General features: G+C 63.0%; 94 protein-coding genes and 5 pseudogenes. 52 read left to right on the forward strand and 47 right to left on the reverse strand.

Going from position 1 to position 100,714, the window contains the following annotated elements:
- Positions 1-178 precede the first annotated feature (178 nt).
- Both ACNQPL_RS18750 and ACNQPL_RS18755 read left to right on the forward strand, forming a co-directional pair.
- Complete coding sequence (locus tag ACNQPL_RS18750; RefSeq protein ID WP_346611982.1) at positions 179-1,120, forward strand: AEC family transporter; 942 nt, start codon at positions 179-181, stop codon at positions 1,118-1,120.
- A gap of 56 nt (positions 1,121-1,176) precedes the next feature.
- Positions 1,177-2,532 carry an amino acid permease gene (locus ACNQPL_RS18755; RefSeq protein ID WP_416467537.1) on the forward strand — a complete coding sequence of 452 codons (1,356 nt, stop codon included), beginning with the start codon at positions 1,177-1,179 and terminating at the stop codon, positions 2,530-2,532.
- Positions 2,533-2,670: 138 nt separating this feature from the next.
- Here ACNQPL_RS18755 and ACNQPL_RS18760 read toward each other — a convergent pair whose 3' ends face one another.
- The 4 genes and pseudogenes from ACNQPL_RS18760 to ACNQPL_RS18775 all read right to left on the reverse strand — a co-directional run.
- Positions 2,671-3,714, reverse strand: coding sequence for a calcium/sodium antiporter (locus tag ACNQPL_RS18760; RefSeq protein ID WP_346612070.1), 1,044 nt, complete (start codon positions 3,712-3,714; stop codon positions 2,671-2,673).
- Positions 3,715-3,775: 61 nt separating this feature from the next.
- Positions 3,776-4,150 carry a septal ring lytic transglycosylase RlpA family protein gene (locus ACNQPL_RS18765; protein ID WP_416467538.1) on the reverse strand — a complete coding sequence of 125 codons (375 nt, stop codon included), beginning with the start codon at positions 4,148-4,150 and terminating at the stop codon, positions 3,776-3,778.
- Positions 4,151-4,278: 128 nt separating this feature from the next.
- On the reverse strand, positions 4,279-5,724 hold the full coding sequence (gatB, locus tag ACNQPL_RS18770; protein WP_416467540.1) for an Asp-tRNA(Asn)/Glu-tRNA(Gln) amidotransferase subunit GatB: 1,446 nt from the start codon (positions 5,722-5,724) through the stop codon (positions 4,279-4,281).
- A gap of 11 nt (positions 5,725-5,735) precedes the next feature.
- Positions 5,736-6,467 (reverse strand): annotated as a pseudogene (locus ACNQPL_RS18775) (amidase); the annotation flags it as partial.
- Between the two features lie 121 nt (positions 6,468-6,588).
- Between ACNQPL_RS18775 and ACNQPL_RS18780 the strand changes: the two are divergent.
- Complete coding sequence (locus ACNQPL_RS18780; RefSeq protein WP_038635110.1) at positions 6,589-7,179, forward strand: acyl-homoserine-lactone synthase; 591 nt, start codon at positions 6,589-6,591, stop codon at positions 7,177-7,179.
- A gap of 31 nt (positions 7,180-7,210) precedes the next feature.
- On the opposite strand, the gene ACNQPL_RS18785 is transcribed toward ACNQPL_RS18780, so the two are convergent.
- The 3 genes and pseudogenes from ACNQPL_RS18785 to gatC all read right to left on the reverse strand — a co-directional run bounded on the left by ACNQPL_RS18785 (position 7,211) and on the right by gatC (position 9,281).
- The gene (locus tag ACNQPL_RS18785; protein ID WP_038635113.1) at positions 7,211-7,936 is read right to left on the reverse strand and encodes an autoinducer binding domain-containing protein; all 726 of its coding nucleotides are present in this window, start codon (positions 7,934-7,936) and stop codon (positions 7,211-7,213) included.
- Positions 7,937-8,264: 328 nt separating this feature from the next.
- Positions 8,265-8,978, reverse strand: a pseudogene (locus ACNQPL_RS18790) (amidase); the annotation flags it as partial.
- Between the two features lie 15 nt (positions 8,979-8,993).
- Entirely contained in the window at positions 8,994-9,281 is a 288-nt protein-coding gene (gene gatC, locus ACNQPL_RS18795; RefSeq protein WP_346611977.1) for an Asp-tRNA(Asn)/Glu-tRNA(Gln) amidotransferase subunit GatC, read from the reverse strand.
- Positions 9,282-9,485: 204 nt separating this feature from the next.
- Here gatC and mreB point away from each other — a divergent pair, with 204 nt between their 5' ends.
- The 8 genes from mreB (at position 9,486) to tldD (ending at position 20,575) form a co-directional block, all read left to right on the forward strand.
- Positions 9,486-10,523, forward strand: coding sequence for a rod shape-determining protein MreB (mreB, locus tag ACNQPL_RS18800; protein WP_003255163.1), 1,038 nt, complete (start codon positions 9,486-9,488; stop codon positions 10,521-10,523).
- A 162-nt stretch (positions 10,524-10,685) separates the two neighbouring features.
- Positions 10,686-11,726: a rod shape-determining protein MreC gene (mreC, locus tag ACNQPL_RS18805; RefSeq protein ID WP_416467584.1), complete on the forward strand. Its 1,041-nt coding sequence runs from the start codon at positions 10,686-10,688 to the stop codon at positions 11,724-11,726.
- Positions 11,726-12,214, forward strand: a complete 489-nt coding sequence (mreD, locus tag ACNQPL_RS18810; protein ID WP_346611976.1) for a rod shape-determining protein MreD — start codon at positions 11,726-11,728, stop codon at positions 12,212-12,214. Before mreC ends, mreD begins: the two co-directional genes overlap by 1 nt.
- 33 nt (positions 12,215-12,247) lie before the next feature.
- On the forward strand, positions 12,248-12,859 hold the full coding sequence (locus ACNQPL_RS18815; RefSeq protein ID WP_416467541.1) for a Maf family protein: 612 nt from the start codon (positions 12,248-12,250) through the stop codon (positions 12,857-12,859).
- Positions 12,860-12,913: 54 nt separating this feature from the next.
- Positions 12,914-14,371: a ribonuclease G gene (gene rng / locus ACNQPL_RS18820; protein WP_346611974.1), complete on the forward strand. Its 1,458-nt coding sequence runs from the start codon at positions 12,914-12,916 to the stop codon at positions 14,369-14,371.
- Positions 14,372-14,459: 88 nt separating this feature from the next.
- Positions 14,460-18,269: a YhdP family protein gene (locus tag ACNQPL_RS18825; RefSeq protein ID WP_416467542.1), complete on the forward strand. Its 3,810-nt coding sequence runs from the start codon at positions 14,460-14,462 to the stop codon at positions 18,267-18,269.
- 12 nt (positions 18,270-18,281) lie between these two features.
- Complete coding sequence (locus ACNQPL_RS18830; RefSeq protein ID WP_416467543.1) at positions 18,282-19,133, forward strand: carbon-nitrogen hydrolase family protein; 852 nt, start codon at positions 18,282-18,284, stop codon at positions 19,131-19,133.
- A 2-nt stretch (positions 19,134-19,135) separates the two neighbouring features.
- Positions 19,136-20,575, forward strand: a complete 1,440-nt coding sequence (tldD, locus tag ACNQPL_RS18835; RefSeq protein ID WP_416467544.1) for a metalloprotease TldD — start codon at positions 19,136-19,138, stop codon at positions 20,573-20,575.
- A 125-nt stretch (positions 20,576-20,700) separates the two neighbouring features.
- Here tldD and yjgA read toward each other — a convergent pair whose 3' ends face one another.
- A complete protein-coding gene (yjgA, locus tag ACNQPL_RS18840) occupies positions 20,701-21,222 on the reverse strand; it encodes a ribosome biogenesis factor YjgA (protein WP_346611970.1) in 522 nt (173 codons plus the stop codon).
- Positions 21,223-21,473: 251 nt separating this feature from the next.
- On the opposite strand from yjgA, the gene pmbA reads away from it, so the two are divergent.
- The 6 genes from pmbA to ACNQPL_RS18870 all read left to right on the forward strand — a co-directional run bounded on the left by pmbA (position 21,474) and on the right by ACNQPL_RS18870 (position 26,726).
- The gene (pmbA, locus tag ACNQPL_RS18845) at positions 21,474-22,820 is read left to right on the forward strand and encodes a metalloprotease PmbA (protein WP_346611969.1); all 1,347 of its coding nucleotides are present in this window, start codon (positions 21,474-21,476) and stop codon (positions 22,818-22,820) included.
- 128 nt (positions 22,821-22,948) lie between these two features.
- A complete protein-coding gene (locus ACNQPL_RS18850) occupies positions 22,949-23,350 on the forward strand; it encodes a FagA protein (RefSeq protein WP_346611968.1) in 402 nt (133 codons plus the stop codon).
- Positions 23,343-24,719 carry a class II fumarate hydratase gene (locus tag ACNQPL_RS18855; RefSeq protein ID WP_416467545.1) on the forward strand — a complete coding sequence of 459 codons (1,377 nt, stop codon included), beginning with the start codon at positions 23,343-23,345 and terminating at the stop codon, positions 24,717-24,719. Before ACNQPL_RS18850 ends, ACNQPL_RS18855 begins: the two co-directional genes overlap by 8 nt.
- Positions 24,720-24,746: 27 nt before the next feature.
- Entirely contained in the window at positions 24,747-25,208 is a 462-nt protein-coding gene (locus ACNQPL_RS18860) for a hypothetical protein (protein WP_346611966.1), read from the forward strand.
- 1 nt (position 25,209) lies between these two features.
- On the forward strand, positions 25,210-25,821 hold the full coding sequence (locus tag ACNQPL_RS18865; protein ID WP_346611965.1) for a superoxide dismutase: 612 nt from the start codon (positions 25,210-25,212) through the stop codon (positions 25,819-25,821).
- A gap of 11 nt (positions 25,822-25,832) precedes the next feature.
- Complete coding sequence (locus ACNQPL_RS18870) at positions 25,833-26,726, forward strand: ZIP family metal transporter (RefSeq protein ID WP_346611964.1); 894 nt, start codon at positions 25,833-25,835, stop codon at positions 26,724-26,726.
- Positions 26,727-26,768: 42 nt separating this feature from the next.
- Here ACNQPL_RS18870 and ACNQPL_RS18875 read toward each other — a convergent pair whose 3' ends face one another.
- From ACNQPL_RS18875 to ACNQPL_RS18930, 12 genes are all read right to left on the reverse strand, one after another.
- Positions 26,769-27,089 carry a helix-turn-helix transcriptional regulator gene (locus ACNQPL_RS18875; RefSeq protein WP_346611963.1) on the reverse strand — a complete coding sequence of 107 codons (321 nt, stop codon included), beginning with the start codon at positions 27,087-27,089 and terminating at the stop codon, positions 26,769-26,771.
- A complete protein-coding gene (locus tag ACNQPL_RS18880; RefSeq protein ID WP_416467546.1) occupies positions 27,082-27,453 on the reverse strand; it encodes a type II toxin-antitoxin system RelE/ParE family toxin in 372 nt (123 codons plus the stop codon). Before ACNQPL_RS18880 ends, ACNQPL_RS18875 begins: the two co-directional genes overlap by 8 nt.
- Before the next feature lie 89 nt (positions 27,454-27,542).
- Positions 27,543-27,815, reverse strand: a complete 273-nt coding sequence (locus ACNQPL_RS18885; RefSeq protein WP_046784446.1) for an HPr family phosphocarrier protein — start codon at positions 27,813-27,815, stop codon at positions 27,543-27,545.
- Positions 27,816-27,835: 20 nt separating this feature from the next.
- Positions 27,836-28,690, reverse strand: coding sequence for an RNase adapter RapZ (gene rapZ, locus ACNQPL_RS18890; protein WP_346611961.1), 855 nt, complete (start codon positions 28,688-28,690; stop codon positions 27,836-27,838).
- Positions 28,691-28,692: 2 nt separating this feature from the next.
- Positions 28,693-29,157 (reverse strand): PTS IIA-like nitrogen regulatory protein PtsN, encoded by a 465-nt coding sequence (gene ptsN, locus ACNQPL_RS18895; protein WP_346611960.1) that lies wholly within the window; start codon positions 29,155-29,157, stop codon positions 28,693-28,695.
- A gap of 12 nt (positions 29,158-29,169) precedes the next feature.
- Complete coding sequence (hpf, locus tag ACNQPL_RS18900; protein ID WP_016485037.1) at positions 29,170-29,478, reverse strand: ribosome hibernation-promoting factor, HPF/YfiA family; 309 nt, start codon at positions 29,476-29,478, stop codon at positions 29,170-29,172.
- Between the two features lie 79 nt (positions 29,479-29,557).
- Complete coding sequence (locus ACNQPL_RS18905; protein ID WP_416467548.1) at positions 29,558-31,051, reverse strand: RNA polymerase factor sigma-54; 1,494 nt, start codon at positions 31,049-31,051, stop codon at positions 29,558-29,560.
- Between the two features lie 174 nt (positions 31,052-31,225).
- A complete protein-coding gene (gene lptB, locus ACNQPL_RS18910) occupies positions 31,226-31,951 on the reverse strand; it encodes an LPS export ABC transporter ATP-binding protein (RefSeq protein WP_346611958.1) in 726 nt (241 codons plus the stop codon).
- Positions 31,952-32,476, reverse strand: a complete 525-nt coding sequence (gene lptA / locus ACNQPL_RS18915) for a lipopolysaccharide transport periplasmic protein LptA (protein WP_346611957.1) — start codon at positions 32,474-32,476, stop codon at positions 31,952-31,954. It lies immediately after the preceding gene.
- The gene (gene lptC, locus ACNQPL_RS18920) at positions 32,463-33,035 is read right to left on the reverse strand and encodes an LPS export ABC transporter periplasmic protein LptC (protein WP_346611956.1); all 573 of its coding nucleotides are present in this window, start codon (positions 33,033-33,035) and stop codon (positions 32,463-32,465) included. The genes lptA and lptC overlap by 14 nt, the downstream gene beginning before the upstream one ends.
- 8 nt (positions 33,036-33,043) lie before the next feature.
- Complete coding sequence (locus ACNQPL_RS18925) at positions 33,044-33,568, reverse strand: HAD family hydrolase (RefSeq protein ID WP_346611955.1); 525 nt, start codon at positions 33,566-33,568, stop codon at positions 33,044-33,046.
- Between the two features lie 15 nt (positions 33,569-33,583).
- Positions 33,584-34,558, reverse strand: coding sequence for a KpsF/GutQ family sugar-phosphate isomerase (locus tag ACNQPL_RS18930; protein ID WP_346611954.1), 975 nt, complete (start codon positions 34,556-34,558; stop codon positions 33,584-33,586).
- A 247-nt stretch (positions 34,559-34,805) separates the two neighbouring features.
- Here ACNQPL_RS18930 and ACNQPL_RS18935 point away from each other — a divergent pair, with 247 nt between their 5' ends.
- The 10 genes from ACNQPL_RS18935 (at position 34,806) to hisC (ending at position 42,758) form a co-directional block, all read left to right on the forward strand.
- Positions 34,806-35,615, forward strand: a complete 810-nt coding sequence (locus ACNQPL_RS18935; protein ID WP_416467549.1) for an ATP-binding cassette domain-containing protein — start codon at positions 34,806-34,808, stop codon at positions 35,613-35,615.
- Positions 35,615-36,412 (forward strand): lipid asymmetry maintenance ABC transporter permease subunit MlaE, encoded by a 798-nt coding sequence (gene mlaE, locus ACNQPL_RS18940; protein WP_346611953.1) that lies wholly within the window; start codon positions 35,615-35,617, stop codon positions 36,410-36,412. The genes ACNQPL_RS18935 and mlaE overlap by 1 nt, the downstream gene beginning before the upstream one ends.
- The gene (gene mlaD / locus ACNQPL_RS18945) at positions 36,412-36,897 is read left to right on the forward strand and encodes an outer membrane lipid asymmetry maintenance protein MlaD (RefSeq protein ID WP_346611952.1); all 486 of its coding nucleotides are present in this window, start codon (positions 36,412-36,414) and stop codon (positions 36,895-36,897) included. The genes mlaE and mlaD overlap by 1 nt, the downstream gene beginning before the upstream one ends.
- Before the next feature lie 9 nt (positions 36,898-36,906).
- A complete protein-coding gene (locus tag ACNQPL_RS18950; protein WP_346611951.1) occupies positions 36,907-37,554 on the forward strand; it encodes an MlaC/ttg2D family ABC transporter substrate-binding protein in 648 nt (215 codons plus the stop codon).
- Entirely contained in the window at positions 37,551-37,853 is a 303-nt protein-coding gene (locus tag ACNQPL_RS18955) for an STAS domain-containing protein (RefSeq protein ID WP_346611950.1), read from the forward strand. Before ACNQPL_RS18950 ends, ACNQPL_RS18955 begins: the two co-directional genes overlap by 4 nt.
- A gap of 118 nt (positions 37,854-37,971) precedes the next feature.
- A complete protein-coding gene (locus ACNQPL_RS18960; protein ID WP_019471361.1) occupies positions 37,972-38,211 on the forward strand; it encodes a BolA family protein in 240 nt (79 codons plus the stop codon).
- A 23-nt stretch (positions 38,212-38,234) separates the two neighbouring features.
- Entirely contained in the window at positions 38,235-39,500 is a 1,266-nt protein-coding gene (murA, locus tag ACNQPL_RS18965; protein WP_346611949.1) for a UDP-N-acetylglucosamine 1-carboxyvinyltransferase, read from the forward strand.
- A 117-nt stretch (positions 39,501-39,617) separates the two neighbouring features.
- Positions 39,618-40,253 carry an ATP phosphoribosyltransferase gene (gene hisG, locus ACNQPL_RS18970; RefSeq protein WP_346611948.1) on the forward strand — a complete coding sequence of 212 codons (636 nt, stop codon included), beginning with the start codon at positions 39,618-39,620 and terminating at the stop codon, positions 40,251-40,253.
- A 130-nt stretch (positions 40,254-40,383) separates the two neighbouring features.
- Positions 40,384-41,709: a histidinol dehydrogenase gene (hisD, locus tag ACNQPL_RS18975; RefSeq protein WP_387524942.1), complete on the forward strand. Its 1,326-nt coding sequence runs from the start codon at positions 40,384-40,386 to the stop codon at positions 41,707-41,709.
- Between the two features lie 2 nt (positions 41,710-41,711).
- Complete coding sequence (gene hisC / locus ACNQPL_RS18980; protein WP_416467551.1) at positions 41,712-42,758, forward strand: histidinol-phosphate transaminase; 1,047 nt, start codon at positions 41,712-41,714, stop codon at positions 42,756-42,758.
- A 57-nt stretch (positions 42,759-42,815) separates the two neighbouring features.
- Here the strand turns inward: hisC and ACNQPL_RS18985 are convergent.
- Positions 42,816-43,655, reverse strand: a pseudogene (locus ACNQPL_RS18985) (alkaline phosphatase family protein); the annotation flags it as partial.
- 141 nt (positions 43,656-43,796) lie between these two features.
- Between ACNQPL_RS18985 and ACNQPL_RS18990 the strand changes: the two are divergent.
- The 4 genes from ACNQPL_RS18990 to ACNQPL_RS19005 all read left to right on the forward strand — a co-directional run bounded on the left by ACNQPL_RS18990 (position 43,797) and on the right by ACNQPL_RS19005 (position 46,615).
- The gene (locus ACNQPL_RS18990; RefSeq protein ID WP_416467553.1) at positions 43,797-44,447 is read left to right on the forward strand and encodes a FadR/GntR family transcriptional regulator; all 651 of its coding nucleotides are present in this window, start codon (positions 43,797-43,799) and stop codon (positions 44,445-44,447) included.
- 13 nt (positions 44,448-44,460) lie between these two features.
- Positions 44,461-45,738, forward strand: coding sequence for a CynX/NimT family MFS transporter (locus ACNQPL_RS18995; protein ID WP_416467554.1), 1,278 nt, complete (start codon positions 44,461-44,463; stop codon positions 45,736-45,738).
- 82 nt (positions 45,739-45,820) lie between these two features.
- Entirely contained in the window at positions 45,821-46,291 is a 471-nt protein-coding gene (locus ACNQPL_RS19000) for a nuclear transport factor 2 family protein (protein ID WP_416467555.1), read from the forward strand.
- 39 nt (positions 46,292-46,330) lie between these two features.
- Positions 46,331-46,615: a GIY-YIG nuclease family protein gene (locus tag ACNQPL_RS19005; RefSeq protein ID WP_416467556.1), complete on the forward strand. Its 285-nt coding sequence runs from the start codon at positions 46,331-46,333 to the stop codon at positions 46,613-46,615.
- Here the strand turns inward: ACNQPL_RS19005 and yejK are convergent, their stop codons facing one another.
- The gene (gene yejK, locus ACNQPL_RS19010; RefSeq protein ID WP_346611941.1) at positions 46,616-47,623 is read right to left on the reverse strand and encodes a nucleoid-associated protein YejK; all 1,008 of its coding nucleotides are present in this window, start codon (positions 47,621-47,623) and stop codon (positions 46,616-46,618) included.
- 392 nt (positions 47,624-48,015) lie between these two features.
- Here yejK and ACNQPL_RS19015 point away from each other — a divergent pair, with 392 nt between their 5' ends.
- The gene (locus ACNQPL_RS19015) at positions 48,016-48,297 is read left to right on the forward strand and encodes an HU family DNA-binding protein (RefSeq protein ID WP_346611940.1); all 282 of its coding nucleotides are present in this window, start codon (positions 48,016-48,018) and stop codon (positions 48,295-48,297) included.
- Between the two features lie 51 nt (positions 48,298-48,348).
- Here the strand turns inward: ACNQPL_RS19015 and rlmF are convergent, their stop codons facing one another.
- The 5 genes from rlmF to ACNQPL_RS19040 all read right to left on the reverse strand — a co-directional run bounded on the left by rlmF (position 48,349) and on the right by ACNQPL_RS19040 (position 54,861).
- Entirely contained in the window at positions 48,349-49,299 is a 951-nt protein-coding gene (gene rlmF, locus ACNQPL_RS19020) for a 23S rRNA (adenine(1618)-N(6))-methyltransferase RlmF (RefSeq protein ID WP_416467558.1), read from the reverse strand.
- Positions 49,300-49,470: 171 nt separating this feature from the next.
- Positions 49,471-52,317: a valine--tRNA ligase gene (locus ACNQPL_RS19025; RefSeq protein ID WP_346611938.1), complete on the reverse strand. Its 2,847-nt coding sequence runs from the start codon at positions 52,315-52,317 to the stop codon at positions 49,471-49,473.
- Positions 52,318-52,502: 185 nt separating this feature from the next.
- On the reverse strand, positions 52,503-52,880 hold the full coding sequence (locus ACNQPL_RS19030; RefSeq protein ID WP_346611937.1) for a DNA polymerase III subunit chi: 378 nt from the start codon (positions 52,878-52,880) through the stop codon (positions 52,503-52,505).
- 5 nt (positions 52,881-52,885) lie between these two features.
- Entirely contained in the window at positions 52,886-53,317 is a 432-nt protein-coding gene (locus ACNQPL_RS19035; RefSeq protein WP_416467560.1) for a DNA polymerase III subunit chi, read from the reverse strand.
- 50 nt (positions 53,318-53,367) lie between these two features.
- Positions 53,368-54,861, reverse strand: a complete 1,494-nt coding sequence (locus tag ACNQPL_RS19040; RefSeq protein ID WP_346611935.1) for a leucyl aminopeptidase — start codon at positions 54,859-54,861, stop codon at positions 53,368-53,370.
- A gap of 289 nt (positions 54,862-55,150) precedes the next feature.
- On the opposite strand from ACNQPL_RS19040, the gene lptF reads away from it, so the two are divergent.
- Positions 55,151-56,266 (forward strand): LPS export ABC transporter permease LptF, encoded by a 1,116-nt coding sequence (lptF, locus tag ACNQPL_RS19045; protein ID WP_346611934.1) that lies wholly within the window; start codon positions 55,151-55,153, stop codon positions 56,264-56,266.
- Complete coding sequence (gene lptG, locus ACNQPL_RS19050) at positions 56,259-57,320, forward strand: LPS export ABC transporter permease LptG (RefSeq protein ID WP_346611933.1); 1,062 nt, start codon at positions 56,259-56,261, stop codon at positions 57,318-57,320. Before lptF ends, lptG begins: the two co-directional genes overlap by 8 nt.
- 52 nt (positions 57,321-57,372) lie before the next feature.
- Here lptG and ACNQPL_RS19055 read toward each other — a convergent pair whose 3' ends face one another.
- The 13 genes from ACNQPL_RS19055 to arcD (ACNQPL_RS19115) all read right to left on the reverse strand — a co-directional run bounded on the left by ACNQPL_RS19055 (position 57,373) and on the right by arcD (ACNQPL_RS19115) (position 73,074).
- Positions 57,373-57,861 carry an RDD family protein gene (locus ACNQPL_RS19055; RefSeq protein ID WP_346611932.1) on the reverse strand — a complete coding sequence of 163 codons (489 nt, stop codon included), beginning with the start codon at positions 57,859-57,861 and terminating at the stop codon, positions 57,373-57,375.
- A gap of 89 nt (positions 57,862-57,950) precedes the next feature.
- Positions 57,951-58,163 (reverse strand): cold-shock protein, encoded by a 213-nt coding sequence (locus tag ACNQPL_RS19060; RefSeq protein WP_012316046.1) that lies wholly within the window; start codon positions 58,161-58,163, stop codon positions 57,951-57,953.
- 357 nt (positions 58,164-58,520) lie between these two features.
- Positions 58,521-59,642, reverse strand: coding sequence for a glycine cleavage system aminomethyltransferase GcvT (gcvT, locus tag ACNQPL_RS19065; RefSeq protein ID WP_416467561.1), 1,122 nt, complete (start codon positions 59,640-59,642; stop codon positions 58,521-58,523).
- A gap of 27 nt (positions 59,643-59,669) precedes the next feature.
- Complete coding sequence (locus tag ACNQPL_RS19070; RefSeq protein ID WP_416467563.1) at positions 59,670-61,046, reverse strand: L-serine ammonia-lyase; 1,377 nt, start codon at positions 61,044-61,046, stop codon at positions 59,670-59,672.
- A gap of 142 nt (positions 61,047-61,188) precedes the next feature.
- A complete protein-coding gene (gene gcvP / locus ACNQPL_RS19075) occupies positions 61,189-64,044 on the reverse strand; it encodes an aminomethyl-transferring glycine dehydrogenase (protein ID WP_416467565.1) in 2,856 nt (951 codons plus the stop codon).
- Between the two features lie 10 nt (positions 64,045-64,054).
- Positions 64,055-64,438 carry a glycine cleavage system protein GcvH gene (gene gcvH / locus ACNQPL_RS19080; protein ID WP_416467566.1) on the reverse strand — a complete coding sequence of 128 codons (384 nt, stop codon included), beginning with the start codon at positions 64,436-64,438 and terminating at the stop codon, positions 64,055-64,057.
- 312 nt (positions 64,439-64,750) lie between these two features.
- Positions 64,751-65,956, reverse strand: a complete 1,206-nt coding sequence (gene gltS / locus ACNQPL_RS19085) for a sodium/glutamate symporter (protein ID WP_416467567.1) — start codon at positions 65,954-65,956, stop codon at positions 64,751-64,753.
- 152 nt (positions 65,957-66,108) lie between these two features.
- Positions 66,109-67,617, reverse strand: coding sequence for a sigma-54-dependent transcriptional regulator (locus ACNQPL_RS19090; protein ID WP_346611926.1), 1,509 nt, complete (start codon positions 67,615-67,617; stop codon positions 66,109-66,111).
- Positions 67,618-67,782: 165 nt separating this feature from the next.
- Entirely contained in the window at positions 67,783-68,151 is a 369-nt protein-coding gene (locus ACNQPL_RS19095) for a DUF5064 family protein (protein ID WP_306379056.1), read from the reverse strand.
- Positions 68,152-68,207: 56 nt separating this feature from the next.
- Entirely contained in the window at positions 68,208-69,137 is a 930-nt protein-coding gene (gene arcC, locus ACNQPL_RS19100) for a carbamate kinase (RefSeq protein ID WP_346611925.1), read from the reverse strand.
- Positions 69,138-69,279: 142 nt separating this feature from the next.
- Positions 69,280-70,290 (reverse strand): ornithine carbamoyltransferase, encoded by a 1,011-nt coding sequence (locus ACNQPL_RS19105; RefSeq protein ID WP_012270693.1) that lies wholly within the window; start codon positions 70,288-70,290, stop codon positions 69,280-69,282.
- A gap of 69 nt (positions 70,291-70,359) precedes the next feature.
- Positions 70,360-71,613, reverse strand: a complete 1,254-nt coding sequence (arcA, locus tag ACNQPL_RS19110) for an arginine deiminase (RefSeq protein WP_346611924.1) — start codon at positions 71,611-71,613, stop codon at positions 70,360-70,362.
- A 33-nt stretch (positions 71,614-71,646) separates the two neighbouring features.
- Positions 71,647-73,074, reverse strand: coding sequence for an arginine-ornithine antiporter (arcD, locus tag ACNQPL_RS19115; protein ID WP_346611923.1), 1,428 nt, complete (start codon positions 73,072-73,074; stop codon positions 71,647-71,649).
- Between the two features lie 426 nt (positions 73,075-73,500).
- On the opposite strand from arcD (ACNQPL_RS19115), the gene arcD (ACNQPL_RS19120) reads away from it, so the two are divergent.
- A complete protein-coding gene (gene arcD / locus ACNQPL_RS19120) occupies positions 73,501-74,928 on the forward strand; it encodes an arginine-ornithine antiporter (RefSeq protein ID WP_416467570.1) in 1,428 nt (475 codons plus the stop codon).
- Here the strand turns inward: arcD (ACNQPL_RS19120) and ACNQPL_RS19125 are convergent.
- The 6 genes from ACNQPL_RS19125 to gap form a co-directional block, all read right to left on the reverse strand.
- Positions 74,908-75,321, reverse strand: coding sequence for a YbaN family protein (locus tag ACNQPL_RS19125; RefSeq protein WP_346611921.1), 414 nt, complete (start codon positions 75,319-75,321; stop codon positions 74,908-74,910). The two genes, arcD (ACNQPL_RS19120) and ACNQPL_RS19125, sit on opposite strands and share 21 nt — an antisense overlap.
- Positions 75,322-75,374: 53 nt before the next feature.
- Positions 75,375-75,968, reverse strand: coding sequence for a biliverdin-producing heme oxygenase (locus tag ACNQPL_RS19130; RefSeq protein WP_416467571.1), 594 nt, complete (start codon positions 75,966-75,968; stop codon positions 75,375-75,377).
- A gap of 206 nt (positions 75,969-76,174) precedes the next feature.
- The gene (locus ACNQPL_RS19135; RefSeq protein ID WP_416467572.1) at positions 76,175-78,760 is read right to left on the reverse strand and encodes a TonB-dependent receptor; all 2,586 of its coding nucleotides are present in this window, start codon (positions 78,758-78,760) and stop codon (positions 76,175-76,177) included.
- A gap of 126 nt (positions 78,761-78,886) precedes the next feature.
- Entirely contained in the window at positions 78,887-79,849 is a 963-nt protein-coding gene (locus tag ACNQPL_RS19140; RefSeq protein WP_416467574.1) for a FecR family protein, read from the reverse strand.
- Between the two features lie 90 nt (positions 79,850-79,939).
- On the reverse strand, positions 79,940-80,452 hold the full coding sequence (locus tag ACNQPL_RS19145) for an RNA polymerase sigma factor (RefSeq protein WP_346611917.1): 513 nt from the start codon (positions 80,450-80,452) through the stop codon (positions 79,940-79,942).
- A 172-nt stretch (positions 80,453-80,624) separates the two neighbouring features.
- Positions 80,625-81,626, reverse strand: a complete 1,002-nt coding sequence (gene gap, locus ACNQPL_RS19150) for a type I glyceraldehyde-3-phosphate dehydrogenase (RefSeq protein WP_346611916.1) — start codon at positions 81,624-81,626, stop codon at positions 80,625-80,627.
- 264 nt (positions 81,627-81,890) lie between these two features.
- On the opposite strand from gap, the gene edd reads away from it, so the two are divergent.
- From edd to ACNQPL_RS19205, 11 genes are all read left to right on the forward strand, one after another.
- On the forward strand, positions 81,891-83,717 hold the full coding sequence (gene edd / locus ACNQPL_RS19155; RefSeq protein WP_416467575.1) for a phosphogluconate dehydratase: 1,827 nt from the start codon (positions 81,891-81,893) through the stop codon (positions 83,715-83,717).
- Positions 83,714-84,673, forward strand: a complete 960-nt coding sequence (locus ACNQPL_RS19160) for a glucokinase (protein WP_346611914.1) — start codon at positions 83,714-83,716, stop codon at positions 84,671-84,673. Before edd ends, ACNQPL_RS19160 begins: the two co-directional genes overlap by 4 nt.
- Before the next feature lie 164 nt (positions 84,674-84,837).
- Complete coding sequence (gene gltR / locus ACNQPL_RS19165) at positions 84,838-85,563, forward strand: two-component system response regulator GltR (RefSeq protein ID WP_346611913.1); 726 nt, start codon at positions 84,838-84,840, stop codon at positions 85,561-85,563.
- Positions 85,544-86,998, forward strand: a complete 1,455-nt coding sequence (locus ACNQPL_RS19170) for an ATP-binding protein (protein WP_346611912.1) — start codon at positions 85,544-85,546, stop codon at positions 86,996-86,998. The genes gltR and ACNQPL_RS19170 overlap by 20 nt, the downstream gene beginning before the upstream one ends.
- A gap of 267 nt (positions 86,999-87,265) precedes the next feature.
- Positions 87,266-88,492 carry an AGE family epimerase/isomerase gene (locus ACNQPL_RS19175; protein WP_416467576.1) on the forward strand — a complete coding sequence of 409 codons (1,227 nt, stop codon included), beginning with the start codon at positions 87,266-87,268 and terminating at the stop codon, positions 88,490-88,492.
- A gap of 104 nt (positions 88,493-88,596) precedes the next feature.
- The gene (locus tag ACNQPL_RS19180) at positions 88,597-89,883 is read left to right on the forward strand and encodes an ABC transporter substrate-binding protein (RefSeq protein WP_346611910.1); all 1,287 of its coding nucleotides are present in this window, start codon (positions 88,597-88,599) and stop codon (positions 89,881-89,883) included.
- 147 nt (positions 89,884-90,030) lie between these two features.
- Positions 90,031-90,939 (forward strand): carbohydrate ABC transporter permease, encoded by a 909-nt coding sequence (locus ACNQPL_RS19185; RefSeq protein ID WP_416467578.1) that lies wholly within the window; start codon positions 90,031-90,033, stop codon positions 90,937-90,939.
- Entirely contained in the window at positions 90,932-91,777 is an 846-nt protein-coding gene (locus tag ACNQPL_RS19190) for a carbohydrate ABC transporter permease (protein WP_346611908.1), read from the forward strand. The genes ACNQPL_RS19185 and ACNQPL_RS19190 overlap by 8 nt, the downstream gene beginning before the upstream one ends.
- 3 nt (positions 91,778-91,780) lie before the next feature.
- Complete coding sequence (locus tag ACNQPL_RS19195; protein WP_416467579.1) at positions 91,781-92,935, forward strand: ABC transporter ATP-binding protein; 1,155 nt, start codon at positions 91,781-91,783, stop codon at positions 92,933-92,935.
- Between the two features lie 41 nt (positions 92,936-92,976).
- Positions 92,977-94,320, forward strand: a complete 1,344-nt coding sequence (locus ACNQPL_RS19200; RefSeq protein WP_416467581.1) for a carbohydrate porin — start codon at positions 92,977-92,979, stop codon at positions 94,318-94,320.
- Between the two features lie 117 nt (positions 94,321-94,437).
- Complete coding sequence (locus ACNQPL_RS19205; RefSeq protein WP_346611905.1) at positions 94,438-95,292, forward strand: D-hexose-6-phosphate mutarotase; 855 nt, start codon at positions 94,438-94,440, stop codon at positions 95,290-95,292.
- On the opposite strand, the gene hexR is transcribed toward ACNQPL_RS19205, so the two are convergent.
- Positions 95,285-96,148 (reverse strand): DNA-binding transcriptional regulator HexR, encoded by an 864-nt coding sequence (gene hexR / locus ACNQPL_RS19210; protein WP_172960401.1) that lies wholly within the window; start codon positions 96,146-96,148, stop codon positions 95,285-95,287. The genes ACNQPL_RS19205 and hexR overlap by 8 nt on opposite strands.
- A 211-nt stretch (positions 96,149-96,359) precedes the next feature.
- Here hexR and zwf point away from each other — a divergent pair.
- The 6 genes and pseudogenes from zwf to lasR all read left to right on the forward strand — a co-directional run.
- Positions 96,360-97,376 (forward strand): annotated as a pseudogene (gene zwf, locus ACNQPL_RS19215) (glucose-6-phosphate dehydrogenase); the annotation flags it as partial.
- Positions 97,374-97,982, forward strand: a complete 609-nt coding sequence (locus tag ACNQPL_RS19220) for an acyl-homoserine-lactone synthase (protein ID WP_131949441.1) — start codon at positions 97,374-97,376, stop codon at positions 97,980-97,982. The pseudogene zwf and the gene ACNQPL_RS19220, both read left to right, overlap by 3 nt.
- Positions 97,983-98,438, forward strand: a pseudogene (locus tag ACNQPL_RS19225) (glucose-6-phosphate dehydrogenase); the annotation flags it as partial. It abuts the gene before it with no gap.
- Positions 98,425-99,138, forward strand: a complete 714-nt coding sequence (gene pgl / locus ACNQPL_RS19230; RefSeq protein WP_416467583.1) for a 6-phosphogluconolactonase — start codon at positions 98,425-98,427, stop codon at positions 99,136-99,138. The pseudogene ACNQPL_RS19225 and the gene pgl, both read left to right, overlap by 14 nt.
- 17 nt (positions 99,139-99,155) lie before the next feature.
- The gene (locus ACNQPL_RS19235; protein ID WP_346611902.1) at positions 99,156-99,836 is read left to right on the forward strand and encodes a bifunctional 4-hydroxy-2-oxoglutarate aldolase/2-dehydro-3-deoxy-phosphogluconate aldolase; all 681 of its coding nucleotides are present in this window, start codon (positions 99,156-99,158) and stop codon (positions 99,834-99,836) included.
- A 158-nt stretch (positions 99,837-99,994) separates the two neighbouring features.
- Positions 99,995-100,714 (forward strand): transcriptional regulator LasR, encoded by a 720-nt coding sequence (lasR, locus tag ACNQPL_RS19240; protein WP_347032980.1) that lies wholly within the window; start codon positions 99,995-99,997, stop codon positions 100,712-100,714.

The following is a 100,714-nucleotide window of genomic DNA, read 5'->3' on the forward strand; positions in this document are numbered from 1 at the left end:
GGCTCCCACAGGTGCTCCACAGTCATCAGGTTTAGTGGGGTACCTGTGGGAGCCGGCTTGCCGGCGATAGGGCCAGTAGTGACAGAAATTTCTTTATATTGAAGCTGATCCCCGCAAATCCTGGCCTGTTGACGTATCATTAGCCCCCTAACGGCAACCCTTTCAGGATCGCTTGCGCATGCTCGCCCTTCTCATCCAGACGCTGAACATCACGGCCCCGGTCTTCGCCATGCTGTTCATGGGCGTGCTGCTCAAACGCATCCACCTGATCGACGACAATTTCAACCGGGTCGCCTCGCAGCTGGTGTTCAACGTCTGCATGCCCGCGCTGCTGTTCCTTGGCATCTACCACGCCGACCTGGCGTCGGCCGTCAAACCCGGTGTCATCCTCTACTTCGTCGTCGCCACGCTGGTGGGCTTTGCCGTGGCCTGGGGCATGGCCATCTGGCGCTGCCCGCAGGCTGACCGTGGCATCTACACCCAAGGCGCATTTCGCGGCAACAACGGGGTCATTGGCCTGGCGCTGGCCGCCAGCCTTTACGGCGACTACGGCATCTCCCTGGGCGCGGTGCTCGCCGGGCTTGTGATCCTCATGTACAACTCGCTGTCCGCTGTGGTGCTGGCCGTGTACAGCCCGGACCTCAAGTCCGACCCGTGGAGCATCTGCAAGAGCATCTTCAGCAACCCGCTGATCATCAGCGTGCTGGTCGCCACGCCGATGGCCTACGGCCAGGTACCGCTGCCCAACTGGCTGCTTACCTCCGGCGACTACCTGGCGCAGATGACCCTGCCGCTGGCGCTGATCTGCATCGGCGGCACCTTGTCGCTGGCGGCGCTGCGCGACAGTGGCAAGCTGGCCATCGATGTCAGCCTGGTGAAGATGGTCTGGTTGCCGCTGATCGGCACCCTCGGGGCCTGGCTCTGTGGTTTTCGCGGGGCCGAACTGGGCATCCTGTTCCTGTACATTGGCAGCCCGACGGCGGCGGCCAGTTATGTCATGGCGCGAGCGGCCAACGGCAACCATGAGTTGGCGGCCTCGATCATCGTAATCACCACGCTAATGGCGGCGATCACCACCAACATTGGTATTTTCATCTTGCAGTGGGGCGGGTGGATCTAGATCCTTCGCTGCCAACAACACAAAAAACACTGCCTCACTGAGCTAAAGGACACTTCATGCAAGACCAGAGCACGCCCGAGCGCTTGCAGCGCGGGCTGAAGAATCGCCATATCCAGCTGATCGCGCTGGGCGGTGCCATTGGTACCGGGTTGTTCCTGGGTATCGCCCAGACCATCCAGCTGGCAGGCCCGTCCGTTTTGCTGGGCTATGCCATTGCTGGCCTGATGGCTTTCTTCATCATGCGCCAGCTCGGTGAAATGGTGGTCGAAGAGCCGGTCGCCGGCAGTTTCAGCCACTTTGCCCACCAGTACTGGAGCGAGTTCGCAGGCTTCGTCTCGGGCTGGAACTACTGGGTGGTGTATGTGCTGGTGGGCATGGCCGAGCTGACGGCGGTGGGCATCTATGTGCAGTACTGGTGGCCGGAGTTTCCCACCTGGGCCACGGCGGCGATCTTCTTCGTGGTGATCAACCTCATCAACCTGACCCAGGTGAAGGTCTACGGTGAGATGGAGTTCTGGTTCGCCTTGGTCAAGGTGGTGGCCATCGTCAGCATGATCGGCTTTGGTGCCTGGCTGCTGACCAGTGGCCACGGCGGTCCGGATGCCAGCGTGGCCAACCTGTGGCAATACGGTGGGTTCTTCCCCAACGGTGTCACTGGCCTGGTGATGGCGCTGGCGGTGATCATGTTCTCCTTTGGTGGCCTGGAGCTGGTGGGCATCACTGCCGCCGAAGCGGACAATCCGCGCCTGAGCATTCCCAAGGCAACCAACCAGGTGGTGTACCGCATCCTGATCTTCTACATCGGTGCGCTGGCAGTGCTGCTGTCGCTGTACCCGTGGCAGAAGGTGGTGCAGGGCGGCAGCCCGTTCGTGATGATTTTCCACGAACTGGACAGCGACCTGGTGGCGACCATCCTCAACATCGTGGTGCTGACTGCCGCGCTGTCGGTCTACAACAGCTGCGTGTACGCCAACAGCCGCATGCTGTTCGGCCTGGCCAGCCAGGGTGATGCGCCACGCCAGCTGCTCAAGGTCAGCCGCAGCGGCGTGCCACTGACGGCGCTGGGCGTGTCGGCCTTCGCCACGGGCATGTGCGTGCTGATCAACTACCTGATGCCGGGTGAGGCGTTTGGCCTGCTGATGGCGCTGGCGGTATCGGCGTTGGTGATCAACTGGGCGAGCATCAGCATCACCCACCTGAAGTTCCGCAAGGCCAAGCTGGCGGCGGGTATCAAGCCGTTCTACCAGAGCTGGGGGCACCCGTTCACCAACTACCTGTGCCTGGCGTTCATCGTGCTGATTCTGGTGGTGATGTACCTGACCCCGCCGATTCGGATTTCGGTGATGTTGATTCCGGGGTGGATTGCGCTGTTGTACGTGGCGTTTCGCTTGAAGAAGGCACGGCAGGCTTGAGATAGGGGGGATTCGAGGCGCATGTCTTGAATCATGTAGCGCTCTTGAGATCGAGCGCCGCCCGCGCGGCGCTCGATTTCATAGGCGCCGAATAACCCAAGGCATGCATTTCGCTGCCGCGACACGACCTTCCCGCTGTTAGTGCTGCCGCCGCCAGGCACGGACGGTGGTATACAGCAGCACCAAACCAAGCACTGGAAGAACGTAGAACAGCATCAGCCGCTCCAGGCGGCCGGCCAGCGGCATGCCCATGGTAAAAGCCGCCACGTGCAGGCCGTAGGCCAGGTACAGGCAAAGAAACACCAGCCCCTCAGCGCGTGTGATGCGGTAGCCGGAGTAGAACACGGGCAAACTCAGCGCCGCGACGCCAAGCATCACCGGCAGGTCGAAACCCAGTGCGTTGGGCGAGATGGTCAGCGGTATGGGCGTGATCAATGCCGTCAGGCCAAGCACCGCCAGCAGGTTGAACAAATTACTGCCAATCACCGTGCCCACGGCGATCTCGCGTTCGCCGCGCAGGGCGGCGATCAATGCTGCGGCCAATTCGGGCAGGGAGGTGCACACGGCAACCACGGTCAGGCCGATGATGCGCTCAGACAAGCCGAGGTCAGTCGCCACCTCGACCGCCGCTTCCAGCAGCAGATGCCCTGCCAGGCTCAACAAGCCGAGGCCGAAGGCGATCTGCAACAACGTGCCGGACCAGAAGCGACCGGCGCTGCTGGTGAGTGGGCGCGGGGCAGGGTAGGTACGGGCATAGTGCCGCGATTGGTGCCAGAGCATGGCCAGGTAGCCCGCCAGGCCAAGCAGAAGCAACAACCCTTCGACGCGGCCGAGATGGCCGTTGGCTGCCAGCGCATACACCAGCCCGCTGGCGAGGATCATCAGTGGAATGTCCAGGCGCACCAGCTGGCGCGATACCCGCAACGGGATGATCAGTGCTGCCAGGCCGAGAATCACCAGCACGTTGAAGATATTGCTGCCGATCACGCTGCCCACGGCCACGTCGGGCGCGCCCTGGTAGGCGGCCTGTAGGCTCACGGTCAGTTGCGGCGCGGTACTGCCGAACGCCACCAGGCTCAGGCCGATGATCAATGGCCGAACGTGCAGGCGCTGGGCCAGGCGCAGGGCGGCGCGCACCATCAGTTCGGCGCCGCCCACCAGCAACAGCAGGGCTACGCCCAGTTGCAGGAGGCTGAAAGTGGGAAGGGTGGCCAGGTCGAAAATGGTGTGGGCTCCAGTTGGGTCAGTCGCTCAGACCTTGTACCCGGACGCGCGCCGTTCCGCTACGGAGCATGCCGATTTTTTCTGCTGCAGCACGTGACAGGTCGATCAGCCGACCGCGTGTGTGCGGGCCGCGGTCGTTGATGCGGACCACTACGCTGCGCTGGTTGGCGAGGTTGGTGACCATTACCCGGCTGCCGAAGGGCAGGCTGCGGTGGGCAGCGGTGAGGCCGTGCTGGTTGAACGGTTCGCCGCTGGCAGTGCGTTTGCCATGGTGGCGCGAGCCGTAATAGGAGGCGGTACCGGTCTGGTTGTAGCCGCGGGGGTCGATGTCGTGGCTGGCGCAGCCGGCCAGCAGGGAGAAGAGGGCGAGGGTTGTAAGGGATCTTCTTAGCAAATCGGATGCTCCGGTGCTGCTGTTGGGGCCGCTGTGCGGCCCATCGCGGATAAATCCGCTCCTACACAGTGCTGGTAGGAGCGGATTCATCCGCGATCGAGGGCAACGCCCTCGCCGCTTTTTTCAGCTCACCCTTCGAGCTTGGCCTTGAGCAATTGGTTCACTTGCCCCGGGTTGGCCTTGCCCTTCGACGCCTTCATCGCCTGGCCGACGAAGAAGCCGAACATCTTGCCGCGCTTGGCCTCGTCGGCGGCGCGGTACTGTTCAACCTGATCGGCGTTGGCAGCGAGCATCTCGTCGAGCATCTTGTCGATTGCACCGGTGTCGGTGACCTGCTTGAGGCCCTTGCTTTCGATGATGCTGTCGGCATCGCCTTCACCCGCGGCCATGGCCTCGAACACGGTCTTGGCGATCTTGCCGCTGATGGTGTTGTCGCGGATGCGCAGCAGCATGCCGCCGAGCTGCTCGGCGCTGACCGGCGCCTGGTCGATTTCGATACCCAGCTTGTTCAGCAGGCTGCCCAGCTCGACCATCACCCAGTTGGCAGCCAGTTTTGCATCGTCGCCAATCTTCACCACCTGCTCGAAGTAGTCCGCCTGTTCGCGGCTGGAGGCCAGCACGTTGGCGTCGTAGGCCGACAGGCCGTACTGGCTCTGGAAGCGCTCGACCTTCTGCGGCGGCAGCTCTGGCAGGCCGGCGCGGATGGTTTCGAGGAAGCTGTCCTCGATGACCACCGGCAGCAGGTCCGGGTCGGGGAAGTAACGGTAGTCGTTGGCTTCCTCCTTGCTGCGCATGGAGCGGGTCTCGTCCTTGTTCGGGTCGTACAGGCGGGTTTCCTGGATGACCTTGCCGCCGTCCTCGATCAGGTCGATCTGGCGCTGGATCTCGCTGTTGATCGCGCGCTCGATGAAGCGGAACGAGTTGACGTTCTTGATCTCGCAGCGGGTACCGAACTCGGCCTGGCCCTTGGGCCGGATCGAGACGTTGCAGTCGCAGCGCAGCGAGCCTTCGGCCATGTTGCCGTCGCAGATGCCCAGGTAGCGCACCAGTGCATGGATCGCCTTGACGTAGGCCACGGCTTCCTTGGCGCTGCGCATGTCCGGCTCGGAGACGATTTCCAGCAGCGGGGTGCCGGCGCGGTTCAGGTCGATGCCGGTAGAGCCGCTGAAGTCTTCGTGCAGGCTCTTGCCGGCGTCTTCTTCGAGGTGCGCGCGGGTTACCCCGATGCGCTTGATGGTGCCGTCTTCAAGGGCGATGTCCAGGTGACCCTTACCGACGATCGGCAGGTCCATCTGGCTGATCTGGTAGCCCTTGGGGAGGTCGGGGTAGAAGTAGTTCTTGCGCGCGAACACGTTGCGCTTGCCGATTTCGGCATCGATCGCCAGGCCGAACATGCAGGCCATGCGCACGGCTTCCTGGTTCAGCACCGGCAGTACGCCGGGCATGCCCAGGTCAACCAGGCTGGCCTGGGTGTTCGGCTCGGAGCCGAAGGTGGTGGCGCTGCCGGAGAAGATCTTCGACTGGGTGGCCAGCTGGGTGTGAATTTCCAGCCCGATCACAACTTCCCATTGCATGTGTGAATTCCTCAGAAGCCGTTGGGGGCGCGGGTGTGCCAGTCGGTGACTTGCTGGTAACGGTGCGCGACGTTGAGCAGGCGGCCTTCCTGGAAATACGGGGCCAGCAGCTGCACGCCGACCGGCAGGCCATCGACGAAGCCGGCTGGCATCGACAGGCCCGGCAGGCCCGCCAGGTTGGCGGTAATGGTGTAGACGTCCTCGAGGTAGGCGGCGACCGGGTCGCTGCTCTTGGCGCCGAGCTTCCAGGCCGGGTTTGGCGTGGTCGGGCCGAGGATCAGGTCAACGCCTTCGAAGGCCGTCATGAAGTCGTTCTTGATCAGGCGGCGGATCTGCTGCGCCTTGACGTAGTAGGCGTCGTAGTAGCCGGCCGAAAGGGCATAGGTACCGACCATGATGCGGCGCTGCACTTCGGCACCGAAGCCTTCGCCACGGGAGCGCTTGTACAGGTCGGTGAGGTCTTTGGGCTCTTCGCAACGGTAGCCGAAGCGCACGCCGTCGAAACGCGACAGGTTGGACGAAGCTTCGGCAGGCGCGATCACGTAGTACGCCGGGATGGCGTGCTGCATGTTCGGCAGGCTGATTTCCTTGACCACCGCGCCGAGCTTTTCCAGCTCCTTGACGCTGGCCTGCACCAGTTCGGCGATGCGCGGGTCGAGGCCGGCACCGAAGTATTCCTTCGGCAGGCCGATGCGCAGGCCTTGCAGCGAGGCGTTGAGGTTGGCGCTGTAATCCGGCACCGGCTCATCGCCCCCAACGAATGGCTTGACCTCGATTCCACCGAAGCCCCTACCAGATCTTGCAGGTGCCAAGCCTGTGCAAGTCCTCTATAAAACTGCACTCCATCCCTAAGGAACCCCAGCAATGCACATGGAAGAGCACACACTGAGCGAAATGGACGATGAGCTGAAACTCATGCTCGGCCGCTTTCGGCACGAACAATTCGTCGAGAAACTCGGATGGCGGCTGCCCGCCCATCCGAGCCAGGCAGGTTGTGAATGGGATCAATACGACACCGAACACGCCCGCTACCTCCTGGCGTTCAATGCAGACCGCGCCATCGTTGGCTGCGCCCGGCTGATTCCCACCACGCTCCCCAACCTGCTTGAAGGGGTGTTCAGCCATGCCTGCGCCGGGGCGCCGCCCAAGCATCCAGCCGTCTGGGAAATGACTCGCTTCACCACCTGCGAACCGCAATTGGCGATGCCGTTGTTCTGGAGAAGCCTCAAGACGGCCGCCCTGGCGGGCGCAGAGGCCATCGTCGGGATCGTCAACAGCACCATGGAGCGCTATTACAAAATCAACGGAGTCCACTACGAACGGCTGGGCCCGGTCACGGTGCACCAGAATGAGAAAATCCTCGCCATCAAACTCTCGGCCCACCGCGAGCACCATCGCAGCGCGGTCGCACCGTCAGCCTTCATGTCCGGCACATTATTGAAAGAGACAGCTTGATACGGGCCGAGTCGTCCTTTTTGAATGCCCCTCAGATATAGCCCATCGCGACTGCGTAAGACACTGCCTGCACGCGGTTACTGGCGCCGATTTTGCGCTGGATGTTGCGGTGATGGTAATTCACGGTATCGGTGCACACCCCCATGATCACGCCGATTTCCTCCGAGGTCTTGCCGTCGGCCGTCCAGCGCAGCACATCACATTCCCTCCCACTGAACGCCACGCCCGTATTGAAGACACGCACGTCGCTCTCCAGCTCGGAAATTTTCTCGTGGGCCGCGGCGGCAAAGGCTCTGGTCACCGGCTTCAAGGCTTCAAATTCCTGAAGGCTGATGGGGTTGTTCTTGCGCGCCAGGCTTAACACCCCGACCCTCCCCTGGGCGTTGAACGAGGGTTGTGCCAGGCCGTGGCATAAATGTGAATCCTTGGCTTCAGACCACAGGTCCGCGCATCCCCGGAACAACTCATTGCTCCATAGAATGGGGGCCGACGAGACTTTGCTGTGCTTCACCGTGGGATCGATCACCGCGTAGTTAGCCGCCTGATATCGCTGCACCCAGTCCTCGGGGTAATTGCCGTACATATAAGTCCTGGGCCGCATGAACGGGGTCACGCTGCACATGCCGTAGGCAAAAAAATCAAACCGTAGTTCGCGCAAGGCCCTCAACGCGACAGCCGTAAACTCCTGCATATCCATGGTTCGCGCAAAGATACTATAAAAGTACGCATCCCATCCCAACTGCTGCCCTAATTCCATTTTGAGCACCACTAAAGTTGAAAACAGGCCGTTAGACTAGACCAACCTGAATCTCTGTCAACAAGCAAAATCACATCGTCATAGAAGGCTTTGCGCTAGCACTAGATTCATTGCGCCTAATCCAACCAACTACTTAGAACATTGCATCCCGGCGATGTTAGTAAGCCATTACCGCCTCTCAGCCGACGAATGAACCTGCCTCTTCACAATAATGCAACAGTTCATTCGGTGGGCTGCAGCCAACCCGTTCATACGCTAATCACTACAAGATCTGGTAGTCCACCCCCAAGAAACGCAGGTGTATAAACAACACCCGCTCAGCACCGCCAATGCTGGTGGAGTCCTTGGTATCGAACCCGGCCATGCCTTGCAGCAGCAGCGCGCAGTCTTCGGCGGTGCGCGCCAGCGGGCCACCCTGGTCGAGGCTGGAGGCGTAGGCGATCATGCCCCAGCGCGATACCCGACCGTACGTCGGCTTCAGGCCGGTGAGGTTGGTCAGGGCGGCCGGCTGTCGGATCGAGCCGCCAGTGTCGGTACCGGTGGTGGCCGGCAGCAGGCGCGCGGCGACCGCTGCAGCCGAACCGCCGGACGAGCCGCCAGGCACATGCTCGAGGTTCCACGGGTTTTTCACCGCGCCATAGTGGCTGGACTCGTTGGCCGAACCCATGGCGAATTCGTCCATGTTGGTCTTGCCCAGAGTGACCATGCCGGCTTCGGCCAGCTTGGCGACCACGGTCGCGTCATACGGCGCCTTGAAGTTGTCGAGCATCTTCGAGCCGCAGCTGGTGCGAACGCCGTTGGTGCAGAACAGGTCCTTGTGGGCGATCGGCGCGCCCAGCAGCGCACCGGTCTCGCCAGCGGCGCGACGGGCGTCGGCGGCACGGGCCTGGCCCAGGGCCAGCTCCTCGGTGACGCTGATGATGCTGTTGAGTTGCGGGTCGAGTTGCTGAATGCGCGCCAGCAGTGCGCCGGTCAGCTCTTCGGAAGAAAACGACTTGTCGGCGAGTCCGCGAGCGATCTCGGCCAGGGTCAATTGATGCATGGCAGGCTCTATCCCTTACTCGATGACTTTGGGAACCAGGTACAGACCGCTTTCGGTCGAGGGTGCGATGGCCTGGTAGGCATCACGCTGGTTGCGTTCGGTGACCTGGTCGGGACGCAGGCGCTGGCTGGCCTCCAGGGGGTGGGCCAGGGGCTCGATGCCAGTGGTGTCGACCGCTTGCATCTGGTCGACCAGCCCGAGAATGCTGTTCAGTGCATCGGTAATGCGTGGCAGCTCGCCTTCATTCAGGCCCAGACGGGCCAGATGGGCGATCTTTTCCACGTCGCAGCGTTCAAGCGCCATGGGGATCTCCAGAGGATACAAAGAACGGAATAGGGTCCGTGATGAGGAACATGTCGGCATTTTGGCGGTCATACGGCCGCGATCATCTGCTGGCGTGCTCGGAAAAACGACCAATTTAACATATTGGCTCCTTGCCCAAAATCCCTGCCATTGTTAGAGTTTGCCGCACTTTTTTACCCACGCTTTCCCCAGGGTCACTTTCCCATGTTCAAGAAACTGCGTGGCATGTTTTCCAGCGATCTCTCCATCGACCTGGGTACTGCCAACACCCTTATTTACGTGCGTGAGCGCGGTATCGTCCTGAATGAGCCCTCGGTTGTTGCCATCCGTACCCACGGCAACCAGAAAAGCGTCGTCGCCGTCGGTACCGAAGCCAAACGCATGCTGGGCCGTACGCCTGGCAACATTGCTGCCATTCGTCCGATGAAAGACGGCGTCATCGCCGACTTCAGCGTTTGTGAAAAAATGTTGCAGTATTTCATCAACAAGGTTCACGAAAACAGCTTCCTGCAGCCCAGCCCTCGCGTGCTGATCTGCGTGCCGTGCAAGTCGACCCAGGTAGAGCGCCGCGCCATTCGCGAGTCGGCCCTGGGTGCCGGTGCCCGTGAAGTGTTCCTGATCGAAGAGCCGATGGCCGCTGCCATCGGTGCCGGCCTGCCGGTCGAAGAAGCGCGTGGCTCGATGGTCGTCGATATCGGTGGCGGTACCACTGAAATCGCCCTGATCTCGTTGAACGGCGTGGTCTACGCCGAGTCCGTCCGCGTCGGCGGCGACCGTTTCGACGAAGCCATCGTCACCTACGTGCGCCGTAACTACGGCAGCCTGATCGGCGAATCCACTGCCGAGCGCATCAAGCAGGAAATCGGGACCGCCTACCCGGGCGGCGAAGTGCGCGAAGTCGACGTGCGCGGGCGCAACCTGGCCGAAGGCGTGCCACGTGCCTTCACCCTGAATTCCAATGAAGTACTGGAAGCCCTGCAGGAATCCCTGGCGACCATCGTCCAGGCGGTCAAGAGCGCCCTGGAGCAGTCGCCGCCAGAGCTGGCTTCCGACATCGCCGAGCGTGGCCTGGTGCTGACCGGTGGTGGCGCGCTGCTGCGTGACCTCGACAAGCTGCTGGCCCAGGAAACCGGCCTGCCGGTAATCGTCGCCGAGGACCCGCTGACCTGTGTCGCCCGTGGCGGCGGTCGCGCCCTGGAGATGATGGACAAGCACGCGATGGACCTGCTCTCCAGCGAGTGATAACCGCTGCATCTGAGCGCCCGGTTTACAGGTAGCACGCGCAGTGCTACCTGTATGTGCTGGGCTGGCGTCCGTTCGGGCGTCGTTTCCGTCAACCCGCAACCAGGCTGGTGCCTTGTCCCATGTCCAATGACCTCCTGAGTCGTCCACGAGGAACGGCCCATTAAACCGCTTTTCTCCAAGGGCCCTTCACTGGGCGTTCGCCTGCTCGTATTGGTGGTGCTGTCGGTCGCGCTGATGGTGGTCGACGCACGCTTCGACATGCTCAAGCCCGTGCGCAGCCAGATGGGCCTGGTGCTGATGGAGTCGTACTGGATCACCGACCTGCCGCAGCGCATGTGGCAGGGCGTGGCCGGCCAGTTCGGCAGCCGTACCGAACTGATCGCGGAAAACGAGAAGCTCAAGACCGAAGCCCTGCTGTTGCAGGGGCGCCTGCAGAAGCTGGCGGCCCTGACCGAGCAGAACGTGCGCCTGCGCGAGTTGCTCAACTCTTCGGCGCTGGTCAACGAGAAGGTCGAGGTGGCCGAGCTGATCGGGGTAGACCCCAACCCGTTTACCCACCGCATCCTGATCAACAAGGGGGAGCGCGACGGCGTGTTCCTTGGCCAGCCGGTGCTCGATGCCCGTGGCCTGATGGGCCAGGTGGTCGAGCTGATGCCCTACACCTCTCGGGTATTGCTGCTGACCGACACCACCCACAGCATCCCGGTGCAGGTCAACCGTAACGGCCTGCGCGCCATCGCCAGCGGCACCGGTAACCCGGAGCGCCTGGAACTGCGCCACGTGGCCGACACGGCCGACATCAAGGAAGGCGACCTGCTGGTGAGCTCCGGTATGGGGCAGCGTTTCCCGGCCGGCTACCCGGTGGCTACCGTCAACGAAGTGATCCACGACTCCGGTCAGCCGTTCGCCATCGTCCGCGCCATCCCGACCGCCGCACTCAACCGCAGCCGCTACATGCTGCTGGTGTTCAGCGACCGGCGTTCACCGGAACAGCGCGCCACCGACGCAGCGCTTGCCCAGGAAGAAGCCGACCGCAAGGGGGCAGCGAACCCCGCCCAGCCCGCCGTAAGCGCTGACCAGGCTGCACCGGCCGGCACGCCCGCACCCGCCACACCGGCCCCGGCCGCTGCAGCACCGGCAGCAGCGCCTGCCAGCCCTGCCGCAGCGCCTGCGGCACCTGCACAACCCCGGAGGCAATGATGGCCAAAGCGCGCCGTAATCACGGTTGGGTCATCTGGCTGACGTTCGCCATCGGCCTGCTGCTCAGCGTTTCGCCCATGCCGCAATTCCTTGAAGTGTTCCGGCCCATGTGGCTGGCGATGCTGGTGTCGTTCTGGACGCTCACGCTGCCGAACAAGGTGGGCATGACCACCGCGTTCGTGCTGGGCCTTGCCGAGGACGTGCTGTACGGCACGTTGCTTGGGCAGAACGCGCTGATCCTCACCCTGATCACCTTCCTGGTGCTGTCCCTGCAGCAGCGCCTGCGGATGTTCCCGATGTGGCAGCAGAGCCTGGTGATTTTGGTGATCTTCGGCATTGCCCAGCTGATCCAGCTGTGGCTCAGTGCACTCACCGGCAACCGCCTGCCAACCCTGGCCCTGGTCTGGTCGGCGGTCATCAGCGCCTTGCTCTGGCCCTGGATCAGTTTCGCCCTGCGCGATCTGCGCCGGCGCTTGCATATCAACTGACGGCGCTGCCACCACTGACAGGGAGATGTCTGCATGAAACCACTTTACCTGGCCTCCGGCTCGCCCCGTCGACGTGAACTGCTGACCCAGATCGGCGTGCCGTTCACCGTCACCAGCGCCCCCATCGATGAAACCCCGCTGCCCGCTGAAAGCGCCGTGGCGTATGTCGAGCGCCTGGCCAAGGCCAAGGCCGAAGCTGGCCTGGCCCAGCTCGACGGCCCAGCTGTGGTACTTGGGGCAGATACGGCAGTGGTGCTCGATGGTCGTATTCTCGGCAAGCCGGAAAACCGCGAAGATGCCTTGGCCATGCTGGCCGACCTGGCGAACCGTGAGCATCAGGTGCTCACTGCCGTGGCGCTGAGCGACGGCCAGTGCAGCCTGAGCGTCTGCGTCACCAGCACCGTGCGTTTTCGCGCCATCACCGCTGAAGAGGCCGCACGCTACTGGGCCAGCGGCGAACCGGCGGATAAAGCCGGCGGCTATGCCATCCAGGGCCTGGGCGCGGTATTCGTGACCGGCCTGCAGGGAAGCTATTCGGCGGTGGTCGGTTTGCCCTTGAGCGAAACGGCCGAACTGCTCGCCCAATTCGGTATTGCCTGCTGGCAGGTACCGGCGCTTTCGCCAGAGGTAACAAAGCAGCAGTAGCCAGTCCGGCACCCGCGATCCATCATTACCGAAGACCTTTGACGAGAGCCTGCCATGAGTGAAGAGATCCTGATCAACATCACCCCGATGGAGTCACGTGTGGCGGTGGTGGAAAACGGGGTGTTGCAGGAAGTGCACGTCGAGCGTACCCAGCGCCGCGGCATCGTCGGCAATATCTACAAGGGCAAGGTGGTGCGAGTGCTGCCGGGCATGCAGGCGGCGTTCGTCGATATCGGCCTGGAGCGCGCTGCGTTCATCCATGCCTCTGAAATTTCCCAGCGCGAAGGCTCTGCCGTCGAGACCATCACCGCCCTGGTGCACGAGGGCCAGGCCCTGGTGGTGCAGGTGACCAAGGACCCGATCGGTACCAAGGGCGCGCGCCTGACCACCCAGCTGTCGATCCCGTCGCGCTACCTGGTGTACATGCCGCGCAGCAGCCATGTCGGCATTTCGCTGAAGATCGAAGACGAAGCCGAGCGTGACCGCCTCAAGCAGGTGGTCAGCGACTGCATGGACAGTGAAGACATCAAGAATGCCGGTGGTTTCATCCTGCGGACCGCAGCCGAAGGCGCGCGTGCCGAAGAGATCCTGCAGGACATCCGCTACCTGCGCCGCCTGTGGGAGCAGATCGGCAGCCAGATCCAGACCTGCGGCGCGCCCACGGTCATCTACGAAGACCTTGGCCTGGCCCTGCGCACCCTGCGTGACCTGGTCAACCCTAAGATCGAGAAAATCCGCATCGATTCGCGGGAAACCTTCCAGAAAACCACGCAGTTCGTCGGCGAGCTGATGCCGGAGATCGCCGACCGTCTGGAACATTACCCTGGCGAGCGGCCGATTTTCGACCTGTACGGCGTCGAAGATGAAATCCAGCGGGCGCTGGACCGCAAGGTCCCGCTCAAGTCCGGTGGCTACCTGGTGGTCGACCCCGCCGAAGCGATGACCACCATCGACGTCAACACCGGCGCCTTCGTCGGCCACCGCAACCTCGAAGAGACCATCTTCAAGACCAACCTGGAAGCGGCCACGGCCATTGCCCGGCAGCTGCGCCTGCGCAATATCGGCGGCATCATCATCATCGACTTCATCGACATGGAGGACGAGGAGCATCAGCGCCAGGTGCTGCGTACCCTGGAGAAGCAGCTCGAGCGCGATCACGCCAAGACCAACATCATCGGCATCACCGAGCTGGGTTTGGTGCAGATGACCCGCAAGCGCACCCGCGAGAGCCTCGAGCAGGTGCTGTGCGAGCCGTGCGTGGCCTGCCAGGGCCGGGGCAAGCTGAAGACCCCCGAAACCATCTGTTATGAAATCTTCCGCGAAATCCTCCGCGAAGCCCGCGCTTATCAGGCTGAAGGCTACCGGGTACTGGCCAACCAGAAGGTGGTTGACCGGCTGCTCGATGAGGAATCCGGGAACGTAGCCGAGCTGGAAGCCTTCATCGGTCGAACCATTCGCTTCCAGGTCGAGTCGATGTACTCGCAGGAACAATACGATGTGGTGTTGCTCTGAGGCTTTTCGATTCGCGGCATAGGTGGGTCGGGCTGGCAAAAGCGGCACTACCAGCCATCATGGATAAACGACCTGGAGGGCAGTGGCCATGGGACGTCTGAACCGCGTTCTTGTCGCCTTGACCCGCTGGGGCCTGGGTATCTGTGCACTGCTGGCCGTGTTGGTGGCGCTGTACGTGAGCCTTGGGCGCGAGCTGGTGCCACTGGTGGCCGAGTACCGCGCCGACCTTGAAAGCAAGGCCGAGCAGGCGTTGGGCCTGCCGGTGCATGTGGGTGCACTCGAAGGGCGCTGGAGTGGCCTGGCGCCGATGCTGCGTGTGCGTGACCTGCAGTTGGGCGAGGGCGCCTCGGCGCTGCGCCTGGATGACGTCAAGCTGGTGCCCGACCTGTGGGCCAGCCTGACGTCTCGCGAAGTGCGCCTGGCGCATATCCAGTTGGCTGGCTTGCAACTGATCCTTCGTGAAGACGAGCAGGGCGGCTGGGCCCTCGAAGGGTTGCCGAGAAAGGACGACGCGCCACTGGACCCTGAAGCGTTGCTGCAGCAACTGCGCCAGTTGGGGCGCATCGACGTCTTCGACAGCCAGGTCACCCTGCAGCCCTGGCAGCGTGAACCGCTGACCCTGACTTATGTCAGCCTTGGCCTGCAGGCCGGTGCCTCGCGCCAGGCGCTGGACCTGCGCGCGACCTTGCCAGACGGCCAGCCACTGGCGATCAACCTGCGCAGCCGCGCCACCGCCAAGGCGTGGCGTGACGCCCAGGTCGAAGCGTACCTGAGCCTGCCGCAAAGCGACTGGGCACGCTGGCTGCCGCCACGCGTGCTGGGCCAGTGGCAGGCGCAGGCGCTGCGTGCTGGTGGCGAGTTCTGGGTCGACTGGCGCAAAGGCCAACTTGAACAGGCGGTGGTCCGCCTCAATGCGCCTCAACTGCGGGGAGCGTATGCTGAACGCAAGGCGGTCACCCTGGACAACCTGGCCGTGTCGGCCTGGTTCCAGCGCCGTGAGCAAGGCTTCGATGTGGTCGTCGACTCGCTTGCCGCCAGCATCGGCAAAGACCGTTGGGAGTCTCACCTGCAGCTGCGTCAGCGCCCCGGCGAAGACCCCGCAGGGGAGACCTGGCAGGTGCAGGCGGACCGCCTCGACCTCACACCGCTCACCCCGCTGATCAATGCCTTGGCGCCGTTGCCTGACAAGCTCATGGCCGTAGTCGATGCCTTGAAGGTGACCGGTGCCGTGCGCAATGTGCGCCTGGATATCCGCCCCAAGGCTGAAGGCAACGAGCGGCTGCAGTTCGCCGCCAACCTGGAGAAGGTCGGCTTTGACGCCTATCACGGCGCCCCGGCGGCAGGCAATGTGAGCGGCAGCATCAGCGGCGACCTGGGGCATGGCGAGCTGCGCCTGGATACTGACGCATTCATGCTGCACCTGTACCCGATCTTCGCCAAACCCTGGCATTACCAGAAAGCCAACGCACGCTTGACCTATGCCCTGGACAAAGAAGGCTTCACCCTGGTCGCCCCTTACCTCAAGGTACTCGGCGAGGAGGGCAAGATCGCCGGCGATTTTCTGATCCGCCTGCTGTTCAAGGAGGGCAGCGAGAGCTACATGGACTTGCGCGTCGGCATGACCGAGGGGGATGGCCGCTATACCGCCAAATACCTGCCCGAGGTGCTCAGCCCGGCGCTCGACGAGTGGCTGCGCAGCGCCATCGTCAAAGGTAACGTCGATCAAGGCTACTTCCAGTATCAGGGCTCGCTGAACCACGGTGCCAGCCCTGAAGCCCGCAGCATTAGCCTGTTCTTCAAGGTGCACGATGCCGCACTGGACTTCCAGCCTGGCTGGCCGCAGGTGCAGCATGTGGACGGTGATGTGCTGATCGAGGACAGCGGCGTGCGCATCAAGGCCAGCAAAGGGCTGTTGCTGGATACCCAGGTCAGCGATGTGAGCGTGAATATCCCCCATGTCGAGGGCGAGCAGCACAGCCACCTGTATCTCGATGGCAATTTCGACGGCAAGCTTGGCGATGGCCTGAAAATTCTCAAGGAAGCGCCGATCGGTACGGGTGAGATCTTCGCCGGCTGGGAAGGCGAGGGGCCGCTCAAGGGCAAGGTCAAACTCGATATCCCGTTGGCGCATGGTGAGAAGCCGAAGGTGCTGGTCGACTTCGCCACCGCCGATGCCCGGCTCAAGGTGGCACCGCCGAGCCTTGAGCTGAACCGCCTGAAAGGCGACTTCAGCTTTGATATCGACAAGGGGTTGAGTGGCAAGAACATCGCCCTGCAGGCATTCGGCAAGCCTGTCACCGCGCAAATCAGCGCCGAAGGCCAGCCCGGCCAGATGCAGACACGCATCAACGCCAGTGGCCAGGTGTCGCTACAGGCCCTTACCGACTGGTTGAAGTTCAAGCAGAACTTGCCAGCTTCCGGCGATATTCCGTACCAGTTGCAAATCAACCTGGGCAGCCGCGACAACAGCCTCAGCGTCAATTCATCGCTCAAGGGCCTGGCCATCGACTTGCCGGCACCGTTCGGCAAGGCAGCGGCCGATACCCGCGACAGCCGTTTCAGCATGAACCTGCAGGGCACGGAGCGGCGTTTCGATGCGGCGTATGCCAACCTTGCCCGCTTTGCCTATGCAGCACCGGGCGACAAGCTGGACCAGGGCCGTGGCGAGTTGCTGCTGGGCACCGGTGAAGCGCAGGTGCCAGCGGGCCAGGGCTTGCGCGTACGCGGGCGCCTCGAAAGCCTGGACCTGGAACCGTGGCAGGCGCAGATGGCTCGGTTTGCGGGTGACGACCCTGGCGGTAATGCCCGACAGAATCTGCAAAGCGTCGACCTGAGCATCGGCCAACTGAAAGCCTTCGGCATGGACCTCAACCAGGCCGTGGTGCGCCTTGCCCGTGGTGGCCCCGCGTGGGACCTGCGCCTGGACAGCAAGGAAGTCATCGGTAACGCACGCCTGCCGGATGCCAAGGCCGCAGCGATGACCGTGCGCCTGCAAACCCTGCGCCTGCCGGCAGCCGACCCGGCAGAAGCACAGGCCGAAGAAGGCCCCGACCCGCTGGCCTCGTTCGACCCGCGCAAGGTGCCGGCGCTGGACCTGACCATCGACAAGCTGTACCGCGGTGACGACCTGTACGGCAACGTGGCGCTGAAGCTGCGCCCGACGGCTCGCGGTGTGGCGGCGCAGGACATCGACCTCGACTTCAAAGGCCTGCACATCGACGGCAGCGGCGGGTGGGAAGGGCAAACGGGTGCCACCAGCAGTTGGTACAAGGGCCGCCTGGATGGCAAGAACCTGGCCGATGTACTCAAGGCTTGGGGCTTCGCGCCCACCGTGACCAGCCGTGACTTCCGCCTGGACGTGGATGGCCGTTGGCCGGGCTCGCCGGCCTGGGTTGGCCTCAAGCGCTTCTCGGGGAGCATGGATGCGGCCCTGCGCACTGGCCAGTTCGTTGAGGTGGAGGGCGGAGCCCAGGCCCTGCGCGTGTTCGGCCTGCTCAACTTCAACTCCATCGGCCGGCGCCTGCGCCTGGACTTCTCCGACCTGTTCGACAAGGGCCTGGCCTATGACCGGGTCAAGGGCCTGCTGGTGGCCAGTGACGGCGTTTATGTCACCCGCGAGCCGATCAGCGTGACCGGCCCTTCGAGCAACTTTGAGCTCGATGGCACCCTGGACATGGTTCGCGACCGGGTCAATGCCAACCTGCAGGTGTCCCTGCCGGTCACCAATAACCTGCCGCTCGCTGCCCTGATTGTGGGCGCGCCAGCGGTCGGTGGCGCGCTGTTCCTGGTTGATCGGCTGATCGGTGACCGCGTTTCGCGCTTCGCCAGCGTGCACTATCGCGTCGAAGGGCCGTGGAAAGAGCCTAGAATCACCTTTGTGAAACCCTTCAACAAGTAGTCAGGAGTGCCCATGAAGGTAGCGGTCATCCAGATGGTCAGCCAGGACGATGTGCTGGCCAACCTGCAGCGTGCGGGTGCCCTGCTCGAGCAGGCGGCACTTGGTGGTGCGCGGTTGGCGGTGCTGCCCGAGAACTTCGCGGCGATGGGCCGAAAGGACGCTGCCGCGATCGGCCGTGCCGAAGCCCTGGGTGAAGGCCCGATCCTGCCATGGTTGAAACGCACGGCCCGCGACCTCAGGTTATGGATAGTGGCCGGCACCTTGCCGCTGCCGCCTGCCCACCAGCCCGAGGCCAAGGCGCATGCCTGCTCGCTGCTGATCGATGAGCACGGCGATGTGGTGGCGCGCTACGACAAGCTGCACCTGTTCGACGTGGATGTGGCTGATAACCGTGGCCGTTACCGCGAGTCCGACGACTACGCCCATGGCGCTCAGGTAGTGGTGGCCGATACCCCGGTCGGGCGTCTGGGTTTGACCGTATGCTATGACCTGCGCTTTCCCGAGTTGTACAGCGCCTTGCGCGCAGCCGGCGCGGAGCTGATCACGGCACCGGCCGCGTTTACTGCGGTCACAGGGGCTGCGCATTGGGAAGTGCTGATTCGCGCCCGGGCCATCGAGACCCAGTGCTATGTGTTGGCTGCAGCCCAGGGCGGTACCCATCCAGGCCCGCGGGACACCCACGGCCACGCGGCGATCATCGACCCCTGGGGGCGGATTGTCGCCGAACAGGCGCAAGGCGAAGCGGTATTGCTCGCCGAGCGCGACAGTAATGAACAAGCGTCCATTCGGGCGCGCATGCCGGTTGCCTCGCACCGGCGCTTTTTCTCGCAGGACGCCTTGCGGCCTGCGCACACCTCGGAGTGACTATGAGCCAGATGTTATCCACCGTCAGCGATCAGCTCCTGGCCCCAGGCGGACTGACCCTGGACAGCCTGCAGGCTGTGTTGGGCGAACTGGCAGGCCCCGGCATCGATGCCGCCGACCTGTATTTCCAGGGCCAGATCTCGGAGACCTGGGCGCTGGAGGACGGCATCGTCAAAGAGGGCAGCTTCAACCTCGACCAGGGCGTCGGGGTACGTGCCCAGTCGGGTGAAAAAACCGGTTTTGCCTACAGCAACGCGATCAACCTCGAGGCGCTGACCTCCGCTGCCCGTGCCGCCCGGTCGATTTCCCGCGCGGGGCAGAATGGCACGGTTCAGGCTTTCCGCAGCCAGGACGTCACGGCCCTGTATGCCCCGGACAACCCTCTGGACGTGCTCAGCCGCGCCGAAAAGGTCGAACTGCTCAAGCGTGTCGATGCTGCTACGCGCGCGCTGGACCCGCGTATCCAGCAGGTCAGCGTGAGCATGGCCGGGGTCTGGGAGCGCATTCTGATTGCCGCCGCCGACGGTAGCCTGGCTGCCGATGTACGGCCGCTGGTGCGCTTCAACGTCAGCGTCATCGTTGAACAGAATGGCCGCCGGGAGCGCGGCGGGCAGGGCGGTGGCGGGCGTACCGACTACCGCTTCTTCACCGAGGAGCGGGTCATGGGTTATGCCCGTGAGGCGCTACGTCAGGCGCTGGTGAACCTTGAGGCGATCCCCGCGCCGGCCGGCACCTTGCCGGTGGTGCTAGGTTCGGGGTGGTCGGGCGTGCTGCTGCACGAAGCGGTCGGGCATGGCCTGGAAGGCGATTTCAACCGCAAAGGCAGTTCGGCGTTCAGTGGCCGAATTGGCGAGAAGGTCGCTTCGAGCCTGTGCACCATCGTCGACGATGGCACCCTCGAAGGCCGCCGTGGCTCGTTGAGTGTCGACGACGAAGGTACCCCAACCGAATGCACCACGCTGATCGAGAACGGTGTGCTCAAGGGCTACATGCAGGACAAGCTCAATGCACGCCTGATGGGCATGGCCGTGACCGGCAATGGCCGGCGCGAATCCTACGCCCACTTGCCGATGCCCCGCATGACCAACACTTACATGCGTGCCGGCGAAAGCGACCCGCAGGAAATCATCGCCTCGGTGAAAAAAGGCATCTACTGCGCCAGCCTGGGCGGCGGCCAGGTGGATATCACCAGCGGCAAGTTCGTGTTCTCGACCAGCGAAGCCTACCTGATCGAAGACGGCAAGATCACTGCACCGGTGAAGGGCGCCACGCTGATTGGCAACGGGCCTGAGGCCATGAGCCGGGTATCGATGGTCGGTAACGACCTGGCACTGGACAGTGGCGTGGGCACATGCGGGAAGGATGGGCAGTCGGTGCCGGTGGGCGTTGGCCAGCCGACGCTGAAGCTGGACGCGATCACTGTGGGCGGCACGGGGGCTTGATGGCGCTGGGGGGCTTTGTGGGAGCGGGCTTGTCCCGCGAAGAAGCTCACGCGGTAGTGGCTGGCACCGGCTTCGCCGGTGTTCGCGGGGCAAGCCCGCTCCCACAGGCCCCCACTTGCCACGCGTCAGCGCAGGCCGCGCTGAAGCTCGTCGAGGTCGCGGATGTACTTGAACACCTTGCGCGCAGCGGCAGGCGGTTTGTTCCGCGCTTTTTCGTGCTGGGCGTGACGGATCAGCGAGCGCAGCTGCTGACGGTCAGTGTCGGGGTACTCGTTGACGAAGCGTTCGAGGTCTTCGTCGTTACCGTCGATCAGGCGGTCGCGCCAGCGTTCCAGGCTGTGGAAGCGCTCGTTGTACTGGCGGCTGGAGCTGTCGATCTGGTCGAGCACCGCGTGGATGGCGTCCAGGTCCTGGTCGCGCATCAGCTTGCCGACAAACGACATGTGCCGTTTGCGTGCGCCATGGGCGGTGTGCTTGCAGGCTTCGGCCAGGGCCTTGCGCAGCTCGTCGGTCAACGGCAGGCGTGCCAGGGTATCGGCCTTGACCGTGGTCAGGCGTTCGCCGAGTTCGACCAGCGCATGCAGCTCGCGCTTGATCTGGGTTTTGCTTTTTTCGCCGTCGAAGGCGTCGTCGTATGAATCAACCATGGTGGCAGTCCGCTTGGGTTGTATGAAAAGTCGCCGAGCGGGGCTCAGGCAAGGCGAAAACAGGCGAGGAAGCGGAGTTTACTGGTTGTAAATGAGCATTCCGAGCCTGTTTTCAACGCAGCATGAGCGTCGCGCAGGCACTTTTCATATAAGGCATAGAAATTGCCGCCATCATAACCAGTCGGGGGCCGCTTGTCCGGCCCGGTCGTAGAATGACCCCCGCCGAACGCAGAATTTGAGTGGAGAAAACCATGAGTGCAGTCCAGAGCGTAGGCCCGAAAGACCTGCCAGCGTTGCAGGAGCAGGTCGAAGCGATCATCGCCGAGGCGCGCCGGCAAGGCGCCAGTGCCTGCGAAGTGGCGGTATCGCTGGAGCAGGGCCTGTCCACCACGGTGCGTCAGCGCGAGGTCGAGACGGTCGAATTCAACCGCGACCAAGGCTTTGGCATCACCCTCTATGTTGGCCAGCGCAAAGGCTCGGCCAGCACCTCGGCCAGCGGCCCGGACGCCATTCGCGAAACCGTTGCCGCTGCCTTGGCCATTGCCAAGCACACCTCCGAAGACGAGTGCTCGGGCCTGGCTGATGCGGCGCTGATGGCCCGCGATATCCCCGACCTGGACCTCTACCATGACTGGGACATCGAGCCTGAGAAAGCCATCGAGATGGCGCTGGCCTGCGAGGCGGCAGCATTCGATGCCGACCCGCGCATCCTCAACGCCGATGGCACTACCCTCAATACGCACCAGGGGTGCCGCGTGTACGGCAACAGCCATGGTTTTATCGGAGGCTACGCATCGACCCGGCACAGCCTGAGCTGTGTGATGATCGCCGAGGGCGAGGGGCAGATGCAGCGCGATTACTGGTATGACGTGAACCGCCAGGGCAACCTGTTGGCCGACCCGCGCAGCATTGGCCAGCGCGCTGCAGCGCGCGCCGCCAGCCGCCTGGGTGCGCGCCCGGTGAAAACCTGTGAAGTACCTGTGCTGTTCTCTGCCGAGCTGGCCGGCGGCCTGTTCGGCAGCTTCCTGTCGGCTATTTCCGGCGGCAATCTGTACCGCAAATCGTCCTTCCTCGAGGGGGCCATGGGCCAGCGCCTGTTCCCTACCTGGCTGACCCTCGATGAGCGCCCACACATCCCGCGTGCCTTGGGCAGTGCCGCGTTCGACGGTGATGGCCTGGCGACTTATGCCAAACCGTTCGTCGACAAAGGCGAATTGGTCTCGTACCTGCTGGGCACTTACTCCGGTCGCAAGCTGGGGCTGCCGAGCACGGCCAACTCGGGTGGGGTGCACAACCTGTACGTCACCCACGGCGTCGAGGACCAGGCAGCGCTGATTCGGCGCATGGGTCGCGGCTTGTTGGTCACCGAGCTGATGGGCCACGGCCTGAACATGGTTACTGGCGATTATTCCCGCGGTGCTGCGGGCTTCTGGGTCGAGAATGGCGAGATCCAGCACGCTGTGCAGGAAGTCACCATCGCCGGCAACATGAAGGATATGTTCCAGCAAATTGTCGCAATCGGCAGCGATCTTGAAACCCGTAGCAATATTCATACGGGCTCGGTGCTGATCGAGCGGATGACTGTTGCAGGTAGCTGAACACTCGGCGTTACGAGCATGCTCCAGAAACCCGGCCACCGCGCCGGGTTTTTTCTTTCATCAATCCACACTTGAAGTGATTCTGTTTATCACTTAATAATGAATATCATTATCCAGTAACTCCGGCGATGATGTTCATGAAAACCGTCCTCCACGAACTGCCCTACCTGGAAAACTGGCGCTGGCTCAGCCGGCGCATCCGTTGCGCGCTCGAACCTGACGAGCCGCGTCTGATCGAGCACTACCTTGCCGAAGGCCGCTACCTGGTGTGCTGTACCGAAACCTCGCCATGGACGGTGGCGCTGACCTCTTTCCGCCTGCTGCTGGATACCGCCTGCGACCGCATGTTGCCGTGGCATTGGCGCTGCCTGTGCCTGGACCAGGCCTGGCGCCCGTTGCTCGATCTGCGCAACCTCGACCGCCGCGAACAGAACCTTCGCTGGCAGACCTACGCCCTGCAACTGGCCAACTGCCGGTTGCTGCCATCGATTTCTCCCGATGAACTGATGCAAGGATTTGATGATGAGTGATACCCGTATCGAGCGTGACAGCATGGGTGAACTGCAGGTGCCGGCCCAGGCCCTGTACGGCGCCCAGACCCAGCGCGCGGTCGACAACTTCCCGATCAGCGGCCAGCGCATGCCGGCCCAGTTCATCCGTGCCCTGCTGCTGGCCAAGGCCGCAGCGGCCAAGGCCAACATCGAACTGGAGCAGATCAGCGCAGGGCAGGGCCAGGCCATCGTCAAGGCGGTCGAACAACTGCTGGCTGGCGATTTCATCCAGCACTTCCCGGTCGACGTGTACCAGACCGGCTCCGGCACCAGCTCGAACATGAATGCCAACGAGGTGATCGCGACGCTTGCCAGCCGCCTGCACAGTGAGCCGGTCAATGCCAATGACCACGTCAACTGTGGCCAGAGCAGCAATGACATCATCCCGACCACCATTCACGTCAGTGCCGCGCTGGCACTTCATGAACAGCTGCTGCCGGCACTGGGTCACCTGGTGCAGGTGATCGAGGCCAAGTCGGTGCAGGTGCATCAGTACGTCAAGACCGGCCGCACCCACCTGATGGACGCCATGCCGGTGCGCATGAGCCAGGTGCTCGACGGTTGGGCTGCGCAGGTCAACGCCGCCAAGGCACATATCGAAGCGACCTTGCCGAGCCTGCAGGCCCTGGCCCAGGGCGGCACTGCCGTAGGTACCGGGATCAACGCCCACCCACAGTTCGCCGCCGGTTTCGCCCGTCAGCTGAGCGCCTTGACCCGGGTCGAATTCACCCCAGGGCAGAACCTGTTCGCCCTGATCGGCTCGCAGGACACCGCTGTTGCGCTGTCTGGCCAGCTCAAGACCACTGCCGTGGCGTTGATGAAGATTGCCAACGACCTGCGCTGGATGAACTCCGGCCCGCTCGCAGGCCTGGGGGAAATCGAACTGCAAGGCCTGCAGCCGGGCTCATCGATCATGCCAGGCAAGGTCAACCCGGTAATCCCGGAAGCCACTGCCATGGTCGCCGCGCAAGTGATCGGGAACGACGCGACCATCGCTGTAGCGGGGCAGTCGGGCAACTTCGAGCTCAATGTGATGCTGCCGGTCATCGCCCGCAACCTGCTCGAGAGTATCGAGCTGATGGCCAACGCCAGCCGCCTGCTGGCCGACAAGGCCATTGCCACCTTCAAGGTCAACGAAGGCAAGCTCAAGGAAGCACTGGCCCGCAACCCGATCCTGGTCACCGCGCTGAACCCGATCATCGGCTACCTCAAGGCCGCTGAAATCGCCAAGACCGCCTACAAGCAGGGCCGGCCGATCATCGACGTGGCGCTGGAGCACACCGACCTGTCGCGTGACCAGCTAGAGGCGCTGCTGGACCCGGAAAAACTCACCGCTGGCGGCATCTGATCCGCGCCAGCGCGCAGGAGGCAAGTCATGCAGCACTGGAAACGCACCACGGAAATCGCCAACCGCTTGTTTGAGCAAGGCGAGCTGGTCGATGCGAGGGAGTACTACCTGCAAGCCCTGGCCCTGGCCCAGGTGCTGTTCGAGCGCTGGCATGACATCGACGAAGCGGTGGCGGCGTTCGTCATCGCCCACCACAACCTGGCCGATCTGCACCTGCGGCTGAACCAGCCGCAGGAAAGCGCCGATTACCTGTGCGCCGCTCATCAGCGCCTGCTTCAGGCCAGCCAGGAGGCACGCTTGCCCCAGGCGCTGCGGGATGCCGCGCTGCGCCACAGCGGGCGCACCTATACCGAGTTGCTGAGTTTCATCGCCGAGTACGGCCAGTATCCACGCACCGAGCGCCTGCTCAATCGCCAGGCGCCCGCAGCCAGCGAACTGGCTGCGCAGACGGACCTGTCGTCCAGTACCCCAACTTACGGAATCCATTGATATGCCCCATACCTTGCCTGCGTTGCCCTATGCCTACGATGCGCTCGAGCCGCACATCGACACCCAGACCATGGAAATCCACCACACCAAGCACCACCAGACCTACGTCAACGGCCTGAATGCGGCTGTCGAAGGTACCGAGTGGGCCGAATGGCCGGTTGAAAAGCTGGTCGGCGCGGTCAAGCAGTTGCCGGAAAACCTGCGTGGCGCGGTGACCAACCATGGTGGTGGTCATGCCAACCATTCGCTGTTCTGGAAAGTCATGTCACCACAGGGCGGCGGCCAGCCACAGGGCCAGGTGGCCAAGGCCATCGAGGCCGAGCTGGGCGGTTTCGAGGCGTTCAAGGAAGCTTTCACCAAAGCGGCGCTGACCCGCTTCGGTAGCGGCTGGGCATGGCTCAGCGTCACCCCGGAGAAAAAACTGCTGGTGGAAAGCAGCGGCAATCAGGACAGCCCGCTGATGCACGGCAATACGCCGATTCTCGGCCTGGACGTCTGGGAACATGCCTACTACCTGAAGTACCAGAACCGTCGCCCGGAATACATCGGTGCGTTCTATAACGTCATCGATTGGGCGCAAGTGGAACGCCGTTATCTCGAAGCCAGCAAGTGAGTCGACCCGGTATGCGTTCTGAGGTGATGTCTGTCAGCAGTGTGCGCCTGTTTCGGCTGGCGGTAGGCACTTTGCTGCTTTTGGTCGGTACGGCCCTGCTGGTGGCCCGGGGCATCGCCTGGCTGGACCTGGAACCGCGCATGTTGCGCGCCCTTGAGGGGGGCGCATTGTGCGCGCTGGGTACGGCGCTGGGCGCAGTACCGGTGCTGGTGATCCGTAACATGCCAGTCGCCCTGGCCGACACCCTCCTGGGTTTCGGTGCCGGGGTGATGCTGGCGGCGACGGCGTTCTCGCTGATCATACCGGGGCTGAATGCCGCTCAGTCCCTGGGCTTCAGCCCATGGGGGGCGGGCGGCCTGATCAGTTTTGGCCTGCTGTTCGGCGCGCTGTGCCTGTTCGTTGTCGATCTGAAAGTGTCGGGCGCTTCGCCCGAGGCGTTGGCTGGCAGCGAACACCAGCCGGTGATCGCTGCGCGGATCTGGTTATTCGTGATTGCCATCATCGCCCACAACATTCCCGAAGGCATGGCAATCGGCGTGTCGGCCGGTGGCGGCATGGCCGATGCCGACAGCCTGGCGATGGGCATAGCCTTGCAGGACGTGCCCGAGGGCTTGGTCATTGCGCTGGTACTGGCAGGGGCGGGGATGCCGCGGTTCAAGGCGTTCCTGATCGGTGCCGCCTCTGGGCTGGTGGAGCCGCTGGCAGCGGTAATCTGCGCATGGTTGGTGAACGTCGCTGAGTTGCTGCTACCGCTGGGCCTGGCCTGTGCGGCAGGTGCGATGTTGCTGGTGGTAACCCAGGAGATCATTCCCGAATCGCGCAGCAATGGGCATCACCGCTTGGCGAGCCTGGGGCTGTGTGTCGGCTTCTGCCTGATGATGGTGATGGACACCGCGATGTCTTGAAGTGCTTAGGTGGCAGGAGCCGCTTTGCCATTATGGCCTTGCTCAAGCGAAGATGACTTCCACTCGTCCTTCTCGGCGGGAGCGAGGTGCAGCTTTGACCACGATCTGAACGTCGCGGCCAAGGCGAGCAAGGCAATCGATCATCTTGGTTTCACTGATGCCGCGGAACTTGCCTCGCATCATATCGGACACTTTGGGTTGGGGGAGGCCAAGTACTGCCGCAGCCTGCATCTGGGTCAGGTGGCGCGCCTTGAGAATGCTGCAGATCTTGCTGGCCAAGTGTGCTTTCACCAGCATTTCACCTGCATCTGCAGTGTTCAGGTCGGCGTATACGTTGCCGCTACCTTCTTCAATCTCAATCATCTTTTTCACCTCTTGAATGCGCCTGAGCCAGCTTGAGCCGCGACTTGATCATGTCCATGTCGTAGCTGGAGGTCTTGATCCCAGTGGTAGACTTTTTCTGGAAGCAATGCAGAACATAGACCGCGCTGCCAAAGCTGACGGTGTACACCGCCCGATCGGTACTGCGGTTGAAGTCTTCCACCACTTCCAGTACACCCGCACCGGTGAATCCCTTGAGACTCTTTGCTTGCTGATGCCTGCCACCTTCCTGCGCCTGATGCAGTGCAAAGCCGAAAATGTCCTGAACATCATCAGGGAGTGTCTGAAGATCTTTTTTGCTGCTCCCTACCCAGTACAGCGCTTTGATTCGTCTTGGAGCATCCATGACATCGCCTCAAGTTATACCTATCTAGGTATAAAGACAATCAACCCGGATTGCATCCTGACAATTGGCAGGGGATGTTACTTGAGGGCTTACTCGCCTTCGTCGAAGTAGTTGTTGATCAGCGCCACCAGCGCCTCCAGCGCATCGTTGTCCTGCTCACCCTCGGTATGCAGGTGCACCTGAGTACCTTTGCCCGCCGCCAGCATCATCACCGCCATGATGCTCTTGCCGTCTACCAGCTTGTCGGGCGCGCGGCCGACCCGTACCTGGCAGGGGAAGCGCCCGGCGACGCCGACGAACTTGGCTGCCGCCCGGGCATGCAGGCCCAACTTGTTGATGATGGTAATTTCGCGGGCGGGCATCGTGGGGCGGATCCTGTGGGCTAGAGGTCGCGGTGGCGGACCTGGACGTTTTTCAGAGACTGTTGCAGCAACTGACCGAGGCGTTCGGTGATGTACACCGACCGGTGGTGGCCACCCGTGCAGCCAATGGCGATGGTGACGTAGGCGCGATTACTGGCGGCGAAGCGGGGCAGCCACTTGAGCAGGTAGGTGGAAATGTCCGTGAACATTTCCTCGACATCCGGCTGTGCGGCCAGGTAGTCGATGACCGGCTGCTCCAGCCCGGAATGCTCGCGCAACTCGGGCTTCCAATACGGGTTGGGCAGGCAGCGTACATCGAACACCAGGTCGGCATCGACCGGCATGCCACGCTTGAAGCCGAACGACTCGACCAGAAATGCGGTGCCGGGCTCGGGCTGGTTGAGCAGGCGTAGCTTGATCGAGTCGCGCAGTTGATAGAGGTTCAGGCTGGTGGTGTCGATCTTCAGGTCAGCAAGGTCGGAGATCGGCCCCAGTAGTTCGCTTTCAACGCGTATCGCTTCAGCAAGCGAGCGGTCGGCGTTGGTCAGCGGGTGGCGGCGACGGGTTTCGGAGAAACGCTTGAGCAGCGTGTCTTCGTCGGCATCCAGGAATAGCACATCGCACTGGATATGACGGCCACGGGCTTCCGCGAGCAGTTCGGGGAAGCGCGACAAGTGGCTTGGCAGGTTGCGCGCGTCGATTGACACCGCCACTTTGGGCTGCAGCAGCTCGGTATTGATCAGTGCGTTTTCCGCCAACTGCGGCAGCAAGCCGGCGGGCAGGTTATCGATGCAGTAAAAGCCGTTGTCTTCCAGTACATCGAGGGCGGTGCTCTTGCCGGAGCCGGACCGGCCGCTGACGATGATCAGGCGCATGTTCAGTGCTCGTTCTGTACGTCCAGGACAACCTGGTACAGGGCCTCGCTGCTGGCGGCGCCACGCAGGCGATCGCGAACCTCCTTGCGATCCAACATGCTGGCAATCTGGCGCAGCAATTCGAGATGGGCGTCAGTGGCCGCCTCTGGCACCAGCAGGACGAACAGCAGGTCGACCGGAGCACCATCGATGGCGTCGTAGTCGATCGGGGCGTCCAGGTGCAACAGGGCGCTGACAGGGGCAGTGCATCCCTGGATCCGGCAATGGGGAATGGCGATGCCATTGCCGAAACCGGTGGAGCCGAGCTTTTCACGAGCGATGAGCTTGTCGAAGACGTCTTGCATCGCCAGCTCGGGTACTTGCTTGGCAATCAGGGTGGCGACCATTTCAAGGGCGCGCTTCTTGCTGCCGCCCGGCACGTTCACGAGGGAACGGCCGGGGGTCAGGATGGTTTCAAGTCGGATCATGGATGAGGGGGATCAGCGGGCAGCTGCACCTTGCAGCAGGCTTTGCTGTTTTTCCTTGTGTTTTTTCAGTTGGCGGTCGAGCTTGTCGGCCAGGGCGTCGATCGCTGCATACATGTCTTGGTCTTCGGCGTTGGCAACCACTTCACCGCCAGGAATCTGCAAGGTCGCTTCGACCTTCTGCTGCAGCTTCTCGACCTTCATGATGACCTGCACGTTGGTGATCTTGTCGAAGTGACTCTCCACCCGGGCGAGCTTTTCAAGCACGTAATCGCGCAGCGGCTGGGTGACTTCTACATGCTGTCCACTGATATTGACTTGCATACAGCTTCTCCTTTGTTGCCCGTGCATAAAGAGGCAGGTCTTGCACCTGCCCCACAAACGCTGTGGCACATCTCAGGCGCTACATCAATCGCTTGCGCTCGCTCGACGGTGCTATGCCGAGGGACTCGCGGTACTTGGCGACGGTGCGACGGGCTACCTGGATGCCTTGTGCCTCCAGTAAACCAGCGATCTTGCTGTCACTCAATGGCTTTTTCTGATTTTCCGCCGCAACCAGTTTCTTGATGATCGCGCGGATCGCCGTAGACGAGCATTCTCCGCCTTCGGAGGTGCTGACGTGGCTCGAGAAAAAGTATTTCAGTTCGTAGATCCCGCGGGGCGTGTGCATGAACTTCTGCGTGGTCACCCGCGAAATGGTCGACTCGTGCATGCCCACCGCCTCGGCGATGTCGTGCAGCACCAGGGGCTTCATCGCCTCGTCACCGTGATCAAGAAAGCCGCGTTGATGCTCGACGATCTGCGTGGCCACCTTCATCAGCGTCTCGTTGCGGCTCTGCAGGCTCTTGATGAACCAGCGCGCCTCCTGCAACTGGTTGCGCATGAACGTGTTGTCGGCGCTGGTGTCGGCGCGGCGCACGAAGCCTGCGTACTGCGGGTTGACGCGCAGGCGCGGGATCGCCTCCTGGTTCAGTTCGACCAGCCAGCGGTCGCTGTCCTTGCGCACGATGACATCGGGCACCACGTATTCCGGTTCGCTGGACTCGATCTGCGAGCCAGGCCGCGGGTTGAGGCTCTGCACCAGCTCGATGACCTGGCGCAGTTCATCTTCCTTGAGCTTCATGCGCCGCATCAGCTGGCTGTAGTCGCGGCCACCCAGTAAGTCGATGAAGTCGGTGACCAGGCGCTTGGCCTCGGCCATCCAGGGTGTGCTGGCCGGCAGCTGGCGCAGTTGCAGCAGCAGGCATTCGCCGAGGTTGCGCGCCGCGATGCCGGCAGGTTCGAACTGCTGGATGCGATGCAGCACCGCTTCGACTTCGTCGAGTTCGATATCCAGCTCTGGGTCGAAGCCGGCGCAGATTTCCTCGAGGGTGTCTTCCAGGTAACCCTGGCCGTTGATGCTGTCGATCAGGGTAACCGCGATCAGGCGGTCGGTATCGGACATCGGTGCCAGGTTCAGCTGCCATAGCAGGTGGCTTTGCAGGCTCTCGCCGGCCGACGTGCGGGTGGTGAAGTCCCATTCGTCGTCATCGTTGCTGGGCAGGCTGCTGGCGCTGGTCTGGTAGATGTCTTCCCAGGCCGTGTCGACCGGAAGCTCATTGGGGATTCGCTCGTTCCACTCACCGTCTTCCAGGTTTTCGGCACTCGCGGTGCTTTCCTGGAAGCTGTTGTCCTGGACTTCGGCGGCCGGTTTGTTCTCGGCGTTGTCCGCCATCGGGTCGCTGTTGTCGAAGTCGTCGCCGTCTTCCTGACGTTCGAGCATCGGATTGGACTCCAGCGCTTCCTGGATTTCCTGCTGAAGGTCCAGGGTAGAGAGCTGAAGTAGGCGGATGGCCTGTTGCAACTGCGGTGTCATCGTCAGTTGCTGGCCCATTTTTAGGACGAGCGATGGTTTCATGGCAGGGGCTTAATACCTTGTTCGCCGGCGCGCATGCGCCATCCACTACACGAGGGCGCCGAAGCGCCAAATTCAAGCAAGTTTTATGCCTTAAATTGTAGCGTTTGCCTAGAGCACTGTAACAACTTAAACCCTGTCAAGCCGCAAAGCAGTGCTCCGGGCACGGCCTGGAGATCAGAGTCGGAACTCGTGCCCCAGGTAAACCTCCTTGACCAGCTCGTTGGCCAGGATGGTCTCTGCGTCGCCTTCTGCGATCAGTTGGCCATCGTTGACGATGTAGGCGGTTTCGCAGATATCCAGGGTTTCACGGACGTTGTGGTCAGTGATCAGTACCCCGATACCTTTGGCCTTGAGGTGGTGGATGATCTGCTTGATGTCGCCTACCGAAATCGGGTCGACACCGGCGAAAGGTTCGTCCAGCAGGATGAACTTTGGTGCGGTCGCCAGGGCGCGGGCAATCTCGACACGGCGGCGTTCGCCACCGGACAGGCTCATGCCGAGGTTGTCGCGGATGTGGCTGATGTGGAATTCCTGCAACAGGCTTTCCAGCTCTTTGCGGCGGCCGTCACGGTCGAGCTCCTTGCGGGTCTCGAGGATGGCCATGATGTTGTCGGCCACCGACAGCTTGCGGAAGATCGAGGCTTCCTGCGGCAGATAGCCGATGCCGGCGCGTGCGCGACCGTGCATGGGCTGGTGGCTGACATCCAGGTTGTCGATGAGAACGCGGCCCTGGTCGGCCTGGACCAGGCCGACGATCATGTAGAAGCAGGTGGTCTTGCCGGCACCGTTGGGGCCGAGCAGGCCGACGATCTGGCCGCTGTCGATCGAAAGGCTGACGTCGCGCACGACTTGCCGCCCTTTGTAGCTCTTGGCCAGGTGCTGGGCTTTGAGGGTTGCCATTTACTCGGCCTTCTTCTTCGGCTGGATCACCATGTCGATGCGCTGACGCGGTGCAGTGACATTGCCGCCACGACCGGCGGTCGCCACCTGGGACTTGGTGTTGTAGACGATCTTCTCGCCTTCGGTGGTGTTGCCTTCGTTCTCGACCTTGGCACGGTCGGTAAGGATCACCGTGTCTTTCTGTGCCTGGTACTGGATGGTCACGGCCCAGCCTTTCATCTTGTCGGGCTTGGCGGCGCTCTGCTGTTGCTCGAAGTAGGCCAGGTTGCCCACCGAGGTCACCACGTCGATGTCGCCGTTGGCGGCGCGGGTCATGGTCACGGTGTTGCCTTTGATCATCATCGAACCTTGAGTGATGATCACGTCACCGGTATAGGTGGCCACGCCTTGCTTGTCGTCCAGGTGCGCGTTGTCGGCCTGGATGCGGATAGGCTGGTCACGGTCGGTCGGCAGGGCGAAGGCGCTCGCGCTTCCCAGTGCTGCGCTCAGGCTGAGCAAAAGGGGGAGGGTTTTAACGAGCCTCATACTGTCCTCTTACGTTAGAGAGCAGGTCCATCCTGCCTTCTTTCAAATACGCTTTCATTCCCTTGCCCGTGGTTGTACCACCGGCGCCGTCGATTCTAACGGCTTGCTCGGTCTGCGCATATTGCTTCTGTGGGAATACGGTCATGCGCGAGCTGGTAATGATGGTTTCACGCTGTTTTTCGTCGGTGCGCGCCACGCGAACGTTGTCGATCAGTTCGACCTCGGTGCCATCCGGGTTGACCTCGGCGCGCACGCTCTGCACGTGCCAGGGGTATTCGGTGCCGCGGTACATGTGCAGGTCAGGCGTGGTCACCAGTGTGACCTCGGTGGCCTTGAGGTGTTCGACCTTGTCGGCAGTCATTTCGTATTGCAGCTTGCCATCGGGCAGGAACTGCACACTGTGGGCGTTGATCGCGTAGTAGTCGATGGCGCTTTCGTCGACCTGGGCCACGGGCTGGTCGAGGAAGCTCTCGGGGCTGACATTCCAGTAGCCGACCGCCACCAGCAGGGCGGCGATGGCCCCGAGCAGCACGATATTGCGGACTTTCTTGCTGAGCATGGGCAGCCTTACAGATAGTTGGCGTTGGCAGCGTCCAGGGTGCCCTGGGCCTGCATGATCAGTTCACAGAATTCACGCGCGGCACCTTCACCGCCGCGCGCCTGGGTCACGCCATGGGCGTGCTGGCGGACGAAAGGCGCGGCGCTGGCCACCGCCATGCCCAGGCCCACCCGGCGAATCACCGGCAGGTCGGGCAAGTCGTCACCGAGATAAGCGACCTGCTCATAGCTTAGGCCCAGTTCGGCCAGCAGGCCGTCGAGCACCACCAATTTGTCCTCGCGGCCCTGAAACAGGTGCGGGATGCCAAGGTTTTTGGCGCGGCGCTCAACGACGGGGGTCTTGCGCCCGCTGATGATTGCGGTGGTCACGCCCGAGGCCATGAGCATCTTGATGCCTTGGCCGTCGAGTGTGTTGAAGGTCTTGAACTCGCTGCCGTCCTCAAGGAAGTACAGGCGACCGTCGGTCAGTACGCCGTCGACATCGAATACGGCGAGCTTGATGGCTTTGCCGCGTTGCATCAATTCCTGGCTCATGTGCGTCGTCCTCATTTACATCACCCCGGCGCGCAGCAGGTCGTGCATGTTAAGCGCCCCGGTGGGGCGATCGTCGTGGTCCACGACCACCAGTGCATTGATCTTGTGGTCTTCCATGATTTTCAGCGCCTCGGCGGCGAGCATCTCGGCGCGGGCTGTCTTGCCGTGCACGGTCATCACCTGATCGATGAGGGTGGTGTGCATGTCGATGTTGCGATCCAGGCTGCGGCGCAGGTCGCCGTCAGTGAAAATACCGGCCAGCTTGCCGTCTGCTTCAAGGACCACGGTCATGCCCAAACCTTTGCGGGACATTTCCAGCAGCGCGTCCTTGAGCAGTGTTCCGCGCACTACCTGCGGCAGTTCGTCGCCGGCGTGCATGACGTTCTCCACCTTCAGCAGCAGGCGACGGCCGAGGGCGCCGCCAGGGTGCGAGAAAGCGAAGTCTTCGGCAGTGAAGCCGCGGGCTTCCAGCAGCGCAATGGCCAGGGCGTCGCCCAGTACCAGGGCCGCGGTGGTCGATGAGGTGGGTGCCAGGTTCAGCGGGCAGGCTTCCTGGGCGACGCGGGCGTCAAGATTGACTTCGGCAGCCTGGGCCAGCGGCGAATCCGGGTTGCCGGTCAGGCTGATCAACTGAATGCCGAGGCGTTTGATCAGCGGCAGCAAGGTGATGATCTCGGCCGTGCTGCCCGAGTTGGACAGGGCAAGAATCACGTCGTCACGGGTGATCATGCCCATGTCGCCGTGGCTGGCCTCGGCCGGGTGCACGAAAAACGCAGGCGTGCCGGTGCTGGCCAGCGTGGCGGCAATCTTGTTGCCGATGTGGCCCGACTTGCCCATGCCGACCACCACGACCCGGCCTTTGCTCGCCAGAATCAGCTCGCAGGCCTTGACGAAGTTGGCGTCGATACTGGCCGTCAAGCCTTGAACGGCCTCGATCTCCAGGCGCAGGGTGCGCTGGGCGGACTGGATCAGCTCACTCGATTGGCTCATGTCGAATAACGATGCCTGATGAAAAGGCGGCGATTATAGCCGCAATGGAAGAAAGCCTCATCTTTTCGATTGCCCAGGGAAATGTCATCAAAGCCTGTCGTTGGCCTGAACGACTGCTGCCATGCCCTTGGGGCGGCACTGCCAGCGGTGCTATAGTTCGCCGCTATTCGGCCCGCCAGGGGCGTGTGTGCCTTCAAGATGAGGGCCGGCGTCAACTAGGACGAGGCTGCACTAGCAAGGAGTCTAGATGAGTGTGGATAGCGCCTACGCGGTCGAGTTGAAGGGCGTCACCTTCAAGCGCGGTTCGCGCAGCATTTTCAGCAACGTCGACATACGTATCCCGCGAGGCAAGGTCACTGGCATCATGGGGCCGTCGGGTTGCGGCAAGACCACGCTGTTGCGCCTGATGGGCGCGCAGCTGCGTCCGTCGAGCGGCGAGGTGTGGGTGGCCGGGCAGAACCTGCCGAGCCTGTCGCGCAGCGACCTGTTCGACGCGCGCAAGCAGATGGGCGTGCTGTTCCAGAGCGGCGCACTGTTCACCGACCTCGATGTGTTCGAGAACGTGGCGTTCCCGCTGCGCGTGCACACCCAGCTGTCGGATGAAATGATCCGCGACATCGTGCTGATGAAACTGCAGGCCGTGGGCCTGCGTGGTGCCATCGACCTGATGCCCGACGAGCTGTCCGGCGGCATGAAACGCCGCGTGGCGCTGGCCCGGGCGATTGCGCTGGACCCGCAGATCCTCATGTATGACGAGCCGTTCGTCGGCCAGGACCCGATCGCCATGGGCGTTCTGGTGCGCTTGATCCGCCTGCTCAACGATGCGTTGGGCATCACCAGTATCGTCGTCTCCCACGACCTGGCTGAAACCGCCAGCATCGCCGACTACATCTACGTGGTGGGTGACGGCCAGGTGCTGGGGCAGGGTACCCCTGACGAACTGATGAGCTCGGACAATCCGCGCATTCGCCAGTTCATGAAGGGCGACCCGGACGGCCCGGTGCCATTCCACTTTCCTGCGCCAGACTACCGCGCCGATCTGCTGGGGGCGCGTTGATGCGCAGAAAATCCTTACTCGAACGTGTCCGGCTGTTCGGTCGCTCGGCGATCGATGTGTTGGCGGTGCTCGGGCGCTCGTGCCTGTTCCTGTTCCATGCGCTGGTCGGTCGCGGCGGTATTGGCGGTGGCTTCCAGCTGCTGACCAAGCAGCTGTATTCGGTGGGTGTGCTGTCGCTGGCGATCGTCACCGTATCCGGTGTGTTCATCGGCATGGTGCTGGCGCTGCAGGGCTACAGCATCCTGGCCAAGTACGGCTCCGAACAGGCGGTCGGGCAAATGGTTGCCCTGACCCTGCTGCGCGAGCTCGGCCCGGTGGTCACCGCGCTGCTGTTCGCCGGCCGCGCAGGTTCGGCCCTGACTGCCGAAATCGGCAACATGAAGTCCACCGAGCAGCTGTCGAGCCTTGAGATGATCGGGGTCGACCCGCTCAAGTACATCGTCGCGCCGCGCCTGTGGGCCGGTTTCATTTCGTTGCCGCTGCTGGCACTGATTTTCAGCGTGGTCGGCATCTGGGGTGGCTCGTGGGTCGCGGTGGACTGGCTGGGCGTCTACGAAGGCTCGTTCTGGGCCAACATGCAGAACAGCGTTTCCTTTACCGACGACGTGCTCAACGGGCTGGTCAAGAGCCTGGTGTTCGCCTTCGTCACCACCTGGATCGCCGTATTCCAGGGGTATGACTGCGAGCCCACCTCAGAGGGGATCAGCCGTGCCACCACCAAGACCGTGGTCTATGCCTCGTTGGCAGTTCTAGGTCTGGACTTTATTCTGACCGCCTTGATGTTTGGAGATTTCTGATGCAAAACCGCACCCTGGAAATCGGTGTCGGCCTGTTCCTCCTGGCCGGGATCCTGGCGTTGCTGCTGCTGGCCCTGCGTGTCAGCGGGCTGTCTGCCAGCCCGAGCAGCGATACCTATAAAGTTTATGCGTACTTCGACAATATCGCCGGTTTGACGGTCAGAGCTAAAGTGACCATGGCCGGTGTGACCATCGGCAAGGTCACCGCCATCGATCTGGACCGTGATTCCTACACCGGTCGGGTGACGCTGCAGCTGGACAGCAAGGTCGACAACCTGCCGACCGATTCCACTGCCTCGATCCTGACCGCCGGCTTGCTTGGCGAGAAGTACATCGGCATCAGCGTGGGCGGTGAAGACCAGGTGCTCAAGGATGGCGCGACCATCCATGACACCCAGTCGGCGCTGGTGCTGGAAGATCTGATTGGCAAGTTCCTGCTCAACACCGTTGGCAAGGAACCGAAAGAAGCGCAACCGGCTAATTAAGGAGTTTCCATGATTTCGATCCTGCGACGTGGCTTGCTGGTCCTGCTGGCGGCCTTTCCCCTGTTGACGATGGCTGCGCAATCGCCCCATGACGTGGTGCAGAGCACGACCAACGAACTGCTGGGTGATCTGAAGGCCAACAAGGAACAGTACAAGTCCAACCCACAGGCGTTCTACGATGCCCTCAACCGCATCCTTGGGCCGGTGGTGGACGCCGACGGCATCTCCAAGAGCATCATGACCGTCAAGTACTCGCGCAAGGCCACGCCTGAGCAGATGCAGCGCTTCCAGGAAAACTTCAAGCGCAGCCTGATGCAGTTCTATGGCAACGCCCTGCTCGAGTACAACAACCAGGGCATCGTGGTCGACCCGGCCAAGGCCGATGACGGCAAGCGCGCCAGCGTCGGCATGAAGGTGACCGGCAACAACGGCGCCGTGTACCCGGTGCAGTACACCCTGGAAAACCTCGGCGGCGAGTGGAAGGTGCGTAACGTCATCGTCAATGGCATCAACATCGGCAAGCTGTTCCGTGACCAGTTCGCCGATGCCATGCAGCGTAACGGCAACAACCTGGACAAGACCATCGACGGTTGGGCGGGTGAAGTGGCCAAGGCCAAGCAGACCGCCGACAGCTCGCCGGACAAGGAAGTGAAATGAGTGAGGCTGGCGTAAGCATGGCCGAGCCGGGCGTGATGCGCCTGGCCGGCGTGCTGGACTACCGCAGCGGCCCGGCCTTGCGCAAGCAGGGCAAGGCGCTGATCGACGCCTCTGGCGAGCCTCGCCTGGTGCTCGATTGCTCGGCTGTCGAAAAGTCGTCGAGTGTCGGCCTGTCGCTGTTGCTGGCGTTCATTCGTGATGGCCAGGCCGCCGGCAAGGCTTGCGAGGTACGCGACATGCCCGAGGACATGCGGGAAATCGCCGGGGTCTATGACCTGGATGAAGTGCTGGCGAGCTGATGGCTCGCCATTGATGGAGGCCCCTCGGTCAGCGTACGCCCTCGTTGGGCTTCGCAGGCGAGGGGCTTTTTTGTATGATGGCCGACCCGTGCGCATCGGGCGCCGATTGAGGTTGAGCATGCAGGCCCTAGAAGTTAAGAGCTTCCTTGAAGAAAAATTGCCGGGATCCCGGGTAGAAGTTGAAGGCGAAGGCTGCAACTTCCAGTTGAACGTGATCAGCGACGAGTTGGCTGGCCTGAGCCCGGTCAAACGTCAGCAGGCGATCTATGCTCACCTTAATCCCTGGATCGCCAATGGCAGCATCCATGCGGTAACCATGAAATTTTTCAGCAGCGCAGCCTGGGCTGAGCGCACCTGAGCCAACTTGGCGGCGAGACTCCAATGGACAAACTGATTATTACTGGCGGCGCTCGCCTTGACGGCGAGATCCGCATTTCGGGTGCTAAAAACGCAGCTCTGCCAATTCTGGCGGCGACCCTGCTGGCTGACGGCCCGGTTACCGTAGGCAACCTGCCGCACCTGCACGACATCACCACCATGATCGAGCTGTTCGGCCGCATGGGCATCGAGCCTGTGATCGACGAAAAGCTCGCGGTGGAAATCGACCCACGCACCATCAAGACCCTGGTCGCGCCCTACGAGCTGGTCAAGACCATGCGCGCTTCGATCCTGGTGCTTGGCCCGATGGTCGCCCGTTTCGGTGAGGCCGAAGTGGCCCTGCCGGGCGGTTGCGCCATTGGCTCACGCCCGGTCGACCTGCACATCCGCGGCCTGGAAGCCATGGGCGCGAAGATCGAAGTCGAAGGCGGCTACATCAAGGCCAAGGCCCCGGAAGGCGGCCTGCGCGGCGCACACTTCTTCTTCGACACCGTCAGCGTGACCGGTACCGAGAACATCATGATGGCCGCTGCCCTGGCCAAAGGCCGCAGCGTGCTGCAAAACGCCGCGCGTGAGCCGGAAGTGGTCGACCTGGCCAACTTCATCAATGCCATGGGCGGCAAGGTTCAGGGCGCCGGCACCGACACCATCACCATCGATGGCGTCGAGCGTCTGCACTCGGCCAGCTACCGCGTCATGCCCGACCGTATCGAGACCGGCACCTACCTGGTCGCCGCTGCCGTGACCGGCGGCCGCGTCAAGGTCAAGGACACCGACCCGACCATCCTTGAGGCTGTGCTGGAGAAGCTCAAGGAAGCCGGTGCCGACCTGACTACCGGTGAAGACTGGATCGAGCTGGACATGCATGGCAAGCGGCCGAAAGCCGTCAACCTGCGTACCGCCCCGTACCCGGCGTTCCCGACCGACATGCAGGCGCAGTTCATCTCGCTGAACGCCATTGCCGAAGGCACCGGCGCTGTGATCGAGACGATCTTCGAAAACCGCTTCATGCACGTGTACGAAATGCACCGCATGGGCGCGCAGATCCAGGTCGAGGGCAACACCGCCATCGTCACTGGCGTGCCAGCGCTCAAGGGTGCCCCGGTCATGGCCACCGACCTGCGTGCATCCGCCAGCCTGGTGCTGTCGGCGCTGGTCGCCGAAGGCGATACCCTGATCGATCGCATCTACCACATCGACCGTGGTTACGAGTGCATCGAAGAGAAACTGCAGATGCTGGGCGCGAAAATCCGTCGCGTACCGGGCTAGTCGCGCCGCAGGCGCACGTGTGGGGGCGGGCTTCGACAAGCCTGCTCCCGCACACGAATTGAATGCGGTCGGGCCAACGCCCGGCCGGCAGTAGCTGCTTAAGGACCGACGTTTCCAATGTTGACCATCGCGCTTTCCAAAGGCCGCATCCTCGACGATACCCTGCCATTGCTGGCCGAGGCCGGTATCGTGCCGACCGAGAACCCGGACAAGAGCCGCAAGCTGATCATCCCGACCACCCAGGAAGACGTGCGCCTGCTGATCGTGCGCGCCACTGACGTGCCGACCTATGTCGAGCATGGTGCCGCCGACCTCGGTGTGGCTGGCAAGGACGTGTTGATGGAGTACGGCGGCCAGGGCCTGTACGAGCCCCTGGACCTGCAGATCGCTCAATGCAAGCTGATGACCGCAGGTGTCACCGGCGCCCCCGAGCCCAAGGGCCGTCTGCGCGTCGCCACCAAGTTCGTCAACGTAGCCAAACGTTACTATGCCGAACAGGGCCGTCAGGTCGACATCATCAAGCTGTACGGCTCGATGGAGCTGGCGCCGCTGATCAACCTCGCCGACAAGATCATCGACGTGGTCGACACCGGCAACACCCTGCGCGCCAACGGCCTGGAGCCTCAGGACCTGATCGCCACGATCAGCTCGCGCCTGGTGGTCAACAAGGCGTCCATGAAGATGCAGCACGCCCGCATCCAGAACCTGATCGACACCCTGCGTCAGGCTGTTGAATCGCGACACCGCGGCTAAGACTCTTTCTGCGCGCGGCCTTCGCTGTCGCGCCCGTCTATCCGCGTCATAGCCACTTTCTCGGGTGCCCGTGCGGATGGACTGGTAGCCTAGGGCGCCTGAGCATTCGCTAATAATCGAGGCCCTCGCCATGACCGTGTCCACTGCAATTGCCCGTCTCAACGCCGCTGATCCGGATTTCGCCCGACATCTTGATCATCTGCTGAGCTGGGAAAGTGTGTCCGATGATGCGGTCAACCAGCGCGTGCTCGACATCATCAAGGCCGTGCGCGAACGCGGCGATGCGGCGCTGGTGGAATTCACCCAGCGTTTCGATGGCGTCGACGCCACGTCCATCGACGACCTCATCCTTGGCCGTGAGCGCCTGGAACTGGCCCTGACCCGCATTACCGACACCCAGCGTGCCGCCCTGGAAAAAGCCGCCGAACGTGTGCGCATCTACCACGAGCGGCAGAAACAGGACTCCTGGCAGTACACCGAGGCCGATGGCACCGTGCTGGGCCAGAAGGTCACCCCGCTGGACCGCGCCGGCCTGTATGTGCCGGGCGGCAAGGCGTCGTACCCCTCGTCGGTACTGATGAACGCCATCCCAGCCAAGGTCGCTGGCGTGACCGAGGTGGTCATGGTGGTACCGACCCCACGGGGTGAGGTCAACGAACTGGTGCTGGCCGCAGCCTGCATCGCCGGTGTCGACCGGGTGTTCACGGTGGGCGGTGCCCAGGCCGTCGCCGCCCTGGCCTATGGCACCGAAAGCGTGCCGCAGGTAGACAAAATCGTCGGCCCGGGCAACATCTACGTGGCTACCGCCAAGCGCCACGTGTTTGGCCAGGTCGGTATCGACATGATCGCCGGCCCTTCGGAAATCCTCGTGGTATGCGATGGCCAGACCGATCCGGACTGGATTGCCATGGACCTGTTCTCCCAGGCCGAGCATGACGAAGATGCCCAGGCCATCCTGGTAAGCCCGGACGCCGAGTTCCTCGACCGCGTCGCCGCTAGCATCGACAAGCTGATGCCGACCATGGAACGCGCCGAGATCATCGAGAAATCCATCAACGGCCGTGGCGCGCTGATCCAGGTGCGCGACATGCAGCAAGCCATCGAGGTGGCCAACCGGATTGCGCCTGAGCACCTTGAGCTGTCGGTCGCCGACCCGCAGGCCTGGCTGCCGCAGATCCGCCACGCCGGCGCGATCTTCATGGGCCGCCACACCAGCGAAGCGCTCGGCGACTACTGCGCCGGCCCCAACCACGTGCTGCCCACCTCCGGTACGGCGCGTTTCTCGTCGCCACTGGGGGTGTATGACTTCCAGAAGCGTTCGTCGATCATCTTCTGCTCCGAGCAGGGTGCCTCCGAACTGGGCCACACCGCCTCGGTTCTGGCCCGTGGTGAATCGCTGACCGCCCACGCCCGCAGTGCCGAATACCGTATCCTGACCCAAGACAAGGGGAACTGAGCATGAGTCGATTCTGGAGCCCCTTCGTCAAGGACCTGGTGCCTTACGTGCCGGGCGAGCAGCCCAAGCTGGCGCGGTTGGTCAAGCTGAACACCAACGAGAACCCCTATGGCCCGTCGCCCAAGGCGCTGGAAGCCATGCGGGGCGAACTCAACGACAACCTGCGCTTGTACCCGGACCCGAACGGTGACCGGCTCAAGCAGGCAGTGGCCGAATATTACGGTGTAACCACCGGGCAGGTGTTTGTCGGCAACGGCTCGGACGAGGTGCTGGCGCACATCTTCCACGGCCTGTTCCAACACGGTGGCCCGCTGCTGTTCCCGGACGTCAGCTACAGCTTCTACCCGGTGTACTGCGGCCTGTACGGCATTGCGTTCGAGCAGGTGGCGCTGGACGAGCAGTTCCAGATCCGTGTCGAGGACTACGCCAAGCCCAATGCCGGGATCATCTTCCCCAACCCCAATGCGCCAACCGGCTGCCTGTTGCCGCTGCAGGCGATCGAGCAGCTGTTGCAAGCCAACCCTGACTCGGTAGTGGTGGTGGATGAAGCCTACATCGACTTTGGCGGCGAAACGGCCATCAGCCTGGTGGACCGCTACGACAACCTGCTGGTGACTCAGACCCTGTCGAAGTCGCGCTCGCTGGCGGGCCTGCGCGTTGGCCTGGCGGTTGGCCACCCGGACCTGATCGAGGCGCTGGAGCGGATCAAGAACAGCTTCAACTCCTACCCGCTGGACCGCATGGCCATTGTTGGTGCAGCGGCAGCCTTCGAAGATCAGGCCTATTTCGAAGAGACCTGCCGCAAGGTGATCGACAGCCGTGAGGCGCTGGTCGCGCAACTGACGGCCAAGGGCTTTGAAGTCTTGCCCTCGGCCGCCAACTTCATCTTCGCCCGCCACCCGCAGGAAGATGCTGCGCAGTTGGCCGCACGCCTGCGTGAACAGGGGGTGATCGTGCGCCACTTCAAACAGCAGCGTATCGCCCAGTTCCTGCGTATCACCATTGGTACGCCGGAAATGAACCAGGCGCTGATCGACGCGCTGGGCTGAAACCCGTTGGGGCCGCACGGCGGCCCCAACGCTCAATTGTCGGGTGGGCTATTGCTGCTCGGCATTTGGGTTGATGCCCATGTGACGGAGCACGATCGGGGCGACCGATGTCTGTGCCCCAAGCGCTTCATCCAGCGGCTTGTTGCTGGCGATGAAGATGGTTCTTTCCCCTTCTGACTGGCCTCCATGGCCAACACCTGATGCATCACGCCCGTGGTCGGTACTGACGATCACCAGCCAGCCTTCGCGCGGGTACTGTTGCTGGCGCTCGGCCACTTTGTCCAGCAAGCGGCCCAGCTGCGCGTCAGCATTACGCAAGGCTTGCTGATAGTCGGGGCCGAAGCCGTGCTGGTGGCCCGCAGCATCGGGATCGTCCAGTTGAATGAAAGTGAAGTCGGCCGGGGTATTGCCAAGGATTTCCAGGGCGCGTTGCGTGACGAGTTCGTCGGACAAGCCGCTTTCGCGCACGTTGCTCTCCTGGGCGTCTTCCAGCAGGAAAGCCGTATTGATGGGTGACCAGTTAACCACGCTGGCCAGGTAGGCATTGGGCATCGCGCGTCGCAGCTGTTTGAACAGGCTAGGGTAGTCAGGGCTGACGCGCAGGTGCAGTGCGTTGGAGGTCACACCGTGCTTGTTGGCCCATTCCCCCGTGAGCAGCGTCATCCACCCAGGCCCGCTTATCGTCTGCTGCTCGCTCGCACTGCCGGCAATACCGCCGGTGAACGCCTTGCGATAATGCAGCCGCTTGAGGTTGCTTGCCTCGCCCAGCTTTTCGTACTCGCTCAGTTGCACGCCATCCAGGCCCACGATCAGTGTTTTGGGCTGAAGCGCCTGGGGTGTCGGCTCGCAACCCGCCAGCACGGCACAGAGCAGCAAGAGCGTTCGGTAACGAGGCATCGCTTGGCATCCTGAGTTCACATGACCTCAGCGTTGCAGCAGGGCGCCCCAGCCACAACTGGTAAAACTGCCAGGTGATTTGATCCGCGGCCTGTGCTCCCTTAAGCTACGGGTATTCATCGGATGATTGGTTGAATGGACATGAACAGCGAATTGACCAGACGGTCGCTGGTCGAACTCGCCGTGGAGCGCATGCGTGAGCGCATCCTTCAAGGCGACTGGCAAGTGGGGCAGCGCCTGCCCACCGAGCCTGAACTGGCCCTGCAGTTGGGCATCAGCCGTAATACCGTGCGTGAAGCCATGCGCGTTCTGGCCTTCAGTGGGCTGGTGGAAATCCGCCAGGGTGACGGCAGTTATCTGCGTACGTCCCAAGACCCGCTGCAGGCTGTGCAAGCGATGTCGCACTGCACACTGGAACAGGCGCGGGAAACCCGGCACATCCTGGAAACCGAGGCCATCGGCCTGGCAGCACTACGCCGCACCGATGACGACCTGCAACGCCTGCGCGCGGCCCTGGAGGGTAGCGCCGAGCATTTTCATGGCGATGTCGATGCCTACGTCAGCTGCGACCTGGTGTTTCACCAATGCCTGATCGACGCGGCGCACAACCCGGCGCTTAGCGAGCTGTACCGCTATTTCTCGGGTGTAGTGGCGACCGCGCTGCAGCACAACATGACCAGCGTGCCGCGCTGTCAGGCGACCTTCGACCTGCATGGGCAGATCCTCGATGCCATCGAACAACGCGATCCGGAGCGGGCCAAGCGCCTGAGCCGGACCCTCATCGAATCCTGAGAACGAGAAGGCCATGGCCGAACCAATGACCCGCCAAACCCCCGCCCGCGAGCGGGAATTCGATGAACTGCTGATCGATGCCGAAGCCGACGATGCCCAGGTTCAGCAGCCTGTGCTGTTGAAGCGGCCCTGGTTGCTACTGCTGGGGTTGGTGCTGGTGGCGCTGAACCTGCGGCCGGCGTTGTCGAGCATGGCGCCTGTGCTCGGCCTGGTCAGTGAAGGCCTTGGCCTGAGTGCTTCGCAGGCGGGTCTGCTGACGACATTGCCCGTGCTGTGCCTGGGGCTGTTTGCCCCGTTGGCGCCGATCCTTGCTCGGCGCTTTGGCAGCGAACGGGTGATCCTCGGCATTCTGCTGACCCTGGCGCTGGGCATCGTGGTACGCAGCACGCTGGGCGAGACCGGGGTGTTCATTGGCAGTGTGATGGCCGGCGCCAGTATCGGCATCATCGGCGTGCTGTTGCCAGGTATCGTCAAGCGCGACTTCCCCAGGCATGCCGGTACCTTGACCGGTGTCTACACCATGGCCCTGTGCCTTGGGGCCGCCATGGCGGCTGGCGCCACGGTGCCGTTGACCCAGCACTTTGACGGCAGCTGGGCGCTCGGCCTGGGCTTCTGGATGGTCCCGGCACTGCTGGCAATGCTGGTCTGGCTGCCCCAGGCGCGACAGGGCCATGGCCTGCACAAGGTGGCCTACAGGGTGCGTGGCTTGTGGCGTGATCCTCTGGCCTGGCAGGTCACCCTGTACATGGGGCTGCAATCGTCGCTGGCGTATATCGTGTTCGGCTGGTTGCCGTCGATTCTCATCGGCCGCGGCCTGAGCCCGACCGAGGCTGGCCTGGTGTTGTCCGGCTCGGTGATTGTGCAGCTGGTCAGCTCGCTCAGTGCACCCTGGCTGGCTACCCGTGGCAAGGACCAGCGACTGGCGATCGTCATGGTCATGCTGATCACCCTGGCTGGCCTGTTCGGCTGCCTGTACGCGCCACTTTCAGGGCTGTGGGGCTGGGCAGTGTTGTTGGGCTTGGGGCAGGGCGGCACGTTTGCCCTGGCGTTGACGCTGATCGTGCTGCGTTCCAGGGACGCCCATGTGGCTGCGAACCTGTCGAGCATGGCCCAGGGTGTGGGTTACACCCTGGCGTCCATGGGGCCGTTTGCGGTAGGCCTGGTGCATGACTTGACCGGTGGCTGGGCGGCGGTGGGGTGGATTTTCGCCGTACTGGGGGTGGGCGCCATCGTGTTCGGGCTGGGGGCAGGGCGGGCGCTGCATGTGCAGGTGAGCAGCGAGAAGGTCTGAGACTGTTTAACCAGGGCCGGCACTGGCTAAAGCAATCGGGGCAGATTATCGTGCAACCTTCAATCCCAGGACGCACCAGCCCATGAGCGATGCCAACCGCGATCTGATCACCCGCTTCTATCAAGCCTTCCAGCGCCTGGACGCCGAAGCCATGGTGGCCTGCTACAGCGACGACATCGTCTTCAGCGACCCAGTTTTCGGCACCTTGCGCGGCCGCGATGCGGGCGACATGTGGCGGATGCTCACCACCCGCGCCAGGGACTTTTCCCTGGCCTTCGACCAGGTTCGCGCCGACGAGCGCAGCGCCGGGGCACATTGGGTGGCGACTTACCTGTTCAGCCAGACAGGCCGCACGGTGGTCAACGATATCCAGGCGCGGTTCGTCATCCGCGACGGCCTGATCTGCCAGCATGACGACCACTTCGACCTGTGGCGCTGGTCGCGGCAGGCGCTGGGCGTGCCGGGCGTGCTGCTGGGCTGGTCGCCGATGCTACAGAACAAGGTGCGCCAGCAGGCATTCAAAGGGCTGCGCACGTTCCAGCAGTCGCGCTGAGCGGTTAAGCTGTCGGCTTTGCGATCAGTCAGACACCCCGTGAGCGAAGCCGCCGAAACCCCCACTTGCAAACCTTGGTATGTGTACCTGGTGCGTGCCGCCAATGGTTCGCTGTACTGCGGCATCAGTGACGACCCGCAGCGGCGTTTCGTGGCGCATCAGAAAGGGCAGGGGGCGCGGTATTTCAAGACCAGCCCGGCGCAGGCGCTGGTCTATGTGGAGCAATGGCCGGACAAAGGCGAGGCATTGCGCCAGGAGCGGCTGGTGAAGAAGCTGCGCAAGTCGGCCAAGGAGGCGTTGGTCGCCTCCTATGCCAGCAGCTGATCAGTCCTTGCGGCGCTTGAGCTGATCGACCAGCTGCGTGGGCAGGCCCTTGATGATCAAGGTACCGGCCACCTCGTCATATTCAACCTTGTCCCCCAGCAGGTGCGCCTCGAAGCTGATCGACAGGCCTTCGGCCCGGCCAGTGAAGCGGCGGAACTGGTTGAGGGTGCGTTTGTCCGCCGGAATCTCCGGCGAAAGGCCGTAGTCCTTGTTGCGGATGTGGTCGTAGAACGCCTTGGGGCGGTCTTCGTCGATCAGGCTGGACAGCTCATCCAGGGCCACCGGCTCACCCAGTTTGGTCTGGCTGGTGGCGTACTCGACCAGGGTCTGGGTCTTCTCGCGGGCGGCTTCTTCGGGCAGGTCTTCGCTTTCGACGAAATCGCTGAAGGCCTTGAGCAGGGTACGGGTTTCACCCGGGCCGTCGACGCCTTCCTGGCAGCCGATGAAGTCGCGGAAGTAGTCCGAGACCTTCTTGCCGTTCTTGCCCTTGATGAACGAGATGTACTGTTTGGAGTTCTGGTTGTTCTTCCACTCCGACAGGTTGATGCGCGCCGCCAGGTGCAGCTGGCCCAGGTCCAGGTGCCGCGACGGCGTCACGTCCAGTTCGGCGTTCACGGCCACGCCCTCACTGTGGTGCAGCAGGGCGATGGCCAGGTAATCGGTCATGCCTTGCTGGTAGTGGGCGAACAGGACGTGGCCGCCGGTGGAGAGGTTGGATTCTTCCATCAGCTTTTGCAGGTGTTCAACGGCCACGCGGCTGAACGCCGCAAAGTCCTTTTCCGCATCCAGGTACTGCTTCAGCCAGCCGCTCAGCGGGTAGGCGCCGGATTCGCCGTGGAAGAACCCCCAGGCTTTGCCCTGCTTGGCGTTGTAGCTGTCGTTGAGGTCGGCCAACAGGTTTTCGATAGCGTCCGATGCGCCCAGCTCGGTATCCCGTGCATGGAGCACGGCGGGGCTGCCATCGGGCTTCTTGTCGATCAGGTGAACGATGCAGTGACGGATTGGCATGGAATTCTCGGTGAGTCGGGGCGGCCAGGCGCCGCGCTGCAAAAGTCGTCAAGTTTAACTCAGACGGCAGGTGATGCAGTGGCCGGATGTTGGCAGAAATGCCGGTTGTTGATTTTTTGTTCAATTTTTTGCGATTTTGGCTAAAACCCCCGAAAAACCTGCACTAAATTGATGCGGGCAGCGGATATTTATCCATTCCTGTGGTAGCTTTGCGCGGTCTTGCGCACCTCGGGTGGCGCATTGCTGGCAGCGTGCTTGCGCCGTGTCGAACCAAACGCCGATTTACGCATCTACATGCCCGATTGGCGCGGCCCTCCAGAATTCAGGGGCTGGCCCGATAACGTCGTAGAGCGCTGCATAACCACTGAATTTGATAGGGAAGGAACACCACCATGGCATTGACCAAAGACCAACTGATTGCCGATATCGCCGAGTCGATCGCTCAGCCGAAAGCCACCGCCAAAAACGCTCTGGAGCAACTGGGCCAGATCGTTGCCGACCAACTGGAAAACGGCGCTGAAATCACCCTGCCAGGCATCGGCAAGCTGAAAGTCTCCGAGCGTCCTGCCCGTACCGGCCGCAACCCTTCGACTGGCGCTGCCATCGAAATTGCTGCCAAGAAAGTCGTCAAGTTCGTCCCAGCCAAATCGCTGACCGACGCCGTCAACAAGTAATTTGTTGAAGCTTTGACAAAACCGCGCCCGGCTTGCCCGGGCGCGGTTTTTTCATGCCTGTGATTTACGCGCGGCGTGCCAGGCCTGGCGCGCGTCCGTGTCATGGAAGCTCCAGGCGACCATGCGGCTCTGCTTCTGCCCCTGGCCCATCTCGATGGTGCGCACAGCCTTGGCGCCGGCCTTCTTCAGCGCCGCTTCGATGCCGGGCAGGTTACTGGCCTTGGACACCAGGCTGGTGAACCACAGCACCTGCTGCGCGTATTGCACGCTTTCGCCGACCAGTTGGCTGACGAAACGAATCTCGCCACCCTCACACCACAGCTCGTTATTTTGCCCGCCGAAGTTGAGTACAGGCAGCTTGCGCTTGGGGTCCTGTTTGCCGAGGTTCTTCCACTTGCGCTGGCTACCACGGGTGGCTTCCTCGCGTGAGGCATGGAAGGGTGGGTTGCACAGGGTCAGGTCGAAGCGTTCCTCCGCTTGCAGCAAGCCTGCGAGGATGTGCCTGGGGTTGGCCTGCTGGCGCAGGGCTATGCCTTTGTTCAGGCCATTGGCCTGAACGATCGCCTTGGCCGAGGCCAGGGCCACCGGGTCGATGTCCGAGCCGAGGAAGCGCCAGCGGTAATCGCTGTGGCCGAGCAGGGGGTAGATGCAGTTGGCACCCACACCGATGTCCAGGGCGCGTATCTGGGCACCCCTGGGCACCTCGCCGGCGTTGTCCTCGGCCAGCAGGTCGGCGGCGACATGCAGGTAGTCGGCGCGGCCAGGGATGGGCGGGCACAGGTAGTCGGCGGGAATGTCCCAGTGCTGAATGCCGTACTGCGCCTTGAGCAGCGCACGGTTGAATACCCGCACGGCTTCGGGGTTGGCGAAGTCGATACTGGGTTTGCCGTGGGGGTTGGTGATGGTGAAGCGGGCCAGGTCAGGGTGCGCCTTGATCAGGCTGGGGAAGTCGTAGCGGCCCTGGTGGCGGTTGCGCGGGTGCAGGGTGGGTTTCTGGGTCATGCTTGAATCCAAATGAGCATCGCTGGCCGTGGGGCCGCTGTGCGGCCCATTCGCGGCACAAGGCCGCTCCCACAGGATAGTGATGTTGGCGATAGCACCACTATCCTGTGGGAGCGGCCTTGTGCCGCGAACGAGGGCGAAGCCCTCGCCGGTCAGATAAGCAATATCAGGTTACAGCGCCGCAATCCGCGCATGCTGTTCGGTGAAGTTGGCCAGGGCCTGCTCGGCCTCAGCCAGCTTGGCGCGCTCCTTCTCGATCACCGCAGGCGGTGCCTTGTCGACGAAGGCGGCGTTGGACAGCTTGCCGCCCACGCGTTGCACTTCGCCTTGCAGGCGCTGGATTTCCTTGTTCAGGCGAGCCAACTCGGCGTCCTTGTCGATCAGGCCAGCCATCGGCACCAGTACCTGCAGGTCGCCGACCAGGGCGGTAGCGGACAGCGGGGCTTCGTCGGCATCACCGAGCACGGTGAACGACTCGACCTTGGCCAGCTTCTTCAACAGGGCTTCGTTTTCCTGCAGGCGACGCTGGTCGTCGGCGTTGGCGTTCTTCAGGAACAGCGGCAATGGCTTGCCCGGCCCGATGTTCATCTCGGCGCGAATGTTGCGCAGGCCCACCATCAGCTCCTTGAGCCATTCGATGTCGCCTTCGGCGGCGGCGTCGATGCGGCTGTCGTTCGCCACCGGCCACGGCTGCAGCATGATGGTCTTGCCGTCGATGCCGGCCAGCGGCGCGATGCGCTGCCAGATTTCTTCGGTGATGAACGGCATGAACGGGTGCGCCAGGCGCAGCGCCACTTCCAGTACGCGCACCAGGGTGCGACGGGTGCCGCGGGCGCGTTCGACCGGGGCGTTTTCGTCCCACAGTACCGGCTTGGACAGCTCCAGGTACCAGTCGCAGTACTGGTTCCAGATGAACTCGTACAGCGCCTGGCTGGCCAGGTCGAAGCGGAACTGCTCGAGCTGGCGGGTCACTTCCGCTTCGGTGCGCTGCAGCTGCGAAATGATCCAGCGGTCGGCCAGCGACAGCTCGTAGGCTTCGCCGTTCTGGCCGCAGTCCTCGCCCTTGTCCAGCACGTAGCGGGCGGCGTTCCAGATCTTGTTGCAGAAGTTGCGGTAGCCTTCGACGCGGCCCATGTCGAACTTGATGTCGCGGCCGGTAGAGGCCAGCGAGCAGAAGGTGAAGCGCAGGGCGTCGGTGCCGTAGCTGGCAATGCCTTCGGGGAACTCGGCCTTGGTCTGCTTGGCGATCTTCTCGGCAAGCTTTGGCTGCATCATGCCGCTGGTGCGTTTTTCCAGCAGGGCGTCCAGGGTGATGCCGTCGACGATGTCCAGCGGGTCCAGCACGTTGCCCTTGGACTTGGACATCTTCTGGCCCTGGCCGTCACGGACCAGGCCGTGCACGTACACGGTCTTGAACGGGACCTGCGGGGTGCCATCTTCGTTCTTGATCAGGTGCATCGTCAGCATGATCATCCGGGCAACCCAGAAGAAGATGATGTCGAAGCCGGTGACCAGTACGTCGGTGGAGTGGAATTTCTTGAGGAATTCGGTCTGCTCAGGCCAGCCGAGGGTGGAGAAAGTCCACAGCCCCGAGCTGAACCACGTGTCGAGCACGTCGTCGTCCTGGCGCAGCACCACATCCGCACCCAGGTTGTGCTTGGCGCGCACTTCGGCTTCGTCGCGGCCGACATAGACCTGGCCGGCCTCGTCGTACCAGGCCGGGATGCGGTGGCCCCACCACAGCTGACGGCTGATGCACCAGTCCTGGATGTCACGCATCCACGAGAAGTACATGTTTTCGTATTGCTTGGGCACGAACTGGATGCGGCCATCTTCCACGGCCGCAATCGCAGGCTCGGCCAGCGGCTTGGTGGACACGTACCACTGGTCGGTCAGCCACGGCTCGATGATGGTACCGGAGCGGTCGCCTTTGGGCACTTTCAGGGCGTGGTCGTCGATGCTGACCAGCAAGCCCTGGGCGTCCATGTCGGCGACGATCTGCTTGCGCGCGACGAAACGGTCGAGGCCAGCGTACTGGGCGGGCAGGCGGGTGTCGGCCTGCTCGTTGACGCTGCCGTCGAGGTTGAAGGCCTGGGCGGCAGGCAGCACCAGGGCGTTCTTGTCGAAGATGTTGAGCAGCGGCAGGTTGTGGCGCTTGCCGACTTCATAGTCGTTGAAGTCGTGGGCCGGGGTGATCTTCACGCAGCCGGTGCCGAACTCGGGGTCGCAGTAATCATCGGCGATGATCGGGATGCGACGGCCGACCAGCGGCAGTTCGACGAACTTGCCGATCAGCGCCTGGTAGCGCTCATCGTTCGGGTTGACGGCTACCGCAGCGTCACCCAGCAGGGTTTCCGGACGGGTGGTGGCCACTACCAGGTAGTCTTTGCCTTCGGCGGTTTTGGCGCCGTCGGCCAGCGGGTAGCGCAGGTTCCACAGGTGGCCCTTCTCGTCATGGTTTTCCACTTCGAGGTCGGAGATGGCCGTGTGCAGTTTGGTGTCCCAGTTGACCAGGCGCTTGCCGCGGTAGATCAGGCCGTCTTCGTGCAGGCGCACGAAGGCTTCCTTGACGGCGTCGGACAAGCCGTCATCCATGGTGAAGCGTTCGCGGCTCCAGTCTACCGACGAGCCCAGGCGACGGATCTGACGGCTGATGTTGCCGCCGGACTGCTCCTTCCATTCCCAGACCTTGTCCAGGAAGGCTTCACGGCCGAGGTCGTGACGGTTCTGGCCTTTGGCCTCGAGCTGACGCTCGACCAGCATCTGGGTAGCGATACCGGCGTGGTCGGTACCTGGCTGCCACAGGGTGTCGCGGCCTTGCATGCGACGGAAACGGATCAGGGCGTCCATGATCGCGTTGTTGAAACCGTGGCCCATGTGCAGGCTGCCCGTCACGTTCGGTGGCGGGATCATGATGGTGTAGGACTCGCCTGCACCTTGTGGAGCGAAATAGTTCTCGGACTCCCAGGTGTTGTACCAGGAAGTTTCGATGGCGTGCGGCTGGTAGGTCTTATCCATGCGCGGCGGGACCCTGTGCATTTATTCGGGAAAGCCGGGAAGTATAACCAAGGTGGGGGTTTGAGGCGACAGCTGTGCTTGTGTTGCCTGCCCTGGCCTCATCGCCGGCAAGGCGGCTCCCACACTGGTTGCAGCGCGGCAAATCCTGTGGGAACCGGCTAGCCGGCGATGGGGCCGGTACAGGCTTACTCGGAGCGCTTGATCAGCCGCTCGATGCGGGCATCGAGGCGGCGTTTGATCTCGGTCTCGATATGCGGGGTAAAGTCATTGATCACGTCCTGCATGATCAATTGCGCCGCGGCGCGCAGCTCGGCTTCCAGGTGCAGCAGGGTGTCCTGGCGGCGGGTCTGCGAATCTTCTTCGGGCGCCGCCTCGGCGGGGGCGGCGATCGGTTCAGGCGCTGGCAAGGTGTTGCCGGCCGGTGTGTCCAGCAACAGCGGGATCTGCTCCACGGTCTCGGTCAGTAGCGGCGGCTGCAGGTCGGAATCGCCCAGCAGCTGGCGAATGGACTCCAGGTCGTCGAGCAGATGGGCGGAATCGGGTAGGGCGGAAGGCTTGTCCATCGTCGTTAAAGTCGCTGTAAGCGGTGGTCTTGCAGAGCATAGCCCTGTTCGCGGTAGAAACGGAATCGTTCGCGGGCTGATTGGCGGATGGTCGCTTCCTCGACGACGATCTCGGCCACCCGCTCGAACTGCCCGACAAAGCTGGGCACATCGGCGCCCAGGTTGATCAGCAGGTCGCGGTGTTCGCCGGCACTCTCGGCGCTCAGGCCCAGCGCCACCGTCGCATCGGCATGCAGCTCGGCGAGGTCATGCGGCACGAAGGCTTCACCCTTGAAACGCCACAGGCGCAGGTCTAGCTCGCTGCGCTGCTCGGCGTCCTGGCAGTGCAGATAGACCCGGTGGCCGAGGCGCCAGGCCTTCTCGCACAGCTTGCAGGCGAAATCCAGCCGCGCCGACAACGCATCGGTGGGCAGAATGTAGAAATCGACTTTGCTCATGGTTCGGTCTGCCGGCCGGTAGTGCCTGGGGCACCACCGGCCTTATGGCATCACGCGCTGGCGCGATCGAGCAGGTACTGGGTCAGCAGCGGTACCGGGCGGCCAGTGGCGCCTTTGTCCTTGCCACCGCTAACCCACGCGGTGCCGGCGATGTCCAGGTGCGCCCAGTTGTAGGCCTTGGCGAAGCGCGACAGGAAGCAGCCTGCTGTGATGGTGCCGGCCTTGGGCCCACCGATGTTGCCCATGTCGGCGAACGGGCTGTCCAGCTGCTCCTGATACTCGTCGAACAGCGGCAGTTGCCAGGCGCGGTCGTCGGCACGCTTGCCGGCGTCGAGCAGTTGGCTGACCAGGTCATCGTTGTTGCCCATCAGGCCCGAAGTGTGGCTGCCCAGGGCGACGATGCAGGCGCCGGTCAGGGTGGCGATGTCGATCACCGCCTGCGGCTTGAAGCGCTCGGCGTAGGTCAGGGTGTCGCACAGCACCAGCCGGCCTTCGGCGTCGGTGTTGAGAATTTCGACGGTCTGCCCGCTCATGGTGGTGACGATGTCGCCCGGGCGGGTGGCGCCGCCGCTTGGCATGTTCTCGGCACAGGCCAGCAGGCACACCAGGTTGATCGGCAGTTGCAGCTCGAGGACCGCGCGCAGGGTTCCGAACACGCTGGCAGCGCCGCACATGTCGTACTTCATTTCGTCCATGCCGGCGCCTGGCTTGAGGCTGATGCCGCCGGTATCGAAGGTAATGCCCTTGCCCACCAGCACGAACGGCTTGTCCGCCTTCTTGCCGCCCTGATAGTTGAGCACGATCAGGCGCGGTGGCTGGTCGCTGCCCTGGCCCACCGCGTAGAACGCGCCCATGCCCAGGTCCTTGATCTTCTTGTCGTCCAGCACGTCGACCTTCAGGCCTTTGTGGGCCTTGCCCAGCTCTTTGGCCTGTTCGGCGAGGAAGCTTGGGTGGCACAGGTTCGGCGGCAGGTTGCCCAGGTCGCGGGTGAATGCCATGCCGGTGGCGATGGCGCTGGCATGCTTGACCGCACGCTCGACCTCGGCCAGGCCGGCTTTTTCGGCCAGCAGGGTGATTTTTTTCAAGGCGCGTGGTTCGGCCTTCTGGCTCTTGAAACGGTCGAACACGTATTCGCCGTCGAGCAGGGTTTCGGCCAGCAGGCGGTATTTGCCGTAATGGGCATCGCGGTTGTTGACGGCGATGTCGTCCAGCGCCAGCACGGCGTCGGCGCCGTTCAGGCCTTTGAGCACGCCCGCGACGCTGCCGACCAGTTTGCGCCAGGCGCGGTCACCGAGCGCTTCGTCCTTGCCGCTGCCTACCAGCAGCACGCGCTCGGCCTTGAGGCCCGGCAGGCCTTGCAGCAGCAGGGTCTGGCCGGGCTTGCCGGCCAGGTCGCCACGCTTGAGTACGGCGCTGATGGCGCCGTCGGCAGCCTGGTCGACGGCTTTGGCCACGGCGCCGAGCTTGCGCCCTTCACCGACCGCTACGACCAGAGTGGCGGTTTTTACGGATGCAGCAGCTACGCTTTTTACAACCAGTTCCATGTCAGGGTCCCCGAATGATCTGTGCAGTTGGCGCTTTGAACGCTCGCGCTCTGGGCGGGCCTGGCCGCGTGGTCGCGTACCAGTGGAAAAGCTGCCAGTTTGAGCCTCTGGCAAGTGTGCTGACAACCCCGTTGTCCGCGTTCATGCGAGGCCAAGTGACAGGCGCAGTCAATCACAGGATAATGCGCGCACTTTACATGGAGGTTCGCCCCCGGCGAACCGGCATTGGTCTTGGCTGTCGTAAGCCTTTGTTAGGCAGTCCGCCCCTGACAACCCAGGAGTGTCTGGTTTGATCGTCTTTCGTTATCTGTCCCGCGAGGTCCTCGTGACCTTGAGCGCCGTCAGCGCTGTGCTGCTGGTGATCATCATGAGCGGGCGCTTCATCAAGTACCTGGCCCAGGCGGCCCAGGGCGTGCTCGACCCGAGCGTGCTGTTCCTGATCATGGGCTTCCGCCTGCCTGGCTTCTTGCAACTGATCCTGCCACTGGGGCTGTTCCTTGGCATTCTGCTGGCCTACGGCAGGCTGTACCTGGAAAGCGAAATGACCGTGCTCTCGGCCACTGGCATGAGCCAGCAACGCCTGCTCGGCATGACCATGGCACCCGCTGCGCTGGTCGCGCTGCTGGTGGCGTGGCTGAGCCTGAGCCTGGCGCCGCTGGGTGTTGCCCAGGTGCAGAAGATCATTGGCCAGCAGGACGCCCTGACCGAGTTCGACACCCTGGTGCCGGGCCGCTTCCAGACCTTGCGCGATGGTTCCAGGGTGACCTACACCGAGCAGCTGACCGATGACCGCAGCAACCTCACCGGTGTGTTCATCTCCGAAAAACGCTTCAACCAGGACAAGACCAAGGACCGTGCACCGTCTGTGCTGGTGGCCGAAAAGGGCCACCAGGAAGTGCAGGCCGACGGCAACCGCTACCTGGTACTGCAGAACGGCTACCGCTATGACGGCAACCCGGGCCAGGCCGACTACCGTGCGATCAAGTACGACACCTACGGCGTGCTGCTGCCCAAGCCGGAAGTGAGCGAGGAAGTGACCGAGCGCGAAGCCATCCCTACCTCGCAACTCATCGGCCAGGAAGGGCTGCGCGAACGTGCCGAGCTGCAATGGCGTATTTCGCTGCCGATCCTGGTATTCATCGTGACCCTGCTGGCCGTGCCGCTGGCCAGGGTCAACCCACGCCAGGGCCGCTTCCTCAAGCTGCTGCCGGCGATTCTTCTGTACATGGCCTACCTGACGATGCTGATTTCCGTTCGTGGCGCCCTGGAGAAAGGCAAACTGCCGATCGCCTTGGGCATGTGGTGGGTGCATGGCCTGTTCCTGCTCATCGGCCTTGCGCTGATGTACTGGGAGCCGCTGCGCCTCAAGCGCGCCGCCCGCCGTGCGGAGGTGGCCCATGGTTAAGCTCGACCGCTATATCGGCATGAGTGTGCTGGTAGCCATTCTGGCCGTGCTCGGCATTATTCTCGGGTTGGCGTCACTGTTCGCCTTCATCGATGAAATGAGCGACCTGAGCGACACCTACACCGTGCTGGATGCCGGCTGGTTCACGCTGCTCACCGCGCCCCGTCGGCTCTATGACATGTTGCCAATGGCGGCCCTGATCGGCTGCCTGATCGGCCTGGGCAGCCTGGCCAGCAACAGCGAGCTGACCATCATGCGTGCCGCCGGCGTCTCCATCGGGCGTATCGTCTGGGCGGTAATGAAGCCGATGCTGGTGCTGATGCTGGTCGGCCTGCTGATCGGCGAATACGTGGCACCGGTCAGCGAGAACAAGGCCCAGGCCGACCGTTCGCTGGCCCAGGGTGGCGGTGAGGCACAGAGCTCCAAGCGTGGCATGTGGCACCGCCAAGGCGACGAATTCGTGCACATCAACTCGGTGCAGCCAAATGGCCTGCTGTTGGGGGTGACCCGCTATCGCTTCGACGACGAGCGCAAGATCGTCACCTCCAGCTTCGCCCGCCGCGCCCGCTACGAGAACGATCACTGGGTGCTCAACGATGTCAGCACCACTTACTTCCGTGGCGACCACACCGAAGTGATCAAGAGCCCGGAAGAGCAGTGGGATGTCTCGGTCACCCCACAACTGCTCAACACCGTGGTGCTGGCGCCGGAGTCGCTGTCGATCACCGGCCTGTGGGACTACATCCACTACCTGTCCGATCAGGGGCTGAACAATGCCCGTTACTGGCTGGCGTTCTGGACCAAGGTGCTGCAGCCGGCAGTTACCGCTGCATTGGTGCTGATGGCGATTTCCTTCATCTTCGGCCCGCTGCGTTCAGTGACGCTCGGCCAACGCGTGTTCACCGGTGTGCTGGTGGGCTTCGTGTTCCGTATTGCCGGCGACCTGCTTGGCCCTTCGAGCCAGGTGTTCGGGTTCCCGCCTCTGTTGGCGGTGCTGATCCCTGCGGGCATCTGTGCCCTGGCGGGTGTCTGGTTACTGCGCCGGGCGGGATGACGGCCTGAGCGATACACGAAAGCCGACCTTGAGGTCGGCTTTTTTGTGAGTGTCATTTTTTCTGCTTCGGCACCCTCACCAGTTGCGTGTCCGAGTAGATGTCATGCCAGCCGCGCTTGCGCTTGTCGATCAACGACCAGAAGAAGCCCAGCCCCAGGCACAGCCACGACGCAATCGACACGATAAACCGTAACAGCGCCTGCCACAGGCTGATTGCGCTGCCATCGGCGTTCTGCACACGCACGCCCCATACCTGCATACCCAGGGTCTGCCCGCCATGGGTCCAGAACTTGGCAAAAAAACCGAACAGTGCAAAGAGCAGGATCGTCGACAGCAGCGGGTCGCCATCCAATGCGCCGGCATCGGTCAACTCACGCATGCGGGCCTCACCGATGACCGTCATCTGGATCATCTTGTACGCGCCTGCGGTGACGATCAGCAGCGCCGTGCACAGCAGAAAATCGTAGAACATCGCCGCCAGGCGCCGGCCGAGGCCGACCGGGGGGAATTCACCCTGGGGTGACAGCAGAGGTTTGGACATGCAGGACGGCTCCGAGTGGCGAAGCCGCCATTCTACGGGCAAAAAAAAGCCCCTGCACGGGGCAGGGGCTTTCTTCGAAGTCGTGCGGCTTAGCCGAGGACTTGAACCTTGTCAGCCTGCAGGCCTTTCTGGCCCTGGACGGCTTCGAAAGTGACCTTCTGGCCTTCTTTCAGGCTCTTGAAGCCGTTACCTTCGATAGCACGGAAGTGCACGAACAGATCAGCACCGCTTTCTGGGGTGATGAAGCCGTAACCTTTTTCGTCATTGAACCACTTGACGGTACCGTTCTGACGCTCAGCCATTGTCTTATTTCCTATGAAGCTTAAATTTTAATGACAGTTTCTTTCACGTTATTTAGAAGTGAAAGATCACTGGGCTGGGTTGCAGGAAAGTAAGTCACGTCGAACGGGTTGTAGCAAATTGCGGCTACTGGCCCAGGTCACGAACTGTTGCGACCCATGCAAACACAGTGCTGTGACTCTACGCCAACTCCCAAGAAAAAAACAAGCCCTGGGTCAACTGGAAAATCGCGCTTTTTTCGACTACCGGCTGGCACGTCGCAAACGGCATGGTGCCTGGCCTGGCGGCATGTTCAAAAGTTATTGGGAAGGTTCGAAATCGAATAAGTAGAACCTTCCCGCAAACCTCATGTCATGTCTTCAGCCGCGGTAGTAACGTTGCGCCACAAAAGGCATTTTACTGACTTTCAAGGCAACCTTCCTGCCGCGCACGAGTGCAAACAAGGGGGTGTCGAGCGCGGCATGTTCGATATCGACATAACCCATTGCAACCGGCGCGCCAAGTGTCGGGCCAAAGCCGCCACTGCACACTTTGCCAACGGGTTTATCCGACGCGTCGACAATCTCTGCACCTTCGCGCACTGGCGTGCGTTCTTGCGGCAGCAGGCCTACACGCTTACGCGCCACGCCGGCTTGCTGCTGGGCAAAGATCGCCTCGGCACCGGGGAAGCCGCCCGCACGCGCGCCGTCGGCGCGACGCACCTTGGAAACGGCCCAGAGCAGGCTGGCCTCGACCGGCGTGGTCTCGGTGTTCATGTCATGGCCATACAGGCACAGGCCCGCTTCAAGGCGCAACGAGTCGCGGGCGCCCAGGCCGATCGGCTGCACTTCTGGCTCGGCCAGCAGGCGCCGGGCCAAGGCCTCGGCAGCGCCAACCGGTACCGAAATCTCGTAGCCGTCTTCGCCGGTGTAGCCCGAACGGCTGACAAAGCAGTCTTCACCCAGCAGGGTCACAGGCCGGAACTGCATGAACGTCATGCCAGCCACTTCCGGTGCCAGGCGCTCCAGCACCTTGACCGCTGCCGGGCCTTGCAGGGCGAGCAGAGCCCGTTCCTCGAACAGCGGTTGAATCTCGCACCGGCCAGCGATGTGCTGCTGCAGGTGGGCCAGGTCCTGGTCCTTGCAGGCGGCGTTTACAACCAGGAACAGCGTGTCGTCACCCAGGTTGGCGACCATCAGGTCGTCGAGGATACCGCCTTGCTCGTTGGTGAACATGGCATAGCGCTGCATGCCTACCGGCAAGTCGACGATATCCACCGGCACCAGGCTTTCCAGAGCCAGGGCTGCGTCCCGGCCGCGCAGGATGATCTGGCCCATGTGCGAGACATCGAACAGCCCGGCGTGCTCGCGGGTGTGCAGGTGTTCCTTGAGCACGCCCAGCGGGTACTGCACCGGCATGTCGAAGCCGGCGAATGGCACCATGCGCGCGCCCAGTTCCAGGTGCAGGGCGTGCAGCGGGGTCTTGTGCAGTGTTTCGGACATCGGTGACTCCTCAGGTTTAGTGTCGGGTCAACATTCGATGATGTTGACGGCCAGACCGCCGCGGGCGGTCTCCTTGTATTTGCTTTTCATGTCGGCGCCGGTCTGGCGCATGGTGCGGATGACCTTGTCGAGCGACACGTAATGCTGCCCGTCGCCGCGCAAGGCCATGCGCACCGCATTGATGGCCTTCACCGAACCCATGGCGTTGCGCTCGATGCAGGGCACCTGGACCAGCCCGCCAATGGGGTCGCAGGTCAGGCCGAGGTTGTGTTCCATGCCAATCTCGGCGGCGTTCTCCACTTGTTGCACACTGCCGCCCATCACTTCGCACAAGGCCCCGGCGGCCATCGAGCAGGCCACGCCGACCTCGCCCTGGCAGCCGACCTCGGCCCCTGAAATCGAGGCGTTTTCCTTGTACAGGATGCCGATCGCCGCAGCGGTGAGCAGAAAGCGCACCACGCCGTCCTCACTGGCACCCGGGACGAAGCGCATGTAGTAGTGCAGCACGGCCGGGACGATGCCCGCCGCCCCGTTGGTCGGTGCGGTGACCACGCGCCCGCCGTAGGCGTTTTCCTCGTTTACCGCGAGGGCGTACAGGTTGACCCAGTCCAGTACCGACAACGCATCGCGCAGGTTGGCTTCCGGGTGCTGGCTGAGTTGGCGGTACAGGGCCGGCGCGCGGCGCTTGACCTTGAGCCCCCCGGGCAGGATGCCCTCATGCCGGTAGCCGGCCTCGACGCAGTCCTGCATCACCTGCCAGATCCGCAGCAGGCCAGCACGTGTTTCGGCCTCCGGGCGCCAGGCGGCCTCGTTGGCCAGCATCACCTGGCTCACCGACAAGTGCTGCGCGGTGCAATGCCCGAGCAGCGCCTTGGCCGTGGTGAACGGGTAGGTCAATACGGTGCTGTCCTCGACGATGCGGTCCTGCCCGGCGGCATCTTGGTCGACCACGAAACCACCGCCGACCGAGTAGTACTCGCGGCTGCGGATTTGCAATCCGGCGGCGTCGAAGGCGCGGAAGATCATGCCGTTGGGGTGATACGCCAGCGGTTTGCGGATCATCGCCAGGTGCTGCTTCTCGACGAAGGCGATCTCGTGTTCGCCGAGCAGGTGCAGCTGGCCGCTGCTGCGGATGGCCTGCAGGCGGGCGGGGATGGATTCGGTATCGACGGTGTCGGGGTGCTCGCCTTCAAGGCCGAGCAACACCGCTTTGTCGCTGCCGTGGCCCTTGCCGGTGGCGCCCAGCGAGCCATACAGCTCGGCCTTGACGCTGACAGTGCTGGCCAGCAGGCCGTCACGGCGCAGGCCTTCGGCAAAACGCGCGGCGGCGCGCATCGGGCCGACCGTATGGGAACTGGAGGGGCCGATGCCGATCTTGAACAGGTCGAAGACGCTCAGGGACATTGCTTGTTCCCTCCGGAGAGTAAAGGCGAGTGCTGCGCACTCGATCGCTGGCAAGCCAGCTCCTACAGGTACGGCACCAGTCTGGGAAGCACTGGAGACCCTGTGGGAGCCGGCTTGCCGGCGATTAGGCCGCAGAGCCTGGTCAGGCGTCCTGATAGCTCTCGATCGACGGGCAGGCGCACACCAGGTTGCGGTCACCAAACACGTTGTCGACCCGGCCCACCGGCGGCCAGTACTTGCTTTCCACCAGACTCGCCAGCGGGTAGACGGCCTGTTCGCGGCTGTAGCCATGTGCCCACTCGCCCACCAGCTCGGCTGCGGTATGCGGCGCGTTCTTCAATGGGTTGTCGTCCTTGTCCAGGCTGCCGTTTTCCACGGCGCGAATCTCTTCGCGGATCTGGATCATCGCGTCGCAGAAGCGGTCCAGCTCTTCCTTGGCTTCGCTTTCGGTCGGTTCGATCATCAGCGTGCCGGCCACCGGGAAGGACATGGTCGGGGCGTGGAAGCCGAAGTCGATCAGGCGCTTGGCAACGTCATCGACGCTGATGCCGCTGGTGTCCTTGAGCGGGCGCAGGTCGAGGATGCACTCGTGGGCGACCAGGCCATTGCCACCGGTATACAGAACAGGATAGTGCTCTTCCAGCCGGCGGGCGATGTAGTTGGCGTTGAGGATCGCCATCTGCGAGGCGCGCTTGAGGCCGGCACCGCCCATCATGCGGATGTACATCCAGGTGATCGGCAAGATGCTGGCACTGCCGAACGGCGCGGCGCAGACGGCGCCCTCGCGGTTTTCCAGCTGCGCGTGGCCTGGCAGGAACGGTGCCAGGTGCGACTTGACGCCAATCGGGCCAACGCCCGGGCCGCCACCGCCGTGGGGGATGCAGAAGGTCTTGTGCAGGTTCAGGTGGGAAACGTCGCCGCCGAACTTGCCCGGGGCGCACAGGCCGACCATGGCATTCATGTTGGCGCCGTCGATGTACACCTGGCCGCCGTTGTCATGGATGATCGCGCAGATCTCGCCGATCGCCTCCTCGAACACCCCGTGGGTGGACGGGTAGGTGATCATGATCGCGGCCAGGCGTTCGCGGTGCTCGATGGCCTTGGCGCGCAGATCCTCAACATCGACGTTGCCACGCGCGTCACAGGCGGTGACCACCACACGCATGCCCGCCATGTGCGCAGTCGCCGGGTTGGTGCCGTGGGCCGAAGAAGGGATCAGGCAGATGTCGCGATGGCTGTCGCCGCGGCTGCGGTGGTAGGCACGGATGGCCAGAAGGCCCGCGTACTCGCCCTGTGAACCGGCGTTGGGCTGCAGCGACACGGCATCATAGCCGGTGGCGGCGCACAGCATGGCTTCCAGCTCGGTGGTCAGCTGCTGGTAGCCCTGGCTTTGCTCAGCCGGGGCGAACGGGTGCAGGTTGCCGAATTCGGCCCAGGTCACCGGGATCATTTCGCTGGCGGCATTGAGCTTCATGGTGCACGAACCCAGCGGGATCATGCTGCGGTCCAGCGCCAGGTCCTTGTCGGCCAGGCGGCGCAGGTAGCGCATCAGCTCGGTTTCGCTGTGGTAGCGGTTGAACACCGGGTGTTCGAGGATCGCCGACTGGCGCAGCAGGGTGGCCGGCAGGCGCGAGCCGGTGCTGGCGGCCAGGGCGGCGAAGTCGGGTTGCGCCTGTTCGCCTGCGAACAGCTGCCACAGCGCCTCGACATCGGCCTGGGTGCTGGTTTCGTCGAGCGACAGGCCCAGGTGGGCGGCGTCGACCTGGCGCAGGTTGATGCGCTGAGCGCGAGCCTTGTCGTGCAGGCTGGCAGTGGCGCTGCCGGTGGCCAGGGTCAGGGTGTCGAAAGCGGTGTCGCCGACCACCTCCACGCCCAGGGTTTTCAGGCCGGCGGCGAGAATGGCGGTCAGCGCGTGGGTGCGCTCGGCGATGCGCTTGAGGCCGGCAGGGCCGTGGTACACGGCGAACATGCTGGCGATGTTGGCCAGCAGCACCTGGGCGGTGCAGATGTTGCTGGTGGCCTTCTCGCGACGGATATGCTGTTCGCGCGTCTGCATGGCCAGGCGCAGGGCAGTCTTGCCGAAGCGGTCGATCGACACGCCGACCAGGCGGCCCGGCATGTCGCGTTTGAAGGCGTCACGGGTGGCGAAGTAGGCCGCGTGCGGGCCACCAAAGCCCAGTGGCACGCCAAAGCGCTGGGCGCTGCCGATGGCCACGTCGGCCTCGAACTCGCCCGGCGGGGTCAGCAGGGTCAGGGCCAGCAGGTCGGCAGCAACGGCCACCAGCGCGTTGGCGGCGTGAAAGCGCTGCACCAGCTCGCGGTAGTCGAACACTTCACCATTGCTGGCCGGGTATTGCAGCAGTGCACCAAAGAAGGCGCTGACGTCGCCCAGTTCACGCTCGTCGCCGACCACGATCTCGATGCCCAGCGGCTCGGCACGGGTACGCAGTACGTCGAGGGTCTGCGGGTGGCAGTGCACGGAGGCGAAGAAGGCATGGCTGGCCTTGTTCTTCGACAGGCGCTTGCAGAAGGTCATGGCCTCGGCTGCGGCAGTGGCTTCGTCGAGCAGGGAGGCGTTGGCGATCGGCAGGCCGGTCAGGTCGCTGATCAAGGTCTGGAAGTTCAGCAGGGCTTCCAGGCGGCCTTGGGAAATCTCTGGCTGGTATGGGGTGTAGGCGGTGTACCAGGCCGGGTTTTCCAGCAGGTTGCGCAGGATCGGTGCGGGGGTGTGGGTGTTGTAGTAGCCCTGGCCGATGTAGTTCTTGAACAGCTGGTTGTTACTGGCGATGGCCTTCAGTGTGGCAAGGGCATCGGCTTCACTCTGGCCGTCTTGCGAGCCGAGCACGCTGGTGCCTTTGATGCTGTCGGGGATGACAGCGGCGGTCATGGCCTCCAGCGTGTCGAAGCCCAGGGTGGCCAGCATGGCCTGCTCATCAGCGGCGCGTGGGCCGATGTGGCGGGCGATGAATTCGTTGGCGGTGCCGAGGTTGATGGTCATGTTCAGGTCCTCAGGCGTCGTCGTTGGCTTTGATCAGGCGGTCGTATGCGTCCTGGTCGAGCAGGGCGGTTACTTCGCTCATGTCAGCCGGGATAAAGCGGAAGAACCAGCCTTCGCCCAGCGGGTCTTCATTGACCCGCTCCGGGCTGTCGTTGAGCCCATCGTTGACGGCGACCACTTCACCGGCCAGTGGCATGTACACACCGCTGGCGGCCTTGACCGACTCGACGGTGGAGGCTTCGGCACCTTTGTCGTACTGCTGCAACTCCGGCAGTTGCACGTAGACCACATCGCCGAGGGCATTCTGGGCGTAGGCGGTGATGCCTACGGTGACGCTACCGTCGGCTTCGACGCGCAGCCATTCGTGATCTTCGGTGAAACGCAACTCGCTCATGGGAAATCCTCGGGAAGCAGGGCGTTGGGCGCGGTGGGTACGCGCTCTTGGGTTGAGGTTCCATAAGCAAAAATGCGGCCACTAACAAAAAATCGTTAGAAATCAATTAGATAACATAATCGGCCAAACATGCGATCAATAATGTGGAATGAAAACGCTACAGAACAAGCGAGGACGAAAAGGTTCGGAGGATCAAACCCTTGTCCACGATGACTGGAATGGCTCTGTATTGAATTCAATACGATGTATCGTTTTCGGTACAGCCCTGTGCGCGATGCGTCGCGACAGGGCGCTTGGTCCGACTACCAGCCGTCAAAGGGCGACGAAGAAAGGCAGCGCCAGGTACAGCTTGATCACGATTACATTGATGATATCGATGAAGAACGCCCCAACCATCGGTACCACCAGGAAAGCGATCTGCGACGGACCGAAACGCTGCGTTACCGCCTGCATGTTGGCAATCGCAGTAGGTGTGGCACCGAGCCCGAAACCACAGTGCCCTGCTGCCAGCACCGCTGCATCGTAGTTGCTGCCCATGATTCTGAACGTCACGAAGATCGCGAACAGCGCCATCACCAAAGTTTGCGCTGCCAGCAGAACGAAGAACGGCAGAGCCAGTGCAGCCAGGTCCCATAATTTCAGCGACATCAGCGCAATGGCCAGGAACAGCGACAAGCTGACATTCCCTAGTACTGAAACTTCACGTTCGAAGACCTGATACACACCCAGCAATGACAGCCCGTTGCGCAGCAAGACCCCCACGAACAATACGCAAACGAATGTCGGCAACTCGAACGCTGTACCGTGGAGCATGCTGTTCAGCAAGGAGCCTCCCATCAGGCTGACTGCGATCAGCGCAAGCGTTTCGATCATTGTGAAGGGCGTGATCAGACGTTCTTTGTTGGGCTGTTCAAAGCCCTTGGGAGTACGCGGCATTTCCTGTCCCATACCGGGGGTTTGCACGCGCTTGATGAGTAGCCGTGCGACCGGCCCGCCAATCAGGCCGCCCAGCACCAGGCCAAACGTGGCTGCCGCCAGTGCCAGTTCACTGGCAGAGGCCAGGCCGTATTTTTCACTGAAGGTGGCACCCCACGCAGCGCCTGTGCCGTGGCCGCCCGACAAGGAAATCGACCCTGACAGCAAACCCATCAAGGGATCGAGCCCCAACGCTTTTGCCAGGGCAATGCCCATCGCATTCTGCACCAGCAGCAGCCCGGTCACCGCCAGCAGGAATATACCGACAATGCGGCCGCCTTTTTTCAGGCTGGCAATGTCGGCACTTAAGCCGATGGTCGCAAAAAACGCCAGCATCAAGGGTGTTTGCAATGAAGTATCAAACTGCACGTGCAGGTCCAATGCACGCAGGCCCAATAGCAGCAGAGCAACCACCAAACCTCCGGCGACCGGTTCGGGAATGTTGTAGGTACGCAAGAAACCAATGCGTGTAACAAGGCCACGCCCCAGTAGAAGCACCAGGGAAGCGGCCACCAGTGTGCCGTAGAAATCGAGTGCAAGCATTCAGGTTACTCTTTGCTCTATTAGAGGCGAACACTGCAGGGGGTCGCCTGGGGTGGGCGAGTTTAGGGGCAATGTCAGCCCACTACGGCTAGGAGAATTCTGAATAATGTTGGGATTTCACCTTGTTGAAATGAAGGCGTGCATCAGGCACTTCAGGCTTTGCCTGGAATACCGTACTTGCGCAACCGCTGGGCAATGGCGGTATGGGAGGTCTGCAGCCGCCCGGCCAACTGGCGCGTAGAGGGGTAGCTGGCATACAAGCGCTGCAACAGCTCGCGCTCGAAATCACCCACTGCCTGCTCAAGGCTCCCCACCTCCCCATCCTGCCCGCGCGCGACTGAGGTACCGGCAATGTCGAGGTCACCGATGTCCACCAGGTTGCTTTCACAGATGGCCGCCGCGCGGAAGATCACGTTCTGCAGCTGGCGCACGTTGCCCGGCCATGGGTTGGCCAGCATTGCCGAGTGGGTGGCCGGGGTCAGGCGGCAGGCGGGGCGCTGGATTTGCGTGCAGGCCTGCTGCATGAAGTAGTGCGCGAGCATGAGGATGTCCTGGCCGCGGTCACGCAGCGGCGGCACCTGCAGGTTGAGCACGTTGAGGCGGTAGAACAGGTCCTCGCGGAAGGTGCCCTCGGCAACCATGCGTTCCAGGTCGCGGTGGGTGGCGCTGATGATGCGCACATCGACCTTTACCTCACGGTCGCCGCCCACGCGGCGGAAGCTGCCGTCGCTGAGAAACCGCAACAGTTTGGCCTGCAGGTACGGCGACATCTCGCCGATCTCGTCGAGAAACACCGTGCCCTGGTTGGCCAGCTCCATCAGCCCGGGCTTGCCACCCCGCTGGGCGCCGGTGAAGGCGCCGGGGGCGTAGCCGAACAGTTCGCTCTCGGCCAGGCTTTCGGGCAGCGCGGCGCAATTGAGGGCGAGGAATGGCGCGGCGTGCCGGCTGCTGATGGCATGGCAGGCGCGGGCTACCAGCTCCTTGCCGGTGCCCGTCTCGCCATGCACCAACAGCGGTGCGTCGAGGGCCGCCACGCGCATCGCTCGGGCCTTGAGGGTGCGAATCGCCGGGGACTCCCCGAGCAGTGCATCGAAGCCTTCGGCATGGTCGTGGTGCAGGGCCGACAGGCGTTCGCCCATGCGGTTGGGCGGGTACAGGGTCAACAGGCCGCCGGCGTTGGTGATGGGCGTGGCATCCAGCAGCAGGCTCTGGCCGTTGAGCTGCATCTCGCGCATCGGCAGGTGGAAGTTGTTGTCCAGCAATGCCTGCAACAGGCCGGGGTCGCCGAACAGTTCGCCGACTGAACGCCCGGCAGATTCGCGGCCACACAGGGCAATCAGCGCGGGGTTGGCCAGCAACACCTGGCCGGCGCTGTCCACAGCCAGCACCGGGTCGCTCATGGCGGCCAGCAGGGCATCGAGCTGCAGGTGGCGGCGCTGGCCGGGGAGGATATCGACCACGTCCACCGACTGTACGCCCCGCACTTCGAACAGTGCATCGTGCAGCTCTTCGAGCACGGCGGGGCTGAGGGTCGGGGCGTCGATGTAGACGTTCGGCGGGACCATCTCCACAGCGTCCAGGTTGAGGTTGCGGGCACCGAGCAGGGCAAGGACTTCCTGGGTGATGCCGACGCGGTCGATGAAGCTGACGTGGATGCGCATGGGGGAGGTGGGTTGTGGCCGGGGAGGGCCTCAGTATGCCCTGATACGGGGTTCTGGCCAAAGTTGAGCGGTGATCCCAGCGCGGGGCAAGCCCGCTCCCACAGGTACTGCGCTGTGTTCAAGTGCAGCGCAGTACCTGTGGGGGCGGGCTTGCCGCGAAGGGAATCACTCGAGATGTTCTGGCTTGATCGAGTCGCCGGACTTCACATCCAGCTTGGCGCGGATGTCTTCGAACATTGCGTCGTAGATCTTGTGCGGTGAGCTGAGGGTTTCGAATTTCTTGGGTGGGGCGAGGTGGGCCTGGGCCTTGCGGCTCATCACCATCAGGAAGCTGGGCAGCACCTGGTCTTTGGGCAGAAAGAACTTTTCATCAACCGTCTTGCCTTCGATGCTGCCATGCATGTGGAACTGTATGCCGCGCCCTTCCTTGGGATCTTGCGTCGCTTCGTACTCGATGTTGAGGTCGTAACTGTGGTCGGCGCTGTTCAGCGCAGTGCGCTCGATGTGCACGTGACCGGGTTGAAACTGAGCCATGGCGGGGTCCTCCGGAAGGTCGAAAATGGCGGGCAGCCAGCGCCCGCCTACTGCATTCAACGGTAGCTCAGACCTGGCTTGGCCGTGGAAACGCGTGTGCCGGCGGTGCCCTTGACGATATCCTCGATGTTTTCCAGCGAGCTGATCACCGCCACCTTGCCAGTGGCGCGAGCAAAGTCACTGGCAGCCTGCACCTTCGGCCCCATGGAGCCGGCGGCAAACCCTAAGCGCTCGAGTTCGTCGGGGTGAGCCTGGGCAATGGCTTTTTGCGTAGGCTTGCCCCAGTCAACGTACGCCGCATCGACGTCGGTGGCGATTATCAGAAGGTCGGCTTCCAATTGCTCGGCCAGCAGTGCCGAGCACAGGTCCTTGTCGATCACCGCTTCGATGCCTTTGAGCTTGCGGTTCTCATCGTACATGGTGGGGATGCCGCCACCGCCTGCGCAGATCACGATGCTGTTTTTTTCCAGCAGCCACTTGATCGGGCGGATCTCGAAAATGCGCTTGGGCTTCGGGCTGGCCACCACGCGGCGGTACTTGTCGCCGTCGGCCTTGACCACCCAGCCCTTTTCCTTGGCCAGGCGTTCGGCTTCTTCCTTGCTGTAGACCGGGCCGATGAACTTGGTCGGGTCCTTGAAGGCCGGGTCGTTGGCGTCGACTTCAACCTGGGTGAGCAGGGTGGCGAACGGCACTTCGAATGCCAGCAGGTTGCCCAGTTCCTGTTCGATCATGTAGCCGATCATGCCTTCGGTTTCGGCACCGAGCACGTCCAGCGGGTAGGCTTCATCGGGTTTATAGGACAGCGCCTGCAGCGACAGCAGGCCCACCTGGGGGCCGTTGCCGTGGGCGATGACCAGTTCGTTGCCCGGGTGAATCTTGGCGATCTGCTCGGTGGCGGTGCGGATATTGGCGCGCTGATTGTCAGCGGTCATGGGCTCGCCGCGGCGCAGCAGGGCGTTGCCGCCCAATGCAACAACGATACGCATGGGAATGTCCTTTGCGAAGATGGGGGTAGCGCCTCGTTTCTGTGTGGGAGCCGGCTAACTGGCGATCACCTGCGAAGCCGGTGCCATGCACCGTGTTGCCTGCATCGCCGGCAAGCCGGCTCCCACACTACCGAGGTGCTTGTCAGAGATCGGCCAGGGTCGAAACCAGGATCGCCTTGATGGTGTGCATGCGGTTTTCCGCCTGCTCGAAGGCGATGCATGCCGGCGATTCGAACACGTCGTCGGTGACTTCGATGCCATTGGCCAGGTCCGGATATTGCTCGGCGATCTGCTTGCCGACCTTGGTCTCGGAGTTGTGGAAGGCCGGCAGACAATGCATGAACTTGGTCCGTGGGTTGCCGGTGGACTTCATCAGTTCGGCGTTCACCTGGTAAGGCTTGAGCTGCTTGATACGCTCGCCCCAGGCTTCGATCGGCTCACCCATCGACACCCAGACGTCGGTATGTACGAAGTCCACGCCCTTGACCGCGGCTTTCGGGTCTTCGGTGAGGGTGATACGAGCGCCGCTTTCCTCAGCGTACTTCTTGCAGCGCTCGACCAGGTCGTCATGTGGCCACAGCGCCTTGGGCGCGGCAATACGCACGTCCATGCCAAGCTTGGCACCGATCAGCAGCAGCGAATTGCCCATGTTGTTGCGGGCGTCGCCCAGGTAGGCGTAGCTGATGTCGTGCAGCGGCTTGTCGCTGTGCTCGCGCATGGTCAGCACGTCGGCGATCATCTGGGTGGGATGGTATTCGTCGGTCAGGCCGTTGAACACCGGCACGCCGGCAAACTTGGCCAGCTCTTCGACGATTTCCTGCTTGAAGCCACGGTACTCGATGGCATCGTACATGCGCCCGAGCACGCGGGCGGTGTCTTTCATGCTCTCCTTGTGGCCGATCTGCGAGGAGTTGGGGTCGATGTAGGTGACGTTGGCGCCTTGGTCATAGGCGGCGACTTCGAAGGCGCAGCGGGTGCGGGTGGAGGTTTTTTCGAAGATCAGGGCGATGTTGTTGCCCTTCAGGTGCTGCTGCTCGGTGCCAGTGTACTTGGCGCGCTTGAGGTCGCGGGACAGGTCCAGCAGGTAGCGCAGTTCACGCGTGGTGTGGTGTTCGAGGCTGAGCAGGTTGCGGTTATGGATGTTGAACGCCATGACTGTATCTCCTTGAATTCGGTGAGGGGCCCGGCCGCCGCTTCGTGGGCACGGCCGGGCGTATGGTCGTTAGTAGTCGATTGGGTCGCGGACGATCGGGCAGGTCATGCAGTGGCCGCCGCCACGGCCCCGGCCAAGCTCGCCGGCGCTGATGGTGATGACCTCGATCCCGGCCTTGCGCAGCAGGGTGTTGGTGTAGGTGTTGCGGTCGTAGCCAATGACCACGCCGGGCTCCATCGCCACCACGTTATTGCCGTCATCCCACTGCTCGCGCTCGGCGGCGAAGCTGTTGCCGCCGGTCTCGACCACACGCAGCTTGACGCCCAGTTGCTCGCCCACCACCTCGATGAACGACTTGTTCACGCGGCGTACATCCATGCCGTACGGCTTGCTTTCGTCCGGGCGGATGATGAAGGGCACGATTTCGTTGACGACTTCGGGGAAGACGGTAACCAGATCGCGGTCGCAGAAGCTGAACACGGTGTCCAGGTGCATGGCCGCACGAGATTTCGGCAGGCCGGCGACGATGACCTCCTTGACTGCGCCTTTGGCGAACAGGTTTTGCGCCAGCTGGCCGATGGCCTGGCGCGAGGTGCGCTCGCCCATGCCGATGAGCACGATGCCTTTGCCGATCGGCATCACGTCACCGCCTTCGAGGGTGGCGTTGCCGTGCTCCTTGTCCGGGTCGCCGTACCAGACCTCGAAGTCGGCGTTGGTGAATTCCTTGTGGAACTTGTAGATGGCGGTGGTGAGCAGGGTTTCCTGGCGTCGTGCTGGCCAATACATCGGGTTCAGCGTCACACCACCGTAGATCCAACACGTGGTGTCACGGGTGAACTGGGTGTTGGGCAGTGGCGGCAGAATGAAGCTGGAGTGGCCCAGGTAGTCGTTGTACATCTTGACCACATCGGCGCCTTCGCTCTGCGGCAGGTCCTGGCCGGCCACGCCGCCGATGAGGAACTCGGCCAGGTGGCGAGGTTCGAGACCTTCAAGCCAGCTGCGCACTTCGTTGGTGAGGCCGACACCAACGGTGTCAGGGGTGATCTTGCGGTCGAGGATCCACTTCAGTGCTTCCTTGTCCTGCACGATGTCGGTCAGCAGGTTGTGCATCTCCAGCACATCCACGCCGCGCTCGCGCATCTTGGTGACGAAGTCGAAATGGTCACGCTTGGCCTGATCTACCCAGATCACGTCATCGAACAGCAGTTCGTCGCAGTTGCTTGGGGTCAGGCGCTTGTGCGCCAGGCCCGGCGAGCAGACCATCACTTTGCGCAGCTTGCCGGCTTCGGAATGGACACCGTACTTCTGTTTTTCAGCGGACATTGTTCAATCCTCCATGTGGTGCAAAGACGTGGGTCACAGGGTCAGGAAACCGTCGTACAGGCCATAGGCCGCCACCAGGGCGCCGATGACCACGGCTGCGAAGATCAGTTTTTCCACGTTGGTAAAGATCGGTTGGCCGATTTCATGTTTGGCCTTGGCGAACAGGATCACGCCAGGGGCATACAGCAGGGCCGAGAGCAGCAGGTATTTGGTGCCACCGGCATACAGCAGCCAGATGGCGTACACGAGGGCGACAGCGCCAATGAACAGGTCTTTGCTGCGCTCGCCGGCAGCGTTTTCGTAGGTTTCGCCGCGCAGTGCCATCAGGAAGCCGTAGGCCGCCGACCACAGGTAGGGCACCAGGATCATCGAGGTGGCGAGGTAGATCAGCGACAGGTAGGTGCTGGCCGAGAACAGCGTGATCACCAGGAATATCTGCACCATGGCGTTGGTCAGCCACAGCGCATTGGCCGGTACCTGGTTGGCGTTTTCGCGGCGCAGGAACTCCGGCATGGTGTGGTCTTTGGCTGCCGCGAACATGATCTCGGCGCACAGCAGCACCCACGACAGCAGGGCACCCAGCAGCGAGATGATCAAGCCGACGCTGATCAGTACCGCGCCCCAGTGGCCAACCACGTGCTCAAGCACAGCCGCCATCGACGGGTTCTGCAGCTTGGCCAGTTCCGGCTGAGTCATCACGCCCAGCGACAGCACGTTGACCAGCACCAGGAACAGCAGCACGGTGATGAAGCCGATGACCGTGGCCTTGCCGACGTCGGCGCGTTTTTCCGCACGGGACGAGAAGATGCTCGCGCCCTCGATGCCGATGAACACCCAGACAGTGACCAGCATCATGTTGCGCACCTGGTTCATCACGCTGCCAAGCTCCGGCGTGCCGGTGCCCCAGATGTCGGCGGTGAAGATGTCGAGCCTGAAGGCGAACAGGCAGATCAGCGCGAACAGTACCAGCGGCACGACCTTGGCCACGGTGGTGACCAGGTTGATGAACGCCGCTTCCTTGATGCCACGCAGTACCAGAAAGTGCACGGCCCACAGCAGGATCGACGCACCGATGATGGCGGCCGGGGTGTTGCCTTCACCGAAGATCGGGAAGAAGTAGCCGAGGGTGCTGAACAGCAGCACGAAGTAACCGACGTTGCCCAGCCAGGCACTGATCCAGTAGCCCCAGGCCGAAGAGAAGCCCATGTAGTCGCCGAAGCCGGCCTTGGCGTAGGCGTAGACACCCCCGTCGAGGTCAGGTTTGCGGTTGGCCAGGGTTTGGAACACGAACGCCAGTGTCAGCATGCCAACGGCAGTGATCGCCCAGCCAATCAGTACAGCACCCACGCCGGCGCTGGCCGCCATGTTTTGAGGAAGCGAAAAGATGCCGCCGCCAATCATGGAACCGACGACGAGGGCAACTAGTGCGCCAAGTTTTAGTTTTCCAGATGAATCAGACATTTAACAACTCCGTACCAGGAGAAAGTTGACAACAGAATAAATCCGTCGCCCGAGCCATAACCTGACTTGGATCAGTTCATGGCGTGTGAAGTAGGAAATTTCCTTCACATGACTCCTGGAGAGTGCCGACAGCCTTGCTACAGGCCACGCGCGCTGGCACCTCCATGTACATCTAGAGCAAACGCTCTGTTTCAGCCTGCGAGCTTTAGAAGCTAGTCGCTTCTGCCGTTTTCGCAAATATTTCTCAACAGATACGCGGGATAAAAGTTGCCTGAAGGACATGCGTTTTTGTCAGGAGGCAGGTATAGACAAAGGAGTTATGAGTGCTATAGCTTTAATGGCTTTGTCGCTTATAAGTAGCCTTGTTTATATGCAGATAAAGCTGTTTCAGGCGTGTGACAACACACACAAAAGATGGGGATTTACATGAGCGAACCAGGACAGAAGCTCCGCCTAGGCGCGTTGATCGCACTGGTAGTTGGTTCGATGATTGGCGGCGGGATTTTTTCGTTGCCACAAAACATGGCGGCACGCGCCGATGTCGGCGCCGTGCTGATCGGCTGGGGTATCACCGCGGTGGGCATGCTGGCGCTGGCCTTCGTGTTTCAAACCCTGGCCAACCGCAAGCCGGAGCTGGACTCGGGGGTCTATGCCTATGCCAAGGCCGGCTTTGGCGACTACATGGGCTTCTCTTCGGCCTGGGGCTACTGGATCAGTGCCTGGCTGGGCAACGTCGGCTATTTCGTGCTGCTGTTCAGTACCCTGGGCTTGTACTTTCCGGTATTCGGCGAGGGCAATACGCCGATCGCCATCGGCTGTGCCTCGCTGCTGCTGTGGGCCGTGCACTTTCTGGTGCTGCGTGGCATCAAGGAAGCGGCGTTCATCAACCAGGTGACCACCGTTGCCAAGGTGGTGCCGCTGCTGATCTTCATCGTCATCGCCGCCTTTGCCTTCCGTGCCGACATCTTCACCCGTGATATCTGGGGCTTGAGCAACCCGCAGTTCGGCGATGTGCTGGACCAGGTGCGCAACATGATGCTGGTCACCGTGTTCGTGTTCATCGGCATCGAGGGTGCCAGCGTCTACTCGGGCAGGGCACAGCGTCGCTCGGATGTCGGCAAGGCCACGGTCATCGGCTTTCTCGGCGTGCTGGCGCTGCTGGTGCTGGTCAATGTGCTGTCGCTTGGGGTAATGACCCAGCCGGAACTGGCCGGGTTGCAGAACCCGTCGCTGGCGTCGGTGCTCGAGCATATCGTCGGCCCATGGGGGGCCTTGCTGATCAGCATCGGCCTGGCCATCTCGCTGCTCGGCGCATTGCTGTCATGGGCGTTGCTGTGCGCCGAAATCCTCTTCGCCACAGCGCGGGACAAGACCATGCCGCGCTTTCTGGCCAAGGAAAACGCCAACCACGTGCCGGCCAATGCCCTGTGGCTGACCAACTGCATGATTCAGGGCTTCCTGCTGATTACGCTGGTTTCGGCGGGCACCTACACCAGCCTGATCTACCTGGCGTCGTCGATGATTCTGGTGCCGTACCTGTGGTCGGCCGCTTATGCAGTGCTGTTGGCGCTGCGCGCAGAGGGCTATGGCGGGCAGCAGGCGCTGCGGCGCAAGGACCTGCTGGTTGCGGCGGTGGCGCTGCTGTATGCGGTGTGGCTGCTGTACGCCGGTGGGCTCAAGTACCTGTTGCTGTCGGCGTTACTGTACGCCCCTGGGGTGATCCTGTTTGCCCGGGCCAAGCGTGAGCAAGGCCAGGCGCTGTTCACCCCGTGGGAAAAACTGATTTTCGCAGCGGTGCTGGCGGGGGCGGCACTGGCGGCCTACGGGCTTTATTCAGGGCTGCTGAGCTTGTGAGGCAGGCGGGCAGGCGGGCTCTGGCCGCGACCAGATCCACAGGTTGCCCAGGGCCATACCGGCGATGGCCAGGAACACCGGCCAACGGTGGTCGAGGAAGGTCAGCATCACGCCTGCACACACCAGCATGCTGATGGTCGCACTGACCTTGGCCCGGCGCTGGATCAGCTTGCCGTTGCGCCAGTTGTACAGGATTGGCCCGAACAGCCGGTGGTTCTCCAGCCACGCCGACAGGCGCGGTGAGCTGCGTGTCGCCGCCCAGGCGGCCAACAGAATGAATTCGGTGGTCGGCAGGCCAGGGATGACAATGGCGACCAGGCCGATACCCAGGCTTACGTAAGCCAGGGTGCCATACAGCAGGCGCGACAGTTTCGAGCGGGCAGGTCGGGTCATGGTCTCACTGCGAAAACGGTGCGGCCACCGGAGGGGTGGCCGGGTAACGCGTATCAGGCCAGCGCGCTGTCGGCAGCGTAGGCATGCTTGAGCAGTTCGGTGAAGCGCTCGAACGCCGCAACAGCGCCACGCTCGGCAGCAGCGTCTTGCTCGGCCGTCAGCTCCAGGCCATCAAGAATACGGGTGAACTGCTTCCAGCCTTCGGCGCGGCCACCGGCTGGCTCGCCCAGGTGCCGAGCACCAAAGCTGTCGGACAGTTCCAGCGCAACGGCACGCTTGATCAGAAACGCAGCGCCCAGTTTGGAGCCTTCGGAGACGAAGATCCAGCCCAGTGCCTCGGCAAGGCTCAGATTCTGCGGTGCGCCGGCGACGGCTGCGGGTACTTCGGTGTCGAGGTCGGCAAGGTCCAGGCGAGCTTGCTCGGCGCGGCAACGCTCGGCCAGGTCGGGGACGATGGCGATCAGTTGCGGGTCGGTGTACAGGGCCTGCAGTTCGGACTGGAACAGGTACTGCGCTACGACGAAACGGGCGAAGCTTTCGCGGCTGTCGAACGGCGCGTGGGATTTGACCAGGGCGTCGAGCTCGGTGTGCGGGGCGTGGGTGACCTGGTTGAGGCGTTGCGAGCGCAGGGCTGGGCGGTCGGTCATGGGGGTGTCCTTGGAAAATGGGGGCGTCTAGTGACAAGACGAAACAGCGGGGTGGGGACAGTAAAAAAAGCTGGGTCTCCAGGTTGAATGTACTGGCCCCATCGCCGGCAAGCCGGCTCCCACAGGTGCTCCACTGAACCTGAGGGCAGCGGGGTACCTGTGGGAGCCGGCTTGCCGGCGATGGGGCCAGTACCGATCAGCTCAAATCAGATATCCCACACCACATTGATGGCGAAGTTGCGCCCTGGCATGGTCAGGCGGTCCAGGTTGGCTGGCTGGGTTACGCCTGCCTCACCCTGGCCGTCGTAACCGCGCACCGAGTCCCACTGCCAGTATTTCTTGTCGGTCAGGTTGTACAGCCCAGCGTTGACCGTGACGTCGTCGGTCACCTTGTAGAAGCCGCTCAGGTCCAGCACGCCGTAGCCTGGGGTGCGGAACTGCGAGCTCTGGCCATCCGGGGCGAAGAACGTGGTGTCGTCGACGCGGGTCTTGCGCTTGACCACGGTCCAGCTCAGCAGGCCGCCGTAGTTCGGCTGCTCGTAACCCAGGCCGAACACGCCGGTCAGCGGGTTGACGCTGTTCAGCGGCTGGCCGTTGTCATCGTTGCGGCCGTTGGCGTAAGCGATCGAACCCTGGGTGTACAGGCCTTCGGGCGCACCGAAGTGGTCGAGGTTGAGGCGGCCTTTGACTTCGGCGCCCTTGATGGTGGCGTGCTTGATGTTGTTGGCCTGGAAGGTGGTTTCCAGGTTGGCCGACTGCACGGCATCTTCGTCGATGAAGTCGCGGTACTTGTTGTAGAACACCGCAGCGCTGAAGTTACCGGCATCGAAGTTGCCACGCAGGCCGGTTTCGTAGCTCTTGCTCTTCTCGGGCTCAAGGCCCGGGTTGCCTTGTACGCTGTAACCCAGCGTCGGGTTGTCGAAGCGGCCGTACATCGACTTGGCGGTCGGTGTGCGGAAGCCCTCTGCGTACTGGCCATACCAGGTGTAGTTGTCGTTGAACGCGTAGGTCAGGCCAAATTTGGGCGACACGCGGTGCCACTTCTTGTCCGAGTCGTCCAGGCTGCCAGGCGCTGCGCCCGAGCCTTGGATGCCACGCAGAAACTCGTCGGTGAACTTCGGCTCCATGCGCGTGTAGTCGTAACGTGCGCCTGGCAGGAAGGTCCAGTTGTTCCAGCGGATTTCATCCTGGGCGAACAGGCTGTAGGTGTTGACGGTCGGGTCCGGGAAGTCGCTGACCAGCGCCTGTGCATCGCTGGCGCTCTCCTGGCCGATGGCGCGGCAGGTGCCGCCGACTGCCAGGCAGGTGCCGGTGCCGCTGCGCGAACCGGTGACTTTCTCGTGCTTGAGGGTGGTGCCGTAGGTCAGCAGGTGGTCGGTGGCGCCGATGCTGAAGGCTTTGTCCAGCTGGGCGTCGAAGACCCACTGGCGGTCCTTGTAGGTGGTGTCGCGGGTACGAAAGACCGTGCGGCTGAACGGGAAGTAGACTTCCTCGGTGTGCTGGTCGGTCTTGGCGATCTGGTAGTTCAGGCTCCACTTGATGTGGTCGGCCACCCGCGAATCCAGGCCGAATTCGTGGTTGATGCCGAAGCGCTCGCGGGTCACGGTGTCGTTGCCGGTACGGCTGCGGTACATGCCCATGCCAGCGCCATTGGCGAACGGGCCGCCCACGGCGCTGAGGATGTCCTGGTCGCGGTCATCCTTGTAGCGCTCGTAAGTGAAACCCAGGCGCGCGTCGTCAGCGTAGTTCCAGCCAAGCTTGGCCAGCACGTTGGTGGTGCGCACGTCCTCCGGGTTGGCTTCGGTACGCGACAGGCCGGTGCCGCCGTGGCCTCCATACGACTCGGTTTCGTGGCCGTTGCGCTGGCTCACGTGCAGCAAGCCGTCGAAGTCGCCCTGGCGGCCGGCCACGGTGGCGGAGGTCAGCCAGCTGTCATCGGCCGAGCTGTAGCCGGTCTTCAGCCGAGCACCCACATCCTTGCCAGGCTTGATGATGTCTTCGGGGTCGAGGGTGAAGTAGCTCACCGCGCCGCCGATGGCGTTGCTGCCATACAGCACCGAGGCGGGGCCGCGCAGGATCTCGACGCGCTTGACGATTTCCGGGTCGACATAATTGCGCTGGGTCTGGGCGTAGGGGCCATAGAAGAAGCTGTCGGGGATCGACACACCGTCGATCTGGGTCAGCACGCGCTCACCGTCGATACCGCGGATGTTGTAACCATTCAGGCCACTGCGCTGGCCGGTGCCGCCGACCGAAACGCCCGGCTCGTAACGCACCAGTTCCTGGATGTTGCTGACGTTCTGGCGGTCCAGCTGTTCGCGGGTCTGTACGCTCACGGTGCTGGGCACCTGGCTGACGTCCTGGGCGCTACGGGTAGCACTGACGGTCATTTGCTGCAGGGCGATGGCGTTGCCCGCCGACTGGCGTTCGAGCACCACATTGCCGTTGCCTATCTTGCGATAGCCAAGGCCGGTGCCTTGCAGCAGGCGCTTGAGTGCAGCCTCTGGCGCCAACGAACCTTGCACACCTGGCGAAGCCACGCCCTCTGCCAGTTCGGCGCTGAAACCTACCTGCCACCCGGTCACCTGGCTGAAGGCATTGATGGCCTCGACCAAGGGCTGCTGGGCGATGCTGAAGCGGTAGTCGCCCATGCGCGGGCTGCTCGCCTGGGCTGGCTCTGCGGCCAGCGCAGGCAGGCTGCAGGCTCCGCTGGCGAGCAAGGCCAGGGTCAGCAGGGACAGTTGGCCGGTACGGCGGGGAAGGGTGGACGGGCGAGTTGTACCTGTGGACATCGAAAGCGCTCCCAGACGCGCGAACTGTTATAGGTGATGACCGTTCTTGTTTTCAAACAAGAATCAGTTGCATTGGCTATAACGAGACGGGCGGGGTAGCGCGATCGCGTAAAAATAATTGGCAGGTCAGTTGAGAATGACCACGGCGGGGTATTCGTGCAGCTGCGCCGAAGTGATGTGAGCCAGCGCGCGCAAGGTCTCCAGCGGCTGGTCGAGGCGATAGTTGCCGGTCACCGCCATGTCGTCGAGGTTGGCGTTGCGGTTGATGATCCAGCCTGGGTAATAGCGCCGCACTTCGGCCAGCACCTGGCTCAGCGGGCAGTTTTCGAACACCAGGCGGCCGTCGACCCAGGCCAGGTCCTTGTGCATGTCCGGGCGCTGGCGCTGGCCGAAGCCTTGCGGGCCGACGCTGATGCTGTCACCAGCGCTGAGGCGGATGCGCTGGTCGCTGGCCGCCTGCAGGTCAACGTCACCGCGCTGCACGCGGACCTGCGCCTCGCCATCGAGGTAGCGCACGGCAAAATCGGTGTCGCGCACCTGGGCTCGCAGCGGCCCGGCCTGTACTTCCAATGGCAGTTGGGCGCCCGCCGGTACCTGGAAAAACGCCTCACCCTGCAGCAGGCGCGCCACCTGGCGGCCGTCACGCAGATCGCTGGCGAAGGCCGAGTTGGTGTTGAGCAGCACCTTGGCGCCGTCATCGAGTTGCAGGCGCTGACGTTCGCCCACCACGGTCAGGTGATCGGCCTGCAGGCGCACCGGCAGGTTGCCCACGGTGAACAGCCCTACCAGCAGCACGGCAGCGGTCGCTAACGGTTTCCAGTGTGCACGCAGGCGCCCGCGCACGGAGCGGCGCCGGCCTTGGTGCATCTGCGTGGCGGCCTGGCGCAGCGGCGTGCCGTTCCACAGGGCTTCGGCTTCGACGTAGGCCGCGGCGTTTTCCGGCGCGGCGCCAAGCCATTGCTCGAAGGCCAGGGTGTCGGCATCAGTGGCGCATTGCAGGCGTACCAGCCAGTCCAGCGCCTCGTCCATCGCACGGGCGCGGGCGTCGGGCCCGGCGGTCGGCGGGCGAGGGACGGGGCTGTCGGTCACGGTGAATCCTTGAAATGATTTTCCCGAATGATCACGGCTAAGGCGGGGCGTGGCAAGCGCTTCGCCTCACTCTGCCGGCCGGCGGTCGTCTCACTTGAGGCGATCGGCCACACCTATGCAGATGGCCATGATCAATTTCAGTTCCTTCTGCACGGTGCTGGCCGAGACATCCAGTTGTTCGGCGATTTCCAGGTAGCTGGCGCCGTGCAGGCGGCTGAGGATGAAGATGCGTTGCTGGCGCTCGGTCAGCTGGTTGAGGCTGACGCTGAGGTGCTTGAGCAGTTGTTCGGCATGTGCGGCATCTTCGCTGCTGCTCAGGGGGGCGGCGACGTTGTGCAGGATTTCGTCGGGAACATCGTCGACCAGCATGCGCGATTGCACCCGACGCGTGCGCAGGTGGTCCAGGGCCAGGTTGCGGGCGGTCTGGAACACGAACGGTTCGAGGTGCTCGATAGGCCGCTCGCCCAGGGCACGGGACACCCGCAGGTAGGTTTCCTGCAGCAGGTCCTCGGCGGTGCTGGGGTTGCCGACCATACGCTGCAGGGTGCGCAGCAGGGAAAGGCGCTGGACGAGGAAGACGGAGTTGAACCGGGACTGACTCACGGGGGGACCTGGCCGACGAAAGGTTAATGATAATGCTTATCATCTTGCCTGTTGGTCAAGCGCGGAAGTGTTAGGGAAAGGTAAAGATTGTGAGTGTGGGCTGTGGTGGCATGTCTTGGCATCTTCAGCGCTCGATCTCAAGAGCGCTGAAGATCCCCCGCCAGGCGCCCCCTCAGCGCGCGCTGCACAGCGCCAGGCAGTTATCCAGCATACGGTTGGAGAACCCCCACTCGTTGTCATACCAGGCCATCACCTTGAGCATCTTGCCGTTGGCACGGGTGTGGTTGGCATCGAAGATCGACGACAACGGGTTGTGGTTGAAGTCGCAGGACACCAGCGGCAGGGTGTTGTAGCCCAGCACCTTGGAATGCCGGCTGGCCTCGAGGAACAGCTGGTTGACCTGCTCGGCCGTGGCTTCGCGCTTGAGGTTGAGGGTGAGGTCGACCAGCGAAACGTTGATCACCGGCACCCGCACGGCCATGCCGGTCAGTTTGCCGGCCAGCTCCGGCAGCACCAGGCCCACGGCTTCGGCGGCGCCGGTCTTGCTCGGGATCATCGACTGGGTGGCCGAGCGCGCACGGTAAGGGTCGCTGTGGTAAACGTCAGTCAGCACCTGGTCGTTGGTGTAAGCATGAATGGTGGTCATCAAGCCCTGTTCGATGCCGAACTCACGGTGCAGCACCTGGGCGATCGGCGCCAGGCAGTTGGTGGTGCAGGACGCATTCGAAATGACCTGGTGGGAGGCGCGCAGGATGTCGTGGTTGACCCCGTACACCACCGTGGCGTCGGCGCCCTTCGCCGGGGCCGAGACAATCACCTTACCGGCGCCCGCCGCCAGGTGTGCGGCGGCTTTGGCCCGGTCGGTAAACAGCCCGGTGCACTCGAACACCACATCGATCGCTTCGGCCTTCCAGGGCAGCTCGGCCGGGTTGCGGATGGCGCTGACCGCGATGCGGTCGCCATTTACCGTCAGGCTTTCATGATCGGCCTCCACCGATGCATCGAATGTACCGTGCACACTGTCGTATTTGAGCAGGTGGGCATTCATGGCGCTGTCGCCCAGGTCGTTGATGGCGACGACCTGCAAGTCCTGGCGGTAGCCTTGGGTATACAGTGCGCGCAGAACATTGCGCCCGATGCGGCCGAATCCGTTGATGGCGATGCGTAGGGTCATGGCAGTACCTCTGGCAGTCCGAGTGAAACCTGTGGCACAAAGCAGCTTCACTGAAACGGTTTTGTTGTTGGAATTACAAGATTATTCACTGAGCGATAGAAAACAAGCCTTTTTACTGGCAGTATTTTGTTTAAATATACAACGAGTGGTCGGGTGAGCCGCCTCCTCGATGCGCAGGGCCCCTTACACTGGAGCCTAGGCCGCAATCGTTTGGAGGGGAAATGCCCGGTAAACCGCCCTTACCGTTAGCCTGGAGTCCCGTACATGCACCCGCGCATCCTTGAGGTCACCCAACGGCTGGTTGAACGCAGCCGTGCCACCCGTGAACGCTACCTGCAGCTGATTCGCGGCGCGGCCAGTGACGGACCCATGCGGGCCAGCCTGCAGTGCGCCAACTTTGCCCACGGCGTGGCCGGGTGTGGCGCCGACGACAAGCAGAGCCTGCGGCTGATGAACGCCGCCAACGTGGCCATCGTCTCGGCCTACAACGACATGCTCTCGGCGCACCAGCCCTACGTGCACTTCCCCGATCAGATCAAGCAGGCCCTGCGCGAGGTCGGCTCGGTTGGCCAGTTCGCCGGCGGCGTGCCGGCCATGTGCGATGGCGTGACCCAGGGCGAGCCGGGCATGGAGCTGGCCATCGCCAGCCGCGAAGTCATCGCCATGTCCACCGCGGTAGCGCTGTCGCACAACATGTTCGACGCCGCGTTGATGTTGGGCATCTGCGACAAGATCGTCCCGGGCCTGATGATGGGTGCGCTGCGCTTCGGCCACCTGCCGACCATTTTCGTGCCAGGCGGCCCCATGGTCTCTGGCATCTCCAACAAGCAGAAGGCCGATGTGCGCCAGCGCTACGCCGAAGGCAAGGCCAGCCGCGAGGAGCTGCTGGAATCGGAGATGAACTCCTATCACAGCCCGGGTACCTGCACCTTCTACGGCACCGCCAACACCAACCAGTTGGTGATGGAGGTGATGGGCCTGCACCTGCCGGGCGCTTCGTTCGTCAACCCGTATACGCCTCTGCGCGACGCGCTCACTGCCGAGGCTGCGCAGCAGGTCACGCGCATGACCAAGGCCAGTGGCAGCTTCATGCCGCTGGGCGAAATCGTCGACGAAAAGGCGCTGGTCAACTCCATCGTCGCCCTGCACGCCACCGGCGGCTCGACCAACCACACCCTGCACATTCCGGCGATTGCCCAGGCGGCGGGTATCCAGCTGACCTGGCAGGACATGGCCGACCTGTCCGAGGTGGTGCCTACCCTGTCGCACGTGTACCCCAACGGCAAAGCCGACATCAACCACTTCCAGGCTGCCGGTGGCATGTCGTTCCTCATCCGTGAGCTGCTCGACGCCGGCCTGCTGCACGAAGACGTCAACACCGTGGCTGGCCACGGGTTGCGCCGTTACACCCAGGAACCGTTCCTCGACAACGGCAAACTTGTATGGCGCGAAGGCCCGCAAGACAGCCTGGACGAAACCATCCTGCGCCCGGTGGCGCGGCCATTCTCGGCCGAGGGCGGCCTGCGGGTGATGGAAGGCAACCTCGGCCGCGGGGTGATGAAAGTGTCTGCAGTCGCCCCCGAGCACCGCGTTGTGCAAGCCCCGGCGCGGGTGTTCCAGGACCAGCAGTCGCTGGCCGATGCGTTCAAGGCCGGCGAGCTGGAGTGCGATTTCGTGGCCGTGGTGCGCTTCCAGGGGCCGCGTTGCAACGGCATGCCCGAGCTGCACAAGCTGACGCCATTCCTCGGTGTGCTGCAGGACCGCGGCTACAAAGTCGCGCTGGTCACCGACGGGCGCATGTCGGGCGCATCGGGCAAGATCCCTGCCGCCATTCATGTCTGCCCCGAAGCATTTGACGGCGGCCCGCTGGCGCGGGTGCGCGAGGGTGATATCGTGCGCGTCGATGGTGTCGAAGGCACGCTGCAGGTGATGGTGTCGGCCGAAGAAATGGCCAGCCGCGACCTGCCGCCAGCGCCTCTGGGTAACGACCTGGGCTGCGGGCGCGAGCTGTTCGGCTTCATGCGCATGGCGTTCAGCCCGGCCGAACAGGGCGCGAGCGCCTTCACCTCGGCTTTGGAGAACCTCAAATGAAGGACCTGCTGGTTGGCGACATCGGTGGCACCAATGCCCGTTTTGCGTTGTGGCGTGACAACCAGCTGTACCAGGTGAAGGTCTTCGCCACTGCCGACTACACAAGCCCCGAGCAGGCCATCGAGGCCTACCTTGACGATCAGGGCATTGCTCGTGGTGGTTTGGCAGCGGTGTGCCTGGCGGTCGCCGGGCCCGTCGATGGCGATGAGTTTCGCTTCACCAACAACCATTGGCGGCTGAGCCGCAGCGCATTCTGCAAGACTTTGCAGGTCGAGCGGCTGCTGCTGATCAACGACTTCTCGGCCATGGCCCTGGGCATGACCCGCCTGCAGCAGGGCGAGTACCGTCAAGTCTGCGCCGGCCAGGCCGACCCATTGCGGCCCGCATTGGTGATCGGGCCTGGCACCGGCCTGGGTGTCGGCAGCCTGCTGCGCCTTGGCGAGCAGCATTGGCAGGCGTTGCCGGGCGAGGGTGGGCATGTCGACCTGCCGGTCGGCAATGCCCGTGAGGCGGCGATCCACCAGCAGATCCACAGCCAGATCGGCCATGTAAGTGCCGAAACCGTACTCAGCGGTGGTGGCCTGGTGCGCTTGTACCAGGCCATCTGCGTGCTGGATGGCGCCGTACCGCGGCACAAGACCCCTGCAGACATCACCGACGCGGCCCTGGGCGGCGAACCCCAGGCGTTGGCGGTGGTCGAGCAGTTCTGCCGCTTCCTGGGCCGCGTGGCTGGTAACAATGTGCTGACCCTGGGGGCGCGTGGTGGGGTTTATATTGTCGGCGGCGTGATCCCGCGCTTCGCCGAGCTGTTTCTGCGCAGTGGTTTTGCTGCGAGTTTTGCCGACAAGGGTTGCATGAGTGGCTACTTTGCCGGCGTGCCGGTGTGGCTGGTGACGGCGGAATTCTCTGGACTGCTGGGCGCCGGGGTGGCATTACAGCAAGCGTTGGATCACTGAATTGTGAATGGGGCCGCTACGCGGCCCAATCGCCGGCAAGCCGGCTCCTACAGGAATCGTGATTGCGCACGGTTTTGTGGGAGCTGGCTTGCCGGCGATTGGGGCGCGAAGCGGCCCTTGCAGCAGGCACTGAAGACCTGCGACAAACAAGAGGGCGGGACACCTTGAGCACTGCCGGTAAATCGATTTTGATGGTCGACGACGATCAGGAAATCCGCGAGCTGTTGCAAACCTACCTGAGCCGCGCCGGCTTCCAGGTGCATGCCGAAGCCGATGGCCAAGGCTTTCGTCGCGCGCTGGAAAACACCCCCTGCGATCTGGTCATCCTGGATGTGATGCTGCCCGACGAAGACGGCTTCAGCCTGTGCCGCTGGGTGCGCCAGCACCCGCGCCAGTCACGGGTGCCGATCATCATGCTGACCGCCAGCTCCGACGAGGCCGACCGGGTCATCGGCCTGGAACTGGGTGCCGACGACTACTTGGGCAAACCCTTCAGCCCGCGCGAGCTGCAAGCGCGGATCAAGGCCCTGCTGCGCCGCGCAGAGTTCGGCCACGCAGCGCCGGCCAGCGCCGTGCTGGCCTTCGATGATTGGCGCCTGGACACGATCAGCCACCGGCTGTTTCACCGTGATGGCGAAGAAGTGATCCTCTCAGGGGCCGACTTTGCCCTGCTCAAGCTGTTTCTCGACCACCCCCAGCAAATCCTCGACCGCGACACCATCGGCAACGCCACCCGTGGCCGTGAGCCCATGCCGCTGGACCGCATTGTCGATATGGCGGTCAGCCGCCTGCGCCAGCGTCTGCGCGACACCGACAAACCGCCGCGGCTGATCCGCACCGTACGTGGTAGTGGTTACCTGTTGGCCGCGCATGTCTGCTGCGCTTCCTGAGCGGCGCTGGCGCTTGCTGCCGCGCTCCCTGCTGGGGCGCATGCTGCTGCTGACGCTGCTGGTGGTGTTGCTCGCCCAAGGCCTTTCGAGTGTGATCTGGGTCGCCCAGCTGCGCGCCAGCCAGTTGCAGGGGCTGCGCGCCAGTGCCAGCAGCCTGGCGCATTCGATGAGCGCCAGCGTCAGCTACTTCCGTTCGTTGCCAGTGGCCTACCGGCCGATGGTGCTGGACCAGTTGCGCAGCATGGGCGGCACACGCTTTTTCGTTTCGCTCAACGACAAGCCGCTGGACATGCCGGTACTGCCCATCACCCCGCGCAAGCAGGCGGTCATCGATGTGTTCCAGCAGGTGCTGCACGAGCGCCAGGGCGCGCAGATGGAAATATCGGTGGAGTTCGTCGGGCCCGATGACCTGCGCATCTTCAACAGCGGCCTGAAGCTCGATGAGCTGCCACGCTCCTGGGCGCATTATTCGCTGACTCTGGAGCCACTCAAGCCACCGGTGCTGGTCACCCAGATTCGCCTGGGCGAGGGCGAGTGGCTGTACATCGCCTCGCTGCTGCCCGAACCCTACACCAGCCTGGAAGCCGAGCGCCTGCCACGCCAACAGATCGGCTTCATCGTGCTGACCACCGCCTTGCTGTTGCTGTTCATCGGCCTGCTGGTGCACTGGCAGAGCTGGCCGCTCAAGCGCCTGGCACGGGCCGCCCGCGAGCTGTCGCTGGGTGCTGACGTGGCGCCGGTGGCCGAGGGTGGCGGTAGTGAGGTGGTCGAGGTTGGGCGGGCGTTCAACAGCATGCGTGAACGCATCAGCCGTTACCTTACCGAGCGCAGCCAGCTGTTCAGTGCCATTTCCCACGATCTGCGCACGCCGATCACGCGCCTGCGCCTGCGTGTGGAGCTGCTGGAGGACGAGCATATGCAGGCCAAGTTCAGCCAGGACCTGGATGAGCTGGAGCTGCTGGTCAAGGGCGCCCTGCAGTGCGTGAAGGACACCGACATCCACGAAAACATCGAACCTGTCGACCTCAACCAGGTATTGGAAATCCTTGCCGAGCCCTACGTGCGTGACGGCCGCATCACTGTCGAAGGCCAAGCCTTGGCGCCGTACCCGGGCAAGCCGCTGGCGTTGCGCCGCTGCATCGGCAACCTGATCGACAATGCCATCAAGTACGGCGAGCGGGCCCGCTTGCGCATCATCGACAGCGCCGACGGCTTCGTCTTGCAGGTAGATGACCAAGGGCCCGGCGTGCCGCAGCAGCAACAGGAGCAGGTGTTCGAGCCGCACTTCAGGCTGGCCGGGCAGCAGCAGGGCTACGGGTTGGGGTTGGGGATCGCGCGCAACATCGCCCATAGCCATGGCGGCGAGGTGAGCTTGCTGAACTTGCGCGAAGGTGGGTTGCGGGTGACCTTGTACCTGCCGCGCGGCTTTGATTGAGGCCACTGGCCCCATCGCCGGCAAGCCGGCTCCCACAGGTATGGACTGCCCCAGGGTTGGATTGGTGTCCAAATTTGGGGGGCAGTCCAGGTATCGCACTGTTCTCGGGAGCGGTGAACTTCCTGTGGGAGCCGGCTTGCCGGCGATGGGGCCAGTGCTGGCAAAGCAAGTGTCACTTTCTGGTGACATACCCGCGGGCGTTCGTGACATCCCAGCCAGGACGGCTGGCTAGAATCTGCAAACCTCAGGCATGGAAGATACGGGTGCATGGACCACATCGATTCCCCCGAACACGGCGAATGGCTCAGGGCTGAAGGCCGGCGCCTGCTGTCGTTTGCCAGGGCTTCGCAGGTGGCTGAAGGCTTCGCCGCTCTCGACGCCCAAGGCAGGCTGCTGCCCGTCGCCTGCGCCGAGACCATTATCACGGCGCGCATGACCCACAGCTTCGCCCTGGCCCATCTGCAGGGTGAGCCTGGCTGCCTGGCATTGGTCGAACACGGCGTGCGCGCGCTGCGCGGGCCGTTGCACGATGCCAGGCACGGCGGTTGGTTCGCCCGCCCGCATGGGCAGGGCGACGACGGCAAGGCGGCGTACCTGCATGCGTTCGTCGCGCTGGCCGCCAGCTCTGCGGTGGTGGCGGATGCTGCCGGTGCGCAGGGCTTGCTGGCGGATGCAGTCCGGGTGCTCGAACAGCGCTTCTGGTGTGAGGACGAGGGCGCGTTGCGCGAGTCCTTCTCCAGCGATTGGCAGCAGCCCGAGGCCTACCGCGGTGCCAACAGCAACATGCACGCCACCGAGGCGTTTCTGGCCCTGGCGGATGTCACCGGCGATACGCTGTGGCTGGAGCGCGCCCTGCGCATCGTCGAGCGCATCATTCAAGGCCATGCGGCCGCCAACGGCTACCGGGTGGTCGAGCATTTCGATGCGCACTGGCAGCCCGTGCCCGAATACAACCGCGACAACCCCGCTGATCACTTCCGGCCTTATGGCACCACGCCCGGGCACGCGTTCGAATGGTCGCGGCTGGTGCTGCATCTGGAGGCGGCGCGGCGCTTGGCCGGGTTACCCACGCCGGATGAGTTGCTGGCCTGCGCCCGTGGCCTGTTCGCCAGTGCCTGCCAGCATGCCTGGGGCATTGAGGGTACAGCGGGCATCGTCTACACCCTCGACTGGCACGACCAGCCCGTTGTGCGTGAGCGCCTGCACTGGGTGCACGCCGAAGCGTGTGCCAGCGCTGCAGCCCTGCTTCGGCGTACCGGCGAGCCTGACTACGCGCACTGGTATCGTCGCTTCTGGGCGTTCATCGACACTCATTTCATCGACCGCGCCGCCGGCAGCTGGCACCACGAACTCGACCCTGCCAACCGGCCTGCTGCAACCATCTGGGCCGGCAAGCCCGACCTCTACCACGCCTACCAGGCGGTGTTGCTGCCTACACTGCCGCTAGCACCCAGCCTTGCCACCGCGCTGGCGCGCAATGTAACCAAACGATGACATTCACGCATCGCTTCGTTACCTGGCGCAGCGAGCACTCTGATTAGACTCCATGCAATGCAAGCGACCGACTTGCCCGGCATAACAACAAGAAAGGTATTCCGATGAATTCGACTCTCCGCCTCGCTGCCGCGATCTCCCTTGCCTCCCTGTTCCCGCTCAGTGCCTTCGCCGCCGACTCCAAAGGCAGTGTCGAGGTGGTGCACTGGTGGACATCCGGTGGTGAAAAAGCGGCTGTCGATGTACTCAAGGCCCAGGTCGAGAAGGACGGCTTCACCTGGAAGGATGGCGCGGTTGCCGGCGGCGGTGGCGCCACTGCCATGACCGTGCTCAAGAGCCGCGCCGTGGCCGGCAACCCGCCGGGCGTCGCGCAGATCAAGGGCCCGGACATCCAGGATTGGGCCGCCACCGGCCTGCTCGACGCCGATGTGCTCAAGGACGTCGCCAAGGAGGAGCAGTGGGACTCGCTGCTCGACAAGAAAGTCGCCGACACCGTGAAATACGAAGGCGACTACGTGGCTGTGCCGGTGAACATCCACCGCATCAACTGGTTGTGGATCAACCCCGAGGTGTTCAAGAAGGCCGGCATCGACAAGGCACCGACCACCCTCGACGAATTCTACGCCGCCGCCGACAAGCTCAAGGCCGCCGGCTTCATCCCGCTCGCCCATGGCGGCCAGCCGTGGCAGGACAGCACCGTATTCGAGAGCGTGGTGCTGTCGGTGATGGGCGCGGACGGCTACAAGAAGGCGCTGGTCGACCTCGATGAAGCGACGCTGACCGGCCCGCAGATGGTCAAGTCGCTGACCGAGCTGAAAAAGGTCGCCACTTACATGGACCCGGACGGCAAGGGCCAGGACTGGAACCTGGAGGCGGCCAAGGTCATCAACGGCAAGGCCGGCATGCAGATCATGGGTGACTGGGCCAAGAGTGAATGGACCCTGGCCAAGAAGACTGCCGGCAAGGACTATCAGTGCGTAGCATTCCCGGGGACCGACAAGGCCTTCCTGTACAACATCGACTCGCTGGTGGTGTTCAAGCAGAACGACAAGGGCACTGCCGCTGGCCAGCAGGACATCGCCCGAAAGGTACTCGGCCAGGACTTCCAGAAGGTCTTCAGCACCAACAAGGGGTCCATCCCGGTGCGTAACGACATGCTCGCCGACATGGCCGCGAACGGCTTCGATGCCTGCGCCCAGACCTCTGCCAAGGACTTCCTGGCTGACGCCAAGACTGGCGGCCTGCAGCCGAGCATGGCGCACAACATGGCCACCACGCTGGCCGTGCAGGGGGCGTTCTTCGATGTGGTGACCAACTACATCAACGACCCCAAGGCGGACCCTGCTGACGCGGCGAAGAAGCTGGCGGCGGCGATCAAGGCGGCCAAGTGAAACCCTGATGACCTCATCGCCGGCAAGCCGGCTCCCACAGGTCTTTCACTGCCCCTGAAACTGTGGGGCGTATGTGGGAGCCGGCTTGCCGGCGATGAGGCCAGTATCGACACCACAAGGGGCTGCCTAAGCTCCCGGTAATCACACATGACTACAGCAACCGCCCGACTGCGGGCCTCACCCCTGGACGCTGTGCAGCGCTGGCTGCCCAAACTGGTGCTGGCGCCGAGCATGTTCATCGTGCTGGTGGGCTTCTACGGCTACATCCTGTGGACCTTCGTCCTGTCCTTCACCACGTCGACCTTCCTGCCAACCTACAAGTGGGCGGGCCTTGCGCAATACGCCCGGCTGTTCGACAACGACCGCTGGTGGGTGGCCAGCAAGAACCTGCTGGTGTTCGGTGGCCTGTTCATCGCCATCAGCCTGGCCATCGGTGTGCTGCTGGCGGTGTTGCTTGACCAGCGCATCCGTCGCGAAGGCTTCATCCGCACCATCTACCTGTACCCCATGGCACTGTCGATGATCGTCACCGGCACCGCCTGGAAGTGGCTGCTCAACCCCGGCATGGGCCTGGACAAGCTGCTGCGTGACTGGGGCTGGGAGGGTTTTCGCCTGGACTGGCTGATCGACCCCGACCGCGTGGTGTATTGCCTGGTGATCGCTGCCGTGTGGCAGGCCTCGGGCTTCATCATGGCGATGTTCCTTGCCGGCCTGCGCGGCGTCGACCAGTCGATCATCCGCGCCGCTCAGATGGATGGCGCCAGCCTGCCGCGCATCTACTGGACCGTGGTGCTGCCCAGCCTGCGCCCGGTGTTCTTCAGCTCGCTGATGATCCTCTCGCACATCGCCATCAAGAGCTTCGACCTGGTGGCGGCCATGACCGCCGGTGGCCCGGGGTACTCCTCCGACCTGCCGGCGATGTTCATGTACTCGTTCACCTTCAGCCGCGGCCAGATGGGCATGGGCTCGGCCAGCGCCATTCTGATGCTCGGGGCGATCCTGGCGATCCTCGTGCCATACCTGTATTCGGAGCTGCGGAGCAAACGCCATGCATAGCCCTGCCGACAAACCGGCGCTGAGCATCAGCCGTCTCGCCATCCATGCGGTACTGCTGATTGCCGTGCTGCTGTACCTGGTGCCGTTGGTAGTGATGCTGCTGACCAGCTTCAAGACCCCAGAAGACATCAGCAGCGGCAACCTGCTGAGCTGGCCGACGGTGATCAGCGGCATTGGCTGGGTCAAGGCCTGGGGTACCGTGAACGGGTATTTCTGGAACTCGATCATGATCACCGTACCGGCGGTGCTGATCTCCACCGCCATTGGTGCGCTCAACGGCTATGTGCTGTCGATGTGGCGGTTCCGGGGTTCGCAGCTGTTCTTCGGTCTGCTGCTTTTCGGTTGCTTCCTGCCGTTCCAGACCGTGCTGCTGCCAGCCTCGTTCACCCTCGGCAAACTCGGCCTGGCCAGCACCACCAGTGGCCTGGTGCTGGTGCATGTGGTCTACGGCCTGGCCTTCACCACGCTGTTCTTCCGCAACTTCTACGTGAGCATTCCCGATGCGCTGGTCAAGGCTGCACGCCTGGACGGTGCCGGGTTCTTCACCATCTTCCGCCGCATCATCCTGCCGATGTCGACGCCGATCATCATGGTCTGCCTGATCTGGCAGTTCACCCAGATCTGGAACGACTTCCTGTTCGGCGTGGTGTTCTCCAGCGGCGACTCGCAACCGATCACCGTGGCCCTGAACAACCTGGTCAACACCAGCACCGGGGCCAAGGAATACAACGTCGACATGGCGGCGGCGATGATCGCCGGCCTGCCAACCCTGCTGGTCTATGTAGTGGCAGGCAAGTATTTCGTCCGCGGCCTCACGGCCGGCGCCGTCAAGGGGTAAGTCATGGCAACGCTTGAAATTCGCAATGTGAGCAAGACCTACGGCAGCGGCCTGCCCGACACCCTCAAGGATATCCAGCTGTCGATCAAGGACGGCGAGTTCCTGATCCTGGTCGGCCCTTCGGGGTGTGGCAAGTCGACCTTGATGAACTGCATCGCCGGCCTTGAGCAGATCACCGGCGGCGCGATCCTGATCGACGAGCAGGACGTCAGCGGCATGAGCCCCAAGGACCGCGACATCGCCATGGTGTTCCAGTCCTACGCGTTGTACCCGACCATGAGCGTGCGCGAGAACATCGAATTCGGCCTGAAGATCCGCAAGATGCCCCAGGCGGCCATCGACGAAGAAGTGGCACGGGTGGCCAAGCTGTTGCAGATCGAGCACCTGCTGGCGCGCAAGCCAGCGCAGTTGTCCGGTGGCCAGCAGCAGCGCGTGGCCATGGGGCGGGCGCTGGCGCGGCGGCCGAAGATCTACCTGTTCGACGAGCCGCTGTCCAACCTCGACGCCAAGCTGCGGGTGGAGATGCGCACTGAAATGAAACTGATGCACCAGCGCCTGAAGACCACCACGGTGTATGTCACCCACGACCAGATCGAGGCCATGACCCTGGGCGACAAGGTGGCGGTGATGAAGGACGGCATCATCCAGCAGTTCGGCACCCCGCAGCAGATCTACAACGACCCTGCCAACCAGTTCGTCGCCAGCTTCATCGGCTCGCCGCCGATGAACTTCATCCCGGTGCGCCTGGCCAAACAGGACGGCCGCCTGCTGGCGCTACTCGACAGCGGCCAGGCGCGTTGTGAGTTGCCGTTGGGCGTGGCAAGCGATGAACTGGATGGCCGCGAGATCATCCTCGGCATCCGCCCCGAGCAGATCGCCCTGGGTACCGGTGAGGGCAATGGCCTGCCGGGCATTCGCGCCGAAGTGCAGGTGACCGAACCCACCGGGCCCGACCTGCTGGTATTCGTCACCCTCAACCAGACCAAGGTGTGCTGCCGCCTGGCGCCGGATGTCGCGTGCCGGGTGGGTGACAGCCTGAACCTGCAATTCGACCCGGCGCGGGTGCTGCTGTTCGATGCCGGCAGTGGCGAGCGCCTGGACCTGAACACTGCCAACGCTTCAGTGAAGGACAACGTCACCCGCTTCAAGGGCCGTTGAATCGTCTACACCATCAATAAGAAAAAAGAGGACGCAAAGGGATGGAACAGCGCAATCGTATCAAGACCTTGGGCTCACTGGCCTTGCTTGCCGTGGTAGGTAGCAGCGGGGCGCAGGCTGCCGAGGCCTTCTCCAGCGAGTCGAAATGGATGACCGGCGACTGGGGCGGCGCCCGCACCGAACTGCTGGAAAAAGGCTATGACTTCACCCTGGACTACGTCGGCGAGGTCGCCGGTAACCTCAACGGTGGCTACAACGACGACAAGACTGCACGCTACAGCGACCAGTTCGCCCTTGGCGCGCACCTGGACCTGCAAAAGATTTTTGGCTGGCACGATGCCGAATTCAAACTGGCGATCACCGAGCGCAGCGGCCGCAACCTGTCCAATGACCGTATCAGCGACCCGCGTGCTGGCCAGTTCAGCTCGGTGCAGGAAGTGTGGGGCCGTGGGCAGACCTGGCGCCTGACGCAGATGTGGGTCAAGCAGAAATACTTCGACGGTGCCCTGGATGTGAAATTCGGCCGCTTTGGCGAAGGTGAAGACTTCAACAGCTTCCCGTGCGACTTCCAGAACCTGGCCTTCTGCGGCTCGCAGGTTGGCAACTGGGTGGGTGGCATCTGGTACAACTGGCCAGTCAGCCAGTGGGCGCTGCGGGTCAAGTACAACATCACGCCGGAGTTCTTCGTTCAGGTCGGCGCCTTCGAGCAGAACCCGTCGAACCTGGAAACCGGCAACGGCTTCAAGCTCAGCGGCAGCGGCACCAAGGGTGCGATCCTGCCGGTGGAGGCGGTGTGGTCGCCGCAGGTCAACGGCCTGCCGGGCGAGTACCGGCTTGGTTATTACTACAGCACCGCCGATGCCGAAGACGTTTACGAGGACATCAATGGCAACCCGCAGGGCATCAGCGGCGCAGGCTTCAAGTCGCATTCGAGCAAGCATGGCTGGTGGGTCGTGGCGCAGCAGCAGGTGACCGCCCACGGTGGCGACGCCAGCCGGGGCCTCAGCCTGTTCGCCAACTTCACCGTGCATGACAAGGCCACCAACGTGGTCGACAACTACCAGCAAGTTGGCCTGGTCTACAAGGGCGCTTTCGACGCACGGCCGAAGGACGACATCGGTTTCGGCATCGCGCGCATCCACGTAAACGACGATGTGAAAAAGCGCGCCGAGCAGCTCAATACGCAAAGTGGCATCAACGATTACGACAACCCGGGCTTCGTGCCGCTGCAGCGCACCGAGTACAACGCCGAGCTGTACTACGGCTTCCATGTGACCAACTGGCTGACCGTGCGGCCGAACCTTCAGTACATCAAGAGCCCCGGCGGGGTGGATGAGGTGGACAACGCGCTGGTCGCAGGTTTGAAGATTCAGTCGTCATTCTGAGCCTGTTTGTTGTAAATTTACGCCAATCCAATTTCGGCTCCCGGCACCACTGGCTTGCAGTGGTTGTCGGGAACAGACCGAGACAGCGCTATCTCAAACAACAAGAGCTTGGAATCCATGCCTGAACATCCGCTACATCGCTTCTTTTCCGCACAGAGGCCCAGGCCGACATTCGAGTGGGAGCGTTACCAGCAGCGCGATGTGCTGATCATCGATCACCCCCGTTGCCAGGCGGTGTTCAGCCGCCAGGGCGCGCAGTTGCTGCACTTCCAGCCGGCCGGCGAGCGGCCCTGGTTGTGGTGCGCCGAACAGTGGCCACAAGTGGGTGCGATCCGTGGAGGCGTGCCGGTGTGCTGGCCGTGGTATGGCCGCCATCCCAGCGAAGACCTGTGGCCGGCCCATGGCTGGGCGCGCCTGCTGGACTGGAAGCTGGTGGACAGCCGCGAGGACGAGGAGGGCGTCAGCCTGAAATGGCGCCTGGACCTGTGCGATTGGCAGGTCGACCTGCATGCCCGGCTGGGTAGCCGCATGGAGCTGAGCCTGAGTACCGAGCACCAGGACAGCGAACCCTGCCAGCTGAGCCATGCGCTGCTGGCCTACTGGCGTATCAGTGACGTCTCCGAGATAGCGCTGTCTGGCCTTGAAGACATCGAAGGGTATGACCGCCTGAACCGGCAAGCCTGCCGCCAGGACGGCGCCTTGAAGCTCAACGGCGGCTGCCAGAAGGTGTACCCCGGCACGCCGCGGGTGCAGCTGCAGGACCCGGCCTGGCAGCGCGAACTGTGCATCGACACCGGTGACAGCGACGACACCGTGGTCTGGCACCCCGGCAACCGGCCACTGATGGGTGTGACGGGGCGCGAGTGCCAGGGGTTCGTTTGCGTGGAAGCGGCCAGCGGCAGTGGCGAGGGCCTGAGCCTGGCGCCGGGCCAGCGCGCCCACCTGCGGCTGCAGGCGCACCGGCTCAGTTGAGTTCGTCGTCCTCGATCGGGTAGCGGCTGGCGTTGAGGCTTTCCTTGATCTTGCGCAGGTGTGGCTGGAAGTCCACGCCACGGCGCAGGGTCATGCCGGTGGCCAGCACGTCGAGCACGGTCAGCTGGATGATGCGCGAGGTCATCGGCATGTAGATGTCGGTGTCTTCCGGTAGCGGGATGTGCAGGCTCAGGCTGCAGGCCTGGGCCAGCGGTGAGCCGGCTGCAGTCAGGCCAAGCACCGAGGCGCCGTTTTCGCGGGCCACGCGGGCCACTTCGACCAGTTCGCGGGTACGCCCGGTGTAGGAGATGATCACGAACAGGTCACCGGTATGCGCCACCGAGGCCAGCATGCGCTGCATCAGTACGTCGGCATGGGCCGAAACCGCCAGGTTGAAGCGGAAGAACTTGTGCTGCGCATCCAGCGCCACTGGCGCAGAAGCGCCCAGGCCGAAGAAGTGGATCTGCCGGGCCTGGATCATCATGTCCACGGCGCGGCTGACCTGTTGCGGGTCGAGTTGTTGGCAGGCGCTGTCGAGCGAGGCAATGGCACTGCCGAATATCTTCTGGGTGTAGGCTGCAGGGTCGTCGTCGGCCTCGACCGCGCGGCTGACGTAGGCAGCGCCGCTGGCCAGGCTCTGCGCCAGTTGCAGCTTGAGCTCGGGGTAGCCGCTGACACCGAACGAGCGGCAGAAGCGGTTGACGGTCGGCTCGCTGACCTTGGCCGCCTGGGCCAGCGCGGCAATGCTGAAGCGGGTAGCTTGTTGCGGGTTGAGCAAGATGACTTCGGCGACTTTGCGTTCGGCCTTGTTCAGCTCGTCGAGGCGTCCCTGGATCTGCTCCAGGAGGTTTCGCACGCGGTCCATGGGTGTGTCCTTGGGTCGGGAAGACAGCCGGCCGCCGGAGCAGCAGGCTTTTTGCACGGTCGTCTATCGTACTGGCGGTGCGTGTGGCGCACCACTTGTCTGTAACACTCGTGTGTAATGTTGTGGTTTTTACTACATTATCCCTTGAAAACCGTATGTGAAAGCGGTATTCCTAGACCAACTTTAGGAAAGAACCAACATCATGGCTGCGATCAGTGTCGAACCTTGCACCTTTGCCCTTTTCGGCGCCCTCGGCGACCTGGCATTGCGCAAGCTGTTTCCTGCGCTTTACCAGCTCGACCGCGCCAATTTGTTGCACGCGGATACCCGCTTGCTGGCGCTGGCCCGCGAGGCCGGTAGCGCGCAGGAGCACCTGAATACCATCGAGGCGCACTTGCGCAAGCATGTGGCAGAGGGTGACCTGGAGCCGGCAGCGCTGGGGCGTTTCCTTGGGCGCCTCAGCTACCAGCACCTGGATTTCCTGCAGCCGGAGGGCTACGAGGCCCTGGCCGAGCAGGCGCCTGCCGAGCTGCCGTTGATTGCCTATTTCGCGACTGCGGCGGCCGTGTACGGCGCCATTTGCGAAAACCTCGACAAGGCTGGCCTGGCTTCGCGCACTCGGGTAGTGCTGGAAAAGCCCATCGGCCATGATCTTGAGTCATCGCGCCGGGTCAACGATGCCGTGGCGCGCTTCTTTCCGGAAAGCCGTGTCTATCGCATCGACCATTACCTGGGCAAGGAGACGGTGCAGAACCTGATCGCCCTGCGCTTTGCCAACAGCCTGTTCGAAACCCAGTGGAACCAGAATTCCATTTCCCACGTGGAAATCACCGTGGCTGAAAAGGTGGGTATCGAAGGCCGCTGGGGCTATTTCGACAAGGCCGGCCAGCTGCGCGACATGATCCAGAACCACCTGTTGCAGCTGCTGTGCCTGATCGCCATGGACCCGCCCAGCGAACTGTCGGCCGACAGTATCCGCGACGAGAAGGTCAAGGTACTCAAGGCGCTGGCGCCGATCACCGGTGAGGGGCTGACCACCCGCGTGGTGCGCGGCCAGTACATCGCCGGCTACAGCGATGGCAAGCCGGTGCCCGGCTACCTGGAAGAAGACAACGCCAACGCCCAGAGCGACACCGAAACTTTCGTCGCCCTGCGCGCCGATATCCGCAACTGGCGCTGGTCCGGCGTGCCGTTCTACCTGCGCACCGGTAAACGCATGCGGACCTTCGTTCACGAAGAAGGGCGGTTACCACACGAACTTGCAGCGGATCTCGGGCGCTACCGGCGCCGCGTGTTCGTCGAACAACTCGGTTGGGAGCTCCCGTCGGCGAACGAAAGCTTCGAGCGCGACCAGTTCGATCGCGACGATACCGTGTACGTGTTCGCGCGAAATGCCGGCGGCGACGTGTGCGGATGTGCGCGCCTGCTGCCCACGACGCGCCCGTATCTGCTGCAGTCGCTGTTCGCCGACCTGATCGCCGCAGACATGCCGCTGCCGCAATCGGCGGCCGTCTGGGAGCTGTCCAGGTTCGCGGCGACCGACGACGAAGGCGGGTCGGGCAATGCCGAGTGGGCCGTGCGGCCGATGCTCGCGGCCGTGGTCGAATGCGCGGCGCAGCTCGGCGCGCGGCAGCTGATCGGCGTGACGTTCGCGAGCATGGAGCGGCTGTTCCGCCGGATCGGCATACACGCGCACCGCGCAGGCCCGCCGAAGCAGGTGGACGGACGTCTGGTGGTCGCATGCTGGATCGATATTGATCCGCAAACGTTTGCGGCATTAGGAATCAAGCCGGGGCAGGCAGCCCGGCAAGCCATCGCCGCCTGAATGCCGCAGAAGCTGTCGCAGATCGTCATCCACTTCAAGGAAACACCTCACTACATTTTCGCCCCGGAGCAGCGTTTGCAGGTCGGCAACAAGCTGATCATTCGCCTGCAGCCAAGCGAAGGTATTTCCTTGCGGGTGATGACCAAGGAGCAGGGCCTGGACAAGGGCATGCAACTGCGCAGCGGCCCGTTGCAGCTGAATTTTTCCGACACCTGGCGCACAGCGCGTATTCCGGATGCCTACGAGCGCTTGCTGCTTGAAGTGATGCGCGGCAACCAGAACCTGTTCGTGCGCAAAGACGAAATCGAATACGCCTGGAAGTGGTGCGACCAGTTGATCGCTGGCTGGCAGAGCGCCGGGGATGCACCCAAGCCCTATGCGGCTGGGTCGTGGGGGCCGATGAGCTCGATTGCACTGATTACACGAGATGGGAGGGCGTGGTATGGGGATATCTGAACTGCAATTGCCGGCAACGGTGAAGGCGCATCAACTCGATGATGCCAAGGCGCTTTCGGCGACGCTGGCCGTCGATGTTGCCCTACGCCTGCGTGCGGCCATTGCCGCGAAAGGGCAGGCTTGCCTGGTGCTGTCCGGTGGCCGCAGCCCGGTGCCCTTCCTTGAGAAGCTGGCAGCCGAGGCGCTGGACTGGTCGAAGGTAACCGTCAGCCTGGCTGACGAACGCTGGGTGCCGGTTGAGCACGCCGATAGCAACGCTGGCCTGCTTGCCCGCCACTTGTTCCAGGGCGCAGCGGCCAGGGCCCGCTTTGTCGGTTTGTATCAACAGGCGGAAAACCTCGACGCGGCAGCGCTGAAAGCTGACCAGGCGTTGGCCGAATTACCCGCCATCGACGTGCTGGTGCTGGGCATGGGTGACGATGGCCACACGGCCTCGCTGTTCCCTAGCAGCCCCAACCTGGCTGAAGGCCTTGACCTGAACAGCAAGCGCCGCTGCCTGCCATTGCTGGCGCCGAGCGTGCCGCACCAGCGCCTGTCCCTGACCCGTTCGCTGCTGGCCAGCGCCGCCTTCACCGCGTTGTCCGTCCAAGGCCCAGGCAAACTCGCTACCCTGCGCGCCGCGCTGGCGGGCAACGACTTAAACGAAATGCCGATTCGCGCCTTTCTTCACGCCCCCCTGGACATCTACTGGTGCCCATGAGCAAAGGATCCACTGTCATGACCACCCTTGAACGCCCACAGCCTCTGCTCTCGATGGCCGACAAAGCTGCCCGCATCGACGCGATCTGCAAGAAGGCGCGCATCCTGCCGGTGATCACCATCGCCCGCGAGGAAGACATCCTGCCCCTGGCCGATGCCCTGGCCGCCGGCGGTATCCGTACCCTGGAAGTGACCTTGCGCTCGCAGTATGGCCTCAAGGCCATCCAGGTGTTGCGCGAGCAGCGCCCGGAGCTGTGCGTGGGGGCCGGTACCGTGCTCGATCGCGGCATGTACGCAGCGGTCGAAGCCGCTGGTGCGCAGTTCGTGGTGACCCCGGGCATTACCCAGGACATTCTCGAAGCCGGCGTGGACAGCGACATTCCGCTGCTGCCGGGTATCAGCACCCCTTCGGAAATAATGATGGGCTATGCCCTGGGTTATCGCCGGTTCAAGCTGTTCCCCGCTGAAATCAGCGGCGGCGTGGCGGCGATCAAGGCCTTTGGCGGCCCATTCGGCGATATCCGCTTCTGCCCGACTGGCGGCGTCAACCCGGCGAACGTGCGCAACTACATGGCGCTGCCCAATGTGATGTGCGTGGGCGGGACCTGGATGCTGGACAGTAGCTGGATCAAGAACGGTGACTGGGCGCGAATCGAAGCGTGCAGTGCGGAGGCGATGGCACTGCTGGACGCCAACTGAATTTGTTGTGTGCTTTACGGCTTATGGGGCGCTTGGTCGGCGCCCTTTTTTTTGTCTGCAGGTTTTGTACTGATTGTACGGCCCTATCGCCGGCAAGCCGGCTCCCACAGGTACTCCACGCGTCTTGAAACCTGTGGCGATCCTGTGGGAGCTGTCTCATGGCCTTGGTTGACGGTTTTCTTGAGCTGGAACGCTCAAGTGGAAAATTGGAGTGGAGCGCCATCCTGCAGAAGATGGCGAGCGACCTTGGATTCTCGAAGATCCTGTTCGGCCTGTTGCCTAAGGACAGCCAGGACTACGAGAACGCCTTCATCGTCGGCAACTACCCGGCCGCCTGGCGCGAGCATTACGACCGGGCTGGCTACGCGCGGGTCGACCCGACGGTCAGTCACTGTACCCAGAGCGTACTGCCGATTTTCTGGGAACCGTCCATCTACCAGACGCGAAAGCAGCACGAGTTCTTCGAGGAAGCCTCGGCCGCCGGCCTGGTGTATGGGCTGACCATGCCGCTGCATGGTGCTCGCGGCGAACTCGGCGCGCTGAGCCTCAGCGTGGAAGCGGAAAACCGGGCCGAGGCCAACCGTTTCATAGAGTCGGTCCTGCCGACCCTGTGGATGCTCAAGGACTACGCACTGCAGAGCGGTGCCGGACTGGCCTTCGAACATCCGGTCAGCAAACCGGTGGTTCTGACCAGCCGGGAGAAGGAAGTGTTGCAGTGGTGCGCCATCGGCAAGACCAGTTGGGAGATATCGGTTATCTGCAACTGCTCGGAAGCCAATGTGAACTTCCATATGGGAAATATTCGGCGGAAGTTCGGTGTGACCTCCCGCCGCGTAGCGGCCATTATGGCCGTTAATTTGGGTCTTATTACTCTCTGA

This window comes from Pseudomonas sp. LFS044 (assembly GCF_047978245.1).
GTDB lineage: Bacteria > Pseudomonadota > Gammaproteobacteria > Pseudomonadales > Pseudomonadaceae > Aquipseudomonas.

Excerpts from the sequence above, each read along its gene's own strand:
- ACNQPL_RS18750 (WP_346611982.1), top strand. The coding sequence starts at position 179 with ATGCTCGCCCTTCTCATCCAGACGCTGAACATCACGGCCCCGGTCTTC.
- ACNQPL_RS18755 (WP_416467537.1), top strand. The coding sequence starts at position 1,177 with ATGCAAGACCAGAGCACGCCCGAGCGCTTGCAGCGCGGGCTGAAGAAT.
- gatB (WP_416467540.1), bottom strand. The coding sequence starts at position 5,724 with ATGCAATGGGAAGTTGTGATCGGGCTGGAAATTCACACCCAGCTGGCC.
- ACNQPL_RS18780 (WP_038635110.1), top strand. The coding sequence starts at position 6,589 with ATGCACATGGAAGAGCACACACTGAGCGAAATGGACGATGAGCTGAAA.
- ACNQPL_RS18785 (WP_038635113.1), bottom strand. The coding sequence starts at position 7,936 with ATGGAATTAGGGCAGCAGTTGGGATGGGATGCGTACTTTTATAGTATC.
- gatC (WP_346611977.1), bottom strand. The coding sequence starts at position 9,281 with ATGGCGCTTGAACGCTGCGACGTGGAAAAGATCGCCCATCTGGCCCGT.
- mreB (WP_003255163.1), top strand. The coding sequence starts at position 9,486 with ATGTTCAAGAAACTGCGTGGCATGTTTTCCAGCGATCTCTCCATCGAC.
- mreD (WP_346611976.1), top strand. The coding sequence starts at position 11,726 with ATGGCCAAAGCGCGCCGTAATCACGGTTGGGTCATCTGGCTGACGTTC.
- ACNQPL_RS18815 (WP_416467541.1), top strand. The coding sequence starts at position 12,248 with ATGAAACCACTTTACCTGGCCTCCGGCTCGCCCCGTCGACGTGAACTG.
- rng (WP_346611974.1), top strand. The coding sequence starts at position 12,914 with ATGAGTGAAGAGATCCTGATCAACATCACCCCGATGGAGTCACGTGTG.
- ACNQPL_RS18825 (WP_416467542.1), top strand. The coding sequence starts at position 14,460 with ATGGGACGTCTGAACCGCGTTCTTGTCGCCTTGACCCGCTGGGGCCTG.
- ACNQPL_RS18830 (WP_416467543.1), top strand. The coding sequence starts at position 18,282 with ATGAAGGTAGCGGTCATCCAGATGGTCAGCCAGGACGATGTGCTGGCC.
- tldD (WP_416467544.1), top strand. The coding sequence starts at position 19,136 with ATGAGCCAGATGTTATCCACCGTCAGCGATCAGCTCCTGGCCCCAGGC.
- yjgA (WP_346611970.1), bottom strand. The coding sequence starts at position 21,222 with ATGGTTGATTCATACGACGACGCCTTCGACGGCGAAAAAAGCAAAACC.
- pmbA (WP_346611969.1), top strand. The coding sequence starts at position 21,474 with ATGAGTGCAGTCCAGAGCGTAGGCCCGAAAGACCTGCCAGCGTTGCAG.
- ACNQPL_RS18850 (WP_346611968.1), top strand. The coding sequence starts at position 22,949 with ATGATGTTCATGAAAACCGTCCTCCACGAACTGCCCTACCTGGAAAAC.
- ACNQPL_RS18855 (WP_416467545.1), top strand. The coding sequence starts at position 23,343 with ATGAGTGATACCCGTATCGAGCGTGACAGCATGGGTGAACTGCAGGTG.
- ACNQPL_RS18860 (WP_346611966.1), top strand. The coding sequence starts at position 24,747 with ATGCAGCACTGGAAACGCACCACGGAAATCGCCAACCGCTTGTTTGAG.
- ACNQPL_RS18865 (WP_346611965.1), top strand. The coding sequence starts at position 25,210 with ATGCCCCATACCTTGCCTGCGTTGCCCTATGCCTACGATGCGCTCGAG.
- ACNQPL_RS18870 (WP_346611964.1), top strand. The coding sequence starts at position 25,833 with ATGCGTTCTGAGGTGATGTCTGTCAGCAGTGTGCGCCTGTTTCGGCTG.
- ACNQPL_RS18875 (WP_346611963.1), bottom strand. The coding sequence starts at position 27,089 with ATGATTGAGATTGAAGAAGGTAGCGGCAACGTATACGCCGACCTGAAC.
- ACNQPL_RS18880 (WP_416467546.1), bottom strand. The coding sequence starts at position 27,453 with ATGGATGCTCCAAGACGAATCAAAGCGCTGTACTGGGTAGGGAGCAGC.
- ACNQPL_RS18885 (WP_046784446.1), bottom strand. The coding sequence starts at position 27,815 with ATGCCCGCCCGCGAAATTACCATCATCAACAAGTTGGGCCTGCATGCC.
- rapZ (WP_346611961.1), bottom strand. The coding sequence starts at position 28,690 with ATGCGCCTGATCATCGTCAGCGGCCGGTCCGGCTCCGGCAAGAGCACC.
- ptsN (WP_346611960.1), bottom strand. The coding sequence starts at position 29,157 with ATGATCCGACTTGAAACCATCCTGACCCCCGGCCGTTCCCTCGTGAAC.
- hpf (WP_016485037.1), bottom strand. The coding sequence starts at position 29,478 with ATGCAAGTCAATATCAGTGGACAGCATGTAGAAGTCACCCAGCCGCTG.
- ACNQPL_RS18905 (WP_416467548.1), bottom strand. The coding sequence starts at position 31,051 with ATGAAACCATCGCTCGTCCTAAAAATGGGCCAGCAACTGACGATGACA.
- lptB (WP_346611958.1), bottom strand. The coding sequence starts at position 31,951 with ATGGCAACCCTCAAAGCCCAGCACCTGGCCAAGAGCTACAAAGGGCGG.
- lptA (WP_346611957.1), bottom strand. The coding sequence starts at position 32,476 with ATGAGGCTCGTTAAAACCCTCCCCCTTTTGCTCAGCCTGAGCGCAGCA.
- lptC (WP_346611956.1), bottom strand. The coding sequence starts at position 33,035 with ATGCTCAGCAAGAAAGTCCGCAATATCGTGCTGCTCGGGGCCATCGCC.
- ACNQPL_RS18925 (WP_346611955.1), bottom strand. The coding sequence starts at position 33,568 with ATGAGCCAGGAATTGATGCAACGCGGCAAAGCCATCAAGCTCGCCGTA.
- ACNQPL_RS18930 (WP_346611954.1), bottom strand. The coding sequence starts at position 34,558 with ATGAGCCAATCGAGTGAGCTGATCCAGTCCGCCCAGCGCACCCTGCGC.
- ACNQPL_RS18935 (WP_416467549.1), top strand. The coding sequence starts at position 34,806 with ATGAGTGTGGATAGCGCCTACGCGGTCGAGTTGAAGGGCGTCACCTTC.
- mlaE (WP_346611953.1), top strand. The coding sequence starts at position 35,615 with ATGCGCAGAAAATCCTTACTCGAACGTGTCCGGCTGTTCGGTCGCTCG.
- mlaD (WP_346611952.1), top strand. The coding sequence starts at position 36,412 with ATGCAAAACCGCACCCTGGAAATCGGTGTCGGCCTGTTCCTCCTGGCC.
- ACNQPL_RS18950 (WP_346611951.1), top strand. The coding sequence starts at position 36,907 with ATGATTTCGATCCTGCGACGTGGCTTGCTGGTCCTGCTGGCGGCCTTT.
- ACNQPL_RS18955 (WP_346611950.1), top strand. The coding sequence starts at position 37,551 with ATGAGTGAGGCTGGCGTAAGCATGGCCGAGCCGGGCGTGATGCGCCTG.
- ACNQPL_RS18960 (WP_019471361.1), top strand. The coding sequence starts at position 37,972 with ATGCAGGCCCTAGAAGTTAAGAGCTTCCTTGAAGAAAAATTGCCGGGA.
- murA (WP_346611949.1), top strand. The coding sequence starts at position 38,235 with ATGGACAAACTGATTATTACTGGCGGCGCTCGCCTTGACGGCGAGATC.
- hisG (WP_346611948.1), top strand. The coding sequence starts at position 39,618 with ATGTTGACCATCGCGCTTTCCAAAGGCCGCATCCTCGACGATACCCTG.
- hisD (WP_387524942.1), top strand. The coding sequence starts at position 40,384 with ATGACCGTGTCCACTGCAATTGCCCGTCTCAACGCCGCTGATCCGGAT.
- hisC (WP_416467551.1), top strand. The coding sequence starts at position 41,712 with ATGAGTCGATTCTGGAGCCCCTTCGTCAAGGACCTGGTGCCTTACGTG.
- ACNQPL_RS18990 (WP_416467553.1), top strand. The coding sequence starts at position 43,797 with ATGAACAGCGAATTGACCAGACGGTCGCTGGTCGAACTCGCCGTGGAG.
- ACNQPL_RS18995 (WP_416467554.1), top strand. The coding sequence starts at position 44,461 with ATGGCCGAACCAATGACCCGCCAAACCCCCGCCCGCGAGCGGGAATTC.
- ACNQPL_RS19000 (WP_416467555.1), top strand. The coding sequence starts at position 45,821 with ATGAGCGATGCCAACCGCGATCTGATCACCCGCTTCTATCAAGCCTTC.
- yejK (WP_346611941.1), bottom strand. The coding sequence starts at position 47,623 with ATGCCAATCCGTCACTGCATCGTTCACCTGATCGACAAGAAGCCCGAT.
- ACNQPL_RS19015 (WP_346611940.1), top strand. The coding sequence starts at position 48,016 with ATGGCATTGACCAAAGACCAACTGATTGCCGATATCGCCGAGTCGATC.
- rlmF (WP_416467558.1), bottom strand. The coding sequence starts at position 49,299 with ATGACCCAGAAACCCACCCTGCACCCGCGCAACCGCCACCAGGGCCGC.
- ACNQPL_RS19025 (WP_346611938.1), bottom strand. The coding sequence starts at position 52,317 with ATGGATAAGACCTACCAGCCGCACGCCATCGAAACTTCCTGGTACAAC.
- ACNQPL_RS19030 (WP_346611937.1), bottom strand. The coding sequence starts at position 52,880 with ATGGACAAGCCTTCCGCCCTACCCGATTCCGCCCATCTGCTCGACGAC.
- ACNQPL_RS19035 (WP_416467560.1), bottom strand. The coding sequence starts at position 53,317 with ATGAGCAAAGTCGATTTCTACATTCTGCCCACCGATGCGTTGTCGGCG.
- ACNQPL_RS19040 (WP_346611935.1), bottom strand. The coding sequence starts at position 54,861 with ATGGAACTGGTTGTAAAAAGCGTAGCTGCTGCATCCGTAAAAACCGCC.
- lptG (WP_346611933.1), top strand. The coding sequence starts at position 56,259 with ATGGTTAAGCTCGACCGCTATATCGGCATGAGTGTGCTGGTAGCCATT.
- ACNQPL_RS19055 (WP_346611932.1), bottom strand. The coding sequence starts at position 57,861 with ATGTCCAAACCTCTGCTGTCACCCCAGGGTGAATTCCCCCCGGTCGGC.
- ACNQPL_RS19060 (WP_012316046.1), bottom strand. The coding sequence starts at position 58,163 with ATGGCTGAGCGTCAGAACGGTACCGTCAAGTGGTTCAATGACGAAAAA.
- gcvT (WP_416467561.1), bottom strand. The coding sequence starts at position 59,642 with ATGTCCGAAACACTGCACAAGACCCCGCTGCACGCCCTGCACCTGGAA.
- ACNQPL_RS19070 (WP_416467563.1), bottom strand. The coding sequence starts at position 61,046 with ATGTCCCTGAGCGTCTTCGACCTGTTCAAGATCGGCATCGGCCCCTCC.
- gcvP (WP_416467565.1), bottom strand. The coding sequence starts at position 64,044 with ATGACCATCAACCTCGGCACCGCCAACGAATTCATCGCCCGCCACATC.
- gcvH (WP_416467566.1), bottom strand. The coding sequence starts at position 64,438 with ATGAGCGAGTTGCGTTTCACCGAAGATCACGAATGGCTGCGCGTCGAA.
- gltS (WP_416467567.1), bottom strand. The coding sequence starts at position 65,956 with ATGCTTGCACTCGATTTCTACGGCACACTGGTGGCCGCTTCCCTGGTG.
- ACNQPL_RS19090 (WP_346611926.1), bottom strand. The coding sequence starts at position 67,617 with ATGCGCATCCACGTCAGCTTCATCGACCGCGTCGGCATCACCCAGGAA.
- ACNQPL_RS19095 (WP_306379056.1), bottom strand. The coding sequence starts at position 68,151 with ATGGCTCAGTTTCAACCCGGTCACGTGCACATCGAGCGCACTGCGCTG.
- arcC (WP_346611925.1), bottom strand. The coding sequence starts at position 69,137 with ATGCGTATCGTTGTTGCATTGGGCGGCAACGCCCTGCTGCGCCGCGGC.
- ACNQPL_RS19105 (WP_012270693.1), bottom strand. The coding sequence starts at position 70,290 with ATGGCGTTCAACATCCATAACCGCAACCTGCTCAGCCTCGAACACCAC.
- arcA (WP_346611924.1), bottom strand. The coding sequence starts at position 71,613 with ATGTCCGCTGAAAAACAGAAGTACGGTGTCCATTCCGAAGCCGGCAAG.
- arcD (WP_346611923.1), bottom strand. The coding sequence starts at position 73,074 with ATGTCTGATTCATCTGGAAAACTAAAACTTGGCGCACTAGTTGCCCTC.
- arcD (WP_416467570.1), top strand. The coding sequence starts at position 73,501 with ATGAGCGAACCAGGACAGAAGCTCCGCCTAGGCGCGTTGATCGCACTG.
- ACNQPL_RS19125 (WP_346611921.1), bottom strand. The coding sequence starts at position 75,321 with ATGACCCGACCTGCCCGCTCGAAACTGTCGCGCCTGCTGTATGGCACC.
- ACNQPL_RS19130 (WP_416467571.1), bottom strand. The coding sequence starts at position 75,968 with ATGACCGACCGCCCAGCCCTGCGCTCGCAACGCCTCAACCAGGTCACC.
- ACNQPL_RS19135 (WP_416467572.1), bottom strand. The coding sequence starts at position 78,760 with ATGTCCACAGGTACAACTCGCCCGTCCACCCTTCCCCGCCGTACCGGC.
- gap (WP_346611916.1), bottom strand. The coding sequence starts at position 81,626 with ATGACCCTACGCATCGCCATCAACGGATTCGGCCGCATCGGGCGCAAT.
- edd (WP_416467575.1), top strand. The coding sequence starts at position 81,891 with ATGCACCCGCGCATCCTTGAGGTCACCCAACGGCTGGTTGAACGCAGC.
- ACNQPL_RS19160 (WP_346611914.1), top strand. The coding sequence starts at position 83,714 with ATGAAGGACCTGCTGGTTGGCGACATCGGTGGCACCAATGCCCGTTTT.
- ACNQPL_RS19170 (WP_346611912.1), top strand. The coding sequence starts at position 85,544 with ATGTCTGCTGCGCTTCCTGAGCGGCGCTGGCGCTTGCTGCCGCGCTCC.
- ACNQPL_RS19175 (WP_416467576.1), top strand. The coding sequence starts at position 87,266 with ATGGACCACATCGATTCCCCCGAACACGGCGAATGGCTCAGGGCTGAA.
- ACNQPL_RS19180 (WP_346611910.1), top strand. The coding sequence starts at position 88,597 with ATGAATTCGACTCTCCGCCTCGCTGCCGCGATCTCCCTTGCCTCCCTG.
- ACNQPL_RS19185 (WP_416467578.1), top strand. The coding sequence starts at position 90,031 with ATGACTACAGCAACCGCCCGACTGCGGGCCTCACCCCTGGACGCTGTG.
- ACNQPL_RS19190 (WP_346611908.1), top strand. The coding sequence starts at position 90,932 with ATGCATAGCCCTGCCGACAAACCGGCGCTGAGCATCAGCCGTCTCGCC.
- ACNQPL_RS19195 (WP_416467579.1), top strand. The coding sequence starts at position 91,781 with ATGGCAACGCTTGAAATTCGCAATGTGAGCAAGACCTACGGCAGCGGC.
- ACNQPL_RS19200 (WP_416467581.1), top strand. The coding sequence starts at position 92,977 with ATGGAACAGCGCAATCGTATCAAGACCTTGGGCTCACTGGCCTTGCTT.
- ACNQPL_RS19205 (WP_346611905.1), top strand. The coding sequence starts at position 94,438 with ATGCCTGAACATCCGCTACATCGCTTCTTTTCCGCACAGAGGCCCAGG.
- ACNQPL_RS19220 (WP_131949441.1), top strand. The coding sequence starts at position 97,374 with ATGCGGACCTTCGTTCACGAAGAAGGGCGGTTACCACACGAACTTGCA.
- pgl (WP_416467583.1), top strand. The coding sequence starts at position 98,425 with ATGGGGATATCTGAACTGCAATTGCCGGCAACGGTGAAGGCGCATCAA.
- ACNQPL_RS19235 (WP_346611902.1), top strand. The coding sequence starts at position 99,156 with ATGACCACCCTTGAACGCCCACAGCCTCTGCTCTCGATGGCCGACAAA.
- lasR (WP_347032980.1), top strand. The coding sequence starts at position 99,995 with ATGGCCTTGGTTGACGGTTTTCTTGAGCTGGAACGCTCAAGTGGAAAA.